Genomic DNA, 115343 nt, shown 5'->3' on the forward strand with positions numbered 1-115343 from the left:
AACGCTTGCTTTGCCACTTTTAATACCAATTACTTGAAAAATCTTGCGTTTTGCGTATGGACCTTCAGTAACAATAAATTCAGCGTTTAAATAGATGCTGCCGGTAGCATAGCTTTTAGTGAACCAATTTTCATAACCTCCAGGCTTTATTGCCATTTTTACCTTGACTATTGTACCTTTTGGTATTAAATTACCTTGTAATTTTGCAGTATTAAAATCAGTTAAAAAATCTGATAACATATTGTCCTCCTATAAATTAAGTGAAAAAAAGAATCAACTCCATTGGTCTACAAGTTTCCAACGACCATTTATCTTATCGACAAGCTTGCTTGCCACACGTTCACCATTTCGCAGCTCAAACACTATTTGACGGGTAGTGCTTTCTTCATCATGAGCAAACATCACCATGCCAGTGCTATAAAATCCACGTAAAGATCCAGCACCGCTTAGGCCTTGAAATGGATCTTCTTCCAGCATCTTTTTGGACAGTTTTTTTGTGTGGTGAGTGAGTATTATGCCCGAATCTGGATTGATAACATTTCTCAGTCTTTCAAGCGTTTTTTGCAAAAAGAATAGCATAGCGCTGTTGTCATTTTCATTACCATATTCACTTGAGTTGAAGATGTTGCGAAGAGGATCGACGGCGATAATATCAGGTTTGAAACGCTCTTTGACAACATTTTTAATTTCATCTATTTCTTCACTGGTAAAAGATAATTGCACTCTTGGCGTGATAATTAAGTTATTGGCAGCTATATTCAGAAGTTCCTCATCAAGCTGAAGTTGTTGCAACCGTTCTTTCATGTAGTCATATTCGATTTCAGTTTGCAGATAGAAAATTTTCATAGGTTTGCTTGGAGTCATACCCAAAAATGAAACTCCAGCAGCCACGTGGACAAGCCATGAAATTAGAAAATCACTCTTGCCAATCTTAGGTGGGCCACCCAGTACCAATAGACCTCTTTTAGTTAGAATCCTTGGTGCGATTATATCTTCTGGTATTGGCGATTGATCATCCAAGTATTCTTTTACACTGAAAAAGGGAATTTTTTGACCGATATTGAAAAAGCTTTGTTCCATAATAATTTCTCCAATTTTTAATTAAACAGCAAAGTTTTGGCTTTAATTTTCGCAAGTAATTTACCTAAATGCGGTTCTTCAACCATATCAAGGCAGCCACTTCGATCTTTAGCAGGGTATCCCCAAGTATTAATAGTCTGACAGACAAATGAACGTTTCTCTGTTCCATCATCTTTCTTGATTCCAACCATGCTGATTACCTCATCAACTATCCCTGGAATCTCACTAGCAGTTTTAGCTCCTTCACATTGAGGTAGCCAAGTTGGACGATTGCAGTCATCGAGATATTGACCTAATGTGCCAACTATTATGATGTCTTTATCTCTGATATGTTGAAACTGATTGAGCCAAGCCATCATCTCTTGAGCAAGCAACCCATAAGCAGCTCTTTTATCTTCTCTTCCTGATCTATCTGAAAAAGCTTCAGGTTGCATCCTCGCCCATAATAGACATAAACGTGAAGCAACGGTTATACTATCCACAAAGATGCATCGGTATTTAGAAAACTCAGAGAAAAAATCTTTGTACTTACCAGATACATGTTCATAGTGCTTTTGACTATATGCTTGATCAGATTTTAGTGCAGGGTTTGGCCCACCAATAAGACAAGCAATATCTCTGGCCTCATTCCAAGTGCGAATACTGATTGAATCTCCTTGCCAATCTTGAACAGCAAGAAGTCCTGCTTCAAAATCAAGACAAAGTGTTGGTTCATTTATGGTCTTTAAGAGACTAGTTTTACCTATACCATAAGGACCAAAGATTACTATCTTTACACCTGTGACCATTTTTGTCCTTTCTTTGCTGTTTATTATTTTCATATTTTCCCCCTATAGTTAGAAATCTCGTTTTAGGTATGTTTTTAGGTGGGAAAACTCTTTGCGTAATTTGTTAATTGTGTCGTAGAGAGTTGATTTTGGTATACCAGTCCTTCTGGAAATTTCACAAATGCTGTGATCTTCTGCCAATAGTTTACATATTTTTCTTAACTCTCGAGGTAACTTTGCAATTGCCTCATTTACATCAATCCGTACCGCGGAGCTATATTCAAGACTTTCATCACTCTCTTCGTGTAAAGTTTCATCAACAAAATTAATGGTACGTTTTTTACATAGTTCTTTTTCTTTTAAATTAAGAGCACGGCATTTAACGTACTGTTTTATAAAATGCCCTTCAAGTTCATTAAGGCCAGGTAAACAGTCAAGTAAAAGATCTTGCTCAACATCTTCAATGTCTTTACAAGCAAAAGCTTTTCCTCTCTTCAGAAGTTTAGCATAGTGTCGTATGTGTTTAACAACTTTTGGGTTAATGCCAACATAGGAATTTTTAGAATGCATATTTTGTCCCTCTAGTTAAGAAATGATTGAAATATTAATGATTTAATTGTGATAAACCCAAGTATTTGGATTTTCTACAGGAATTACGCTGCCATAGTGTGGTGACTTGTAGTGTGTGGGTAGCAATCTGTGATAGACTGTAACCTTTTTGTTCTTCTCTGGATCAAATATTTTTTGCCCAAATTCCATACCTTCAACGCAAAGTACTCCGTATTTGTTTCTTGCAGCGTTTTTGCCTTCCTTGTTGAATTTAACGTAGCCTTTGGTAGCAAGGACATCGAGACGATCACGTATAGAATGTGTACTGCCAAGACCTTCTTTATTTTCAAATGCCTGACAAAACTGATTAATTGTATAAGCATGACCCTTACGTCCTTCTGCACATATTAAGTCCAAGATGATGTCATATCTACGAGAACGTTCGGCATCTAGTTTTTCACCATAATCTTTATTCACTAGCCTATGTGACTCTGGATCAATCTCATACCAATGGTCATTAACTTTATCAACGCATTTTGGTGAAATGGAATGACCGTTACGTAACTCAAATATCAATTGACGATTGCTGTTTTTCTCATCCGGCCTAAACATGACCATCCCAGTAGTATAAAATCCCCTCAGACTACTTGCGCCACTAAAGCTTTGAAATGGATCTTCTTCCAATAACTTCTTTGGCATTTTTTTTGTATGATGCACTAAAATTACTCCAGCATCTGGATTGATTAGAGAACGCAGTTTTTCAACTCTCTCCTGGAGAAAGAAAATCATGGCATTATTATCATTTTCACTACCATGTTCATCAGCATCAAAAATGTTACGTAATGGATCAATGGCAATGACGTCAACTGTACTTGGATCAAAGATCTTTTCTGCTTCAGTGACAATGTCTTTAATGCCGTCTTCATTTAAAAGCAGCCTTGTTTGTGGTGTAATAGCTAAATTACAGGAAACTAATTTACGAACCTCTGGATCAAGTTTAAGTTGTTTCATGCGCTCACACATGTAGAAATAACCAACCTCTGTTTGAAGATAAAGAATTCGTAAAGGTTTAGTAGGTGACATGCTAAGAAATGATTTTCCTGCAGCCATATATGTAAGCCATGAGATGAGAAAATCGCTTTTACCAACCTTCGGAGCTCCACCAAATACTAAAAGACCACCTGGAGTTAAAACTCTTGGCTCAATAATATCACCTGGTCCAGAAGATTTCTCGTTTAAGTATTGATCTGCAAGAAAGAAGGTAACGTTTTTTCTACATGGTATGCGAACAGTTGTAGCTAAAAACTTTTCAACATCTATCCCTTCTTGAATACAATCAGCAGCATCCCAAGTTTTTGGTTTATCTTGAGGAATCTTAAGCGTGACAAGTGATGCAACACCAAGTTCTAAAAGTTTCTTTTCAGCGTTTTTGGCATATTTATTGCCTGCTTCATCATTGTCTGGCCAAATGATAATATGTTTACCTTTTAGTAAAGTCCAATCTGTTTTCTCAATAGGTGCATTTGCCCCAAACATCGTTGTTGTTGCCGTTATGCCTTTATTTATTAAACTTTCAGCACATTTTTCACCTTCAACGAAAACAATTTTGTCAGATTTAATTATACCTGGAATATTATATAAAGGTCTTGGGTTTGGTGCAGTACTACTTGAGTTTTTTACATCAAAACAGCTATATCGTTTTCTTCCTGCAGCATCATAATAACGATAAATTTTAGCTATTACTTGGTTGTTTTCATCGTGGTAATCCCAATGTATTTCTGATTGATTTAAGTATTCCAACTGATTTGGTTGAAATGTTGAACGGCCAAGCCATTTTTCTATATCTTCTATGGTATCAAGAAACTTCGTCTTGCCAGTAACATCCCGCCAGAGATCAAAGATGTCACCACCATCACTCGTAGCAAAATCAACCCATAATCCGGCTCTTTCTCCTCTTGTTTCTACTACTAAACTTTTCCCTTTATCTCCCCTAATATTACCAACATAGAACTTACCTCCGTGGAAAGTACCATTTGGTAATAAGTAGGATAAAGATGATTCTATTCTTGAGAGTAGTTCTGCTTTTACTTCTGCTGCTCTTTCAAATAAAGCTTGCTTGTCATGCATATTGTTTTCTCCTGTTAAAATAAGCTATGTTTGTTGACAAAATGTCTTTTTTTCTGTTACATAGCTCATGATGATGTTCTTAAAGGTTTGGTAATTTAAAATACAGTCATAAGTGGGTAGAGAGATGTCTCTGTACCTTTTACTATAGTAATACCGGATTTCTCACATGTTTTTCCGGAAGAGAGGAGAAATTTTTTTTCAAGCGTAAGTTGACACTGTCCATATTTACCCCAAATATTTACAATTCAGAAGACCAGGCTGCTAGGTCTTACTATAGTAAGTTCAACAAAATTACAAAAACTGGTCACTTTTTAGAAAATTTTGCACAACTCCGTTCTCTTATCTTTCATATGCCCCTGTAGTATATATATACGTTCAATTTCAAATTCGTCCGAAAAACTACAAAAATATATAGGCAACACTAAAAAAGTTCTCTTCTGTAGAGGTAAATGGTGATATTGAAAATTTAACTCTGCTCTCAACTTACACTCCTCAAAAAAATTACAAAATTTAATTTCATTTTAACTTTAAACAAAAAAGCCGCCTATAAGTTGCATCTGCATTATGTTGCAAAATATACTACACTTTGCTTATGAGAATAACCAAATAAGCCATCCTTTTTTCTCCTCCATAACAGATATATACTAGAAATGGTGCGACCTGAAAGTCTTCGGTCATATTGTTTAAAAGGAGAGGAATTCATTCAGAAAGAAACTGAAAGGATTCTAAAACTTATTAAACCAGATGTTTTGCCGTCTGAGTCTACGCATCAGTGCGAATCGGGCAACCGGTTGGTGCCAAGCGATGCGGACAATGAACCTCCTCTTGAAAAAGAAGATGCTCAATCGTGAGAGGGGCATAAACTGCAAGCATCATGTGGTTGGAGGGCTAGGCTAGTGGTATGGTGAACGTAAGTGAAGCTTTATAAGTACCGATACGATGAAAGAGCTAAAGATGCTGATAAGCTCTGACCAAAAGGTAATGTGGATAAGTTACATTTTTTCATTTCTAGATGTACGCAAATAATAACTCCACCGGTATAGAGAAGCCACCTAACCCACTATTGTATGACTGGAGAAACAGGGTAAGCCTGTATTTTCGCCTACATGGCAAGCAAACCGCAAGGAATGCTGATGGAAGTGCAGGTAAAGGAGAATGGAGAAAGCGAATGCCATTTTGTAACGAAATGGATAGAATTTGTAACATTAATTCGCGTGAAAACGAGCAGACTTCCGTTTGGTCCCTCGTGACAAGAAACTTTGTTAACCACTTAAGGTAGGAAAGCAGATGATTACAAGTAAACCTGTAAGTGCATCTACCAAAAGCTTTGAAGCATGGAAGCAGTTGCCATGGAAGAAATGCCAGAAAGTTATTGTGAGGCTACAAAGACGTATTGTTAAGGCTGTCCAAGAAGGAAGATGGGGTAAGGTAAAAACTTTACAACATCTTCTCACACGCTCTTTTAGCGGAAAAGCTTTGGCTGTTAAGAGAGTAACTGAAAACCAAGGAAAAAACACAGCGGGTGTAGATCGTCAACTATGGTCAACTTGCAATGCTAAATTTCAAGGAATAAAGCAGTTAAAGCAAAGAGGATATAAACCTTCTCCGCTAAAACGGATTTATATCAGTAAATCTAATGGCAAAAGAAGACCTCTTGGAATACCCACGATAAAAGATAGAGCCATGCAAGCATTATATCTGTTTGCTCTGGAACCGATAGCTGAAACGATCAGTGATCGTCACTCCTATGGCTTTAGACCTAAAAGATCCTGTGCAGATGCTACAGTAGCTTGTCATTTGTTACTGGCAAGTCGTAATCAACTACAATGGATACTTGAAGGTGATATCAAAGGATGCTTTGACAACATTAATCATGAATGGCTTATGAAGCATATTCCTATGGAGAAAAAAATTCTGCATAGTTGGTTAAAAGCTGGCTTCCTAGAATCAAAAACTCTGTATCCCACAACTGCAGGTACCCCGCAAGGTGGTATAATTTCTCCAATACTAGCCAATTTAGCCTTAAACGGACTTGAAAAGTTATTGGAAAGTCGATTTGGTAAACTCGGCAGTAGAAAAAGAAACAAAATCAGAAGTGGAGTGAATGTAATCAGATACGCAGACGACTTTATTATTTCAGGTTTCACACATGAAGTACTGGAAAAGGAAGTTAAGCCTTTAGTATCATCTTTTCTTCATGAGCGAGGTTTAATTCTGTCAGAAGAGAAGACAAAGATTACATCTATCACAACAGGGTTTGACTTTCTTGGTTGTAATGTACGTAGATATAATAAGAAGTTAATTATTAAACCTTCGAAAGAAAGTATTAAAAGACTTCTTAATAAAGCACGTACATTGATAAAAGCAAATATAGCGAACACTCAGGCTATAGTAATTAAGTCACTCAACTCTCTACTGAGAGGATGGGGAAATTACTATCACCATGTGTGTGCTAAAAAAGCGTTTAGAAAGATCGACAATGAAATTTGGCATAGTTTATGGAAATGGGCAAAGAAAAGACATCCTCGTAAAGGATTACGTTGGATAAAGAATCGTTACTTCAAAGTAATGGGTCAACGCCAATGGGTTTTTGCTGCACCCCTATGCAAGAACAAACCAAAAGAGATACGGTATTTAAGACTGCTTAAGCTGATTGATATACCTATCAGACGACATGTTAAAATCAGAGCGGATGCAAATCCCCTTGACTTAAAATGGAAAAAGTATTTTGATGAGAGAGTGAAACGAACAAGAATGTTAGCAAGCTCTTTCTCAAGAGAAGGTTCTCTACTGTTGGTGTCACCATTAAGAATGATGTTTCCTGAGGAATCATGAAGGACAAGCCGGTTCTAGAAAAGAAGAACTTAGATAAGGGGCTCAAGCGTAGTGTTGGGAAACCTGCATGCTGCGTTTCTAAGGGAGGGGGTAGTAGTAATACTGCTTCCTTACCTGACCAGTCCGAAATATGATTTGCTCTAAAATTTTTTTCATTACGATTTTTCTATTAAACTTTAATAGAGCTTAACGTGTTTACAATATACCCAGGTGAGAGATTTTCCATCTATAAGAAGTAGCCACAAAATGCTGCATTAGTAAAACTATTAATAATAATTGTTTGTGAATTAAGTGCTTTAGATTCGGGATTACATAGATTTTTGGCAGTTTAAGCCATTTTAGATTGGAAAATGAAATCTCATTAAGCTGAGAAGTGGGCTACTGTAGAGGAGTTTAACATAATTTAAGGTTACAAGTCAAGCAAACTACTATAATATCATAAAAGGCTGCTCCTTGGCTGATTTTGAGTGTTTCTTAGTTTAGAGGAAAAACCTATTATTATAAATAATAAAAATAAGGTATATAATAATACCCTATTTATATTTTTCATTCTTATTTATTCTTTAACCCTTGTAGATAGCTCTCTAAAAAAAGATCTGAGACAGGAAACGTTAAATTCTTTTTAAAAAATTTTCTTTACAAGGCATGAAAATCGTGTTAAACTTACATGTAAGTTTCTTTCGTGATAGTAAGACTACTGAAAATACCTTTTAGTTGAGTTTAGAGTTGTTTTATAAGCGATCTTTAATCAGGTGGCTACTGCTTTACTTAAAAATTGTAGCTAGCTTTAAAACGTAGGTTTTCTCCTTATAGTTATTAAATTTCTGTTTTGCTTATAATATAAATGTCCTAACAATTAAATTACAATATGTATTCCGTTCAAGATTTCAGCCAATTTGGGAGTATTCCAGAAAAAGAGGATATGATTTGTTTGATAGGGGTTCTTTGGATATAGGTGAAAGAATGTACCTAAAATTACAGAAATGGATCATTTTTTTCTATTGAGCTTTTTCTGCATCTAAAACCTATGTACCGCTTAATAGTTCAGAATGGAGACAAAGATCTAAATTTATTTATTTACGTCTCCAATTTTATCTAGTATAACGGAGACAAAGATTTATATTTTGTGTTTTATGTCTCCATTATTTATTGGTAGAAAAACTGAGTTAAAACAACTACTGGAGCTTACAGAAAAAAATACTGCATCTTTTGTAGTAGTCAAAGGAAGGCGTCGTATAGGAAAAAGTCGTTTAATTCAAGAGTTTGGTAAGTATTTTGAACAATATTACTCCTTTATAGGTTTGCCACCAGAAAAGCATACTACAATGTCCTACCAACTTAATGAATTTTCTAGACAAGTTGCTAGACAATTTAATACATCTTTTGCTAGGTATGATGACTGGAGCGATTTACTATGGGCAGTTGGTGAACGTCTACTATCAGGAAAAACATTATTGCTGTTTGATGAAATTTCTTGGATGGGCTCAAAAGATCCAACCTTTTTAGGCAAAATAAAAAATTTTTGGGATACGCAGCTAAAAAATAATAACAAGCTAATTTTCGTTGTTTGTGGATCAGCTTCATCATGGATCGAGAAAAATATACTTAGTAGTACTGGTTTCGTAGGGAGAATATCGTTAACTTTAACACTCGGAGAATTATCACTTTCTGATTGCAATGAATTTTGGCCAAAAAATATTTCAGCATATGAAAAGTTCAAGGTGCTTGCAGTAACTGGCGGAATTCCAAAGTATTTAGAAGAGGTAAATTTTAAGCATAGCGCTGAAGAAAATATTAAAAGGCTTTGTTTTAGAAAAGGTGGGTTTTTAGTTGAAGAATTTAATCAAATATTCTCAGATTTATTCATGCGAAAAACGGCTTTTTATAAGCAAATAGTCAGAGCTCTTTCTACTGGAGCTAAAGAACAAGAAGAAATTTGTGCTACTTTAAATATCGTAAGACATGGACGCATTTCTGAGTATCTACATGAGCTTGAGCTTGCTGGTTTTATTGCAAAAGATCATACTTGGAGTATAAAAACTGGTACTGATTCACGACTCAGGAGATACAGACTTCAAGATAATTATTTAAGGTTTTATCTAAAATATATCGAAAAAGATCTAGGGAAAATTAGTCGTGACACCTATTCTATAGGGTTCTTACCAGAGTGGTATACAATTATTGGGCTTCAATTTGAAAATTTGGTGCTGAACAATAGAAAGAGCATACATAATATCTTAGGGATTGATGGAATAATAAGCGAGAATCCATTTTTTCAGAAAAGAACACGTAATAGTGCAGGTTGTCAAATTGATTATATGATTCAAACGAAGTTTAACACTCTCTACATTTGCGAAATCAAATTTTCAAAAGATAAAATTGGTCATTCAATAATACAAGAGGTACAAAAGAAAATAGATGCACTAAATCGTCCAAAAGGCTTTTCATGTCGTCCAGTCCTTATCCACGTTAATGATGTAAGTGATGATGTTATAGATAGTGATTACTTTTCACACATAATTGATTTTGGAAAATTATTAAATTGTAAGTAATGGTTTTTCTGACTTAAAAATAGTGTCTTTTTAGTTTTTATGTTTATTCTTAACTTATAGAGGTTGCTTATGACTGATACTTTAACTTTAAAAGAGGGAGATATTGAAACTACTGCTTTTGATAATAGCAATTTTACTAGAGTATTACACGATGGAGAATGGTGGTACGTAATAACAGAAGTAATAGCTTTTCTGACAGGTAGTAAGAACCCATCTGACTATCTAAAAAAGATAAAAAGCAGAGATATAGGGCTCTCTGAAGGATGGGGACAATTTGTCACCCCCCTTGAAATTAAAACAAAAGGTGGTAAACAGAATGTTAATTGTACAAATGTTGAGGGGTTATTTCGTATTTTGCAGTCTATTCCTTCCAAAAGAGTTGAACAATTTAAACGCTGGCTTGCAAAAGTTGGATATGAAAGGCTATAAGAATATGAAAACCCTGAACTTGCACTCAAACGAATCTATGCCGATTATGCTGCAAAAGGGTACCCTCAGGAATGGATACAAAAGAGAATAGAGTCGATAGCTGTCAGAAATCAACTAACAAAAGAATGGGGTAACAGAAATATATCTGACCACAATAATAAGCATATTGAAGGTAGAGAATACGCAATATTGACAGACGTAATTTCTGAGGGAACGTTTGGAGTAAAAACAAAGCACCATAAGGAAATAAAAGGCTTGAGGAAACAACCACTAAGAGACCATATGACACCAATTGAATTAATTTTTAACATGCTAGGAGAACAGGCTACCATTGATGAAATAAAAGATAAAGATGCACAGGGCTATAATAAAAATTTAGAGGCGGCAAAGGAAGGAGGTAAGAACGCAGGCACAGCAAGAGAGGCATTCGAAAAAGCTAGAGGTGTGAAAGTCGTTTCTTCAGATAACTTTTTAAAGAGGATTAAAGATTAAAGTTCTCATACCAAAATCCATTACTGACCGAACAAATAAGAAACATTACAAACTCGTTTAATAGTAGTACTGGAAATATTGACAATAAAATTACACAAAACATCTTCAAGTAAACCTATGGTATCGTAGATACTATTGCGTAAAGTATTGTATTTGATATATTGCCACAACCTTTCAACAGGATTCAGTTCCGGTGAATAAGGAGGCAAGTATATGATGGTAATGTTTTCCTGAATTTTCAAACTTTTTGATCTATGCCAACTTGCACAATCCATTACAAGAAAGGCTTCTTTCGTGCCTAAATCTTTCGACATCTGCTCCAGAAATATATTCATACAATCAGTGTTTACATATGGAGCAAGTAGGCTAATTTTCTTACCACTTCTTGGATTTACCGCACTGTAGATATAGAAATTTTGTCTACCAATTTTCATTTTAACCTGTGTTCTGACCCCTTTTTTAAACCATCCGTGTCCGATTTTTGAATGAGTTCCAAATCGTGATTCATCAAAAAAATACCTCCTTTTCAGGGTGGGAATTGACTATTTTATTGAAGTATTTTTTAAACTCTTCTTGCTTGTTTTTATCTTGTTTATGGTGAATTGGCCTCGGTGTTATGTAAGAAAACTTCATCCTTTGTATCTCACGGTGCACTGTTGATTTGCTAATGTTTAGGCCAAATTCCTCTGAGATTTTTATTTGCACTTCCTTAATAGTAATATTTGGATTTCTTTCTACCCATATTTCAATTTGCTCACGTTGATTTTTGTTTAATTTGCTTTTTCTTCGCCGCTGAGACGGGGAAAATAATCTTTCTACTCTACCAAATTTTAGATGCTTTATCCATTCAGTCAAAGCAGTCCTTGAAATTTTACATATTCTTGCCACAGCGCTTATACTACTTTCTTTTCCTGCTATCACCGCTTGTAACTTTTTTGAAACATATGCGTTATTTCTGACCTTTTTTAACATTTCTTTCGCCAAATTTACAACTTTTTCGTCTAATAGTTTTGACCTTAATGCCATTTATACCTCTCTATTTTATCTACTTTAGTATCACTTCTTTCCCATTATTGTCTATCTGTTCTTTATATAGTGGGAATTGGTATCACCACAAGTTGTTCAATCTTTTTTGAAAAATTTTCTTTGCAACCAACAAAAAAACATGATAGACTAGCTTTAGGGTTTTTTGTAATAAATAAAAATTTGAGATAAAAAATAATTTAGAAATGCCTCATAATCGATTTTTAAGCTACCTTACATGAGCAACTTAGGTCTTGGTGGTATAATTGTACCCTGAAGTCGTAGAATCGTTTTAAAACCGCATTAGCAGACCAACGTTTATTTGAGTTTTATCAGCATAAAAAAAAGATGAGAGTAAGAGCCTTTTAAAAACGCACTAATTGTATTTTTCATTAAATGTAAATATCTTAATAATATTTTGTGGCAGCCTTTCTGGACTTCTTTCTTTTTGCTGTTTAAGTTATTGTACTTTATTTGTATTTTACTATTATTTTATATTATCTATTATTATTTATTACTATTATATATATATAATATATAAGGGTTTTAGGAACGCAGAATCCGCTATACTGGCTGACTTCAGACACATAATAACTAGGAACACTTTTAGGAATAGAGGGCAAAAGGTTAGGATTCAAGCGATCTTTAGCTTCCTAGTTTCTCATTACTTATTTAGTAACCAAGGAATCAGGAATATAATTCAACCATTTGATGTCTTATCCCTTTTTAATTGAAATCATAACTTATAATAGGGTTGTGGCTCCGAAGTTAGATTGAGTAGATGGTAGATTGAATAGAGAAAATAGGGCAACTCTAAAATATTTAAAGAGCCACCCATAAAGAAAGACTTATCCTAACATTAAATTTTGCCTATAGCTAAAATCTTCAGCTCCAAGAGTGAACTTTCCTATACCACAAGCAAATGGTCCAGTTGGAATGTCAAGCCACTTATCCTCTTTTGCACCTGTAGACATTCCTTTAACTAACTGCTTTGCTTGTAAAAGTTCCTGAACTATACGCTCTAGTCGATCTCTTCCCATACTGTGGAAAATCTCAGGTAGCCTATGCCGTTGTTTATATACTCCTGTGCTTCCTGTGTGAGTAAATGGGTGTCCTGCAACAGCAGATCGTGTAATTGCATCAGTAAGACATATTTTAAGGTCTTTTTCACTAGCATTTTTAACTGTTAGTTGTATTGTTATATCTTCTAGTAGCCCTGTTTCCTGATTTCTTAGGTAAGTTCTTACAGTGCGATCAGCTAAACCATTGGCCTTCACAACTGCCCCATGAAACAAAGCATTCTGTCTTGGTGTTTCTCCTACTGCCTTAAAGATTTCTAGCCTAGCTGTATTTTCTATTGGCCAAAAAGCGTATGAGCATCTAACACCATTAACAAGAGCAGAGGTACCTCTAATTGCATCGCGTGCTTGTTCAGCAGTTAATATTGGTTTTTCTCCTTTTGGCTTTCTCATGTGATGAGCAGTAATTATCGAAGCTCCAGTACTACATGCTAAATCAGATAATAAGCACATTAGATAATCCCCTACAGCAGGATCAGCATTTATATCTGCATGGATAAATGAAGCAAGTGGATCAAATACTATCAATTTCAGATCTTTAATTTCCTCGAGCTGTTTCATTACGGATTCGAATTCAGGAGAAACTTCGACGATTTTACCACGAACATTTCTGAGTATTGTAAGTGATCCTCTGACGTTTGGCAGTGGTACAATAAATAATTTATCTTTATGTTTCAACCTTTCACACTTAGGGTCGAGTCGTTCTAAGCGGCGGTGTATCTCACTTGCATCATCTTCTGCTGAAAAAATCACTACTGATCCATGTTCAGTAACAAGTGAACCAAAGCCACACATCTGATCCTTATCACTTGCAACCTTAAGCGCTAGGTCAAGAAGAAGCATACCTTTGCCTGTATCTCCCATTGCTGCTATTATTGAAGTAACACCTAAAGGAAATAGACCTTCAACAAGAAACTTTTGCTCTGGTACCGGACCTACAAAGCGCTCTGCACTCCAATCTAAAATGTTAAGTGGCTGTTTTGTGGATCTTTCTAAACTTTTCATATTTGAAGTATCAGTAGCTGGAGTATCAATAGTAAGCAACGGAGTTGAAGCTAAAAACTCTTTGACATCTATACCTTCCTCTACACAATCAGCAGCATCCCATTTCTCAGGCTTACCTCGAGGAATTTCAAGCACAGCAAGTGATGCAACTCCGATCTCTAAAAGCTTTTTTTCAGCATTTTTTGCGTATTTATTACCTGCTTCATCATTATCTGGCCAAATGATAATATGCTTACCTTTAAGTGGTGACCAGTCTGTTTTATCAATTGGTGCGTTTGCTCCAGACATTGCTGTTGTTGCTGTGATACCTTGTTCTATCAGCGCTTCTGCACATTTTTCCCCTTCAACCAGAACAACTTTATCAGACTTTAAAATACTTGGTATGTTATAGAGAGGTCTTACTTTTGGCGCACCATACCGAGATTGTTTAACATCAAAAGGCTTATATTGCTTTTTTCCTTTAGGAGGATCAGAACGATAAATTTTTACAATGACCTGACCATTTTCATCATAATAATTCCAACTGTGGGTAATAAATTTCTCGAAGTCTTCGTCAGCCTTTGCGCATTTCTTGTTATATCCAAGACATTCACTTATAGAGGCCATCACTTCACAAAAGTCTCTCTTTGTATCTTTTCCCTGTGCACCTGCCCAAATATCAAGAACATCACCTTTCTGCCCAGTTGCAAAATCCTGCCAGAGTCCGGCTTTTCCACCAGTTAATGCTACTCTGAGGCTTTGTCCTTTGTTACCATGCACATCACCTATTCGGAATTCATCTCCATGAAAAGTTCCCCTTGGGAATAAATAAGAAAGGCATGATCTTATGTTTAATAATAGTTGTCTTTTTATTTCTTCTACATCAAATTGCTCTAATGGTTCTACAGTATTATTAAAATCATAATATTCATCATTTAAAGTATTTTTTTGTTTGACATCAGTTAAAAAATCTTGTACCATAAGTTGAAACTCCTTTTAAGATTAAGCGTTTGAAAGGTTTTTGAGTAAGGCTGTTTTGATTGGGGTCTTACTCTTTCATTATGTAAGTAAAAACTACGGTGGGGGTTCTCTTGGCAAAGCTTGAAAAATATATTAACAAGTAAAGGAAGTCAGTTCAGGTGAAAAGTGAGGTTTTAGTATCTTCTTTCTTTTAAGGAAAAATACTCCATTATAATTCTACTACATTTTACCCACCATGTCAACCACTTAGTTTTTATTCTGTTGATATATTTAAAATAAATTAAAAAAACTAATGTTTTCTTTCTGCTATATAATTCATAATGGTGTCTTTGATAGAAAACCCTCTACTATATATATACCGGGTTTCTTATGACTTTTTCTGAAAAAATTAAAAACTTTTTTCTTTGGAGGAGTTTGGCCTACCTATTAATGATAATCTTTTCAAGCCATCTGTAAAAATGAAAAGTTTCTGAAAACGGCAATTACTTTTTGGTTCATGAATAGAATTATTAAAGATGCTTTTTATTCAAATTTTAAAGGGCATTACAGGTGCTAAAGGGTACAGTTTAAAGTGGAATCACTTTAAAACGTAATTACAGGCTTTTTGCCTACCAATGAGACATAAAGTACGAAATATAAATCTTTGTCTCTATTTTGAACTATTAGCGGTAGTTAGCTGGTTCTTTACATTAAATAACTCAGCTATATTATAGTGCATTTTTTATATTAACTAAATCTCTTAATTGATCGTTGTTAAATTCTGTAATCCAACTCTCGCCACTACTTATAGTTAGGTTTGCTAATTCCTTCTTGCTTTGAATCATCTCATCAATACGCTCTTCAAATGTACCTGTTGAAAGTAGCCTGTACACCATGACATTACGTTCTTGCCCGATACGATAGGCCCGATCTGTTGCTTGTGCTTCCACTGCTGGATTCCACCATAAATCGTAATGTATTACATGGTTTGCCGCTGTTAAATTAAGCCCTGTTCCACCAGCTTTTAAAGACACTATAAGAATGTTGGACTGGAATAAGTTTTGAAAGTCATTAATCATTGTATCACGTGCTTTTCTAGAAAGTCCTCCATGTAAAAATGGCACTTCTGATTCAAACCTTTCTTCAAGTAGCCTAGCTATAATCTCACCCATTTCAGTGTATTGAGTAAATATCAATGATTTTTCTGCAACTTCACCAATACTAATCAATATTTCCTCAAGCATCTGCATTTTACCGGATTGTTCAATACTCGCACGCTTTTTCTTGCCAAACTGTGATGGATGGTTACAAATTTGCTTTAAAGCATTGATAAGTTTAAAGATTAGTCCCTTACGTTCAATCCCTTCACTTTTTTCTATCTTCTCCATAGTTGTATCAACAACCTTTTGATAAAGCGCTGTTTGCTCTGAAGTGAGGGAACAATAACGATTGTTCTCAATTTTATCTGGTAAATCCTGAATAATGCTTTTATCACTCTTAAGCCTACGTAACATAAAAGGGCTAGTGATTTTCATAAACCTTTCTAGACAAGTTTTATCTCTTGCTTTTTCAATCGGTGTTGCAAAGCTGCTTTTAAACTGCTTAGGAGTACCAAGATAAGATTTGTTGATAAAGTCAAAAATGCTCCAATACTCAAGCAACCTATTCTCAACAGGCGTACCACTCATAGCTATCTTATGTTTTGCTGCAATAGTTTTAATTGCCTTGGTTTGTTCGGTATTAGGATTTTTTATATTTTGTGCTTCATCAATCACGAGCAAAAACCAGCGAATTTTATTAAGTTCTTTTTTATCACGACGTGCAAGACCATAGGATGTTAGAGCTACATCATAATCACTTGCCAATTCTCGATTTTGTCCGTGATAGACGAAAAGCTTTAATTCTGGTGCAAAACGTTCCATCTCTCGTTGCCAATTACTTAATATGCTTGTGGGAGCTACTACCAAGACTCTGTCCCGATCCAAAAACCCTGTATTTTTGCAACACAGAATAGCTGCTATAACCTGTAATGTTTTACCAAGACCCATATCATCAGCAATTATGCTACCAAACCCGTTTTCTATGTTCTGTACAAGCCAACTAAATCCACGTTCTTGATATGGGCGTAGTTGTGCTATTAGATTATTTGGTGTAGTAACAGGTGTGTAAGTATTAAGTTTATTAAATAAGCTTGTAAGCTGCTGGTCAAATGCTACTTTAGTTTCATTTACTTCTCCTGTTAGAGCAGCTTGCATAAGCTCTGCTTGACTTAAATAATCAGGCAATTTATCAATTTTTTTTAATAAAGCTTCTACCTCTTTGTCATCCAAAAGGACGTACTGATCGACTATTCGCACAAGCCCTCGGGAATCTTTTAGCAATTTTTTAAATTCTGTAACGCTTAGTTTTTTATCTCCTATTGCTACTTTCCAATCAAATTTCAATAAATTTTCCAGCGTTAAAAAGCTTTCGCGATCTTCTTTTATTTTATCTTTAGTAGACAAATTAAGACTTAATTGTGGTTTTAAGATTTTTTGTAAAGATTTCGGCAAAATAACTTTGATGCCTATTGCTCTTAGTACAGGCAAGATATGCGAAAATAATGGTGCAAAATTATCTAAATTAAATGATAATGTGCTATTATCGTCAATCGACTTTTCTAGTTCAGGTATATATTCAGACAAAAGTGCAAGATCAGATAAAATACTAAGCTTTACGTTTTGATTAGAGAGTGCTTTTTCCAGCTTGATGAATGACTTCTCATCATCCAGTGATAACTGTACCTCAAGTTCAAATTTTTCATGGTGATCTTTTATCATTAAATAGAGTTTGTAAGGTTTATCTGCTAAATAAAGACGTGAAAGCCAGAGATTAATTGCTTGCGGTATTTCCTTGTTGCTAAACTCAGTAAACTTGTATGATCTTCCAGTAAAGAATAATTCAAAGATGGATTTATCTCTATGCTTATCCAGTGATGCAGGAAAGTTATCTTCTATATACCCTAAAAGGATGAGAGAGATAGCAACATTTACTTGTTCCTCTGGTTCCATAACGATTTCTTGATATTTAATCAATAGAGGCGGACAAATAGATGATATCTTGCTATGAATTTCCTTAACTGACTCATTAAACAACGCCGGAATCCACCTAATTATTACTTCTCCTCTTTTGTTTTGTAATACTTGTGGTATTAGCGCTGACTTTTCCATTAGCATATGTGCAAACTGTGAAATCATATGCATGAAGCGAAGTTCAGGGTTAAGTTTGTGGAGTAACGAACTAGGAATATCATTTAAAAATCGTGCTACATCCCTCAATACATTTCCACTGAGCCTAAATAAATTAGTTGTACCATTGCTCACTTGAGTAAGGTAATGCTGATCATCAATGAATAGTTGAAATGTTTGCCAATTCTCAATATTTCCCCATCTTTTAATAAATAGCTCCTCTTCTGATAGTTCCTTCTTAGAAGCTGGATAGTACACTAATCTTCCTGCAGGATACTTTTGCCAATGCTTATAAGCTATCTGTAAGATATTATGAAAGTTTTTTTCAAAAAAAAGTGGATTATCTGTTAAAATACTACTGATACAATCAAAAAGGTTAGGAATAGTTGATAAATCAATATCATTTAAAATTGCTTGGTTATGTATTCTAATTTTAGAACATGCCTTAAATATATCATCTATCTTTAAAATGTTTTGAGCATTTTCTAATTTTCCATTCCCAAAATCATCGATAAGTGCTGACAAATTACAATTATGAATATTAAAAATCATGAAGGGGTTTTTATCAATTTCTGCAGCAATAAGATAAATTACAGCAGCAATGTGTTTACAAGGCATAGCCCAATCAGGACAACTACAACTTGCATTCATCTCCTGCCAATTTGAAGGAAATAATTTAATCCCAAGATCATTAAGCTTATCAAACAAGCTGGCTGATAATTGTCTATTTATCAATTTAGCTAATATAGCTGGTGAAGTTTCAATAATTTGACGAATGGTCTGTTGTTCTGATGAGCTTAATTCATTGAGTATAATTTTGACTTTATATGGTTGAGGTTTTGAACCACGATATGGGTAAGATCCTGAGCTATGAACTTTAGCTGTAACTATGTGACCATTAATTTTAATACCAAAAGCTCGACCAGTATTAGCACAAGTTCTGCCACGTGGAAGACGGTTATCATAATCTATTCCGTCAAAAGACTGGAGCCACTTCTTACCCCACCATGTTCTTCCATAAATAGTCATCTTGTAAAACTATATATTTTAACCTAGATAAGCTAGATGCTGATTCTATGGACGATTTTCTCTGAATATGCAAAACTCATCTTGAACTACTACAAAATGTTAATTATAACAACAGAGAGGGCAAAAGCAATAAACACTTATATCAAAGGAAAAATTGATTAAGGGAAAAGTGAAACTTTTTAAAGGTTGTTTAATACCTTTACACCTGTGATTGTAGCACTAATGTTGTGCGATAAATGTACAGTGAAAATGTCATCAGAAGTTACCCAATTATTGAGTAGTTTTTTTTACGGCGTCAAGACTCTTGCCAGCATAGAAAATATCAGTTCCTATATAAATATCCTTATGGGCTAAAAGAAACTTCTATTGGTTGATAGAAAACAGAAAAAAACTATTTAAAAAGTATACTCAACAATATAACAAGGAAGCATAAGTTAGGAAAAGTAGTAGGCCGTTGATAAGGATTTGCCTATTTTCTCGATCAACTAGCTTTTGTATAAGTACTGATGGGTCAATATAAATGAGTAGTTCTGGGAAGCTTACTTTATCGGCTAATCTATATTAGCGTCATAGAGGATTTATATATTTCAAGCATGTTAATTATTTTTTCTGGATCATTTAGGAAACTATAGTAGACTTTACAACTCATTAATTATCACTTAACTTACCTCCTAGTAAGTTCTTGAGTTATGTATGGATAACACGTTGATAATATTAGCAGCAGGAAAAAGCAGTAGAATGAATTCACAGTACTCAAAAACACTACACCTAGTAGGAAATTTTACTCTTTTAGAGCATATAATTCACAATGCAAAACCGCTGAGTTTAAAAAGTCTATCAATTGTCATTAACAAGCCTTTTCTAAAGGAGTTAGAAAGATTTAGTACCTTAAAAGATATAATTGATAAATATAATATAAAATTGATAATTCAAGAAAATATTACAGGTACTGGCACTGCAGTTAAAATTGCCCTAGAAAGCCTGGAGCGGTTATCTGACCAAGACATAGTTTTAATACAGTACGGAGACACCCCGTTTATATCTAGTGATACAGTTATGAGAATGACTGATTGTTTAAAGTGTAATAATAAAAATTTAGTTCTTCTTGGATTTAATAGTCAAGATAAGCAATATGGAAGATTAGTAATTGATGATAATGACAATGTTCAAAAAGTCTTGAAAAGTGAAGATGAAATTCTTCTTGCAAACTCTGGAATAATGGTTTCATACGCTAAAGATCTTTATACCCTAATAAAAGAAGTAAAATTTAATGATTCGACCAACGAATGTTGTCTTAATGATATAATACCCATTGCAGCAAGCAATAACTTACGTGCAGGTTATGTAGTCGCTGACGAAAAGGAAGCAATGGGGGTAAATAACAAAGAGGATTTGGTCAAAGCAGAACGTTATTTTCAGGCAAATAGAAGAAGACAACCAACCCTTCTTTCATAACTATATTTTTTTATTCATTGATCCTTAATTTAAGTTGACATTTGTTTTATACTAGTTTTATAATGCTTTTTAAGTCTTACTTGTAAGATGATAGGTGTGAAAGATTTTCCTGGTTGTAGTGAGAGGGACACATGGGAATATTAATAACAGGTGCTGCAGGTTTGATAGGATCGGCTTTAGTAGAAAAGTTAGAAAAGCAGGGTTATGAAGTAATAAGCTGCGATATTAGGTTTCGCGACAACCCACTCAGTTTTTTTTCAGAAGATATAATGCCGCTACTCGCTAAGTGTACGGGGGTTATTCATCTGGCTGCAATTTCTAGAGTTATACATGGTGAGCTTTATCCTGAATTGTGCCAAAAAGTTAATGTCGATGGTACAATCCAATTCTTAGAATTCTGCAAGTCGCTTCCGAATAAACCATGGTTTATATATGCAAGCAGTAGAGAAGTATATGGAGAACAAAAGGAACTACCAGTTGCAGAGTCTGCTAGTATCAACCCAATAAATAATTACGCCAAAGGTAAAGCATTTATTGAAGAACAAGTAATAAATTTAAAAGGTTCTAACTTTAATGTAGCAATATTACGCTTCTCAAATGTATATGGTGGTTTACTAGATCATAGTAGTAGAGTAATTCCTGCACTCTGTATCAATGCATTGAAAGGCGATCCAATTAGGATAGAAGGTAAAGAATGTGTTTTTGATTTTACCTATTTGGATGATGTTATAGAGGGTATATACTTAACTGTTAAATATTTACAAAACGAGAAATCTTCTCTTCCTGCTATTCATCTTACTACTAATAGCCCATGTACTTTAGAAAACTTAGCAAAAACAATATTAAAAGTCACGGAAAGTGATTCTAGAATTGATTTTTATCCTCCAAGAAATTTTGACGTAACTAAGTTCCATGGTGATTTTACTAGAGCTAAAGAGCTACTTGGTTGGTCTCCAAAGCATTCATTAAAAGTAGGATTAGGTAAATTTATAAAAAGTCTACAAAACAATACACAAGAATATCCTAACAATATAGATATGGTAATATATGAAAATATTAAAAGTTATTCATGGTTACCCTCCTTATTATAGCGCTGGTTCGGAGGTTTACAGCCAAACTCTTGCCCATGAACTAGCCAATAATAATGAGGTACAAATATTTACTAGGCATGAAAACAGCTTCTTACCTGATTTCCATTATACTATAGCTCTGGACTGTAGTGATTCCCGGATCTTACTGAATTTAATTAATATACCTACAACTAAATATCGTTACAAATTTATCAATGAAGAAGTAAATATAAAATTTAAAAGAATAATAGATAACTTTCAACCAGATCTTATACATTTTGGTCATCTTAATCATCTATCAATTACTTTACCAGAAGTTGCTTTTAAAGAAAATATACCTACAATTTTTACGCTACATGATTTTTGGTTAATGTGTCCAAGAGGAAGATTTATTCAACGTAATTCTGAAGATTTGTTACGGCTTTGTGATGGACAGAAGGATCAAAAATGTGCAACCCAATGTTACAAGGGGCATTTTACAGGAGATGAAGAATTCTTGAATTCAGACTTAAATTATTGGGAACAATGGGTTGCAACTAGAATGAAGCAAACAAAGAAAGTAGTGGACTATATAGATTACTTCATTGCTCCGTCAAAATTCTTAATGGATAAATTTACTCAAGACTTTAATGTTCCGATAAACAAAATTTCTTATCTTGATTATGGTTTTGATCTAAATCGTCTTAAGAATAGAAATAGGGTGCAAGAAAAAGGGTTTATTTTCGGTTATATAGGTACTCATACTCCCGAGAAAGGTGTTGACCTATTATTGAAGGCTTTTTCTCGCTTATCATCTAAAGCAAAACTTAGAATTTGGGGAGCGGCAAGGGAAGAAACTAAAACTTTAAAAGCGATTGCCGATCAGTTTCCACATGCTGTTAAAGAAAGGATAGAATGGATGGGAAGTTATAACAATAAAAATATAGTTACTGATGTATTTAATAAAGTTGATGCGATAGTTGTTCCTTCAATTTGGGGTGAAAATTCACCATTAGTAATACATGAAGCACAGCAACTGAGTGTACCAGTAATAACGGCTGATTATGGTGGCATGGCAGAATATGTAAGAGATGGAATAAACGGACTATTATTTAAGCATAGAGATACAAATAGTTTGTCAGAAAAAATGCAAGTCCTATCTACAGACCAGGAATTATACAGTGAACTGACCCAAAGAGGCTATCTTTATACTAAAAATGGTAATGTACCTTCTATAAGTGAGCATACTGAGAAACTTAACAAAATTTACCGTAATGTTATTGAAAATAAAGGCAAATCAGTGGCTACAAAACCTGGTCCTTGGAGAATTACTTTTGATACTAATCCAGATTACTGCAACTTTGCTTGTGTAATGTGTGAATGCTTTTCACCATATAGTAAAGTTAAAGAGGAGAAGAAAGCTAAAGGGATAAAACCCAAGATAATGTCAATAGAAACTATCAGGAAGGTAATTAAGGAAGCAGATGGAACACCTTTAAGGGAAATCATTCCTTCTACTATGGGTGAGCCTTTAATGTATAAAAGCTTTGATGAAATAATCAATTTGTGCCATGAGTTCGGCCTGAAGCTTAACCTCACGACCAATGGTTCTTTTCCTATTAAAGGAGCTAGAAAATGGGCTGAACTATTGGTACCAATTTTATCTGATGTTAAGATTTCCTGGAATGGGGCAACTAAAGAAACTCATGAAAGAATCATGAAAGGTTCAAAATGGGAAGTAGTGACAGAAAATTTAAAAACTTTCCTTGAAGTTAGAGATAAATACTTTAGCGATACAGGTGAAAGGTGTACCGTTACTTTACAATTAACATTTTTAGAAAGTAATTTACATGAACTTTACGACATAGTTGAGATGGCTATAAAAAATGGCATAGATAGAGTTAAAGGACATCATCTTTGGGCACATTTTAAGGAAATTAAGGATCTATCTATGAGGAGAGATGAATTAGCAATTAGTAGATGGAATACGGAGGTGGGAAGGTTATATGAACTTAGGGATAATATGCTATTGCCAAATGGTAAAAAGATAAAATTAGAAAATTTTACGATCCTTTCTCAAGAGGGTATCAAGGATTTGGCTCCAGGTGGTCAGTGCCCATTTTTAGGTAAAGAAGCATGGATAAACAATGAAGGCAAGTTTAGTCCCTGCTGTGCTCCAGATGAACTACGCAAAACATTAGGAGATTTTGGCAATGTTAATGAAGTTAAACTGGAGGAAATATGGCAAAGTAGCGAGTACCTAAACTTACAAAAGAATTATTTAAACTATGAATTATGCAAAACATGCAACATGAGAAAACCATTAGTCAATTAATGAAAGATAGTAAGTACCTTAAATCTATTAGGGTTTCCCCCTGTGAAAGGTTTCACCAATTGTCAGAAAATCCTTTGTACAAAAATAGATTTATTAGAGTTGATAAATTTCACGAGCCTGGCCTTGCACCAGTTTATGATGAGACAGGCGCTTATCACATCGATGCAATGGGAGAAGCAATTTATCGCGACAGATTTTTAAAAACTTTTGGATTTTACTGCAATAGAGCAGCCGTAGAAGATGACACAGGGTATTACCATATTGATCCATCTGGATGTAGAGTATACAAACATTCGTATCAATGGATTGGAAATTACCAAGAAGATATTTGTGTGATTAGAAAGCATGATAAGTTTTTTCATATTGATTTGAACGGCAATAGAGTTTATGAGCAAGAATACAATTATGTTGGGGATTTTAAGGATGGTATCGCTGTAGTCCATAAAGATGGTAAAGCTACACATATTAATAATCATGGAAAGTTAGTACATAATAAATGGTATAAAAAGCTTAATGTTTTTCATAAAGGATTTGCTATTGCAGAAGATAAGCATGGCTGGTTTCATATAGATATTAATGGCAATCCTGTTTACCGGCAAAGATTTAAAATGGTAGAAGCATTCTATAATGGCATGGCAAAAGTTGAAACTTTTGAAGGTGTATTAGGACAGATCGATATTACCGGAAACGTAAAGTTTAGTATTTTTGATTTAGATAAAGAATCTCAAGTGCATAAGATTTCTGCAGAACTTTCAGCCTTTTGGAAAACTTACCTCGCAAATGTTGCTATTGAACTTGATTTGTTAAATATCTTACCTGCAACTATGCCAGTTTTATCTCAAAAGTTAAATATTATCGTTCCAAATCTAGAAAGGCTGTTAAGGGCGTTGTGGGAAATAGGGTTTATTGATTACGATAAGAACAAGGACTTATGGCAACTATCATCAAAAGGTAAGTGTTTTAAGGAAATACCATTTTTGCCTAAAGCAGCAGCAATGTGGGCAAGGGTTGCCGCTGAAAAGAATTGGTTAAAAATTGCCGATATATTAAGGCAGGAGTCAATATCTTCATTTGAATCTTTTAAGGAGAAAGAAACATCAGAAGACAGGAAAATAGCGTTTTACCAAGCATTGCTAGGATATTCCAGGTTTGACACTAAAGAGTTTAATTCTAGGGTTAATATAGATGGTGCTAAAAATATATTGCTATTTGGCGTACACTCTTTATTTCTTGCTTATTCTGATATACACAATAAAGGTTCTATAGGCTTATATTATTACAACGAACATAAAGTGCCTAGGCAGGCAGTAGAAGATTTAAAAATTAAACTCATAACTCAAGAAGAATTATCAGCTACAAATTATGAATTAGGTGTCTTTTGCCGCTTTCTGCAGCATTATGATGATAATAAGGTATTGTCTTATTTAAAATTGGTAAAAAATAAAGGAATACCACGCGTTTTAGTGATAGAAACTATCCTAGATTACTACTCCCCAGTGGGAGGTTCTGTAGATATTAATGTAATGGTTGAAACAGGGGGTAAACTAAGGACATTGAGCGATTGGAAAAGAATACTAAAACAAGTAAAAGGGCTTAAAATTTTTAGTATTGTACCTTTAACAGATTATTTATCAGTTATTGACATTAGGTGTTAATATATGAAAGCATTGCAAAAAAATGGTTTTTTTATTATCAAAAATCTAGTTCCTTTAGAGTTAATAACTCAGTCTTTAAATGATATAATAAGCAAGATATCAAAGTTATCTCAAGAATTAGGTGTTTCAACTTCTGACTATTTAAACTGCACTGGAAGATGGGGTACATCATCTCAGGTAACTAGAATTGTATCTCAAGTATTAGATAAAATTATTAAAAATTATCTTGAAAAGTCACTTCAATGCCAGATACTGCAGAAAAAATCAAATGTTATATGTAAAACTGCTGATTTAATAGATGCAGTTCCCTTCCATCAGGACATCTCTTATAGCTTTAATGACCCTTATCATTTTTCTGTTTGGCTAGCTTTGAATAATGTCAATAAAACTTCAGGTGCACTACAAGTTATAGAAGATAGTCACAACTGGAAAATACAGCCTCTAGTTGATTTTTGGCATCCATACTTTTTGGATCAATACTCGGATAACCGGGAAAATTATAAAATTAAGTCACTACCTATTTCAGCAGGAGATGCGATAGTTTTTGATTCACGGTTATGGCATGGTAGTGATAAGAATATAGATGCTAAAGATAGGTTTGCTTATGTTACGAGATGGGTTGTAAAAGATAAAAGTCTTCCTTGTGTGCCAAAACCTCAGCCTTCAGTTTTTGGTATATTAAACTGTGGTGCATTAACAGAATTTATACTGAGAGAATACTTATCATTATTTCGTCGCCAGGAAAGTATAAAAACAAAAAATATGGAAGAACTTATTAAGAGCTGGTTAGCCTTTATTACAGACACAACTACAAATATTTCTGAGGTCAACACTGCTGAAGCTAAGCGAGATTTATATAAGCTACTTATTCTGAATCAAGCGCCAGCACTACATGATGCTGGAGACATTTCAGGAAAAATATACAAAAATTTATGGTTTTCACTGCTTGTATTTCTCAATAAAAAAGTCAATGTGGTGGAGCTAGCATTATAAATGAACAAAAGTAGAGTTGGTAGTTTCAAGTATATATTGGTGTTCATTTTGAATATCTTATCCAAGTTTAAGCTTAATGTGCTTGTAATGTTCCTGGTTGCCCTAGTAGTGGCTGTTGATTTATCTTTTAGAAAGTATTTAGTAAAAAATATCTTAGATACAGCTGTAAAATATCAAGAAGGTAATGTAATTGAAAATCTTTTATTACCTGTAAGCGCTTATGTTTGTATGGCATTACTTATTACTACTGCTTTTAGATTCTATGGCTATTTTGTTGACATTCGAATGTTTACCTCAATGCGTCAAAAAATAGCTGATATGTCTTTTTACAGGCTGCTTCAGCAAGACCATTCCTATTATCAAAACAACCTATCCGGAAGTTTAGTATATAAGGTCAGTAACTTAATGGATAGTGTGATAGAGCTAATAAGACTGCTTATAGACTGTTTCTTTAGTTATAGTATAGCATTAATCTTGGCTATTTATACTTTATCACTAGTAAATATAAAGTTTGCAATAGCTACATTCATTTGGGTGAACATTTTTATTTTGATTTCGGTTTTCAGTTTTCGGGTGCTTACCGGATTAGCCGATGATCATTCTAAACAAAGTTCACAAGTAATAGCGGGTATAGCCGACAGTATTTTAAATGTTATATCAGTAAGGTTATTTTCTCGGCAAGCGCATGAGAGGCATAAATTTTTTCAAGTATGCAAGAAAAAAACTATTGCAGAAAGAAAATTACAATGGGCATACTTTTGGCTTTGGTTTATATATGGCTATTCATTTGATATACTCCAAGCAGTAAACTTGTATTTTTTAATTCATGATTATCAATTGAACAAGATTGCAATAGGAGATATTGCTCTTGTACTTGGAATTAATATATCGATTATAGAGTTTCTTAACCATCTAACTAGGAATCTTACCCAATTTTCTACTCATTTCGGCAAAGTTTCAGATGCATTGCCAATCTTGACTACCGTACCAGAAATTCAAGATAAGGAAAATGCTAAAAAATTAAATTTATTAAGTGGAAGAATAACGTTTAATAATGTTTCTTTTTCTTATGAGGGTCAGAAGTCATTATTTCAAGATTTTTCAGTTACCATTAATCCTTGCGAAAAGGTAGGTCTAGTTGGTTATTCTGGAGGTGGTAAATCTACTTTTATAAACTTAATCATAAGGCTATTTGATGTTAAAAAAGGTAATATACAGATTGATAATCAAGTAGTATCGGAAGTTACACAGAGTTCTTTGAGGCAACAAATATCTGTAATACCTCAAGAACCATTGTTGTTTCATGATACTATTTTAGCAAATATTATATATGGTAAACTTCAATCTACTATCGAAGAAATAATAAGAGCTGCAAAGCTGGCTGGTATTCACGATTTCATTATGACTCTACCCGATCAATATGAAACTGTAGTCGGAGAAAAAGGCATAAAGCTATCTGGAGGGGAAAGACAAAGAATAATCATAGCGAGAGCATTTCTAAAAAACGCTCCGATATTATTTTTCGATGAGCCAACTAGTCAGTTAGATTCTATAACAGAGAAAACAATTCAAATGAGTTTATTTAAGTTGATGGAAAATAAAACCACCATTACTATAGCACACCGTATTTCTACACTTTTACATATGGACCGAATTCTAGTATTTAACAAAGGAAAAATTGTCCAAGATGGTAAACACGCTGAATTAGTTTCTAAGCAAGGTCTTTACAAGGAACTTTGGAATGCTCAAATTGGTTGTTTGAATGGCAAAAAATAAGATGGAAAAAATTATTGATCTGAGAAGTGACACTACAACTCTGCAGAGCTCCAACGTTATACATGCAATAAGTAATGCAACTGTTGGAGATTTTGCTTATGGTGAAGACAAAAGCTGTAATGACTTATCAGAATATTGCAAACAATTATTCAAAGTAGAAGAAGCATTATTTGCAACCAGCGGTATGCTTGCAAATAGATTAGCCATTGCCAGTCAAACAAGTCCTGGTGATGAACTAATAACTCATTATAATTATCACGTTAATTTTTTCGATAGCGCAGGCAATGCAAAAGTAAATAATATCGTATTTAATTGTATTAGAAATAATAGCGGAATCTTAGATGTTGCTGAAGTAGAATATGCTATTAATTCTAAGCCAAGGTACAAAATTTTTGCTCAGGTGAGTCTTGTTTCTATAGAAAATAGTATAAACGGGTTTAATGGTAAAATTTATCCTTTTGAAAAACAAGTCGAGTTATATCACTTTTTAAAAGCTCACAATGTAAATCTTCATTTAGACGGTGCAAGAATATTTAATGCTCATGTCGAAACAAATATTGCTTTAGCAGATTATGCTAAATATGTGGATACAATGAGCTTTTCTTTTACCAAAGGACTTGGAGCTCCTTTTGGTTCAATGCTTATGGGTAAAAGAGAGATAATTGAAAGGGCTAAAAAGCTACAGGTTTGGCTAGGTAGTGGTTATCATCAGATAGGGTATTGTGCTAATGCAGCAAAGTATGTACTACAGAACAATATTTCTAGGCTTAAAGAAGACAATAAACTCGCCAAACTGTTTGCAGACAAGATTAAGGAAATTCCACACATAAAACTGGTACTACCTTATCCAGAAACTAATATAGTAAGCTTTAGTATAAAAGCACTAAATGTAACTAATGAGGTTTTCTTGAGTAAGTGCCAAGCTTATGGTTTATTGCTTTTTCCTTGGCTCGAGTCTCATATAAGAGCAGTTACCCATCTTGGCACAAAGGAAACAGACATCATGAAAGCTGCTGAAATTATAAAGGAGGTTGTGTTAAATTTAATATGAGAGTAAAAATAGATTTCTTTAGCGATTCAAACACTGACCCTTCAGCTAAAATGAGGGAAGCGATGGCTAAAGCAAAAGTTGGAAACGAAGCTGCATGTGAAGATCCAACTGTGAACGAATTAGTGGCAACCGCATGTAAAATATTAGGTAAACCTGCAGGAATCTTTTTGATTTCAGGAACGATGTCCAATGTAATTGCTTATAAAGTACACATTCAAAGACCTGGTGATTACTTGCTGCTTGATGAAACTTCACATCCACTCATAGTACAATCTGGCTTGATCGCAGCCCAGGTACATGCTACTCCTTTGCCCATCAAAGGTACAAGAGGAATATTTACTGGAGAACAAATTGTTGAGTTTATTACTCGTCCTAGTTTAAGAAATATTCCGAGAGTTGGGCTTGTTTCTATCGAACAAACGACAAATTTTGGTGGTGGAGCTGTGTGGCCTTTAGAATATATTCAAGAGATCTCAAGTCTCTGCAAAGAGAATGACGTATTCACTCATTTAGATGGAGCAAGACTGTTCAACGCTTGTGCTCATACTAAAATATCTCCAAAGGAGTATGCAAGTTATTTTGATTCGGTATTCATTGATTTTAGTAAAGGATTAGGTGCTCCAATGGGTGCAATATTGCTTGGAAGTGAAGATTTTATTGAAAAAGCTTGGTACTATAAGTTTCAAATTGGCGGAGGTATGCACCAAGCTGGCATTATTTCAGCTGCATGTTTATATGCTCTACGTAATAATGTAAATTCTTTAGAAGAAGATCATAAAAAAATGCAGCACCTTATAGAAGGCCTAGACTCCATAGATCAAGTTATAATTGATATCGACCTGTATAAAACTAATATAGCGTATTTTTCATTACGTACTAATTGTATATCTACTCAAGAATTAATAAACGTACTAATGACAAATTATGGAATTAGAATGGCTAACATCAAAGGTAAAATCAGAGCTATAACACATAGAGATATAAGCTATGAAGATATTAATACTACTGTATCTGCTATAAGAAAGATACTAAGTAATTTTCTGCACTAATTGTTTGCAAACTTCTTGTCAAACAATATTATACCAATATAGTATTATGCTAGCATCTGCATAGAGCTATTTGGGAATAGGTGTGAACTTTGTCTTCTTTCAATATTTACTATTCTTCTGTGGATATATGCTGCTTTATTTATCAAGACAAAGTATACCAATTGCTCTACCACTGTTAATAGATACTGACCATGTAAAATTAAGCTATTTTTTTGCCTGCTTTTCTTTTTTTTATGGAGTATCAAAATTTGTTAATGGAATAATCATGGACTCCAAAAATAATCCATTATTTATGTTTGGGCTATGCAATATTGCAACTGGATTATTAACCATTGGTATAACTTTATCATATAATAATCTAACTTTATTACTGTTAACATTAATATTATTAGCTTGGACACAAGGGTTAGGTTGGCCAGCTATTACCAAGTTTATGGTTACAAACTCTAGCATCTTTTCAATTGCATCATCATGGGGAGTTATGAGCGCATCTCAGCAACTTGGTTCTTGTATTACTTTAATTGTATTACCAAGTATAATTAAAATATATAATGCAAAAAGTGCATTTTTGTACTCTGGTTTCTTATGCTTACTTTTTGGAATTTATATAATATTAAAGGCATATTACAAAGAAAGTGCCAACTTTACTACCTATTATAAGGTGCAGAAATCTCAAATAGGTATCAAGGTAACAAGTTCCATATGGTTTCTATGTTGTGCTACTTTTTGTGCTTATATTATAAAAATGGGAATCTTCTTTTGGTTTCCTATAATTTTAAAGAATAAATTACAAATTTCTCTTGTACAATCCTCACTAATAACAGGCGTATATGATTTAGGTGGAATCCTTGGAACTTTAATAACAGGAAGAATTAGTGATATGTACTTCTTTCAAAATAGAAGCTTGCTGGCATCACTTTATATGTTGGGTATAGCACTCACTTTTATTGCAATGAACTTTGGTCAAAACATAATTCTTATGAACCTTGGTGCAATCTTATCAGGATTCTTTATATTTGGAGTGCAAGTACTGACAGGTGTTATAGCTGTAGAAATTGCTCCACAAAATAATGTATGTGCAATTGTAAGCTTAACAGGATTATTTGGGTATATTGCAAGTTCAATATTTTCATGCGTGCTCTTAGGAGTACTTGTTAAGCACTGTGGTAACAGTATTATGTTTTCATTTTTTTCCATTTGCTCTGTTGTTGCACTCGTTTGCTTTTCCATACTATCAAGCAAAGATCTAAAAAAACTAAGTAAAGCGGTGTAAAAAAAATTTCTCAACAGTTAAACTTTGTAGATAGATTTTTTACCCAAGGAATAAACATGGTAACCATATCTTAGTAATAGCTCGCTATCTAATAAATTACGGAAATCAAAAACATTAGGTGCAGCCATAATACTCTTTAAACTTGCAAAATCTTGATTTTTAAATTCTTTCCACTCCGTTAACAATAACAAGGCTTCCGCGTCCCTTGCAGCCCCTATAGCATTGTCCGCGTATTCTATATCCTTTAGAACTTGCCTAGCATTATCCATCCCCATTGGGTCATATGCAGTAATTTTAGCCTTGTTATTCACTAACAATTGTGCAATATCTATAGCTGGGCTATTTCTTACATCATCAGTACCAGACTTAAAAGTTAGCCCCCATATTGCTATTTTTTTATTTTGGACTCCATTTAATACATATTCTACCTTTTTAGCAATGTTTGTTATATGATTATAGTTAGATTCCTTAACTGAATTTAAAATTTGTAGCTTGACATTGTGATCTTCAGCAAGCCTTATTAAAGCTGACAAATCTTTAGGAAAACATGATCCTCCAAATCCTGGACCAGCTTTGAGAAATTCCTTACCTATTCTATGGTCCATTCCCATACTGTTAGCTAAAAGGTCAATGTCTGCTCCTAATAGCTCACATAAACCTGCCATCTCATTGATAAAAGCAACCTTTGTTGCTAGAAAAGCATTAGAAGCATATTTAATCATTTCAGCAGTAACTGTATCAGTGACTATTAACGGAATATTCTTATCTATAAATGATCTATATATAACTTCTAGTTTTGCTCTAGCTAGCTTAGTTTTTACTCCTATTATTATCCTATCTGGGTATAAAAAATCTGATACTGCAGAGCCTTGCTTGAGAAACTCTGGATTAACCCCCAAATCAAAGTTATAGCCCTTATTAGATAAATAATTATATATATTTTCTGCAGTACCAGGAGGAACAGTTGACTTTATCACTATTAAGCAATCTTGATTAACTCTCTCAGAAACTTCACTTACTGCATTATATACATTCTGTAAATTTGCATTTCCTAGGGAGTCTGATGGAGTATCTACAGTTACAAACACTACTTCTGTGTTGGGATTTATTTGAGAATACGAATCGAAGAATCTTATCCTTTGTAACTTTATATTATTCTCTAAATAGTCTGCTAATCCAGGCTCATATATAGGAATTTTTCCTAATTTCAATAACTCAATCTTCTTAGTATTTATGTCAATGCAATCAACGTTATGACCCTGCTCTGATAACATTGCACAAGATACTAAACCTACATACCCTATTCCTATAATGGTTATATACATCTTGTCATCACCTTAAAAATATCCTAATGTAGCTCAACTGCTTAAACATTTAAAAAGAACATCATTAACAATTAGAGTCATAAATTTTTACTCTAGCGTTGCATACATTATTTTTCTTAATTACTTTACTTTCTGAATAAACTATAAACAAAGTCGATGGTATTAATATTAAAATACCATACAAAGCACTTTTATCAGGCAACTCATTAAACATAACATATGTTACTATTGCAGAAATTATTAGCTCTATGTATCTATATGGTGCAAGTGCAGTAGCATCTGCAAGAGTAAAAGCTTTTAATGTGAAGAACAGAATTAGATTTGAATTAATTCCCAAAATCAGTAGTAATACTAATTCTAACAAGGAAGGCAAATGCCAATAAAACAGCAAAGGCACAGTGGAAAAAATAGTTGTTGTTAGAGCTGAATAAAATAACATACTTATTACGGACTCTTTTATTGCGAGTTTCTTATTAAGTATGTCTAATATAGCAAAGATTAATGTAGATACAATAAAAATAAGAATTTTAGGATTAAAGTCTTCACTATAAGCTTTGGTAGTAATAGCAATACCAACAAAGCCAATAACAGTTACTGACCATCTTTGCCAAATTATATTTTCATTTAGTAAAGGGATTGCAAGAAGTATAACAAATAATGGTATAGAAAAACTTATAATTGTTGCAGTTACTATGGGAAAAATAGCTAACCCATAGGTCCACAAGGTTATTCCAACAAATAACAATACTCCTCTAGTTATCTGAATAGATATTTGACTTGTTTTAAAAGCTTCTCTTCCATAGTAAAGCATAAAAGGTACAAGGGTAATAGTGCTAAATAAAAAGCGGAAAAAGATTACTTCAAAACTTTGGAGATGTAAACTTAGATATTTTGATATAGTATCATTAGCTACACTACTAAGTAAACTGAGTATAAACCAGGTAACTCCAAGCAAATAAGCTCTTAATCTGTGATCCATAAAACTCCCAATTTAATATTTTATGAGATAACTTTACTATAAAAAAGATCAATACTAGACAAGTTTTCCTCTATCTACTGTTTAACCATATTCATAAATATTTAGTAGAAATGATTTGAGAAGTATTATATAAAGTGCAGCTTTATTGTATAATTTTAATAAACAGAAATGCTAACTGATTTTTTTGTAATATATGATAATACTTGCGAATACTATCACATTATCAGGAAAAGTAATCGGGAGTACTGACGGCTGTGGCAATTTTACCAACTAGCTTCTCTGCTAGCATTAGCAATATGTGTTTTCAGTGTTAGCTGTGAAGACGTTAAAGAAAGTTATCAAACAAGCAAATTAGCAGCAAAACTTTACGAAAATGCTTCAGTTGAGTCAGCTAAACAAATTTTCAGAATAGATGTATTAAATACGTAACCATCTTTACTTATATCTTAATATAATGTTTCTCAGTACCGTCTTTAACACAATTCAATTTTCACACTCATCAGCAGTTAGGCCACTTGCTCGCACAATAATATCAATTGCAACACCTGCCTTTGCTAGATTTTTCGCAACCCTGATTTTCTCTGCTTTTTTAACTTTTTCCTTGCCGCTTTTCATATCTTCAGATAGAGATTTGACTAACGCATCTAATGATTCCGGTTCTCTGTACTCGTTTATTAAACTCAATAGCTTTTTACTTTCTCTCGTTTCAGGTAGCAAGACTTTAATATTTACTGATAATGCTCCTGCTATTTCATATAATTTATCAAATAGTATGGTAGTATAACCTCTTTCATATTCATGTATTTCCTTGAGTGTTACGCCAACTTTATCCGCTAAATCTTTTTGAGTATACCTTCTTATTAACCTCCATTCTCTTATTCTTTGCCCTATTCTGTAATATATAGAATCAGTGCAGATTTCTCTCTCTGTATTATCATACTCGTAAATAGATAAGCCGGTTGCCTGGGAAATTATGTCAACTGAAACTCCTTCTTTCACTAGATTTTTTGCTATTTCCAACCTTGCCTCTTCTTGATTAATTTTTTCGCTAATATGAACAAACCTGACTAATGAAGGTACTATTTTGCCTAACTTTTGATTCTCATATATTTTCGTTAGATAGAGTATTTCCTCGTCTTCATAGCTGTCTTCCCTTACTATTACTGGTTCGGGTAATAAATCTATAGCATTAACTGACAATACTCTTGCTATTACATATAGTACTTCAATTGGAATAGGAATATACCCATTTTCATAGCTGTTTACTTCTTGGTATGTTAAACCTATTTCACTTGCCAATTCTACTTGAGTATGCCCTCGCATTAACCTGCTATCTTCTATTTTTTGTCCTATTTTGTAGCTTATAGAACTAATATCGCTTACAGAAACAAACATATATACCTTACTTAGAAATAAATTTTCATGCAATTTGATCAACGGATAAACCGATTATTTGCAAAATAATATCAATAGAAATTCCCCCTTTTACTAAATCCTTTGCAACTTTAATCCTTTCTATCTCTCTCACTTTCTCCTCACAAATCCGTATCCCTTCAAACAAAGACTTTATTAGTGCATGCCGTAGTTCTTGGCTCTCAATTTCTTTGTATTCTTTAATCAAATCAGGTAGCTCATTTTTCACTTTACTCCCTTCCTCTATTAGTAGATCCGTAATATTAATCGATAATGCTTCTGCCATTTCATATAATTTATCAAGTGGAACAGCAGTCCTTCCTTGCTCATAGTTGCTTATTTCGTCACGTGTTGTACTCATTTTTTCTACTAAATCTTTTTGAGTATACTCTCTCACTAGCCTCCATTCTTTTATCTTCTTTCCTATTTGGCAGTAAATAGAACCTCCTTTTTCTTCAACGCATTCATCAGCAGAGAGGCCAATTGTTTTTGCAACAATATCAACAGAAACTCCTGCTTTAACCAAACCTTTTGCAATCTTTATTTTCTCTGCTTTTTTACTACTTTTTTCACTAACTTGGACAAAATTGGTTAGTAAACAAAACATCTTACGTAACTCCTGGTCATTAATCTTTTTATATTCTCTTACTAGATTTAAGATTTCTTCTCCCTCATCTTCAAGACAGCTTTTTGATATAGGAATTAGATCCGTAATACTGATTGATAGTGCCTCAGTTATAGCATATAACCTTTCAATTGAAATTCTACGATTCCCTTTTTCATATTGAAGTATTACCCAGTACTTTACACCAAGTTTCTCTGCTAAATCTTTCTGAGTATACCCTCTCTCTAACCTCCAACTTTTTAATTTTTCTCCCACTTTATAATCTAGACTTTTTTCCACAAAAAGAACCATACATATAATATTTTATACTATAGCTCAAAGGCTCCAGATATAATAGCCAGACTCTGGAACCTTTAAATTGATGAATTAAAGTGCCCTACAAGTTTCTTTACTATTTTCACGTACTTTGTCTGCCCATGAAAACAATTTTTCACTTACTTCCTTCTGCTTTTCACTCCATATGCCGCACCTAGTGAAATTACCTCTTTCTACCACTTTCTTAAGTTTCACTCCCCCAAAAAGGCAATTTTTTCCAATTTCTTCTCCTCTTTTTTGTAATTCAGCCCACATTTCCTTATCCGCTACTTTTACTTGTACCTGACTGCAGTTTTTTACGTCCTGGTACAATACAATATTTAGCTTACCAAGGCTTGTAGGCAATTCTAACACAACGGAGCTACCATCTGATACATCAACGTAATTTCTTGCACCTCCTTCCTCCCTTCTGATCTCAACTGCATTATTACCCATTTTTAAAATGTTACTCCCTAACTCTCTCAGTATTTTGGCTACCTCTACCTTGCTATTCCCAGAAAACTCTATGTACGATGTTGTATTATCTATCTCAACATCTATTAATTCTCCTTCTTGCACAGCACTTTCGCCAGCTTTCTCTAGTTCTTCTAGTCTCTCATCTATCTGTGGCTGAACTTCTGGTTGTAGCTCATTATAGATTTCACCTATCAGTTTATTCTGTAGTAGAGTATCATGAAACTCTGCACCACTTAGCATTAGCTTACGCATTATCTTTTTTCGATCACTTTTTTCTAATCTGTGAAAGTGTGTGCCCAATATCATGTATTCTGCGAAGCTCCACTCCCCATCATTACATGCATTTACTCTTGCTCCAGAGGCTAATACTTGCTCTATAACTTTATGCAATGCATTTACGTTTTTTGTCTCTACTACAGCACTCTTAAACCAGCTCAACTTTTCACTTTCGCTTGCACTTGGTTTTATTTTTTGCAAATTTGAAGCAAATGGATTTAAATCTTCTGCTTGATCATTTAAAGGTTTTGTGCCATAAACATAGTCAAGGCTTTTCCCGTAGTTGATTTTGTTTTCGCGAATGTTTCTGCTAGGGGAGGCCTCCCGGTTTATCTCCTTCTGGTTATTAATTTTACTCACAAATTTAGACTGCTTTATATCAACGCCTTCAAGAGCACCAAATATTTTCTTGTGATTAACATTAGTCTTTTTATTCCGATCTTTACTAGTCATATAAACCTCATATTAAAAATACTTTTTAAGCGTACAATAAACTTTATACATCTTACTACTCATTATAAATTATAATGAGTAGATTTGCAAATACTTTCTACTATAACAATCCATTTTCTCGAAAGCTGAAATAGCCTCCACTTGTGATGATAATATGGTCAAACAATTTTACGCTTACAGTACTACATGCTGCTGCTAAGCTCTTCGTTACTGCTTGATCTTCTTCTGATGGCTCTAAGCTCCCTCCAGGATGGTTATGTGACATTATTATTGATGTTGCATTTTTCATTAATGCCTTTCTTGTAATTTCCTTTATGTATACTGGTGCTTTTTCCATTTCACCAATATAGGATTCTTCTCCGATTAATTGGCGCCTTTTATTCAAGTACAGTATTTTTACACATTCCCTTTCTGAGTGTCCTATACTTACGTTTAAGTACTCTACTAGCCCTTGTAAGTCCATTATTGGCTCACTCTTGAGCTTTTCTCTCAGTACCCTTTCTAGTGTTTCCTTAACACACATAATCATTGCTACTGCAGAATCAGTTACTCCTTCTATAACTTTCAGGTCATCCATTTCTCTACCTAAAATCCTTCCTACTCCCGTATAAGTGTTCACCAGATTTTTAGCAATTTCTTGAGCTTGCGGCCTTTCATGTACTGCACTTAGAAACGTTTCCATTATTTCACGATCAAGTAGTGCTTTGCCTTTGCTTTCTAATATTCTGAATTCGATTTCTTCTTTACTTTTATTCATATAATTTACCCTTCACTAACAACAAACTTTTTTTAAATATTTACTGCTTTATCAGCATTGGCATGAGGCCATAGCTTTCGAGTGAAGTCAAATCAATTTCTCAATCTTTTTTACTTATTTTTTCATTAAGAAGTGAAGATATTAATATATGATGATTTTTTTATTTTAAACTTGTTGAATTTCGTCTAAAGAGATGCCTACCGCTTGCAAAATAATATCAATAGAAATTCCTCCTTTTACTAAGTCTTTTGCAATTTTGATTCTTTCTACTTCTCTAATTTTCTCTTCACAAATTTGTATGCTTTCAAACATAGATTTTATTAGTTCATTACGTAGTTCTTGATTTTCAATCTTTTTGTATTCTTCAATTAAATTCGGTAATTCATTTCCTACTCTTTCATCTGCATCTTCTGCTGGTTCAAGTAGATCCACGATATTAATCGATAACGCCTTTGCTATCTCATATAATCTTCCCAGTGGAACAGCAATCCTTCCTTGTTCATAGTTATAGCTCTTCTCATAATAGTCAGAATAAAAAAGCAGAATCAACAGCATGACGGAAAGACTTAAAAATAGGGATATTTTTTCTAGCTCTGTTCTTTATAGCAAACCACTGATGCTCAATTTTGTTAAAGTCTGGAGAATATGGAGGAAGATAAAGAATTTCAGCACCAACTCCTTTAGCAAGATTATCTATTTTTTTAGATTTATGAAAAGTAGCGTTATCAAGAATTACAGTTTGGCCAGACCTTAAAATTGGAGTTAAAAACTGCTCAACCAAGCCTCGAAAACATCCTCATTGCAATATCCTTCAAAGGTCAATGGAGCAATGATTCTCTCTTTATTTAGAGCTGCAATCATACTGACCCGCTGAGCTTTTTTACCTGATTTTAGTGAATGAAACCTCTCTCCTTTTCTGCAGTATCCGTATGGGTAGTCTTCTGTATTATCTATTCCAGATTCGTCAATATATACAAGATTTTCATGACGTTTTGTTGCTATAACCTTTGAAAAGTGAGCTCGCTTCTCTTCATTTCTTTCTTTATATCCGTAGGTCTTTTTTTCTTGTAAATCCAATATTTTTAAGTGCACGGTGAATCGTTTGTCTACTGATATTGCCCCAGCATCTCTGACTGAGTTTTGCCACCATGGTTTTTTGCAAATTTGGTAAAAACATTCCAGTCAGTAATTTTATGGTTATATCCTACGCTTCCAGGCTTTTTTGAATGAAAATCTCCCGTTTCCTTACGTCTTTTCTGCCACTCATATAGAGTCGTTTTTCCAATTTTAAATCTCTCGGCAACATTTGCTCTACTTTCTCCTTCATCCAATGCTTCCATTGCTTTTTTCCTTAAGTCGTAACTATACGCTGCTGGCATACAAACCCCACTACCATAAATCCATATCTTAACTTGTTTGGATTATTATGAGAAGAGCTATACTTATTTCGTCACGTGTTGTATCCATTTTCTCAGCCAAATCCTTTTGAGTATACTCTCTTCCATTCTTTTATCTTCTTTCCTATTTGGCAGTAAATAGAACCTCCTTTTTCTTCAACACATTCATCAGCAGAGAGACCAATTGTTTTTGCAACAATATCAACAGAAACTCCTCCTTTAACCAGACCTTTTGCAATTTTTATTCTCTCCGTTTTTTTACTATTTTTCTCACTAACTTGAACAAATTTGGTTAGTAAACAAAACATTCTATGTAATTCCTGATCATTAATCGTTTTATATTTTCTTACTAGATTTAATATTTTCTCTCCCTCATCTTCAAAACAGATTTTCTCATTTGATACAGGAATAAGATCCGTAATATTAATTGATAACACCTTTGCTATAGCGCACAACTTTTCAATCGAAATTTTACGTGTTCCTTTTTCATATTGTAGTACTATTTGATATGTTACACCGATTTTCTCTGCTAAATCCTTTTGAGTATATCCCTTTGCTAACCTACAACTTCTTAATTTTTCTGCTATCTGATACCTTATTGAGATGTTTGCCATAAATATTATACAGGTTAATACTACCAAATAAAGATATACAAAATGTTTGCATTTTAGTTGAATATTTCTTCACAATTATGTATAATTATTAATGCTTTTTATCTTACTTTCTCATGGCTCTTTCGAAGTTTCTCGATCCAAAGAATGATATATCGTTCAAGCGCATCTTTGGCACTGAAAAAAATAAGGACATTCTTATTCACTTCCTTAATGATATCCTTGGCTTCACTGGCAAAAGTACAATACAGGATCCTGATATTGCTTCTAAAAAACAAAGCATTGTTGATGTTCTTTGTAGGGATGAAAATGGGCTACAAGTCATAGTCGAAATGCAGGTCGCTAAAACTAAGGGCTTTGAAAAACGTGCTCAATACTATGCTGCTAAAGCCTATTCAAGACAAGCCGATAAAGGTGATCAATACCATGACCTTAAAGAAATTATCTTTATTGCTATAGCAGATTGTATTTTATTTCCTGATAAGTCTGAGTATAAATCAAAGCATACTATTCGCGATGAAGATACTAATGAACATGATCTAAAAGATTTTTACTTTATATTTATTGAGTTGCCTAAATTTCCAAAAACCAAAGAAGATCAGCTTTCAAGTATAGTTGAAAAATGGGTATACTTTTTCAGATATGCAGACGAAACTAGTGAAGAAGAGCTAGAGAGAATAATAGGAAGTGATCTAATAATTAAAAGAGCATATGAAGAACTAAATAGATTCAACTGGTCAGAAAAAGAATTTATCGCCTATGAACAGGAGATCAAGCGTATTCGTGATGAACAGGCTGTCCTCGCTCAAAAACTCGATGATGCTAAACAAGAAGGTAGACAAGAAGAAAAAATCGAAGTTGCAAAAAACTCACTCAAGGCCGGTGTCTCTATTGATGTTATAGCTCAAATTACCGGTCTCTCTCATTCTGAAATTTCACAACTCAAAGAAAAAACATAATATTCCTACTTATTCACTTTAACACTTATAAAAACCTTTTCTAAGTTAGACATGTCCCCTAATTAAGAATCTAGTGAACTGTCTAAAATGGCTATAAAGATTGCACATAGAATTATATAAATTACTATCATAACGTTACCCTCTTATTCAGCCTTACATATTAAAGATATATACCGTAAGTTTAATATTGATAGTACATTAACCATTTATTTCCCAATTCTAGTCTTGTACTTCTCATTCCTACTTCATCCATGTTAGTATTAGAACCATCAAACTTGCTAAGGGGATCTACCACCTCCACTTTAAATTCTATTATAAGCTTTTCACTATTTGGCATATTATACCTTCCATATTCTCATCTACTTACTCAAAGTATTTCCAAGCTTGGTTACTCCTACATCAGAAAGACAAGTTGATACTTTGTCCTTTGAATGGCTGTGAACTGAAGCATTACTTAAATAACTTTGAGGCTCTAAACTTATCTGCTGTTTTTTTGTACCATCAACTTCTAATCTACCATCTCTGTTGTGTAATATCTGCTCTATTGATTGATTTAGCAGACCCTTATTAAATTGAGCTATAAACTTTTCAAATTTCTTCGGACTTAATTTACCAGCTTCTTTACCAGAACATGCTTTCTCTACATATGAGTTGAAAATCCCCGAAATCTCATCAAATTTACCACTCATGATTTTTCCTGTAACTTCTTTCTGTATTTCAACAAAATCAATATTTAACCGATGCATTGATATGCCACTTTTTAATGCAGCTTGTTCTACTACTTTCTCAAATTCCTCTGTAATATTTAATGCATAGCCCTGCGCTTCCAGTAATGATACGTGCTGATCTGCTGTAGAAATGTATTTTTGACCTGTAACTTTTCTAATAAGCACATCAAGTAACATGATTGTGCCGTTTATATCTACTGGTGAATCAACTTGTGAGATTGGACTTGTAGTACTTGATACTCCGTCAGACAATGTAGGTTTAGAATCTAATAACCGACCTATTGAGGTTTTTACTGAACCGAACAAACTGTTTATCCATGAAGATAGTGCACTTGCTCTGCTTGTAGCTTTCTTATAGCGCACCTCTTCTGCCTTATTCACTTTGATTTTTTTTCTATTTATTGCAGCAATCTCTATGCCACCTACTACCATAACCTCTACATCATCATATCCTACTGTAGGACTTTTTTCATCTATCATAGACTCAATTTTACCTACTATAGCTTTTCCTTCTATTCTAGCTTTTGTTGTCTTTTCAATAGGTGAATAACGATGACGGTTCCCTCTATGATAAGCATGTCTTTTATGATGACGTATATGCTTTGGTGCAACGTATTCATTTCTTCTTTCTGCCTTCTCTAAAAAGGAAATTATGTTTGTGAAACCTTTATCTCTTGCAATATCTAAAGGCTTCTTACTATTATTGTCACGAATATTAACATCAGCATTTTTAAAAATCAGAAGTTGTAACAAACTAAAATCATGATTATTTTGAACTAAATAACCCATTAGAAGGACAACGCGGTGCAAAGACGTCTTGCCCTGGGTATCCTGAGCATTAACATCAATACCACTGTTAAGCAGCAGCTCTACAATCTTTAACTTAGTATCTTTTAGGTTATTAACGCCGTTATCAACAAAACACTGAGAGATAGCAAGGTGCAGAAATGTCTCGCCGAAATCGTTTTTAGCATTGATAAGAGTATATCTATCATCCCTGTTTCTCATACCATCAAGAAGAGCTTCAAGCAAGTTCGACTTATTCTCCTGGATAGCTTTTCTTATAAGTGACTTTGCTTCTTCAGGCCCTGAGGTTTTTATTAGCTGAGAATACTGTTTCTGTTTTTCTTTATTAAAGTCCATTATAACATCTTGTGGATTGCAAGTAGAAGCTATACATTTTGAGTTAGAAACTATTGTATCATTAAAAGCAAACATCATTTCTCTTGCTGGTTGATAAGTATTCCAGTTCTCTACTTTTACAAGAGTGTTATTTTTATGTGATAGCAATAAGGTATCATTCATAACTTTCATATCGAAATCTAATATAGACTTACCTTTCAAATCAACTAAACCAATATCATTCTTATTAATAGGCTGATTATGATAAATCTGTAACCCTTGTTCATCTGGTTTATAATACCTGAAAGAACTAAAATCATCAGCTCTTTCTCCAAATTCTTCTGGTTCTATAATTCTATTGTTTAGTTCTATAGATAAATCCCAGTTTCTATGAACAAAAGAATAGTAATCTGATATTGATAATGCTCCTTTATCTGATAACAATAGCAAATCATTATTGAGTTTTAAAAAAAGCACCTTATCTGAATCAAATGTGAAACAATTATAATGATTTAACAGATCAGTACCATTAACGCTAAATCTTCCATCTATTTTTAAGCTATGAGAACAATAATCACGCTCTAGTTCACCATTCTGAAGTTTATAATATTTTTCCCTATCAAATGTTACCGTAACATCTTTATAATCTGGTAGCAGGGTTACATTTAGTCTACTTTTGTTAATCTTTATTTCTCCTTCATTATTCTCTGCAAATTGTATATCATTTAATGTGCTATTTAATTGACTAAAGTCTAATATACCATTTGCTTGAGCAATCGTAATATTAGCACTTTTTTCATCGAAAAGATAAAGATGGTTTATATTACTTGGAGCTTCCCAGTAAAAATTATGGTGCTCTTTATCAGGATAAAAAATATGATTACTAAAACTACCTATAGTACTACGATAATTAGTACTTGATAATTGCTTTGTAATATTAAAGTTCCGATTATCTATTGTTTGCAACTTATCTAACTCATCATCTAATATAACATCACTACCAACGCTTTTTGTTATTTGTAGACTTGCTACTGTTCCAGTATTACTCTCTACTTTCGTTGGAGTTACAAACAAACCATCTGCTGTTTTTATTAATGTCTGTTTATCTACACTTATAGAATCTCCACTTTTATTATAAATATTTGTTCTGTCGTTAACATGAGTTATTTTATCTATATCACTAAAATTTATCGGCAATAATACTAAGCCACTTCCGTGAATAGAATCACCAAAATAACCTTTTATTGTAGCAAAGTTTTTTGCTGTTATTATATCATTTCCACCCTTACCATCTACATAATCTGCATTAGAGAACTTTATATAATTAGTTCTATTACTGCCGATAATAGAATGTATGTTTATTGAATCTGTAGTAAGATTACCTTGTGTTATAACTATATTCTTTTGTCTATCTGCTCCTAAATCACAAGAGAACTTCCCTGCTATGTAAAAGAAATTTCTACCTGAGTTATACACCTTGCAACTATCTAATGACTTTTCAAAATAGTACCTATTTTCTACCTTACCTCTTCTACCTCGATCACCATTTAAAATATCCTTTTCTTGAAAAACAACATTAATATTAGCATTTTGAGCTGTTATATAGTATACGCTTCCATACCCACGGAAATTCTTATTTCTGTATATAACCGCATTATAACAGTCGCTAGGGTATTCTTGTAAAAACCACTTTTCAAATGTTCTATTTAGTAATACATTACTATGATCATATAAGTTATCACATCCTGAGCCAATTCCATTTACAACACAGTCAGTACAGGGAGGATTATCAATTTGTACTTTAATATCGCTATCGTGTGGTCCGCAAACGACACTATAACTTTCAATGTTCGTAGGAATCACTCTAGAATTAATATCACTGATATGAAATGGATATGTAACATTCGTATTGAATCCAAAATCAAACTTAGTATCAACTATTTTTGTGTTAGTACGACAATAAACTCTGAGGAGTTGTATTTCCCCATAAACACGCTTTTCCTTTGTAACCAATATATAAGGCAGCGACATAACTATTTTATCATAATTACCTTTATATTGGCTTATAAGCTTTAATACATATTGTTTATATATACTTTCTGCCTCTATATCATTTTCTATATAATCTGGTACTTTTTTACCAAGAAAGAAATCCCAATACAAATCATGCTTCTCCTGATCTGTAAGATTTATGTGCTCTTCCAATTTCTCTACCTCAAGCTCTGCTTCTACAAATTGCGATATAATAATAACAGCAACTGAAATAGCAGTACCAACTGGACCAGCAAATTCTCCCATTACTCCAGCTTCTATTCCTACGGCTGACATTGTCTCAGTAACAATCGCAGGTACATCTGCAGCTATAAAAATGGAGTTAGTTGCGATGTTTAGGTCAGCAATCTTTATATCTACAGGATTCGTTGCACTTTCCCGAGCTTTTATCGACTCTGCTAACCCTAAAAATGCTGCAAAGTTACCTATAGCAGGTCCCATAACTGGGGCAAACCCCTTTAGCATTTGAGAATCAAGTTTTTCTCCTAATCCTAATATTTTTCCAGAGATTTTCTCACCAATCTTTGGCATTACCCAGAGATTTAATGCATCATAACCTAGGCCTTCTACATCTCCATTTGCTATATGTTTACCAACTAAAAATACTGTAAAGGCAAAACCTGCACTTTCTGCTACTTTCCCTATTTTTTCTGCTACCCCATATCCTCTGAGAATATTTTTGATTTCTTCTTTATTTTCTTTCATCTCCTTTACAATATCCTTGATCTCTGGGTCTATTGAATTTAGATCTACATTTTTAACCTTTGCAATAAATGCTTCTTCAACATTTTGGTCTGTAGCTTCACCTCTAGAGATTCGTTCAGAAACTTTGAAAAGCTGATCATAAAACTCAATATTCTTTACTCTTTCCGCTACCTTGTTAGCATTAAACAACTCTTTAATACGTTGCTCTTTTTCTTCCTCTGTAATATTTTCTTCATCACGTGAGTCTATGCAGTACATGCCTATATTTCTTATTTTTCTTCTTTTAGCTTCTAAACATTCCATTTGAGGCCCAGTTTCAAGCCTTAGCCTTTTTCTTGCACCACCTCTTTCGGGAGAGCTAATCTCACCTTGAGATGTGGTATGATAGACTTCAATACTTTTTATGCTTGCTGTAATTAAATCTTTATCGGACCTACTAGATTGATTAAAAACCATGGCTAAAAACTTGGCTGTTCTCTTATCAGTAAAAGATCTAAGAATTTTATATTTGTCACTCATCTGTTTTTCTGCATGTCCTAATTTTTTCTTTACACTACTATTAGCACATTTTAATTCTATGATAATTGGTTCATCTTCCTCAATAGTAGATTCATCTCCTTGCAAATATGTAAAAGATAGCGCCAGGTCCATTTTCCCTAATGAAGATATATTAGATTCCACATACACTTTAATCTCTTTACCATCTTGCGTTTTTCCATTTATCAATAACCCTTGCATTATTGCTTGAAAGTCCACTTCTCTTTTTATTAATTCCTTAAAAGGCAATAAAGCTTCTACTAAAGGAGATAGTGGCTCTTTTAACTTATTTCCCATCATCTCTTCATCTTTACTTTCCTTAAGCAAGTCTACAACATCAATTCCACGTAATTGTTCAATTAAGCTATTTACGTCAACATTCCCTATTCTTTCAAATTTACCCTTGTATCTATTTTTAGAGTTATGAGAGACTTCTTTTATATTTATATCCTGAAAATAAGACTTATCTTTTCTTTCTCCTACTTCAAACCCACCTAGGTTATTCTTTACTCCTGTGTTTATTATCAGGTCGATTTTAACTGCAGAATCAATATCCAGTTCATCAATTGGAGGAATTTTATTACTGTCAAATCTCTTTTGCCTTCTAAGTTCTCTTAATTCACCACTACGTTCTATAATATTTAATATTACTGCTCTATCTTCCCCTTGATTGAATAGTAGAAATGTAGTAGCCTCTCTTCCTATACTTCTATCTTCATTCTGATAAGTGAAAATATTTTTATCTATACTATCCATAGCTAAAATCTGTCCGAACACTAGTTTGCTTAAATAGTTTTTATCCTTACTTGGTATCAAGTGATATAAGTTCTTTAGTTCTGCCTTTAAATTTTCCTTTGCTTCATTGCCATCAAAATCTTTAGCACCTTCTAATAATTGATGCACAAAACCTTGGGATTGAAAAATCTTAGCTTGTTCTGTCTTTACTTCAGCATAACTAATTCCCACTATAACCGCCTCTTCTGCTTTAGTTCTAATGCTGAGGTTATACAAATAACCTTTGTTCTTGATCTGTGTTATAGCTTCATCAGCAGTATGACCTTCTCCTTTAAACTCAACAACTACTGGAACAGGTTTAGGATTTATCCTACCATTTGCATCTTTTGTACGTGACATAAGTATTAAATCTGCACGTCCGTTACCTGCAGCACGTTCAACATAACAATTAAGACCATAACGATATTTAAAATTTAATGCTAAAGCTCCATAAACAAACCCATGATATGCTGCTTCTGAGTTGCCCAGTGAAAACTTTCCCTGATTACTTTTGTATATTTCGGCCAGTTCAAGAAAAATTTCTCTAATACCAACTATTACTTGATCTATACTCTTATCAGAAAGCTGTTTAAATGCACCTTCAAGACTTGTAGACCGACCTATATTGATCTCCTCAAATTCACTAGTTTGAGATGGAGAAGACACCAAATCCTTAAATTTTTCTTTTACTCTATCTCTTTGTTCTCTATATAGTTCGAATGACAGGTTGCCTAAATCTTCTTCAGTACGCATATGAAACGAATACTCATTTATATCTGTGTTATCTATGTCAGAGATCTCTAGTGTTTTTGCTATCTCTTTAAGTTCATCATCATTATAACAATATTTCCGTTTTAAATCCCCATAACCTGTAATTTGATCATTTGTAAAAGCTCTAAGAACCACTTGTTTTCTTCCACTTTTTTCAAGAAAAAAGCATAGTTTTACAATGCTAATCTCATTTTTCAATCCCTCTACTTTCAAATTAGTACGCTTAATATACACCTTATTGATGCCAAGCTTTTCTACTAGACCACTATTAGGAAGGGTTAAAATCGATCCTAATATGCTATGAATAAAAAACTCAGGACTAGATGTTGAACCAATATTTGGAGTTTCACGAAGAAATAAACTAAACTTTTCAGCAAATCCCTTAGGTGCATCGAAATTTACTGAGAGAACAGGGTTACCCTTACCGTTACCTGGATTAATTGGTTCAGTGAGTAATAATTCTATTAACTCAAGCTTGTGTTCAATATGTTTCGCTTCAGCTGTTGCTCTTGGCATTTTCTTATCTATTTCTTCATACTGTGTGTCACTTCCTCAAGTTCTATACTACGAAGTTTCTTTGCTGGACTACTTTCTTCTCCTTCTATTCCTCTCTTTTTATCATTTTCTTGAATAAGATTATCCAGTAATTGAAAAAACTTATCCCATTTATCTTTCCTCTTTGTAAATTCCTCTCTTGAACAACACCATGTTATACGTTCTTTAAATTCCTCCCTAAATTTTACCATTTCATTTTTTGATGATATACATTCTCGAATGAAGAACTCAATAAATCCCCCCCTATCACCATAAATCAAATCTTGGCAAATATCTTGCCCCCTACTACAAAAAATAAGCCTTTCTTTCTCTTTGGGAGTTGCATCTTGAAAGATCAGTTTGATATTTTCCACATCTTCAACCTTAAATAAGTCTAGTAATAATAACCCACCTGATCCGCATTTATCTATTACATGTTTTGTGTGAGTACTAGGACCTTGCTGCCAAAATATTCCAAAGAGCTTTTGATAATTGTAATCTTTATTACCATCTATCATCTTATTAACGATTACTCTCAATAAACAATCATAACCTTCTTCAGAAAGGAAAGCCCACATATGCTGCGCTGTTTCCATAAAAAAACTCTGCCATGGCCAATCCAAAAAGCACTTTAGCACTTCATAAGAGCAGCTCTTGAACACTTCCATTTGTTGTTCTCTATCCATTTCTGAAAGTAAAAAGCACAAAACATCAATATAATTCTCCCTGGAAAAATCTGTAAACTCACTAACACAGTCACAACGTCTTTTTGCCACATATTCTGCAGTTCTTACTAAGACCTTATCTTTTTCTTCAGGAGTTAACTTTTGTAGGAAATATCTGGTTGCTGCTTCATTGCCACTAACTGCTGAACGTCGAAATGCATACTCATAATGAGTAACACTATCATCTTGACAATATCTTCTTATTATATCGCCTAACTGAGCTGTTTCTTCTTCTATATGATGGGACCAGAACGATACTAGAGGTGATTCATTTATTCTTATTTTCCTAAGATCTTTTCCATAGAGTTTCCTACCACTGATTTGTTTCCATAGGGTGAGAATGTTATCTTCTAAACAATAAGTGCATGCTAATCTATAGCGCTTAGCAATATCTAAATTTTCATCTTGCACTAATATCTTTGCTGTTTTCTCTTTATCAATAGTGCCTTGTGGTGTCCAACAAAGCTTGCTTAAGCTTGCTCTAGCATCTTTGCCACCTAAAAGATTTTTATGATATTGTTTCCATATGAGTATCTGCCAACCTATTGCTTCAACAAAACTTGATAGTTCCTTTTTTAACAATTCTGGCAGCGGAAGTTTTAGTACCTTTTTTATCACTTCATCCTCTACCTTTTGCCATTCTCTTTTTCTTTCACTGACATTTAGGATTGGTGATGAGAAGTAAAACTTTGACGCTAAATCCCAGGCATCATCTTGATTCCATAACGTAATAGCTATTTCCACAAGAGCTTTATGCTTAAGTGATGGCATTAGAGTGTAATTCATTACCTAACCCGATTAAAATACTCAATATACTATGATTTTCTATCGGTTCAAGATAAAACACAGCTAAAAAATTGTGTAAAGTTTAACGGCACAAAAAAAATTCTATTAACCCCAACTATGGGTTAGAAAGAAGTGAAAAAAGGCTGGAAAGTGGGTAAACTCCAAGTAATTCTTTCAATTTAGGAGATTACCTATGAAGAAAGATATTACAGAGCCCAACTTTCGAATGTGTGCCAAACCTTGATTCATCAAAGAAAAATAGCTCTTTTTCTGGATACTTGCCAATAACTTCATTGAGATTTTTTTTTGAATTCCTCTTGTTTACTTTTATCTTGTACGTTGTGTACTGGTCTTGGTGTAATATATGAAAATTTCATCTTTTGTATATGGCGGTGTACTGTAGATTTGCTGATATTTAATCCGAACTTTTCCTGGATTCTTATTCTCATTTCTTTAATGGTAATATTAGGATTTTCTTCTATCCATGCTTCAACTTGCTGTAGTTGAGCCTGATTTAATTTAGTTTTTTTACGGCGTTGTGGAGGAGCAAACAGTTTTTCTTCTCTGCCAAATTTTAAGAATTTTATCCACGAAGTTAGTGCGCTTCTTGAAATGCAATATATTTTTGCTACAGCCGTTATACTATGCTTTTTTGCCGCAATTACAGCATTTAGTTTTTTTGAAACATATGCATTGTTCCTTACTTTCTTCAGCATTTCTTTTGCTCACTTTTTCATCCAATAATTTTGATCTTAATGCCATTTAAACCTCGCTACTTCACTTACTTTAGTATGGCTTTTTTTCCATTATTGTCTATCCGTTCTTTGTATAGTGGGAATGGGAATTGGTATTACTTAATAAATTTACTGATATCGGTATGCCTCTTTTCGAATTTGCCTTGTAAATTCCTTCCATCTCTACATCTTATTGACAGCTATGCAACAAAGCCATTCAGGATCTGCATTATTGTTTAACAGAATTTCGACAATTTCTCTGTAACCTTTTTGAGCTGCAAGGTGTAATGGTACACAATCCTGATTTTCAAGTTAGCATTTTCTCCATTATCTAGCAGCATTTTAGCTATCTGATTCACAATACAAGAGTTCTATTTAGAGCTATTTTCAAAAATCTTTGTGCTTTGTATATGTAGCTTATATTTGTTTGGAATGCTTGACTCCTGATTTATAAAATGCTATCATTAATGATACTACAATGTGTAAAGTGAGGAGGTTATGAATCTTAGACTAATTCAGGAAGAAACAAAAGAAATTCCATTTTGCACAACTCCTTATTCATTGCATTATGAAATTCGAAGGCCACTAATGGAAATGTTTGGGCTAGGGTCTAAAAAAGGCTGTTGTTCTAATCCGTACACTGGGAAGTGCATGATAACTGATAATAAATTAGCCCCTATTGTGCAGCTTACACAAGGAGTGGATGCGGATATAGTAATAGATAACACAACTAAAACAGTATATGCAAAAGAGATTAAAAATAAACAACAAAAAATAGATTTAATATATGATAAGGATCGTATTGGCGCAAAAGAAGTGCATGATATTCAGCTTCTTAAGGCTGGTAAAAGAGTAACAATACCATCTAAATATAAAAGTTTTGAAGATTATAGGAGAGAGCTACAGAAAAAATCTTCTTATATAGTTATAAGGGCTGAAGTAACACAACATTTAGATCATTCAGGAAAGCTGCTGAATGATCCTATAGAAAGCGTTGTTCATTATACTACTTTTCCTAAGTTAAAAGGAAATACCTTAGACTACAAGTATTTTGCTAGAAGTCGAGAGTTAATAGGTAGCAGAAAATCTGAGCTACAAGATAAGTTTAAAAACGTAGTAAAACTGAATGCCTTAATGGCTGCCAAACATAAAGAAGGATTAAGCATTGTGGTACCTAATGCTTTTTTGAGTGGTTTGAGTAATGATGAGCAAAAAGAAGCAAAAATAGCTTTTGTCAATGCAGCAATAGAAGCTGCTAAGGAAATAGAGCAAGATAGTGGAAAATACTCAGGATTTTGTGGGATATTTGTCAATACTGGAAATACTCAAGATTTAAATAAGCTGATAAGCGACAGTGGCATCAAAAGCATTGCTATTAATTATGGTGATCTTAGCGCGCCAAGTAGGGTATCAAAAGAAGGAAAGTTTGCAGAATCTATAATGGGTGAGGGAGTTGGATACGTTGGTAATGGTGCATTATCCGCACGAGGTAATATTGCAGTGGAGGAAAATCTTACTAGAAGAACGTTAGGAGAAACTGTGTTAATGTTTAGTGGAGCATTTAATGAAAAGGTGCTAGATAAAAATTGTTACAGGGGAGAAAATGTGAAATCTGACAGAGTACAAAATAAGACACAAAACATTCAACGTCACAGGTCAACTGTGTATTTCACTTTATCAGCATCTCTTTCAGCTTTGATTATAGCATTAGCATTTGTGACACAAACATATATATTTTTAGCAGCACTTATTGTACCTGCAGTAATTGGACTATGTGGGTGGTCATTATATGAGAAAGAAAAAGGAGATAAACCTAGCTCTAATATTCAAAATAATGTAAAAGCAGAGAGAGCCCTTGATAGTTATAGGGATACACAAACGAACTAGAGCACTTTGCTTATGTACTTATTTAATTTCAGTGTTTGCTATTTGTTTTTTATCCCATTGCTAATACCAATACTCATTGTTGGTAGGTCAAATAGGAGAGATTGCAGATGTAATAGTTTAAACTTAATCTGACAGGGTAATAAAGTAAGATAAAAATATAAACAAATTTTAAAGGAGTGTCAGATATGAGTACAACACAAGAAAAAATACTAAAATCAAAGTTGGGGTTGTTAGAGCCCGTCTTGAAACTGAGTAGAAAGAAGTTAAGAAGTATGGTATAAGATATATTTTAAGATGTACCAAGCGACATAAGTGACAAAGAATGGAAGATAATAGAGCCATATTTTGAACCTTAAAAGACCGGCAGAGCAAGAAAACATAGTATTAGAACAATTGTTAACGCAATCCGCTATATGATGAGAACAGGATGTCAATGAAGACAACTGCCTAAAGATTTTCCACCATGGAAAACCGTGTATAGTTGTGATTCGCGCTTAAAAAAAAGTGGAATATGGCAAGAAATTCATGATTTTCTAGTTAAAAAAGTAAGAGAGATAATCGGTAAGAATGAAACTCCATCAGTGGGAATAATAGACAGCCAGTCAGTAAAAACGACTCAAAAAGGGGATCGAGAGGGATACGATGCTGGAAAGAAAATAAAGGGCAGAAAACGCCATATCATTGTAGATACTGTGGGTCTTGTAATTGCTGCTGAAGTACACAGTGCAAGTATTCAAGATCGCGATAGTGCTCTAGATCTTTTTGCTCAGGCTAAATGCAAAGCCCCAACCTTACGAAAGTTTTTTGCCGATCAAGGGTACACAGGTAAATTACAAAATCGATGTTTATTGGAAACTGGATGTTTGCTAACAATTGCCAAGAAATTGGTTGATACAGGATTTCAGATTATTCCTAAACGTTGGATCGTAGAACGGACATTTGCCTGGCTTTCCAATTTTAGACGTATGAACAAGGATTATGAGCATTCTCCCCTCACTTCAAAAACTAATATCTTCTTTAATATGATCACTATTATACTTCACAAATTAGCTCATTTTTTGGTTTGAAGACATGCTCTAAGTGATTATTTTTAGCAGCAAGAGATATAGGTGTTTGTCCGTATTGATTTTTTGCATAAATATCAGCTCTTTCTTCACCCACAAGATAGGTTACTATACTCAAATTACCAACTTTAGCAGCTAAGTGTAAAGGAGTATTGCCATCACTACCTTTAGTGTTAATGCTGGCTCCTCTTTCTATAAGCTCCTTAACTCTATCAAGGTTAACTTTTTTACAGCATCAAATAATTCGCTGTTTGGGTTCTCAATAGAAACCTCTGTTATAGTTGTTGAAGTTTCTGTAGTAAGCTCAGATATTTGCATAAACCCCCCAATGATATTAACCTTTCTTTACACTATAAAGCTGTTACTAAATTATATAAATTTGAGTATCTATAGCATAAGACCTGCTGCGAATCAAGCGATAAAAAAAGGGAAGGAGGGTGACTAAAATCAAGGTTAACTAAAAGGAGTGCTTAAGATTCACAATACCAGCAATAATATTGAACCTCAGGTTATATTTTTTCTGAAAATTGCGGTAAACATGGGACATAATCTTAAATATCTTTACCTCACGGATCTTATTTTCTACTCTCATTCTAAATGATGCTAATCGTCTATTATGCTCTTTCTGCTCTGAAGTTAATGGCTTTTTACGGTACTTTTTATATGACATTACTTTGCAATTTTTGCCAACCTTGATATCCAGAATCGGCATATTTTATGCTATCGAGTGGTAGATATTTTCCTTGTTTCCTTATGCGAAAATCACTAATTCTACCACGATATGACTTTGACACTGATAAAATTCTTCCATCTTCTTCGATAACAATCTCAGTTTTCATAGTGTTGGTTCTTTTTTTTCCTGAATATGACTTCTTCCGTTTTTTACTATCTTCTGGCCTCTGTATTTGCTGTTCTGTAACATCAGCCAGAATCTTTAGTATTTTTTCTGATGTCATACTTCTATCTTTTGTTATAGTAACTTTCTTGGCAAGTAATGGCTCTATTTTCTTCAGTAACCTACATACATTTGCGTTGTGCATATTGAACAGGCACCCTAAAAATCTATGTGTTATGTAAGTGCGATAGTACAAAATTACGCAAAATAACTTATCTTCCAGAGTTGGTAGTTGTGATCTTCTACCATGGCACTTTTTCTGTTTTTCAAGTTTTTTCCACTCAGACCTCACTTTTTCCACCACCTTTTCAAACTCCTCTATAGTTAAACCTGTTATATTACGAAAGTTTCTTGGGTGCTTCTTCATTTTATAGTAACTAAAGCTCATTTTTTACCTTACTCGATCTGCTTATTCTTCTTCTACCTCTCTCGCATCACTTTTTCAATTACCTTTTGCAGCAGGTCTTTTGCTATTCTCAAATGGATTACTGTTAATTTAATATTAAGTATTATTAAGAACCTAAACAATATGACCATTTCCAGTGTTCAAAACTAATGGTGGTGAGAAGTGTTTTTCTTGGAATCAATTGGTCTACCAAACGATACATACGAACTTTTTTATATTCTGACTTTGCTATACGCTAAAACTAGCCATATTAGCACATTTCATCAATATCTACATACGAACTGTTTTGCCTAAGCTTATTGAAATAATTTAAATCTTCTATTTTTATAACCTTATTTTTATGCAACGTGTTCTCACAAAGGTAGGCAGTTTTTTTGCGATTTCCGAAGGAGTAAATAAACAAATTCATTATAGCGCTACAGAGTCTAGTATTTTCTATAAATTTTTATTTAATCTACTAATAAATTGACAAATATTACAATATTTGCTAAAATGTTCATATAATAGTACCTTGCTTTCATAAAGATGTAGTATTGGTAATGTCATGAAAAATGTATCAAAGTAGTGGAGAAATAGATGCCTGATTATTATGAAGTACTAGGAATAGATGAAGAAGCTTCTGAATATGAAATAACCCAAGCATATCGTAATTTAGCAAAGCAGTATCATCCAGATAAATTTCCTGAAAAAAAAGATCTCAATATGTTAAAAGTAAAGACGAACCTTTCACAAGCAGAAGAAAATCGACTAATTCAACTTGAAAAAAAAGTTCAAGAGAATGAGGAAAAGTTCAAAAAAATACAAGAGGCACATACAGTATTATCGGATATAGAAAAAAGGGAAAAGTATGATGAAGAAAAGAATGGTAATCAATGTTCAGGAACATCTAAATCTTCAAGTTTCCAAGAGAAGCTTGATGAGATGGTTGGAAAAATGGATGAGATTAGTAGTGCACAATACAAACGTACTATGAGAAATCTCAGAGGATTGACTTCTATTACGAAGGAGTTGAATCTGCAAGAAAAATCAAGACGTACACTGAAACAAGAATCATTAAAACGTGTACTTGATGAATTAGAAGATGCGCAGAAAAAAACTTTTTTCAGTTTAAGTGTTAGTCTGATTTTAGATAGACTTAAGGATTTTGCCGTTCAGATAGAAGATATAAATTTTTCTAATTACTCGAAATATCGAGAAGAGCTTATTATTCTGTATGATAAAAAGGAATTCTTAAATCTTTTAATGGAAAAAGGAGTAAAGTTATCAAATACTGTTTTGCATGCAGCTATTGAATATAATTCTATAAACGTTGCTTATTACCTTGTAAATGAACACATAGATAAGATAGATATCAATCATCAAGATGAAAATGGAAATACAGTTTTACATCTCGCTTTAGAACTTTTGTGTTTGGATAAACCAGAAGTCAAAGGTATTATTAAATTACTTCTAAGCAAAGGTATAAAATTTGATATTCAAAATAAAAAAAGTGAAACCCCATTTGATCTCTTAGTTAAATATGTTAGCTATCCAATTAATCAACAAAAGAAATTAAATAATATTCAGGAGCTTCTTAGCAATTGTACAGTTAAAGACATATTGAAAGGTCTAAATGGTACTTCTTCATTAAATACACTAGCAGAACTTGCTGTTTATCATTGTAGTGAAGAAGTTTTAAAAACTTTAATTGAAGGTGGTATGAATGTCAATTGTCAAGACGAAAATGGAGATACAGTTTTACATCACGCTTTTAAATGTTTTGGCTCAGAAGATGATGAATGGAAGGAGCAAAATATTACAAAATTACTTCTAAATGAAGGTGCGAAACTTGATATTCAAAATAAAGAAAGTAAAACTCCATTTGATCTCTTGGTTGGATATGTTACAAAGGCGCATTATACTAAAAAGGAAAGATTACATCATGTTTCAAGGATCCTTAGCAATTGTACAATTAAAGGTACACTAAAAAGTCTAAATGGTACTTCTTCATTAAATGAGCTAGCAAGACTTGCTGTTAAACTTAATAATAAAAAAATCTTAAATTTCTTGATTAAAAACGACATAAAGATTCTAAGTACTATTTTAGAAGATATTGTTAAATATGATTTCAATAAAAAGATTTTTAGTTACTTTTTGCATAAAAATAGGATTGATTACCAAGATGAAGGTGAAAATACAATTTTGCATCATACCTTAAAATTGTTGATTAGTAATAAATCAAACTATCAAGGTTATGTTGAATTACTAATGAGTGAAGGCGCAAAGCTTAACGTTAAAAATGACAAAGGTGAAACTCCTTTTGATCTCCTGATTGAATATGTTGAGAAGGGGTTTTATGGTCAAGCACGAAGATTAAGTTATGTTTGGAATTTGCTTAACAAATGTGAAAATAAAGATATACTAAGAGAGCTAAAATACAAGGATGGTGCTTCTGCATTAGATAAACTAAATGAGCTTCATGCTAAGTGTCGTAATACTTCTATCATAGTTGCTTCTACACTAGCAGTGGCTGGAGTTGCTTTAGGTGTGGCTATTGCAGCTTACTCAGGAATGTTAGCGGTAGGAATAGCAGTTGGAGCCTGTTGCTTAGTTGTTGCTGCAATCATATACTATTGTAATAAGCCTTCAAAGTCACTTGAGAATAGCAATGCTGAAGCTGTAGTGAATCAAATAACAGTGGCAGATATCTCTTAAGGTAAGTAGAAATAGCAGGAGGGTTGGTTTTATTACATAGCTAACTAAAAGGCCAACTCTACAAGCAATTTATTAAAAACCTTATTTTTGCAATCAATTTATCCAATTTAGTGGGAGTGTTAAATTTACTAATCTTTCCGTAAGTGAGATTAAAGAATTGCAAAAGATTTAATAATTTATAGATTCTTCTAAAGAAATTATCTTATTTTTTATTGGCAGACAGCTTGCTTAAACCTGTAAAACTTCTCCATCTGGTCACTCCATAGCATCGGTATTTCTTTCAAATCAACCAATTTCAAATCTCTTGGCTGTCTTCCACTTATACCAAAATCCATTACTGACCGAACAAATAAGAAACATTACAAACTCGTTTAATAGTAGTACTGGAAATATTGACAATAAAATTACACAAAACATCTTCAAGTAAACCTATGGTATCGTAGATACTATTGCGTAAAGTATTGTATTTGATATATTGCCACAACCTTTCAACAGGATTCAGTTCCGGTGAATAAGGAGGCAAGTATATGATGGTAATGTTTTCCTGAATTTTCAAACTTTTTGATCTATGCCAACTTGCACAATCCATTACAAGAAAGGCTTCTTTCGTGCCTAAATCTTTCGACATCTGCTCCAGAAATATATTCATACAATCAGTGTTTACATATGGAGCAAGTAGGCTAATTTTCTTACCACTTCTTGGATTTACCGCACTGTAGATATAGAAATTTTGTCTACCAATTTTCATTTTAACCTGTGTTCTGACCCCTTTTTTAAACCATCCGTGTCCGATTTTTGAATGAGTTCCAAATCGTGATTCATCAAAAAAATACCTCCTTTTCAGGGTGGGAATTGACTATTTTATTGAAGTATTTTTTAAACTCTTCTTGCTTGTTTTTATCTTGTTTATGGTGAATTGGCCTCGGTGTTATGTAAGAAAACTTCATCCTTTGTATCTCACGGTGCACTGTTGATTTGCTAATGTTTAGGCCAAATTCCTCTGAGATTTTTATTTGCACTTCCTTAATAGTAATATTTGGATTTCTTTCTACCCATATTTCAATTTGCTCACGTTGATTTTTGTTTAATTTGCTTTTTCTTCGCCGCTGAGACGGGGAAAATAATCTTTCTACTCTACCAAATTTTAGATGCTTTATCCATTCAGTCAAAGCAGTCCTTGAAATTTTACATATTCTTGCCACAGCGCTTATACTACTTTCTTTTCCTGCTATCACCGCTTGTAACTTTTTTGAAACATATGCGTTATTTCTGACCTTTTTTAACATTTCTTTCGCCAAATTTACAACTTTTTCGTCTAATAGTTTTGACCTTAATGCCATTTATACCTCTCTATTTTATCTACTTTAGTATCACTTCTTTCCCATTATTGTCTATCTGTTCTTTATATAGTGGGAATTGGTATTACTATATCTTCTTTAATTTTTGGTGCTAAATAATTTAACCTTAAAATTTGTTGTATACGTCTTGTACCTATATTAATTTTGGCACTCAGCTCTTTCACACTTTCGTATTTTCCTTCCTCTAGCTGCCGTTTCCAGGAATGGGCTCTTACCACTGCTTTCAGTAGCGAATTATTTGTTTTACCTTCCGGTTCTACTACTGTGCATTTATTTCCCTTCTTCTTTGTTGGTATAAATTTTTCCTCTGATTCAGAATGCACCTCTATTCCATCCTCTCTCACCATTACTCCCTTTATTAACTTTTTCACCACTTCTTTCTGTTCTCTGAAACTTAAATTTTTCCACTCTTCTCCCCATTTTTCATATATCTGTTCAGCTTTCTTCATCACTTCTTTTTCCACTTCTCCAGCAACTATTGTTCGATTTACTGATTCACAATTCTTTCCCCTTAAATGATTGTTGCACACATAATATCGATACCTTTTATTCTCTTTTTTTGAGTACGTTAGCGTCATGTTTACATCACAGCTTTTGCACTTAATTATTCCCCTAAGTAGCGCTTCCTCATATTTTGCTTTTCTATATGGCTGATTCTTTATCAATTCTTGTGCTTTCTGCCATTTTTCCTCTTTTATTATTGCTTCATGCTTTCCCTCATACTCTTTCTCATAATGCCGTATTTTTCCCATATATATTGGATTTGTTATTATTCTTCTCACCGTCGCCTTTTTAAAGATATCTGATTTTGTTCTGTAACCTTCTCTATTTAACTCCCTTGCCAGTTCTGCAATTGACTTCAGCTCCAAATATCTTTCAAATATGTGCCCTACTATTTTCGCTTCTTTCTCATTTATTATTAATTCCTTATCTTTCACATCATACCCAAGCGGCAAAGTTCCTCCCATCCACAATCCCTGCTCCTTTGATGTTGCTATTTTATTTTTTACTCTCTCTACAATCATTTCTCTTTCTAGCTGTGCTGCTCCTGATAACACTGTTTGTACGAACTTTCCCATTGGCGTATTATTGTCAAATATCTGTGTTACTGCTACAAAATTTACTCGGTGCCTTCTAAAAAATGATGTTACCTCTATGCTGTCTTTTGTTTCTCTCGAGAGCCTATCTAGCGTATATACTACCACACAATCTACTTCTCCTCCTTTCACGTCTTCAAATAACTCCTTTATCGCTGGTCTTTCTAAATTTTTTCCTGAGAAACCTCCATCATCGTACCTTTTTGCCAATGCTACCCATCCTTCTCGGCTTTTTATATATTTTTCACATGCTACTCGTTGCGCATCAAGACTGTTAAACTTTTGTTCTAGTCCATCCTCATTTGATTTTCTTGTATATATCGCACACCTTACTTCTTTTAGCATTTTCTCCTCTTCAGCTCCCATTTTTATCACGCATTCCAAATAATAAAGGTCCGTTGTAGCTCATTCCCATTATTTTCCCCGCCACTGCTGATAATGACGTATAAAATCCTTCTCTGTAGATTAAACCCTTGTCTGTTACCATTACCGCATGCGTCTCTTCTCCTCTCTCTAGTATTAATTCTGTTCCTTCTACTGGCAGTTTATCACTACTTATTCTTTTTCCCTTCTCTAGCCGATCTGCCAGATACTCTAGTCTTTTTGTCCCCTTTCTTGACATTTCTCCATATGCTTTTTCCTGGATTCTATAAGCTAATCTCGGTATCAGATATTTCTTTGAATGTTTAGGTGCCTCTTCCCCAAATAACTTCTTCCATATTTTTCTCAGCTCATCCAAAGATTTTCTCTCTAAATTCATTACTTTCTTTTCTGTTTCTTCCTCCATATTTTTAGCCTTTCATAAATAGCTTTTCAATTCTGTCCGTTTCTTTCTTTAATATCTCGGCTATTTCTTTACTGTTTTTTGCATAATCCATCGCTGTCATTCCCAATTTATCCGCTTGCTCTATTTCTCCTCCTGCTTCCACTAACTCTTTTACTATCTCCACTTTCCCCATCATACATGCAAGGTGCAGCGGCGTGCATTTACTGCCATACTCTTCAGCATTTACATTTCCTCCTGACTTTATCAGTTCTCTCACGGTTTCTAGGCGTTTCTCCGTTACCGCTAGGTGCAGCGCTGTATATCCTCCTATATCTGCTGCATTCACATTCACTCCTTTTTCAACTAATAACCTCACTGTTTTTGCGTCTACTGCATAATGTAGAGCTGTTCTTCCATTCTTGTCTCTTGCATAAATATTTTTATATGAGTTCTCTAATAGTGACTCCTCTTTTTTACCGAGCTTTACCATAATTTACCCCCACCTTTCTTTAAAATTAAGTCCCTTTTTTAAGCCTTCTTTCCTACTACATTTTCTGCCTCATCTATCATTTCATTTACTTGGCTCATTATTTTGCTTGCTAAATTTTTACATTCTTCCTTTATCAGTGATTTGTCTCTCTTCCTTATTTCTTCTATCTCTATTATTTTTAGCTCCGGCATGTAGCTTCCATTCAACATGTCTGCTATTTCTCCCACTAGCCCCTCTATTCCATAGCACGTCAGTTCTCTACTTTTTGTTATTCCACCTTTTTCTCTCAAAAATTTACTTGCCTTTTCACTCTCTTTGCTATCACATAGACTATACTTTTCACTTTCCCATATGTAATACATTGGTGTTGCACCGTACTTATTTAGTTGATTAACTTCAGCTCCAGCCTTTACCAGCTCTTTTATTATTTCAACTCCTGCTCCTCCTATTTTGCACGCAGAGTGGAGTGGCGTACATCCAGTAATATATTGAGTAGCATTTACCTCCGCTCCTTCCCTTAGCAGTACTTTTACATTTTCTAAACTTTTCGCAAATACTGCACAGTGTAGTGGTGTATAACCATTTTTATCTCTTGCATTGATCTCCGCTCCTTTTTTTATTAATAATCTCACTGTTTTGTAATCAGAGATTTCCACTGCTTGGTGCAATATCGTCTCTCCTTCTTCATTTCTTTTATTAATATCGTTACTTGATACTTCTTTAAAAAACTTACTAAAAGATTCTTTGCTAAACTTCATACTTACCTCACAAAACTAGCTTTTCTAGCGCCAGACAAATTTCTTATATTTACCTGCTGCTATTCAAGTCATGTCCTTTTTAGCATGAGAAAGCAAGTCCTTTTCTTTTTATTTCATACACTTTTACCTATTATTAATATAGTATATGAGGATCTAAATATAAGTACTTAACTTATTATAGATATTGCTTGACTATTTTTCCAACTTCTGTGCAAATGTCTATGTTCGTGCCACTTCAGTACTCCTGGGTAAAATACCAAAATATGCTTTTCTAATTCGTGTATTGAGTCTTTTTGCTCTGAATCTGAGTCATTTTTATAGTAAACGTTGTGTTCTGCTAAAACATATTTTCTGACCTTCTGATCTGTATAATTTTCTACTTTATAGTTGTGAGTAACGCTAAATCTTTCTAAAATTGGCTTGTGTTTTAAACTCCAATGCTGCCCTGAAAGTTTATCGCTTCCCAATACAAATTTATTTCCTCTTTCTTCTACGCTACTAACTGGAAAGCACGTATTTATGTCTCCTAAATCCCAACTGTCCGATAATACTATCTGCGCTTTAGCAAATTTAATCGATGGTAATAAGCTTTGAGTTAGAGGATACAGGGCTTTTAAGTTATACCACTGATGACTTCTTTCATAAATGCCTTTGTAATCTCTTGTGTGAGGCTCTGTTTCTCCAAGTACTGCTACATCTAATCGATATATGTCATTACTAAATGTTTGTTCATAATGCTCTCTTAAATAGTTGTCTACAATCTCTACTAACGGACCTCTAGAACTGAAAAAATTTATTCTTCCAAACGATAACACTGGTCCATCTTTTTCAACTTTTCTACCTGAATAGTCTGATAATAAGCTGCCGAATATACTTTCATCTAATATAAACCTATCAACGTTATAGTAGTCATTAAAAATCCTCATTAGCCTTGATCTTGCTGGTAATGATAGTTTTGCAAGTTCTACTACTGCATCTACAAAAAAGTCATTTGGAACATCTTTTATTCCTATTTGTAATTCAAAGAAGTGTTTACCAGGTGGTTCTTCGATAATTGTAATATCTTCTATATTTGCCCACTTTAGTGCTATTTTAAGTGATGCAGGTGTTCCTCTCAGTCTTTGAAATTTTACTCCTTCTACTATCGCCCTTCTTTTATCTTTTACCCAGCGCAATATCTCTTCTAAACCATATTCTTCTATTATCCACGGCAATGTTTCTTCTTTAAGACTAAACTTAAATCCTCTGATACAGCTCAGATCAACCTTATAATCTGTTGCATCTACTAGCGCTTTTTCCTGTTTTGTTGCATTTGGTGGCAATAACATTAATTCAACTCAATCTCTAAGTTTCTTAAAGCAGCACACTCATTACCTAGCACCACAACATCCTCTTTTGGCTCTATTAATTCCACATTTTTTACACCATCTACAAATAGATTCGCTATTATCCAAGATCTTGTTACACTCCACCCTAATCTTTTTGCTAATTCAAATTTCTCAATAAACTGCTTCTTGATTTCTTCCTCTGATATTATATAATTCGTGCTGATTCTGCTGTGGATATCTATTTCCATAATATTGCAGCCAATTACTGTTACTGTATCGGTTAAAACCCTTATATCATCTCTAGTAACTTGCTTTCTTACAATTTCAAGTAGCTCTTCTAATGCTATGCCAGTTTGTGTTGATAAAATCGAGATCTGTACTTTCCCTGGTATAGGTGATTCTACTAATGCATCTTTTACTCTACTATCTGCTGACAGTGCATAATACCTATAATACTCCTTGCTCCCACATGTGCTCCAGCCTTTTATTTTTGCTTTTACCCTCTTTCTAAATCGTTCGTCATCTTCTTCTTTCTGCCTCTCCACTCCGTAAAACTCAGCTAAATTATCAAGATCTTCTCCTGTCGCAAATTTAAGTAAATTGCTCTTTACTGCTTCATTTATTCTTTGTCTTAGTAACAATTCCCTCCATGCTGCTACTTCTAATACCTTCATCGCTGGGTCACTTTCTACTAATGCTGTAAAACTTTCATCACACTTCACTAACTCTTCCTTCACCCGAGCAAAAATCTCTTCAAAGTTCAGTGGTTCGATAATATTTGGCTGCTGCATTTTTAAACAACTACTCCATTAATATTTATGAACTTACCTTCTGAAAGATAGACACCTTCTAAATTCAATGTTACTCTCCCTTCTTTTACTTCTGTTATCTTCACTTTCTCTAATTTAAACCTTCTCTCCCATTTTTCCAAAGCTTCTGCAGTTGCTGCATATATCTCAAGTGTTAAATCTCTATTTATTGGCTTATCCACCAATTCAAATAATCTTGAGCCATAATCTTTCCTCATTATTCTACTGTTTACTGGAGTGGTCAGTATATCAATTATCGATTGCTTTAAGTGCTCTATTCCTTCTAACGCTTTTCCTGTTTTAGCATCCATACCCTTCATTTCTATTTTGCAAAAACGCTTTCACTGCCTTTTATTACTTTAAAACCACATGAAACTATATCTCCTACTCTTCCTATACCAAGACCATTTGCAAACACTGTTTTTGATCCTTCAGTTAATGCTCTTCCTTCACTAAAACTGTCTCCTTGTCTACATATTGATTTACCGTTTACAAAAACATTATTACTTCCGCTAATGCAGAAATGTGGTATAGCTTCTCCACAGTAGTCTCCTAACCTCACTATTCCTTTGTTCAATTTAAGTCGATCCTTTCTGCTTTCAGCTTTATTCCACTTTTTGTCATTTCTATACTTGATCCCCCAACTTTCAGTGTTATTTTGTCTACTACTTCAATCTCTAAATGATGTTTATCTTTATCGTATGACAACTTTGTTCCATCTTGAAATGTTAAGCTACTCACCTCTTTTTTATTTTCTGGTGCAGAGTACTTTTGTTGATATATTCCAGGAAGTACTACTCCTAATGATAACTCTCCCAATGGTGACAATATTACTACCTGTTCATTTATGCTTGGTGGTAGCCAGCTTCTTTCCTCTCCTGCTCTAGAAGTTATCCATGGAAGAAAATCTGTTAAAAGTTCTCCTATCTTCACTCTTACTTTTGCTTTCTCATAATCTACTTCTTTTACAACTCCTATTCGTACAATGTTTGCTAACTTTCTTTGCAGCTCTGAAATAGCAAAATTACTCTCTAACATTTTCTTCTATTATAATCGTATGTGGCTTAATCTTATTTTCTGTCCATATAGATTTACCTAAATGAAGCTGATGACTCCAATCAACCATCCACACCAAATATGCATCTAATTCGGGTCTAAATCCGTCAATTTCTGCAGAGATAAATTCTCCTGGTGAAACATTTTTTATATTCCATGTATTTTTGTTTACAACTTTTGCCACCTCAGCAGCTAATGTTCTGACAATAGTAGCTGCATTTTCTATTGTGCTATCAATCACAATTCGTGCTTCAAATCTTGCTTTCAGTGCTAATTCTTCTGTTCCTGGATCTTTTCCCGATTCTAAACTCACAAGCTCTACAAATAACGCTGGCGCTAATAATTCTTTTCTTATCGATGGATAAATTTCACATGTCTGTATAGACGGTATTTCTTCCTTCAGTGTGCTGCAAATTGCTTGATGTAAATCTTTCCAGAACTTTGTCATACCTTTAAAATATAGTTTAGCTCATGCTTAAAGTATTTCTCAAACTCTCTCTCACTCTCATAATTAACAAAATTCCCTATTATCCTTGAAGCCTCTGGTTCTAGTGGCAACTTAATTTCCTTTATTGGCAATGCTGCTCTTCCTTCACGTTTAAACATACCGCTATTTCCTTTTGGCATAACTGCTGCAAATCCTCCTATAAACTCATGCTTTCCTACTTTCGATCCTCTTCTTGTTTTTTGTATTTTACCAATTGTCGATGCTCTAATGTCATAGAGATTTGCTCTAATTAACACTTCTAATCTGCTAGTTTTCGCCTTAAAAATTCTTAATCTCTTTCTTATCAAACTTTTCTTTTCCTCACTAATTTCTTTTGCTGTCTTCAATTTTAGCCATAGTGCTGTTCTGTTTAACGCTCTTACTATTGCTAATTCTATTTTTTTTCTTTTAGCATTTACACTTTCTATTACCTCAACTTCTATATGCACAGACATTTTACACCCCATACGCTTCGATTCGCCAGACCATTCCAGATTTATCTCTAAGTGGTGGTGTGTGTATTTTGTATTTGCAATCACCTATAACAAAAATATCTCCTACAATTGGCCTCAGTATATCAAAAATGCTTACCTCAAGAAAAAGCATCTCTCCCACAAATTGTCCTTCACCAATCTCGTATAATTTATCTGGCTGTTGCTTTAGTACTTGTACCATGTACGCCTTATTTTTCGACTTATACAAAGCTACTTCTCCTAAATGGGCAAAACAATCTTTTAGTAATCTCTTAATATTCTCTTGCATTCTTTCATAAGTATGCTAATAAGTTATATACTAGTAGAGTCCTCTTGTACCTCACCAACTTGTAGTTACTCTACCAGTATTGTTATGCTGCAACGACTTTTACTAATGTTCCTGGTCTGTGGCACATTGGCAATGGATTCGACTGCGTATGTAAATCAGTTCCTCTATCAAATCTCCTTGGCTCTTGTTTTGCATATAGTGGCTGTCCTAGTGTATTTACTGTTTCATTAAAATCTGCTGGTGCAAAATATGTTGTAAATGTGCTCGCTGTTCCTACTGGAAAACAGTGCCCTGTATCTTTCTCAATAAATCTTCTTACTGTTCCTTCAGGGTCAGTTGCTTGCCCTCTATATTCCTCAAATGTTATGCCACAGAACGTAAATCCTGACCTCATATCATTTCGAAGTGCTGCTCCTTCTTGCCATCTTTCATATGCTTCTTTTACTTTAGCATGAGAAGTTAATGCATCAAAAAACTCAGGGCTTACCAAGGCATGAATTCCAGTCATATATTCACCACTTAGATTATCTTCTATGTGCCGGAGTACTTCCAGACACTTACGTTTTACGTCAGTTGTTGCTGTTCCAAGGGCAAAATTTACTACTTTCGGTGTGATTTCAAATTCGTTGTACAGATTTAATAATTCTGACCCATCAGCATCTAAAATTATTCCTTTGAGCGCTCCCATTCGCAAATGCTCTAATGTTATTGCATGTTTGTTCCTCATCAATTGCAAATGATCGGTTATTACATCTGCCAGCGCTTTAAGTTCACTCTCTGATCCAAATGCCCTTATTCCTTGTACTTCTTCTGGCAGCACTACATCATCATGCGGAATGTGCGGAATCGTAAATGTTCTTACCTTTCTTTTTCCTCTTTTTCCTACTGTTGCTGGTGCTCCGGGTACTTGCGTTGGTAGTAAACTTAACACTCCGTTGTGTTCTTCTATCGTAATATGTCTAAATCTTACTGACCTACTTGGAAACAAATTTAAATTTTCAACACGTCCATAATTTATCGGCAATATATTCATCGCATTTGTTAGTGCCGTCATGCTAAATGCTGTATTTGTAAATGGATTTTGCATTTTTTCTTTTCCCCCTTTTGTATTTTTAATAGTTTTTTTAAGCTCCCTTGCGGATAATGATCCCTCGTGCTTCAAGTTGCTTTATTGCTGCATTTTTCTGCTCTTCAGTGATATTTGCTGGCCACACAATTGCATGATCTGCTAGCATTGCTATACGTGTAATGATTACTGCTTTGGCATTTTCTGTCGCATTTACATCACTTACTATCGCACCTATTGCTGTTTGTGTACCATCTGTTGCAGTTGGATTTATTATCTTAATCATGTTATCCTTATCACTACCAACAACTGTACCAAGTTTAAGATTTTGTCCCTTGGCTACCGTTATTTGGTCTCTTGAATATAGACTTGATGCCTCATACTTTAATAAGTCACCTAGATTATTTTGTTCGATTATACAACTCATAAAATTTCCTCATTTATTTTCCCCTTTAGTTTTACCGCCATGTTTGTAATTGTTGTACGCGGCGGTTATAAAAAAACTTAAATACTTGATTGCGCTCTAGTCCTTGCTACCTCCGTCATCAACTCTTCTCCTGAATTCTGCGGTATTGCACTCAGTATCTCTGTCTTTTTCGTTCTCTCTGCAAGTAATTCCATTAAAACCTCCCTGGCTTGCTCAATACTTACGCCTTGCTCTATAAATTCTCCTATCTTTTCTGGCATCTTTGATACATTACATAATCTTATTATCTCTAAAATTTCTCTACGACAGTTCTCGTAGCCTTCCTCAGTTAACTCATTAGTTGTCATACTAACACTCCTATGATTATTGATAAATTCAAAAAATGTTGTAACTCCATCTGCAAGATCTATTTCTACTGCTTTCTCCCCAAAATATAGCCCTGCTTCCGTTGATTTGATTGCTTCTATAGAAAGGTTTCGATTACGTGCTATTAGCTGCACAAACATTTCATATAGTCGGTCTACTTCTTTTTGTAAGCTTTCCAGACTTTCAGACGTCATTGGCTCATGTGGGTTTAAATCATTCTTTCGACTACCAGCAAAGATTGTGGTGTACTTAATACCTTGCTTTTCATCAAATCTACTTTGATCTATATGACTTGCTATTACTCCTATACTCCCAACCCCTGAAGTGCGGGTGAGAAAAATCTTTTCAGCGCTTGAAGCTATAGCATATGCAGCAGAGTATGCATCATCATTTGCTATCGCTATTATCCTCTTTTTTGCTCTTGATTCATAAATAAAATCAGCTAGGTCAAAGACACCGTTTACTTCCCCTCCTGGACTGTCTATGTCAAGTAGAATCGTCTCTATGCTTTTATCTTCTAAAGCGCTCTCTATCTCTTCATGAATATTTTCATATGAAGTCATGTCTAAAATATGATCAAAAGCTTCTGTTTTTTTTGTCAAAACTCCATAAATACGTATTATTGCTATTCCTTTTGGGTTTATATGAAAATGCTTTAAGTTCTTAAAGATAGGTTGTTTGCTGTTATATAATGATAGTAGTTCAAAGCTTCTTCTCTCTACCATTATTGGTTTATTTATCCACATCACCTTCTTCCCCTTATTGTATTTTATGGCACATTAACGTCACAATCGAAACAAAGTCCAAAAGAATTAGCACGCTTTTGATCTTCTGCTATTTCTTGGTCAATTTCTTCTACATCATAACCCATTTCTGATACTACTTCCGATCGACTCTTAAATCCATTCCTTACTGCCATTTGCTGTGCTTGCTGGTCTTTCAGTGGATCTACCCAATCAAATCCCTGTGGTATCCATTTTACTTCTTCTTTCGCTGCTTTTACTACTTTTTCATCTATACTCAGTTCTCCACAAAGCACTGCTAATTCTAGCCATCTACTCCATACTGGTCTGCAAAATTGGAATACTATAATGTTATGTTGCAGCATAGCGCATCGACGACGAAACTCTATCAGCCCTGCTCGAATGGATGAATAATTAACACCGGTTAAATCTCCTGTTAGCTGTTCATATGTTATCCCTGTACCTATTGCTATTGCCCTTAGCTGCTGTCTCATAAACGCTTCATAACTTCCTCCAACATCTGACGGCTCTGAAAATTTTATATCTTCTCCTGGGTCTAAAAGCTGCATTGTTCCAGGTTCCAGGCCAGATAGTGCTACTCCTTGCTCACTTGCTTCACCTTCTCCCATGATATTTGCTTCTGGATCGAGTCTCGTAATAAATCCAGCAAACATTGCTGCAGTTTTCTTTCTCACCAGCTCTGCATCATCATATTGATCAAGCTCATAAAGCTTCAGCAGTATATTAGAAAGCCAAGGCTCCCCTCTGATTTGCCCAGGTCTTAATGGTCTATAAATATGTAAAACATCATTTGCTGGCACTCTCACTGATTCACCAAACGAACCTTCACCAGGGTGTTCTTTAAATAGGTAATATGCTTCTCTTTGCCCAAGCTTGTTAAACTCAATCCCGTTTCTTATTACATTACCATTTCCTAAAGTTTGATTTGTTTTATTATCTAAATGTTCAGACTCAAGTACTTGCAGTTGTAATGGTACAGAAAATCTATCTTCCAGCTTTCTCGTTCTTAAACGTACAAAACATTCTCCTCCCTCTATCATACTTCTGCATACTAGAGCCTGCAGACCATAAAAATCACTTACTCCGTTACTATCTGCTTCATCTGTCCATTTTAGCCATAATTCTTGCACTTTCTTTCTAAATTCTGCATTCTTTGCTTTTGATTGCGGCTTTATTCCTGTTCCAATAGAGTTACTTACTATTGTATCAATAATATTTGCTGCATATGGATTTTTTCTCACCATATCACGTGATCTACTACGTAAAGTTTCAAGGCTTTGAGACAGCAAATTGTTTATACTTCCTAACTCTGGTTGAAAGTGAAAAAATCTTCTTCCTGACCCTGCTGCATCCCATGCTGAACTTTTGATTTTTGGCTTGCTAAATAGTTGTTTGAAATTTTTCAGCATCATACTAACCAAAATTCTCTTAATTCTTTTAATGTGCCGTTAAATTTATTTCTGTCACATTTTCCGATTCCACTTACTTCATGTGGCTCTGGACCATTTTTACCGTCGGTGTATTGCCATAAAATCCACTTATTCCAGCCTTGCGGTAAAACAGGTTGATCTCCATATCTTGCTATCCATAATGGACATTTAGTCAAAATTGGTGTGGCAAAATCTTTCAAAAATTTAGCACCTCCATACACTAAAGGTGAACGCCCTGTTTCTTCTTGAACTTTTTTAATAAAATCTTCTGCTTGTCTTGGTTCTATATTTTTTCCACTTTCGTTCTCTTCAATATCAAGAGCAACAATTGTATTTTTAGCTTTACCCACTGTATTCAAAAAGTGATTTGCCTGATCCTTTCCATCTTCCCCTACACCGAAATGATATGAACCCCATAATAGACCCAAGTCTTCAGCTTCTTTTCTTCTTTCTTTGTATTTTGAATCTATGTACTCTGTTCCTTGCGTTGCCTTATGAATTACTCCAACTATACCACTCTCTTTAGCTAACTCAAAATCCACATTTTCTTGCCAATGTGACAAATCTATTATTCCATTTACTGAACTCTCTCTATTGTCCCATAGTTTTATGAAAGTTTTTAATTGCTCTAAAAATTCAGAATATTCCTCTTTTACAACTTTTCTCAGAAAATTTTCCCTCATATAACTCCTTTATTTGTTGCAAAAATAATCTTTCGTTTAGGCTTCATACCTGCAACTTTCAGTTCAGCCTTAATACGTTGCCGTAAATTCAGCAAGTCATTTGTCTGAACTTCAGCATATCTCACCACATGGTCACCATATGCAATTGATACTACTCGCTCTCCGTTTTGTAGTTTCTTTATCGCTTCTTCGACTTGAATTAAATACTCTTCGCTGTACATCTTACTTCTCATTCAACCATTTGCTTTGTCTCACTTTTTTAGGTTTTTTGCTTTCTGGCTTTTCACTTAAACTATTCCATTTACTCTCTGGCCAACGATCGATTCCAAGCGCAATAGATGCTGCTCTTGCGTAAATTCGGCAGTCTAGCACTTCATTTCTTTCTCTTACCTTTTGCCACTCCTGTTTGGTGTATCCTTTTACTACCTTACTGACTAATTGCTCTGCCGTTAACTGCTTAAAATATTCGGGTGCATACTCAGGAAAATGACAATATCCTGCTGGCACTTTCTCTTCTTCTTTTAAAATATTAAGTAGCTGAAAAAGCTCTGACTTTAATATCGATACTCCTACTGGCCAGAGCTTTATTCCTCTTTTTAGCTTTTGACCACCAACTGTTATATCAACTCTACTTGGGCTGCTAAGTGGCACTAGGGCTTTATTTACACCTTTAACTGCCATTACTCTTCCAGATCCTTGATGACCTCTTACCCAGTTGTATACTTCTTGCGTTGCATATCCAGCATCTACTGCCATCATGCTTATCATATATTCAAGCCCATTTTCACCGATAAAATGATGACTCAGAAGCTCCGAAAGTTTTCCCCATACTTCTCCACCTCCTGTATCTCCTTCAAATACTCGGTAGTCTATTGACCAACTTTCACGGCTTTTTCCCCATGCTACAACTTCCACCTCTAGACGATCTTTTTGGACATCTACTCCTGCAGTAAGTACCACTTCTCTCCTTGGTACTGTGCCAATCTGAAAAAATTCTCTCCTGTTAAATAATTGCTTCCAATCAGGTACTTCTCCTTTATCTACCCAAGTTTCTCCAAGCGTAGTATTTATCCATACTTTTAGTAATTGTTCACTTTCTTTTGCATGAAGAAAATCTTCTACTGCTTGTTGCCAACTATACCAACCAACTGGGCTATAAAGACTTGAAAGATGAAATCCTTTTTTCTCCCCTTCTTTTGCCTCTGTAGCTCTCCATTCTCCACGCTCAAGCATCTCTGTCTTTTGATGATTTTCTATTTTGCCGCTACATTCAGTGCAGACATAATGTGCTGTTCTTGAGTCGTTGTTTTCCCATTTTATTTGTGACCATTTTAGAACTTGATAGTAATTACAATGCGGACATGGTACAAAAAAATATCTCTTATCTGTTGCTTCAAATTCCTTCTCAATTCTGCTTATTCCATGAATCGTTGGTGTTGATACTAAAAAAATCTTTCGCCGTGCAAATGTATTGGTACGAGCTATGCTGAGTAAAACTGGATCTCCTTCTCCTCCTGAATCTCCTGGATATGCATCTATCTCATCAAGAAAGAGATATTTTACTGGCATAGAACGAAGTCCTACACTGCTATTTGCTCCGGTTATTACTACTATTCCACCTGGAAATTCCTTACTTTGTACAGTATTGCCTGAGTCTCTTGACCTTGGGTCTTTTACTTTACTCTTTAAACATGGCATACTCTCTATTAACGGCGCAAATCTTCCTTTTGACCAACGCTTTCCCATTTCAACTGTTGGCTGCACAACTAACATTGGACCAGGAGTCTGATCTATAATATAGCCTATCCAATTGTTACCAGCTTCTGTTCCTCCAATCTGCGCTCCTTTCATGAATACTACTTTTTCTGCTGGTGAGGACGGAGAAAGTGAATCCATGATTTCTTTTAAATAAGGAGTTCTTTCTGTTCTCCATTTACCTGGCTCTGATGCTGCAGTTGGCGCTAAAACTCGATACTCATTCGCCCACTCTGACACTTTAAGTAGTGGATCTGGCTTTAAACCTTCAGAAAAAGATGTAGCATATATCATATCGCTAGCTCTTCACCATCATTAGATGATACCTCAACATCACTTAAAATAGAACTGCACTCACTTGTTTTCTCACTTTCGAGTTCAATAAACATTTTCTTTTCAAGTGCTTCTTCTATGTACTTCTGAGTTAAATTACTCATTGCTATTGCAGCTATGAGCGCAACTATTCCCACCATTACCGCAGCTATAATGTTAGGGTAAATTCCCACTATCACTATTGCACATACTGTTATAGAAACACAGACGATATTGATATATTTCTTTATTTTTTTGTCTGCTATTTTCCTTTCTTCAAAATATTTATTGCTCAATAAATGAAATGTTGGAAAGTTCTTCTGTCTTCCAAATAACACTATTTCCTTCTCTTTGCTCAGTAATTTTATTAATTTTGCGTTGTTCGTTATTATTGCATACTGAAAAACATCCGTGGCATCTGCTCCTCTCTTTAGCAACAACTTTACTACGTTAAAGTGACCATGCTTTACAGCAACATAAATTCCCGTTTTTCCACTCTCATCTACAGCATCTATTTCAACTCCTTCACCAAGAATACCGTCTATTAGGTCTTCATATCCTTTTCTGGCAGCTAAATGAAGCAAACTGTTTTTATCAGCTCCGTATCTATTACTTGCTAAAATCTTTACTATATCTAATCTATTTGCTTCTTTTGCATAACAAAATGGTGTCTTGCCATTATCATCCTTAATTAAAGGATCTATATCTTCTCGCGTTAGTAAAACTTCTATTGTTTTCAGCCTTTCAGCATAATGTAGTGGCGTTTTATTTTCATAATCTTGTAAGTTAACCCCAGCATTAGGAACATTTATTAAGCATCTTACAATATCTAAACATAAGTCCCTTTCGTCGTAATTACTACTACTTATAGCTACGTGCAAAGAAGATAATTTCATTGCATTTCTGCCGCTGCCAACTACATTAACATTCGCACCAAGATTTGAAAGTAATTTTACTACTCCTAGCTTCTTGTTGTTTACTGCATAATGAATTGCTGCATGATTTCTCGCATCAAGAACATCTTTGTCCGCATTTCCTTCTCTAATTAAAATTTCTACTATTTGTTCATGCCCAGCTCCTGCCGCTAAGTGTAACGGTGTATGTAGTAAAGCATTCTGCTCATTAACATTAACCCCTTTGTTGAGTAAAAACCTTACAGCATTTGCTTCATTCAACATCGCAGCTAAGTAAAGCAAACTATCTTCCTCTGATCCGTATTTATTATTAATTAGCGCTTGTAATATTTCTTCTCTTGCACAAGAGAGCGCACTTTTACCATCATCATCAGTGATTAGTGGATTAATATTTTTTCTGTTCAGTAAGAGTGCAACCATACTAAGCTCGTTAATTTCTACTGCATAATGTAGCGGTGTCTTTCCATTTAATCCTCTAACATTTACATCCACTCCTTGCTGATTAATGAGACACTTTATTAATTCTAAACTTAAGTTAGCAGACATTATTTAAAACTTAATATTAGATAATTCTTGTAATGAGTTTGTAATCTCTTCAGTTAGCGCCATATGAATCTTTTCAGTGTCACTCAGTGATGCAAGTAGTGCTGAAACTCTATTTGGAATATTAAGCAAATTATTACGGACAACTCTTGCTACGTTAAATGCATCGCGCTTTACTTCCTCTACTGCTACAAGTTCTCCTATCTCAGCCTTAGCTTTCGCCTCAAGTAGTTTACCTCGTTCCATTTCATTTTTTATTCGAGTTTTAAGCAACATTGTGGAAAGGTTACTTGTATTTTCGTTTTCTGGATTTTTCCTCCTCAGTGGCTGACTTGGATCTCTTATTGCTGCTACCGCTTCATTTGCTTGCTCTCTATTGATCAAACCATCCTCCAACTCAACTATTCCTTTTTTTACTAAATAACAGACATATTGCTTTGAAACTCCTAGTTCTTTTGCCCATTCCGTTTGTGTGATCTTTTCCACTTTTTTTGCCCCTTTATTGCTGTTTTTCTTCTTGAATTTGTGCAAAAGTTTTGTCAGTACCAGAAAGAATTGCCTTCCTACCTGTGTATATTTGCCAACGTTTTATGGTTATACCAATTCCCACTATATAAAGAACAGATAGACAATAATGGGAAAGAAGTGATACTAAAGTAGATAAAATAGAGAGGTATAAATGGCATTAAGGTCAAAACTATTAGACGAAAAAGTTGTAAATTTGGCGAAAGAAATGTTAAAAAAGGTCAGAAATAACGCATATGTTTCAAAAAAGTTACAAGCGGTGATAGCAGGAAAAGAAAGTAGTATAAGCGCTGTGGCAAGAATATGTAAAATTTCAAGGACTGCTTTGACTGAATGGATAAAGCATCTAAAATTTGGTAGAGTAGAAAGATTATTTTCCCCGTCTCAGCGGCGAAGAAAAAGCAAATTAAACAAAAATCAACGTGAGCAAATTGAAATATGGGTAGAAAGAAATCCAAATATTACTATTAAGGAAGTGCAAATAAAAATCTCAGAGGAATTTGGCCTAAACATTAGCAAATCAACAGTGCACCGTGAGATACAAAGGATGAAGTTTTCTTACATAACACCGAGGCCAATTCACCATAAACAAGATAAAAACAAGCAAGAAGAGTTTAAAAAATACTTCAATAAAATAGTCAATTCCCACCCTGAAAAGGAGGTATTTTTTTGATGAATCACGATTTGGAACTCATTCAAAAATCGGACACGGATGGTTTAAAAAAGGGGTCAGAACACAGGTTAAAATGAAAATTGGTAGACAAAATTTCTATATCTACAGTGCGGTAAATCCAAGAAGTGGTAAGAAAATTAGCCTACTTGCTCCATATGTAAACACTGATTGTATGAATATATTTCTGGAGCAGATGTCGAAAGATTTAGGCACGAAAGAAGCCTTTCTTGTAATGGATTGTGCAAGTTGGCATAGATCAAAAAGTTTGAAAATTCAGGAAAACATTACCATCATATACTTGCCTCCTTATTCACCGGAACTGAATCCTGTTGAAAGGTTGTGGCAATATATCAAATACAATACTTTACGCAATAGTATCTACGATACCATAGGTTTACTTGAAGATGTTTTGTGTAATTTTATTGTCAATATTTCCAGTACTACTATTAAACGAGTTTGTAATGTTTCTTATTTGTTCGGTCAGTAATGGATTTTGGTATGAGAACTTTAATCTTTAATCCTCTTTAAAAAGTTATCTGAAGAAACGACTTTCACACCTCTAGCTTTTTCGAATGCCTCTCTTGCTGTGCCTGCGTTCTTACCTCCTTCCTTTGCCGCCTCTAAATTTTTATTATAGCCCTGTGCATCTTTATCTTTTATTTCATCAATGGTAGCCTGTTCTCCTAGCATGTTAAAAATTAATTCAATTGGTGTCATATGGTCTCTTAGTGGTTGTTTCCTCAAGCCTTTTATTTCCTTATGGTGCTTTGTTTTTACTCCAAACGTTCCCTCAGAAATTACGTCTGTCAATATTGCGTATTCTCTACCTTCAATATGCTTATTATTGTGGTCAGATATATTTCTGTTACCCCATTCTTTTGTTAGTTGATTTCTGACAGCTATCGACTCTATTCTCTTTTGTATCCATTCCTGAGGGTACCCTTTTGCAGCATAATCGGCATAGATTCGTTTGAGTGCAAGTTCAGGGTTTTCATATTCTTATAGCCTTTCATATCCAACTTTTGCAAGCCAGCGTTTAAATTGTTCAACTCTTTTGGAAGGAATAGACTGCAAAATACGAAATAACCCCTCAACATTTGTACAATTAACATTCTGTTTACCACCTTTTGTTTTAATTTCAAGGGGGGTGACAAATTGTCCCCATCCTTCAGAGAGCCCTATATCTCTGCTTTTTATCTTTTTTAGATAGTCAGATGGGTTCTTACTACCTGTCAGAAAAGCTATTACTTCTGTTATTACGTACCACCATTCTCCATCGTGTAATACTCTAGTAAAATTGCTATTATCAAAAGCAGTAGTTTCAATATCTCCCTCTTTTAAAGTTAAAGTATCAGTCATAAGCAACCTCTATAAGTTAAGAATAAACATAAAAACTAAAAAGACACTATTTTTAAGTCAGAAAAACCATTACTTACAATTTAATAATTTTCCAAAATCAATTATGTGTGAAAAGTAATCACTATCTATAACATCATCACTTACATCATTAACGTGGATAAGGACTGGACGACATGAAAAGCCTTTTGGACGATTTAGTGCATCTATTTTCTTTTGTACCTCTTGTATTATTGAATGACCAATTTTATCTTTTGAAAATTTGATTTCGCAAATGTAGAGAGTGTTAAACTTCGTTTGAATCATATAATCAATTTGACAACCTGCACTATTACGTGTTCTTTTCTGAAAAAATGGATTCTCGCTTATTATTCCATCAATCCCTAAGATATTATGTATGCTCTTTCTATTGTTCAGCACCAAATTTTCAAATTGAAGCCCAATAATTGTATACCACTCTGGTAAGAACCCTATAGAATAGGTGTCACGACTAATTTTCCCTAGATCTTTTTCGATATATTTTAGATAAAACCTTAAATAATTATCTTGAAGTCTGTATCTCCTGAGTCGTGAATCAGTACCAGTTTTTATACTCCAAGTATGATCTTTTGCAATAAAACCAGCAAGCTCAAGCTCATGTAGATACTCAGAAATGCGTCCATGTCTTACGATATTTAAAGTAGCACAAATTTCTTCTTGTTCTTTAGCTCCAGTAGAAAGAGCTCTGACTATTTGCTTATAAAAAGCCGTTTTTCGCATGAATAAATCTGAGAATATTTGATTAAATTCTTCAACTAAAAACCCACCTTTTCTAAAACAAAGCCTTTTAATATTTTCTTCAGCGCTATGCTTAAAATTTACCTCTTCTAAATACTTTGGAATTCCGCCAGTTACTGCAAGCACCTTGAACTTTTCATATGCTGAAATATTTTTTGGCCAAAATTCATTGCAATCAGAAAGTGATAATTCTCCGAGTGTTAAAGTTAACGATATTCTCCCTACGAAACCAGTACTACTAAGTATATTTTTCTCGATCCATGATGAAGCTGATCCACAAACAACGAAAATTAGCTTGTTATTATTTTTTAGCTGCGTATCCCAAAAATTTTTTATTTTGCCTAAAAAGGTTGGATCTTTTGAGCCCATCCAAGAAATTTCATCAAACAGCAATAATGTTTTTCCTGATAGTAGACGTTCACCAACTGCCCATAGTAAATCGCTCCAGTCATCATACCTAGCAAAAGATGTATTAAATTGTCTAGCAACTTGTCTAGAAAATTCATTAAGTTGGTAGGACATTGTAGTATGCTTTTCTGGTGGCAAACCTATAAAGGAGTAATATTGTTCAAAATACTTACCAAACTCTTGAATTAAACGACTTTTTCCTATACGACGCCTTCCTTTGACTACTACAAAAGATGCAGTATTTTTTTCTGTAAGCTCCAGTAGTTGTTTTAACTCAGTTTTTCTACCAATAAATAATGGAGACATAAAACACAAAATATAAATCTTTGTCTCCGTTATACTAGATAAAATTGGAGACGTAAATAAATAAATTTAGATCTTTGTCTCCATTCTGAACTATTAAGCGGTACATAGGTTTTAGATGCAGAAAAAGCTCAATAGAAAAAAATGATCCATTTCTGTAATTTTAGGTACATTCTTTCACCTATATCCAAAGAACCCCTATCAAACAAATCATATCCTCTTTTTCTGGAATACTCCCAAATTGGCTGAAATCTTGAACGGAATACATATTGTAATTTAATTGTTAGGACATTTATATTATAAGCAAAACAGAAATTTAATAACTATAAGGAGAAAACCTACGTTTTAAAGCTAGCTACAATTTTTAAGTAAAGCAGTAGCCACCTGATTAAAGATCGCTTATAAAACAACTCTAAACTCAACTAAAAGGTATTTTCAGTAGTCTTACTATCACGAAAGAAACTTACATGTAAGTTTAACACGATTTTCATGCCTTGTAAAGAAAATTTTTTAAAAAGAATTTAACGTTTCCTGTCTCAGATCTTTTTTTAGAGAGCTATCTACAAGGGTTAAAGAATAAATAAGAATGAAAAATATAAATAGGGTATTATTATATACCTTATTTTTATTATTTATAATAATAGGTTTTTCCTCTAAACTAAGAAACACTCAAAATCAGCCAAGGAGCAGCCTTTTATGATATTATAGTAGTTTGCTTGACTTGTAACCTTAAATTATGTTAAACTCCTCTACAGTAGCCCACTTCTCAGCTTAATGAGATTTCATTTTCCAATCTAAAATGGCTTAAACTGCCAAAAATCTATGTAATCCCGAATCTAAAGCACTTAATTCACAAACAATTATTATTAATAGTTTTACTAATGCAGCATTTTGTGGCTACTTCTTATAGATGGAAAATCTCTCACCTGGGTATATTGTAAACACGTTAAGCTCTATTAAAGTTTAATAGAAAAATCGTAATGAAAAAAATTTTAGAGCAAATCATATTTCGGACTGGTCAGGTAAGGAAGCAGTATTACTACTACCCCCTCCCTTAGAAACGCAGCATGCAGGTTTCCCAACACTACGCTTGAGCCCCTTATCTAAGTTCTTCTTTTCTAGAACCGGCTTGTCCTTCATGATTCCTCAGGAAACATCATTCTTAATGGTGACACCAACAGTAGAGAACCTTCTCTTGAGAAAGAGCTTGCTAACATTCTTGTTCGTTTCACTCTCTCATCAAAATACTTTTTCCATTTTAAGTCAAGGGGATTTGCATCCGCTCTGATTTTAACATGTCGTCTGATAGGTATATCAATCAGCTTAAGCAGTCTTAAATACCGTATCTCTTTTGGTTTGTTCTTGCATAGGGGTGCAGCAAAAACCCATTGGCGTTGACCCATTACTTTGAAGTAACGATTCTTTATCCAACGTAATCCTTTACGAGGATGTCTTTTCTTTGCCCATTTCCATAAACTATGCCAAATTTCATTGTCGATCTTTCTAAACGCTTTTTTAGCACACACATGGTGATAGTAATTTCCCCATCCTCTCAGTAGAGAGTTGAGTGACTTAATTACTATAGCCTGAGTGTTCGCTATATTTGCTTTTATCAATGTACGTGCTTTATTAAGAAGTCTTTTAATACTTTCTTTCGAAGGTTTAATAATTAACTTCTTATTATATCTACGTACATTACAACCAAGAAAGTCAAACCCTGTTGTGATAGATGTAATCTTTGTCTTCTCTTCTGACAGAATTAAACCTCGCTCATGAAGAAAAGATGATACTAAAGGCTTAACTTCCTTTTCCAGTACTTCATGTGTGAAACCTGAAATAATAAAGTCGTCTGCGTATCTGATTACATTCACTCCACTTCTGATTTTGTTTCTTTTTCTACTGCCGAGTTTACCAAATCGACTTTCCAATAACTTTTCAAGTCCGTTTAAGGCTAAATTGGCTAGTATTGGAGAAATTATACCACCTTGCGGGGTACCTGCAGTTGTGGGATACAGAGTTTTTGATTCTAGGAAGCCAGCTTTTAACCAACTATGCAGAATTTTTTTCTCCATAGGAATATGCTTCATAAGCCATTCATGATTAATGTTGTCAAAGCATCCTTTGATATCACCTTCAAGTATCCATTGTAGTTGATTACGACTTGCCAGTAACAAATGACAAGCTACTGTAGCATCTGCACAGGATCTTTTAGGTCTAAAGCCATAGGAGTGACGATCACTGATCGTTTCAGCTATCGGTTCCAGAGCAAACAGATATAATGCTTGCATGGCTCTATCTTTTATCGTGGGTATTCCAAGAGGTCTTCTTTTGCCATTAGATTTACTGATATAAATCCGTTTTAGCGGAGAAGGTTTATATCCTCTTTGCTTTAACTGCTTTATTCCTTGAAATTTAGCATTGCAAGTTGACCATAGTTGACGATCTACACCCGCTGTGTTTTTTCCTTGGTTTTCAGTTACTCTCTTAACAGCCAAAGCTTTTCCGCTAAAAGAGCGTGTGAGAAGATGTTGTAAAGTTTTTACCTTACCCCATCTTCCTTCTTGGACAGCCTTAACAATACGTCTTTGTAGCCTCACAATAACTTTCTGGCATTTCTTCCATGGCAACTGCTTCCATGCTTCAAAGCTTTTGGTAGATGCACTTACAGGTTTACTTGTAATCATCTGCTTTCCTACCTTAAGTGGTTAACAAAGTTTCTTGTCACGAGGGACCAAACGGAAGTCTGCTCGTTTTCACGCGAATTAATGTTACAAATTCTATCCATTTCGTTACAAAATGGCATTCGCTTTCTCCATTCTCCTTTACCTGCACTTCCATCAGCATTCCTTGCGGTTTGCTTGCCATGTAGGCGAAAATACAGGCTTACCCTGTTTCTCCAGTCATACAATAGTGGGTTAGGTGGCTTCTCTATACCGGTGGAGTTATTATTTGCGTACATCTAGAAATGAAAAAATGTAACTTATCCACATTACCTTTTGGTCAGAGCTTATCAGCATCTTTAGCTCTTTCATCGTATCGGTACTTATAAAGCTTCACTTACGTTCACCATACCACTAGCCTAGCCCTCCAACCACATGATGCTTGCAGTTTATGCCCCTCTCACGATTGAGCATCTTCTTTTTCAAGAGGAGGTTCATTGTCCGCATCGCTTGGCACCAACCGGTTGCCCGATTCGCACTGATGCGTAGACTCAGACGGCAAAACATCTGGTTTAATAAGTTTTAGAATCCTTTCAGTTTCTTTCTGAATGAATTCCTCTCCTTTTAAACAATATGACCGAAGACTTTCAGGTCGCACCATTTCTAGTATATATCTGTTATGGAGGAGAAAAAAGGATGGCTTATTTGGTTATTCTCATAAGCAAAGTGTAGTATATTTTGCAACATAATGCAGATGCAACTTATAGGCGGCTTTTTTGTTTAAAGTTAAAATGAAATTAAATTTTGTAATTTTTTTGAGGAGTGTAAGTTGAGAGCAGAGTTAAATTTTCAATATCACCATTTACCTCTACAGAAGAGAACTTTTTTAGTGTTGCCTATATATTTTTGTAGTTTTTCGGACGAATTTGAAATTGAACGTATATATATACTACAGGGGCATATGAAAGATAAGAGAACGGAGTTGTGCAAAATTTTCTAAAAAGTGACCAGTTTTTGTAATTTTGTTGAACTTACTATAGTAAGACCTAGCAGCCTGGTCTTCTGAATTGTAAATATTTGGGGTAAATATGGACAGTGTCAACTTACGCTTGAAAAAAAATTTCTCCTCTCTTCCGGAAAAACATGTGAGAAATCCGGTATTACTATAGTAAAAGGTACAGAGACATCTCTCTACCCACTTATGACTGTATTTTAAATTACCAAACCTTTAAGAACATCATCATGAGCTATGTAACAGAAAAAAAGACATTTTGTCAACAAACATAGCTTATTTTAACAGGAGAAAACAATATGCATGACAAGCAAGCTTTATTTGAAAGAGCAGCAGAAGTAAAAGCAGAACTACTCTCAAGAATAGAATCATCTTTATCCTACTTATTACCAAATGGTACTTTCCACGGAGGTAAGTTCTATGTTGGTAATATTAGGGGAGATAAAGGGAAAAGTTTAGTAGTAGAAACAAGAGGAGAAAGAGCCGGATTATGGGTTGATTTTGCTACGAGTGATGGTGGTGACATCTTTGATCTCTGGCGGGATGTTACTGGCAAGACGAAGTTTCTTGATACCATAGAAGATATAGAAAAATGGCTTGGCCGTTCAACATTTCAACCAAATCAGTTGGAATACTTAAATCAATCAGAAATACATTGGGATTACCACGATGAAAACAACCAAGTAATAGCTAAAATTTATCGTTATTATGATGCTGCAGGAAGAAAACGATATAGCTGTTTTGATGTAAAAAACTCAAGTAGTACTGCACCAAACCCAAGACCTTTATATAATATTCCAGGTATAATTAAATCTGACAAAATTGTTTTCGTTGAAGGTGAAAAATGTGCTGAAAGTTTAATAAATAAAGGCATAACGGCAACAACAACGATGTTTGGGGCAAATGCACCTATTGAGAAAACAGATTGGACTTTACTAAAAGGTAAACATATTATCATTTGGCCAGACAATGATGAAGCAGGCAATAAATATGCCAAAAACGCTGAAAAGAAACTTTTAGAACTTGGTGTTGCATCACTTGTCACGCTTAAGATTCCTCAAGATAAACCAAAAACTTGGGATGCTGCTGATTGTATTCAAGAAGGGATAGATGTTGAAAAGTTTTTAGCTACAACTGTTCGCATACCATGTAGAAAAAACGTTACCTTCTTTCTTGCAGATCAATACTTAAACGAGAAATCTTCTGGACCAGGTGATATTATTGAGCCAAGAGTTTTAACTCCAGGTGGTCTTTTAGTATTTGGTGGAGCTCCGAAGGTTGGTAAAAGCGATTTTCTCATCTCATGGCTTACATATATGGCTGCAGGAAAATCATTTCTTAGCATGTCACCTACTAAACCTTTACGAATTCTTTATCTTCAAACAGAGGTTGGTTATTTCTACATGTGTGAGCGCATGAAACAACTTAAACTTGATCCAGAGGTTCGTAAATTAGTTTCCTGTAATTTAGCTATTACACCACAAACAAGGCTGCTTTTAAATGAAGACGGCATTAAAGACATTGTCACTGAAGCAGAAAAGATCTTTGATCCAAGTACAGTTGACGTCATTGCCATTGATCCATTACGTAACATTTTTGATGCTGATGAACATGGTAGTGAAAATGATAATAATGCCATGATTTTCTTTCTCCAGGAGAGAGTTGAAAAACTGCGTTCTCTAATCAATCCAGATGCTGGAGTAATTTTAGTGCATCATACAAAAAAAATGCCAAAGAAGTTATTGGAAGAAGATCCATTTCAAAGCTTTAGTGGCGCAAGTAGTCTGAGGGGATTTTATACTACTGGGATGGTCATGTTTAGGCCGGATGAGAAAAACAGCAATCGTCAATTGATATTTGAGTTACGTAACGGTCATTCCATTTCACCAAAATGCGTTGATAAAGTTAATGACCATTGGTATGAGATTGATCCAGAGTCACATAGGCTAGTGAATAAAGATTATGGTGAAAAACTAGATGCCGAACGTTCTCGTAGATATGACATCATCTTGGACTTAATATGTGCAGAAGGACGTAAGGGTCATGCTTATACAATTAATCAGTTTTGTCAGGCATTTGAAAATAAAGAAGGTCTTGGCAGTACACATTCTATACGTGATCGTCTCGATGTCCTTGCTACCAAAGGCTACGTTAAATTCAACAAGGAAGGCAAAAACGCTGCAAGAAACAAATACGGAGTACTTTGCGTTGAAGGTATGGAATTTGGGCAAAAAATATTTGATCCAGAGAAGAACAAAAAGGTTACAGTCTATCACAGATTGCTACCCACACACTACAAGTCACCACACTATGGCAGCGTAATTCCTGTAGAAAATCCAAATACTTGGGTTTATCACAATTAAATCATTAATATTTCAATCATTTCTTAACTAGAGGGACAAAATATGCATTCTAAAAATTCCTATGTTGGCATTAACCCAAAAGTTGTTAAACACATACGACACTATGCTAAACTTCTGAAGAGAGGAAAAGCTTTTGCTTGTAAAGACATTGAAGATGTTGAGCAAGATCTTTTACTTGACTGTTTACCTGGCCTTAATGAACTTGAAGGGCATTTTATAAAACAGTACGTTAAATGCCGTGCTCTTAATTTAAAAGAAAAAGAACTATGTAAAAAACGTACCATTAATTTTGTTGATGAAACTTTACACGAAGAGAGTGATGAAAGTCTTGAATATAGCTCCGCGGTACGGATTGATGTAAATGAGGCAATTGCAAAGTTACCTCGAGAGTTAAGAAAAATATGTAAACTATTGGCAGAAGATCACAGCATTTGTGAAATTTCCAGAAGGACTGGTATACCAAAATCAACTCTCTACGACACAATTAACAAATTACGCAAAGAGTTTTCCCACCTAAAAACATACCTAAAACGAGATTTCTAACTATAGGGGGAAAATATGAAAATAATAAACAGCAAAGAAAGGACAAAAATGGTCACAGGTGTAAAGATAGTAATCTTTGGTCCTTATGGTATAGGTAAAACTAGTCTCTTAAAGACCATAAATGAACCAACACTTTGTCTTGATTTTGAAGCAGGACTTCTTGCTGTTCAAGATTGGCAAGGAGATTCAATCAGTATTCGCACTTGGAATGAGGCCAGAGATATTGCTTGTCTTATTGGTGGGCCAAACCCTGCACTAAAATCTGATCAAGCATATAGTCAAAAGCACTATGAACATGTATCTGGTAAGTACAAAGATTTTTTCTCTGAGTTTTCTAAATACCGATGCATCTTTGTGGATAGTATAACCGTTGCTTCACGTTTATGTCTATTATGGGCGAGGATGCAACCTGAAGCTTTTTCAGATAGATCAGGAAGAGAAGATAAAAGAGCTGCTTATGGGTTGCTTGCTCAAGAGATGATGGCTTGGCTCAATCAGTTTCAACATATCAGAGATAAAGACATCATAATAGTTGGCACATTAGGTCAATATCTCGATGACTGCAATCGTCCAACTTGGCTACCTCAATGTGAAGGAGCTAAAACTGCTAGTGAGATTCCAGGGATAGTTGATGAGGTAATCAGCATGGTTGGAATCAAGAAAGATGATGGAACAGAGAAACGTTCATTTGTCTGTCAGACTATTAATACTTGGGGATACCCTGCTAAAGATCGAAGTGGCTGCCTTGATATGGTTGAAGAACCGCATTTAGGTAAATTACTTGCGAAAATTAAAGCCAAAACTTTGCTGTTTAATTAAAAATTGGAGAAATTATTATGGAACAAAGCTTTTTCAATATCGGTCAAAAAATTCCCTTTTTCAGTGTAAAAGAATACTTGGATGATCAATCGCCAATACCAGAAGATATAATCGCACCAAGGATTCTAACTAAAAGAGGTCTATTGGTACTGGGTGGCCCACCTAAGATTGGCAAGAGTGATTTTCTAATTTCATGGCTTGTCCACGTGGCTGCTGGAGTTTCATTTTTGGGTATGACTCCAAGCAAACCTATGAAAATTTTCTATCTGCAAACTGAAATCGAATATGACTACATGAAAGAACGGTTGCAACAACTTCAGCTTGATGAGGAACTTCTGAATATAGCTGCCAATAACTTAATTATCACGCCAAGAGTGCAATTATCTTTTACCAGTGAAGAAATAGATGAAATTAAAAATGTTGTCAAAGAGCGTTTCAAACCTGATATTATCGCCGTCGATCCTCTTCGCAACATCTTCAACTCAAGTGAATATGGTAATGAAAATGACAACAGCGCTATGCTATTCTTTTTGCAAAAAACGCTTGAAAGACTGAGAAATGTTATCAATCCAGATTCGGGCATAATACTCACTCACCACACAAAAAAACTGTCCAAAAAGATGCTGGAAGAAGATCCATTTCAAGGCCTAAGCGGTGCTGGATCTTTACGTGGATTTTATAGCACTGGCATGGTGATGTTTGCTCATGATGAAGAAAGCACTACCCGTCAAATAGTGTTTGAGCTGCGAAATGGTGAACGTGTGGCAAGCAAGCTTGTCGATAAGATAAATGGTCGTTGGAAACTTGTAGACCAATGGAGTTGATTCTTTTTTTCACTTAATTTATAGGAGGACAATATGTTATCAGATTTTTTAACTGATTTTAATACTGCAAAATTACAAGGTAATTTAATACCAAAAGGTACAATAGTCAAGGTAAAAATGGCAATAAAGCCTGGAGGTTATGAAAATTGGTTCACTAAAAGCTATGCTACCGGCAGCATCTATTTAAACGCTGAATTTATTGTTACTGAAGGTCCATACGCAAAACGCAAGATTTTTCAAGTAATTGGTATTAAAAGTGGCAAAGCAAGCGTTGAAGGAGAAGATACTTGGGGAGAATCTGGACGTTCTATGCTTAGAAGTATTTTAGAGTCAGCACGGAACATTCATTCAAATGACACTTCAGAAAAAGCAGTTATTGCTAGAAAAATCAACTCTATAGCTGATTTTAACGGATTAGAGTTTACTGCAAAAGTCGGTGTTGAAGCTGATCGATATGGAGAAAAAAACAAGATTGCTACGGTTATTACCCCGGAGAATGCTGAGATTGACTGGATCCCATTTTGAGGTACGACGAAGAAAAGCTATGGACTGCTGTCATTGAGAGGGCTATGAAAGATGCAGTAGGAAAAAACGTAAAGCTGAAAGAAGAAGCGATAAAATGGTTAAATTCTGAATCTTTTGAAACTGTTTGTGAGCTTTGATTTTCAATATGTCAAAAAGCATTGTCTCGGTATTCTCGAAAGAAAAAAGTAGTTCTAGTTTTTTAAGATAAAAGAATGTTTAAGCATAAAAATGTACTTCAAAAAAAATTTTCATTTTTCCCGGAAAAATCTGTGAGAAATCCGGTATATATATAATAAGGGAGGCAAACATGTCAATACTCACACAGTCAGGAAGAGCAGCAAGTATAAAAGAGCAGTCTCTACATCTTGCCTGGGGAAGTGGTGATGCAAATTGGGAAAGTAGCCATCAGATCGAAAAAGTTTTTGTTGAGGGTGAAATAGCTCTAGATCACCACACTATTAAAGATGTAAGAGTTTTTACAGGGCAAACAGTGTATCAGTCAAGTGTTGACTATACAGTTGATAGCAGTGCTGGTGTTATTCAGCGCACAGAAAATAGCTCTATTCCAGTAAGTGATAAAGTTACTGTGCAGTATACTGAAAGCACACCACCTGAACCTATAAATTCTATAAAGCTCTTGAATGAACTTGGCAGACGTACTGCGGATGAAGTGCTATTCTGCACAGGTGATGAAAATGGCGAACTTATAACTCCTTCTGGAAGGTTTAGGCCCTTAAATGTACCAACTAATAACTTGTACCTTAAATTTACTTTCGATTTCACGGACGCAGCAAATCAAGTAATAAGGGAATTAGGGGTTATGGTTGGTACTAAAATAAAAGAAGAATTACCTGAAGGACAGAGATATTTTGAACCAAAAGACGTGGAAAATCCTGGAATTTTATTAGTTTTAGAACACACCGTACCACTTATCAGAACTGCAGCAACTCGGGAAACTTTTTCGTTTGTAGTGACATTTTAGAAAAAGAGAAAAAAGATGACCTTAAATAGCTATTATAATCGCTTTAATCCTGACAAAGAATACGAAAAAAGCTTGTTTCTTGCTGGAAGAGGTTTGCAATCTGCAGAATTAAACGAGACTCAGGAGTATGCTCTCTCTAAGCTTAAAGGCATAGGCGATGCAATATTTCGTGATGGTGATGTTATAACAGGAAGCAATTGCATCATAGATGGGGAAAAAGTTACACTTGAAGGAGGAAAAATCTATCTGCGCGGTGCAGTTAGAAAAGTTGAAAAAGAAGAGTTTGTTATTCCACTGAGTACCACAGTTCGCATAGGTGTTTATTATGTAGAATCTACGATTACAGAACTTGAGGATGAAAATCTTCGTGATCCTGCTGTTGGTACACGTAATTATCAAGAAGTAGGGGCAGCAAGGCTTAAAGTTTCCACCATTTGGGGTTATCAAGCAGAAGGTCTTTCTCCACGTTTTTCTGAAGGGGAGTTTTATCCAATCTATAACATTGAAAATGGAGTATTGATAGAACATTCACCACCTCCACAAGCAAATATAGTAACTACAGCTCTTGCTCGTTATGACAAAGAAGCAAATGGTTCCTACGTAGTAAATGGCCTTGAAGTAATGTTTTTGCAAAGGGACGAAAAAGGTGGAGAAATATTCGTGATTAATGAGGGAAAAGCTCATGTTGATGGTTATGAAATTGAGTTACCTCATAGTATTCGTGTTTCCTTTGATGAAGATCCTGATATAAAATTAGTTGAATCAGAACCACATACTTTTCAGCCAAATAGCCAAAGAGTAATGGAACTTAAAGTTAATGATTTTCCAATAAGTGAAATTAAAAAAGTAGATATAACTGTTCAGAAAACCATTACCGTTACTCATGGTTCATACTCAGGAGCTGTTGATCCAATACCTGACTCTGCGGTACTTGAAATTATTCAAATTAAACAAGGTAATGTTATTTATGAAAATAGTGTAGATTATAAACTAACCGCAGGAAACGTTGATTGGTCATTACCAGGTAAAGAACCAGCTCCTGGAAGCAGTTATCAAATAACTTACCGCTGTCGTACTCATGTAAGCCCTGAAGATATAAGTGAACAGGGATGCAAAGTAAAAGGCGCAGTTGATAACAGCTTGGTTCTGATTGATTACACCTGGAAAATGCCACGCTTTGATTTAATTACTATAGATGCAAAAGGCGCAATAAGAAGGATAAAAGGCATAGCTCACCCTTGGCGACCATCGATGCCTAAAGCTCCCTCTGGACAACTTTTGCTCTGCTATATTCATCAGACATGGAAAGAAGGCGAAAAAGTGAAAGTGGTTAATAATGCTATTCATGCTGTACCGATGAATGAGCTTGAAGCAATGAAAAAAGGAATAAATGATCTTTATGCTCTTGTTGCACAGGAACGTCTACGCAGTGATGCAAATTCAAGAGAACCTACCACCAAAAAAGGAGTATTTGTTGATTCGTTTTTTGATGATGATATGCGTGATCAAGGAATTTTGCAATCTGCAGCAATAGTAAATAAGGAACTAATTTTACCAATAGACGTAGAAATTATTGATGTTGAAAAGAGCACAAAACCTTATCTTTTACCGTATGAACTTGAGCCAGTATTGGAACAGCTTTTACAGACTAAAAGTGAAAAAATTAATCCATATCAAGCTTTTGATAAAGTAACCGCAAAAGTTACTCTAAATAAAAACATTGATCACTGGACCGAGGCTACCACAAATTGGAAAAGTCCAGTAACAAGAGTTTTTAATATTACGGAAACCACAGAGCTATTGTCAAGCAGAACATACGAAACTGAATTTATGAGAGAAGCAGTACAGAATTTTGAAATTGAAGGTTTTGAGTCAGGTGAAAAGCTTAAGGAATTAAAGTTTGATGGAATTTTTATTCAACCTCAAGCATAGAAAATATTTGAAAGAAAAACATGATCGCAACATTTATTGCTGATAACAGAGGAAAAATAAAAGGAAGATTTACTGTACCAAGAAACATTCCTTCTGGGACTAAGTTAGTGCAGTTCTTCGGTGATAAAGGCAGTTATGGAGAAGCAACTTATACTGGTAAAAAAACAATTACCATAGAAGAAAGAAGAAGAGTTATTGCAGCAAGAAGAATTGATCCTTTAGCCCAGACATTTACACTAAATGAAAGCAGACACATAGGAGGCCTAAACTTATGGTTCACAAATAGCGGCAAAAAACGTGTTGTTGTGCAGATTAGAGAAACAGCAGTGGGAATGCCCTCGCAGACTGTCATTGCTGAAAGTTATATTGAGCCGAAAGATATAAAAGTAGATGGCACAGCAACACGTATAGAGTGGTCGCCAGTGTTTTGCCATGCAGGAGAGGAGTATGCAATAGTACTGCTTACTGATGATTCGGGTACTGCAGTCAAAATAGCAGAACTTGGCAAATATGATGCAGTAAATAGCAGGTGGGTAACAAGTCAGCCTTATCAAGTAGGAGTATTACTTTCATCAAGCAATGCAAGTACCTGGACTCCACATCAAAACTTTGACCTTACGTTTCGATTACTAGCTGCAAAGTTCACTGAAAATTCTCACATTATTGATCTGGGCAAAGTTACTGCAAATAACGTATCAGATTTAATTGTTTTGACGAACGTCGAAAAAGTAGCATTTGATACCAATGTAGAATTTATCTTAACAGATGAAGAGGGAAAAGAGAACTTTTTGTCTGATAATTTGCCACTTGCACTGCGTGAAAGATTATCTGGAGAGCTAACAGTAAAGGCAAGCCTAAAAGGAGGGCGAGAGAAAAGTCCAGTGCTATATCCTGGGTTACAGCTAGTTATGGGTAATATAGGGGAAAAAGGAGATTATGTAACTAGGAGCATTACAGCAGGAGCTAACACTAAGATAACAATTACCTATGATGCACTAATACCTGGCACTGCAGATGTTAAAGCATATGTGCAAAAAAGCAACAATGATTGGCAATTAGTAAATTTAACATCAGGAAAACCAATTGGAGAAAATTGGGTGGAGAGAACTCATGTGCTATCAAATTTTAATGCTAGTGAGACTAGAGTAAAATTAGTTTTGAGTGGTACGGTTATCTATCGGCCAAAGGTAAAAAACTTGCGGATTATTATAACATAAAAAAAATGCCAAATGATAAAACAAGCAGAGAGTATCCATTACCTCATCCAGAAAATATTGCAGTTCAAGATGTTGTTCGTATCCGTACTACAATTAAGAAAATAGATGAAGATATCGCTAAAAGAGAGAATGAGCACAATAAGCTTAAAAAAGCATTTGAACGACTGAATTTTGAGACTTTTTTGAATTTTTGGAATGACCATTGCTAACGAAGCCATAGATGCATTGCATCAAAGAATTAAAGATTTAGCAGCAAATAGCACACCTGATCAATTAGCGTACCTTGCTAAATCATTAGAATCGATGATAGGTAAAAAAGCTATTTCTGATATTGCGCAAATGACTAAAGTAAAAGAAATAATTGATACACTACAAAAGAGACTTAAGGATTTAGCAGCAAATAGTACGCCAGATCAGCTGGCATATCTTGCTAAAGCATTGGAATCAATAGTCGACAAAAGTGCAGTTTCTGAAATTGTACAGATGACTGATGGTAAGTTAAAAGAACTCTTGAGCGCTGCAAGGACGCACTTAAGTGACATAAATAGCAATAAGGAAAATTCAATATCTGCAATAACTGAAGCGAAAACAGATTCTGTCAATGAAATTAACAAGCTTAGGGATAATTCCTTAAACACTTTAAAAGCATCATCAGATTCACATATATCGCTACTTGATACGAGAAAGAATGCCAATATTGCAGCAATAAACAGTGTTGGCAATGATCATAAAGATGGTCTTAAAGGTTTAGTAGAAGATTTTCGTGCTGTTAATAATGTACCATCTGGCTCATCAATTATAGGAGAAATAGAAATTCGAATTGAAAACATCTCTAATGAGGTAAAAACTCGGGATGAACAGTTAAAAGTGTCTCTTATAAATGAAATAAGAAATCGCAACATGGTTGAACCAGGGTCATTACCTTTCTTATTTGGTGTACTTGGCAGAAAAAATAATTATTTTGGCCACGGAACTTTTACGACAGAGCTTGGAAAGTGGAGTAGTGATATAACAAAAACTGACTATATGTTACAACTACTAGCAGGTAGCCATACGTACAATACAGATTACGTTAGTTTTTATCGGCCAAGACAACTAAGTTTTATAGAGGGAAGCAAGGGAACATTTATTTACGGAGAGTTATACACAAACAGTTTTTCTGGTAGTTATGATCAAATATACTATTACCCGTATGCTGCACTTGGAGTAGTATTTGTAAAAAATACAACCAATGTGAACATAAATAAGACAATGGAATTTGTTGGATCATCGTATTCGAGTACGGAGTATGGGGGAGCAGGATTATTTGTGGGAACTCCTGATAACACTAATTCTAATAAATCAAGTATTTCAAAAATAGTATGGAAAAATGTTTACCAATACACGAGTTCTGATAGCAAGTTAGCCGGATCTGGTAATGTGGAGATTCCAGCAGGAAAAACAGTTGCAACATTACTTTATACATCATCTTATCTATATTCCAGAACAAAAGTTAGTGAAGGTGCGTTTTCAGGTGATGTGTACACCTATGGTCAATTTATTCAGTGGGGAATTTATAACATACGTAGCAATTTTCTCACCACAGGACTTGAGGTGGACGTAGAGAGAACGCTAAGAGCTTGGCAATGCCCAGGATTAGATGCCACTCATAAAATTTGGAATTAAAAACGGAGAAAACCAATGCCAATTTATATTAGATTTGAACATAACAAACAAGTAGAAACAACAACGCTTGAAAGTAAGCCAACTGGAAATGATTGGTATGAAGCGCCAGAAGATTTTGATTGGCAAAAAAGCTATTGTTTAACAGAAGGAGGCAAAATTGCTCAGCGGAATCAAGAAGATATTGAATTGGAGTTACTACAAAATGCGAAGTTTTCTGCACTTTCTAATCTTCATGCTTATTATGATAACTATACTCACCAATACGCAGGATATTCTCATCAGAAGTCTAAGTCGTACGAAATACAAGCAAAAGCCGCAGAGAACATTTTAGCAGCACCAGAATCTCTAGACAAAAAAGATGCAGAAATTATAGAGCCATTAGCAAAAGTCCGAGGAATTTCAGTAGTAGAAATGGCAAGAATAATTCAGGAAAAAGCAAAAAGAGCGAAAAAAGCAATAATCAAGTGCGAAGAATTGGTGGATATAGCTGAAAGGGAAATCGGTGAAGCTAAAAGTAAGGAAGAGCTGCAAACTTTGCTAGATGATTGTAAACAAAAAATGCAAGAAAGTTGAAAAGGGGAAAAAGAAATGGCCGAAGAATTTTTACATGGCGTAAATGTTATTGAGGTAACCTCAGGAGCAAAGACAGTACGTACAGCTAAATCATCAGTGATAGGTGTAATTGGTACTGCACCTGAAGCTGATGAGCAAAAGTTTCCGCTAAATAAACCAGTGTTAATTGCAGGAAGCTTAAAAGAAGCAGCAAGACTTGGAAAGAGTGGCAGTTTACCTTCTGCAACAAACGGAATATTTTCCCAGATTGGTGCAACAGTAGTAGTTATTCGAGTTAAAGAAAGTGAAAACAGCGATTCAAAGCTCAAAGAAAGTGAAACTATCCAAAATATAATTGGCGGTGTTGATAAAGAGACTGGAGAGTATCAAGGGATAGAGGCATTCCTCAGTAGTGAAAGCATAGTTCATATTGCTCCAAGAATATTAATTGCACCTCAGTTTACTCATCAGTTACCTGAAATAGATGGAGTAAATCCAGTAGTGAGTGCTTTAATTTCCATAGCAGAAAAATTAAGAGCAATTATTGTTGCAGATGGACCAAATACTAATGATGAAGAAGCAATAAAATGGAGAAAAAGTGTAGGCAGCTCAAGAGTTTACGTAGTTGACCCTTGGGTTAAGGTATTTATTGAAGGAAAAGAAAAAATCTTGCCATCGAGTCCATTTGTAGCTGGTTTAATAGCTAAAATAGACAGCGAACAAGGCTTCTGGCATTCACCTTCAAATAAAGAGATAAATGGTATTGTTGGCACAAGCAGGCCTATTGATTTTAGCTTAGGTTATGCAAATTGCAGAGCAAACCACTTAAATGAAAATGAAGTAACAACGATAATTCATCAAAATGGCTATAGGCTTTGGGGCAATAGAACATGTTCAAATGACTCAAAATGGGCTTTTTTATCAGTGAGAAGAACTGCAGATTTAATTAACGATAGTTTACTTAGGGCTCATTTATGGGCAGTTGATCGCAATATCACTAAAACTTATATAGATGATGTGATTGAGGGGGTGAATTCTTACCTTGCAAGTTTAAAAGCGCAAGGAGCAATTATCAGTGGAAAATGTTATGCAACTCCCGAACTCAATACACCGGCAAATATTGCAAGCGGAAAAGTGTCTTTTGATTTTGAGTTTACACCGCCATATCCAGCTGAGCAAATAATATTCAGATCCCATCTTGTAAATAATAGTGTAATAAGTTAGGAGAAAGCGAAGTGTTACCCAAAATACTGAGAAATTTTAACGTATTTGTAGATGGTCGTGGTTATGCAGGAAAAATAGATGAAATAACCTTGCCGAAGCTTACCATAAAAACCGAAGAGTACAGAGCTGGTGGTATGGATATTCCAATAAATATTGATATGGGCATGGAAAAGCTTGAAGCAGATTTCACTTTTTCTGAATATGATACAGAGCTCTTTCGGCTATTTGGGTTGATAAATGGAAATTCAGTAGCTTTGACGCTCCGTGGTGGAATGCAAGGGAGTGGTAGTAACGATATTGAAGCTGTAGTAATCAATCTCAGGGGAATATTCAAAGAATTTGACTTTGGTAGCTGGAAACCTGCTGAAAAAGCAACGCTGAAATGTACTGTAGCTGCCCATTACTATAAACTTACTATAGGCGGTAATGAGCTGATAGAAATCGATGCTGAAAATATGATTAGAAAGATAAATGGTGTTGATCAGATGGCCTTGTTACAAACGATTCTAGGGATTTAATGGAATAGACAGATGCCTTTTCACTTCTTTATTGAAAAATTACTGATAATACTGTATAATTGTTAATGTTTTTTAGACATTTTTGCTATGGCTTTATCTAAATTTCTTGACCCTAAAAATGATATAGCATTTCGCCGTATCTTTGGTACTGAAAAGAATAAAGACATTCTCATTCACTTCCTCAATGATATCTTGAGCTTTACTGGCAAAAATGCAATACAGGATATAGAGTTTTTAAGTACTATTCAAGACCCTGATATCGCATCTAAAAAGCAAAGTATTGTTGATGTGCTATGTAGAGATTCTACAGGAGTACAATGGATAATTGAGATGCAGGTTGCTAAAACCAAAGGCTTTGAAAAACGTGCCCAATATTACGCTGCTAAAGCCTATTCAAGACAAGCAGATAAAGGTGATCAATACCATAACCTTAAGGAAATTATCTTTATTGCTATAGCAGATTGTATTTTATTTCCTGATAAGTCCGAGTATAAATCAAAGCACACTATTCGCGATGAAGATACTAATGAACATGATCTAAAAGATTTTTATTTTGTATTTATTGAATTGCCTAAATTTCCCAAAACCAAAGAAGATCAACTTTCAAATATAGTTGAGAAGTGGGTGTATTTTTTTAAGTACGCTGATGAAACAAGTGAAGAAGAATTGGAAAGGATAACAGGAAGTGACGTAATAATCAAAAAAGCGTATGAAGAGCTAAATAGGTTTAACTGGTCAGAAAAGGAGTTTTTAGCATATGAAGGAGAGATAAAGCGTATTCTTGATGAAAAGGCTGTCCTTGCTCAAAAACTTGATGATGCTAAAGAGGAAGGAATCAAAATTGGTGAAGAGAAAGGAAAGATTGAAGGAAAGATTGAAGTTGCAAAAGCGATGCTGACTAATAATGTTGATGTTAACACTATTGTCAAATGTACAGGTCTTTCTGTCGATGAAGTTCAAGAATTAATCCAAGTGGAAAGGAAATAACCCCTACTACAACTTTTATATTAGGTTGCCTCTTCAATCAAACACAAAAACTGTAATAAAAAAAATTAGTTATGTAAAAGCCGATATGGACTTTTATTTAATTAACTTTTTCAGGAGAAGTATGCAAGCTATAACACTTAATAACCCAATAACAGTTGATGGAATTTCTGTCTCAGAACTTACCGTTAGACGTCCAAAAGTTAGAGATTATCTTGTATCTTGAAAAAAGCATCTGGTGTTTTAAGCTTAAGCATTAGGTGGAGAAGGGAATAACTTTGAAGATTATCTTAGATATAAAATCTGTTAGCAAGACAAGAGTTCCCTGCTTATATCTTTATTTGTTACTACCCAAAAGTATTACACTATTTTTCTTAATTGCCTTACCTTCCGAATAAGCTATAAATAAGGTTGATGGTATTAATATCAAAGTACCATATAAAGCACTTTTATCAGGTAATTCATTAAATATAACGTATGTTACTATTGCAGAAATTATTAGCTCTATGTATCTATACGGTGCAAGTGCAGTAGCATCAGTAAGAGCAAAAGCTTTTAACATGAAGAACAGAATTAGGTTTGAACTTATTCCCAAAATCAGCAGTAATATTAATTCTGACAAGGAAGGCATATGCCAATAAAATAACAAAGATGGAGTGGAAAAAATTGTTGTTGTTAGAGCTGAGTAAAATAATATACTTACTATTGTCTCCTTCATTACAAGCTTCTTATTAAGTACATCTAGTGTAGCGAAGATTAATGCGGATACAATAAAAATAAGAATTTTAGGATTAAAGTTCTCGCTATAAGCTTTAGTAGTAATAGCAATACCAATAAAACCAATGACAGCTACTACCCATCTTTGCCAAATTATATTTTCTTCCAGAAAAGGAATTGCAAGAAGCATAACAAATAATGGTATTGAGAAACCTATAATTGTTGCAGTTACTATTGGGCAAATAGTCAACCCATAGGTCCATAAGGTCATTCCACAAAACAACAATGCACCTCTAGTTATTTGAATAGATATTCGACTTGTTTTACAAACTCCTATTCCATAGTAAAATATAAAAGGTATAAGAGTAATAGTGCTAAATAAAAAACGGAAAAAGATTATCTCAAAACTTTGAAGGTGTAAACCGAGACACTTTGATATAGTATCATTAACTACACTACTAAGTAAACTGAGTATAAACCAGGTAACTCCAAGCAAATAAGCTCTTAGTCTGTGATCCATAAAACTCCAAATTTAATATTTTATGAGATAACTTTACTGTACAAAAGATCAATAATAGAAAAGGTTTCTTCTATCTACTGTTTAACCATATTCATAAATATTTAGTAGAAATAATTTGAGAAGTGTTATATAAAATGCAGCTTTATTGCATAATTTTAATAAACAGAAATGCTAACTGATTTTTTTGTAATATATGATAATACTTGCGAATACTATCATATTATCAGGAAAAGTAATCGGGAGTACTGACGGCTGTGCCAACTAGCTCCTCTGCTAGCATTAGCAATATGTGTTTTCAGCATCAATTTTAAAAGCATTAAATTTGAAGTTTATCAAACAACACGAATTAGCAGCAAAACTTTATGAAAATGCTTCAGTTGAGTCAGCTAAACAAGGATTTAGAATGGTTAATATATTGACTACTTTTACTTATATCTTAAACACAATTCAATTTTCACACTCACCTAACTCATCAACAGTTAGGCCACTTGCTCGCAAAATAACATCAGTAGAAACACCCGCCTTCACTAGATTTTTTGCAACCTTGATCCTTTCTGTTTTTTTAACTTTTTCCTTGCCACTTTTCATATTTTCAGATAGAGATTTGACTAATGATTCTTGTTCTCCGTACTCATCCATTAAACTCAATAGCTTTTTGCTTTCTCTTGTTTTAGGTAGCAGAACTTTAATATTCACTGATAATGCATCTGATATTTCATATAATTTATCAAATGTTATAGCAGTATACCCTCTTTCATAGTCGTGTATTTCCTTGAGTGTTAAACCAACTTTGTTTGCTAAATCTTTCTGAGTATACCTTTTTATCAATCTCCATTCTCTTATTCTTTGCCCTACTCTGTAGTATATAGAATCAGTGCAGACTTCTTTCTCTGTATTATCATACTCGTAAATAGATAAGCCGGTTGCTTGGGAAATTATGTCAACTGAAACTCCTTCTTTAACTAGATTTTTTGCTACTTCTAATCTTGCCTCCTCTTGATTGATTTTCTCGCTAATATGAACAAACCTGACTAATGAAGGTACTATTTTGCCTAACTTTTGATTCTCGTATATTTTCGTTAGATAGAGTATTTCTTCGTCTTCATCTTCATACTCTCTTACTACTACTAGTTCAGGTAGCAGATCTATAGCACTAACCGATAGTTCTTTTGCTATCGTATATAATACTTCAATTGGAATAGCGCTATAGCCACTCTCATAGCTGTCCACCTCTTGATATGTTAAACCTATTTTACTTGCTAATTCTATTTGAGTATGCCCTCGCATTAACCTGCTATTTTCTATTTTTTGTCCTATTTCATAGCTTATAGAACTAATATCTCTTAGAGCCTGTACGTGATCTCAAAAAAGGGATAGAATGAGAGGATAAAGTATATAAAGTAGGATATGCGAAGTTTATATCCAAGTGATATAAGTCGAGAAAAGTTTGAGATTATTGTAGCAGATCTGGAGTCTTGCAGGAAGAGGACAAAGCCAAGAACACTTGATTTATATCATGTATTTTGTGGAGTGTTATACGTCTTAAAAAGTGGCTGCCAGTGGAGAATGTTACCAAAAGAGTTTCCAAAATGGCGGAATTGTTACGACTATTTTAAGAAGTGGAGTGAAAAAGCAGATGCAAATAAAGAAAGTGTTCTGGAGCTGGTATTAAAAAAAAATAGTTGGCGTGGTCCGACAAAACAATGGTCGGAAAGAAAAAACCAGCTTCTGCATAATTGATGCACAAAGCGTAAAAAATGCAGATACTGCTGAAGAAAAAGGCTATGATGCAGGCAAAAAGGTTTCAGGAATAAAACGCCATATTGCGGTAGATACACAAGGTTTACCCCACGCAATTTATATAACAACGGCAGAAATAACTGATCGTAGTAGCGCTGTGAGAATGGTTAAAAATGCTAAAGAAAACCTATCTGAAGTTAAAAATATACTAGTTGATGCTGGCTACACAGGAGAAAATTTTGCAACACAAATAAAAGCAACTATTGGCGCTACCGTTGAAGTAATAAAGCGAAACGAATTACACACCTTTGTCGTATTGCCGAAAAGATGGGTTGTTGAGAGATCTTTTGCTTGGTTGCAAAAATGTAGGCGATTGTGGAAAAATTGCGAGCGGAAACTCAACACTAGCCTGCAAATGGTCGTTCTTGCTTTCGCTGCTTTGCTTCTGAAAAGATTATGAACAGGCTCTAAGAGACGACCTTCATTGCCTTCACTAGTCAAGGCTTTCGCAAATTTAACTCTTTCCTGTAAATTGACACTTTCCATAGCTCTTACATAATACCGTTCTACTATTTTTGATACAACAAAATCACTATATAAACCCTTGATACACTCATTATTAACTAAACACTTATAGTCACAGCTAAATGAAAGAGGTATTAGAGAAATTTTCTTCTAATCTAAATTTAACCCCTCTCACGTAATACAAAGTAATAACTCTAGAAGATTATATCACTTTTAAAACTTTTCAATCACTATTTTAGGAAATTTTTTAGCTTGGAGTAGTTTTGGGAAAAAGGCTCTTAATAGGCTTAATATACAGTCTTTTGTTCACTTTTAAATTCTGTTTTTTATAAGTTTATCTTAATCCTTAATTGTTAAACGAATTACTATTAATTTAATATTATACATCGCTAATGAATTAAATAATATAACCATCTCCATCACTAAAAACCAGCTAGTGAGAGAAGAGTTTGTTTTGGGATGGCATGGTCTACCACTCAATACATACGAACTTTTTAATATAGTGATTTCATTATACGCTAAAACTAGCCATATTAGCCCATTTGATCCATATCTACATACGAACTGTTTTACCTAAGCTTATTAAAATAATTTAAATCTTCTATTTTTATAACCTTATTTTTACGCGGCTTGTTCTCACAAATATACGACCCTTTTTGCAATCTTAGGAAGAGTCAATAATTCAAATTTTTGTGGCACTAAAATAGGAATTTCTTTAGTTACAGCAAGGTCTATTTTTCCGTAAGTAAAAGTGTTTTACAATTAATTATTAGAATGAAAATATCATACTTGGCTCTCAAGAAATTTCCTCTTGTGCAGTGGTAAGGTTTGGAGAAAAAGATTGGCTTGGCAACGATAATTTACTAGACTAAAGTTTATATTAAAATACAAAATGGAGTTGCGGGTATGGAATCTGGTTTGGATCACAATTACAATAAAATACTTGATATATTAAAAGGTGCTATTAAAGGCGACGATAATCAAGTTAAAGCGAGAAAACACCTTAGAGTAGAAAGATGGCTAAGGGTTTATATTCAATTAATTGAAGATTTTGATGAGGGAAAATTAAAATTTTTCTCTGATATATTCTCTGATAATTCTTGTTGGGATGGAATAAAATTAAAAAATAAAGCTGTTGGTGAAAGGCTAACTGAAGAAAAAAATAAAAATGGAAAAGAAAATCCGCTTGATCTTGCAGATAGATATTACTTGGCATGTAAATATTGTCTAGAAGATAAGATTCCTGGATTGTTTGAACAAGTATTTATGAGATTTAAGAGAAGTGCCTTTGAAGAGGATGGATCTGATGATGATCTGAGAAGAGAATTATTGGAAAATATCGAAGAAACTAGCCCTATAGAAGCTTTCTGGTCTTTTCTTATTGATAAGCAGATTGGAAAACTAAACGAATATAAATCAGTTGAAGGTTTGCAAAAATCCATACAGATAAATTCTAATAAAAACTGGGAAGAAGGTATAGAGTTCTTCTATAATAAATTGCACAATGATTCCAGTATTTCTAGTCAAGATAAAAATAATTTGTTAATTGAAGCAGCTTTATCTGCAGTAAAGGGTTACAAAGAAGTAGAAACCATAGAGTTTTGCCTGTCTAAAATGGATGATGAACAAAAGAAAAAATTACTAAATAGAGATTATAAGGAAAATACTTATTGTGCAGTATTAAGTGAACTGATCGATGAATACTGCTTTGACTCTTTTAAGAATTTATTTAACTTACTTGAATCTAATGGTCTTTCGTTCGAGCAGTATGGGGTTATCCTATCATCATTATCAAAAAAGATGCTTCTAAATTCAGATTTAGCTGAGCAAACTAGAGAAACTATTATGTATGCTTGGAAACATAAAAATTTTGAAGAGTGTAGAAAGTCTGTATTTAAGGACTACTCTTTTATTGTAATGGTAACGAATTTAATAGCAGAATTAAGAAAGGAAAGTCCAAGTAATGAAAATAGAAAGAAGGAAATATCAGGAATATTGGAGTGTGTTGAACATACACAAGTTAAAGAAATGCAGGATTCTTTAATAAATAGAATGAGTGCAGTGCATGGAATTGGTGAAGAGCAATTTACTCAAGATCAACAGCTGATAGAACAGCTCTTTTCTGAACTAGATAAGTCCTTTAAGCACAAAAAAGAGGATCCAGTTGTTCAAGGTAATGATGGGGCTGGTGAACCATCTGGTTTACCACAATCAAGTTTTAGCCTGACTGATACCCCGTATAACGTAAAATCTTCAAGCCATAGCAAATAGGAGATTATATGCCAAATATTACAAAGCCACTTGAATTGGTGCAGCTTCTATTGATAGAAAATACATCAAGGGAAGAGTTTTTAGATTTTCAAAAAAGGTTTCAGTCATTTATTGATCAGTCTCCTTCTTTCTTACACTCAGTTGGAAAGGAAGGCTTTTTCCCTAGTTTCTTCTTTGGCGCTTTTGCCACTTTGTTGGATTCAGATCTTGCTGACTTTGAAGATGTTAAGGTTAAGGAAATTCACTTTCGTTTTGATGATCATGGTACTTTAAAGCTAGCTGTATTAACTGAAGATTCTAAGGCAATAAGTGAAAAATTAATCTATATTGCAGTATCCGATAAAAAGAATCATAAACCAAAATTTGATCCAGAAGAATTGGCAAATATACATTCAAGATATGAAAATCTCAGAGAAACTATATATAGTATAACAATTGAAAAGGAAAGAAAGGTTGCTTGTGACGTGACGGAAAATCCTAAAGTAGGTCCTTATGATTCAGAACAGGCAAAAAAATTTACTTTAATAAAAAGCAAAAAAGAAAACTTAAAAGATTTAATTGGAGGGTTAGCAAATAAAAGCCATGAGCAGGTAATGAATACAACTGAAAAAGTGCTGAAATATATTACTGATGTCTACAATGAATATAAAGGTGATAAAGGAGTTAAAAAACAATTTGAAGGTAAAGAATCAAGTTACCATGGCTTTTTAGCGGGATTCTTAATGAATTTTAAATATCGTTTTCACCTAAAACTTTATCTCGAATTATTTGCTGGAAAAGGTTATGCAGACATTATTTTACTTGTACGTGGTTCTGATAAGTCGCTAAGCTCTATTCCCATGATTATTGAGCTTAAAGCAAAAACAGATGAAAAGAGTACAGCACAAAAAGCAATAGAGCAAGCGCAAGATTATGTTAAAGGCTACTTTTTCAACTCCATTAGAATGGTTACTACAGCTAATAAAGCAGTTTGTGTAGGGTTAAATTTTGAAATGAACCACCATCCTAAATATTTACTTTTTGCACAGCAATTCTTGAACAGAAAAGGTAATTCTGTAATAGAAAAGTTACTTGGCACTGAAGCAGCGAATGCTGAGGTGATAAGAACACAGCTAGAGTATCTTTACTATGGAATTGTTTGGAGCAATGGTGGAAGTGATAATATTAATTATGTCAGCAGAATGATCTTAGGTCAGCTAGTACTTATTTCTAATATTATTAAGCGTGAAAAGTTAGGTAAACATATTTTTATTTATGATCAAAATGATAAAATGGTTACTGGATCACAGAAACGCCCAGAAGCAGCAAAAGAAAGTATTGAGGATTGTGTTACAACTATAGTGCTAACTTTAGGTAAGAAGGTGCTTATACTCAACATAAATGAAAAAAATGAATTTGCATTGAGAGTGCCAGATAATAAAGGAATTCCTATTGAAAATATTAGGGGAATTCAAAACGTCAATGACATAAAGATACAAGAAATAACCTGTAACTTATACAGTACACCTAGTAATAAGAATCCATTTGATCAGTACTGTAATAAGAATAAGGGAATTACAGTAAATACGTATGACTCATTGGACAAATACAAAAGAGGTAAAGAAATTTTACAAGGTAATTTTACTCGAATTGTGGAAAATAAAAAATTTAAAGCAGCTTTGAGCAAAGCTATAGAATCTGGTAAATATGATGATTACAAAAAACTATTTGAAGAAATTTCTCATATACTACATCCTTTCAAATCATTAATAAGCAATGAGGCTACATTTCAAGCTGTATTGCATGGTTTATTTAGTAGCTACGGAGAAGATAATATAAAAGTTATTACTGAATTTCAAATAGGTGGTGGAGAGAAGTTGGATGTTATGTTGGTTATAAATGCTACTGATCAAAAAAAAGAATACCCCCCAGTTGGAATAGAGCTAAAATTTGCTAAGAAAGGAGAATTGGATAAAAAAGAAAAAGATGCTAAGGACCAGTTGAAAAGATATAAAGAAGGTGAAGCGTATAAGGTAATTACTGATGCTGGCAAAGTGAAACTGATATATGCTGTTTTTAATAAAGGTGCAACAGATGAAGGTTCCCTTATAAAAATTGGTAATGAGTTTGTAGAGGTAGATGTAAGACATAGCTCTGTGGTTGCTTTTGGTCAACAGCCAGGTAGTCTCCAACAACCTTATGTTCAACAAGCAGGTCTATCTCGAGCAGTTAATCAGTGATCTAGTCTTAAGAAATAGTCATCTTAAGTAGGTTATGCTGTCGAGAAGTTTTGTGACAAAGTTATAGAAGGAAAACAAAATGATCCTGATACGAGTACATGGAGTGCTGTTAAAAGTTCGTTTTCCGATACATTTATTACTAAGCATAATATGAATTACATTTATAGTAATCAATCTCCAGTGAATTCCTTAGATAGCTAAGAGCTAAAAGTATGTATTGTGTAAATAGTTACCAAGGCTGGAAGGTTTTGAACTTTTTTTCACAACACTGATGTTCTTGCTAAAATATTTTTGAAAAAGTTAGTTGACTTATAAATAATTCTCTACTAATACTGGCATGTGTTTGTTTATTCTGCTGAAGTGGCTCCGCAGGTTACTGTATAAGCTTCAGCAGTTTTTGCACTCCTTTAAAGCATAATCCATCATGCTCTTATAGTAGTGATATCAAATATAGGTCTTAACCATGTTAATTTATAGTAAAATTAGCTCAAATTTGGAGTCATAAGCAACTTTTAACCTATCTACATACTCCATTGTTACTCACCATAAAAACTTAACAAAAGCTTAACAACATAAGTAGTAAAAAGATTATGGTTGTTGATTTAATGTTACATATTGCATACAATATATTATGTATCTTAGCTTAAGGGGTAAGTATGGGTGAATCTAACGGAATAGTAAAATCTATCATCAATCTACTAAAACCAAAATCCAAACCAGAACCATCTGATTTTGAATATGAATCCATTATAGAACATTTATCATCTAAAGAGCATTTATTAAATGAACTGATGAATGATATGTGGTACTCAGGAGATTTACCATCAGTTAGAAACTATAATGAACCATCATCTTTAATAGATAGCAAACTTGCACTAAGAGAACAGGTTTGTATTTGGTCTGCTCTTGAGTATGATCTCACTCCAAATCAAAAGAAATTAAATGAAGAGTTATTCAAAACCCTAGAATGTTTAACTTCTTACTATAGCTCATTTGATAATACTGAATCTCTTAAGAAGTTTTTACATGATAATAAAAATAATAAAGATTTAAAAGTAATTCTTAATCTCAAAAGAGGAACATCTGAGTCAACAGTACTACATGCGATTGCAGGAGCAAAGATTGATGAGGTCTGTCCCCTAGGAAATCGTGCTATAGATCTACTTTTAGATGCAGGTTCAGATCCTAATATAAAGAATAATGCAGGAAAGACACCATTACACCTTGCTGTTGCTATAGGGTATGGATATAGCATAGACTCTCTTCTCTCTAAAGGTGCTAACCCTAGTATAGTAGATAGAAAAGGAAGAACTCCGCAACAAATAGCAGTTAATAATCATCGCTACGACATTGAAGTGTTCTTTTTAACTGATAAACAGAAAGAGTTGATGAGAGAATTGTATAACTTAGATAGATTTGATTTAGACTACACTAAAAATTTAAAGAAGTTTTTAAGTAAGCATGAAGGAGACTTAGATTTAAAAGTGGTACTGAACATTCGTAACGCAAGAGGTGAATCAGAATTGTTTTCACATCTTGATGGTTGTTGGGACAATGAAGATGGTATGAAAGAAGCAAAAAAGATCTTGCTAAAGATGGGAGCATTAGATTATCGTGTAAATATTGATTATCCTAGCAAAAAGAAAGAACAGATCAGCACTCTACTTGTTAAATTAACTTTACAGCAGAAGGAAGAGCTGCATAAGTCTTTTTTTGATAAGGTATTTTATGCTCAAAACATGGTTGAACTTGAAAAGATTGTAAACGATGCTATAAAGTCTGGTGTACGATTAAACTATTCTCTTTCACAAGATTTCTTTTCAGGTAATGAGTACACTTTTACCGATTATGTGATGAAAAAAATCAGTGAGTTGGAAAAAAATCCTAAAGTTGCTAGTAGTATAATATGTCAATTAGTATCAAAAGGGGCAGTGTTTGGTAATACAGTTGATGCTAACACACTGACATCAGAATTTAAAGAGCATAAAACTAACCTAAAAAAAGCTTATAGAGATTATATTAGCAATTCTCATAAATTTATTGAAATCGCAAAAAGTGCAACCAATAGCGAGCTAAAAGATGCAAGAGTAGACAACTCCGTTTTTTACTTAGAATATTCTAAAGATAGTAAAATAGACATTATAAAGATAACAGATGGGGTAAGGGATTTAGGTCTAACCGATGGAGATGTAAAGTGTGGAAGAAATATAGTAAAAATCGGTAAAAGTGAAGTAGAAATTAAAATTGAAGATGGCATAAGGAATTACACAGATCTTACAGAAGGTAGCAGTATAGTATTAACTTTCTATACTAGTTTAGGAGAATTAGAAGTTAGGTTATATCCTGATGAGAAAAATGAAAATTGGATAAAAGTAGAGGTGAGTGAAGAAGGCCTACTTCTACTCGATGAAATAGAAGATTGCAATGAAGGAATAGAAAATTATGAAAAAATAGGGCAAAATTGCTTATTGGGAGGTTTATCAGTTATTGAAGCCATAGACCGAGGTGTTTTTGCTAGATCTGGTGGATTAATTCGTCCTGAAGTAATAAGCGAGTCTAACAACAAATGGACAGAACGTGAAGAGTTAAGAAGGACTTCTGATCCTAGGAGAGAAGTTTCTAGGTAGATTAATTTGCCAAAAAAGTTAAAGATTATTATTTAAATATAAACTTCTATAATTTATAGATTTTGGATCATTTTCTACCACTGTTGCATCCAGTATGCTAGAATCTTCATTGTTTATATTGATATTTTCATATAATTGATTCTGTAACATTGATTTACTTTTCTATATCAATCTCAACATCTTTTGGCATGGCCCTTTTCTGTTGCTTTTATAAATCAAGACCGTAGAATTTCTCCAATTGCTCACTCCACAGCATCGGTATTTCCCTCAAGTTAGCTAACTTCAAACTCCTTGGCTGCCTCCCATTTACTATGTCTTCTTTAATCTTTGGTGCTAAATAGTTCAATCTCAAAATTTGCTGTATACGTCTTGTACCTATATTAATTTTGGCACTCAGCTCTTTCACACTTTCGTATTTTCTCTCTTCTAGTTGCCGTTTCCACAGATGGGCTCTTACCACTGCTTTCAGTAATGCATTGTTTGTTTTCCCCTCTGGCTCTACTACTGTGCATTTATTTCCTTTCTTCTTTATTGATATAAATTTTTCCTCCGATTCAGAATACACCTCTATTCCATCCTCTCTCACCAATACTGCTTTTATTAACTTTTTCACTGCTTCTTTCTGTTTTCCAAAGCTTAAATTTTTCCACTCTTCCACTTTTTCTTCCCAATTTTCATACAGGCGCTCAGCTCTCTTCATTACTTCTTTTTCTACTTCTCCTGCTATTACATTTCGGTTTTCTGATTCACAACTTTTTCCCCTTAAATGATTATTGCATACGTAATATCTATACCTTTTATTCTCTTTTTTTGCGTACGTCAGCGTCATATTTGCATTACAGCTCTTGCACCTTAATTATTCCCTTTAGCAATGCTTCCTCGTATTTCGCCTTTCTATATGGTTGATTCTTTATCAATTCCTGCGCTTTTTGCCATTTTTCCTCTTTTATTATTGCTTCATGCTTTCCCTCATACTCTTTCTCATAATGTCTTATCTTTCCCATATATATCGGATTTGTTATTATTCTTCTCACCGTTGCTTTTTTAAAGATATCTGATTTTGTTCTATAACCTTCTCTATTTAACTCCCTTGCCAATTCTGCCATTGATTTTAGCTCCAAATATCTTTCAAATATATGCTTCACTGTCCTTGCTTCTTTTTCATTTATTATTAATTCTTTATCTTTTACATCATATCCAAGCGGCAAAGTTCCCCCCATCCACAATCCCTGCTCCTTTGATGTTGCTATTTTATTTTTTACCCTTTCTACGATCATTTCTCTTTCTAGCTGTGCTGCTCCTGACAATACCGTTTGTACAAACTTTCCCATTGGCGTATTATTATCAAATATCTGCGTTACTGCTATAAAATTTACTCTATGCCTTCTAAAAAATGATGTCACTTCTATACTATCTTTTGTTTCCCTTGATAACCTGTCTAGCGTATATACTACTACACAATCTACTTCTCCTTTTTTTACATCTTCAAACAACTCCTTTATCGCTGGTCTTTCTAAATTCTTTCCTGAGAAACCTCCATCATCGTACCTTTTTGCCAATGCTACCCAACTCTCTCTGCTCTTTATGTATTTTTCACATGCTACACGTTGCGCATCAAGACTATTAAATTTTTGTTCTAGACCATCTTCATTTGACTTCCTAGTATATATCGCACATCTTACCTCTTTCAGCATTCTTTCTCCTTATCTCTCATTCCAAATAGAAGCGGCCCATTGTAACTCATTCCCATTATTTTTCCGGCTACTGCTGACAATGACGTAAAAAATTCTTCTCTGTAGATTAAACCCTTATCTGTTACCATTACCGCATGCATCTCTTCTCCTCTCTCTAATATTAGCTCTGTTCCTGCTACTGGAAGTTTGTCACTACTTATTCTTTTTCCCTTCTCTAGTCGATCTGCTAGATACTCTAGTCTTTTTGCTCCTTTTCTTGACATTTTTCCATACGCTTCCTCCTGCATTCTATAAGCTAATCTCGGTATCAGATATTTCTTTGAGTATCTAGGCGCCTCTTCCCCATATACCTTCTTCCATATTTTTCTCAGTTCACCCAAAGGTTTTTTCTCTAAATTCATTACTTTCTTTTCTATTTCTTCCTCCATATTTTTAGCCTTTCATAAATAACTTTTCAATTCTGTCTGTTTCTTTCTTTAATACCTCGGTTATCTTTTTGCTATTTTTCGCATAATCCATCGCTGTCATTCCAAATTTATCCGCTTGCTCTATTTCTCCTCCAGCTTTCACTAGCTCCTCCACTATTTCTTTTTCACCTACCATGCACGCAAGGTGTAGAGGTATGCATTTATTTCCATATTCCTCAGCATTTACATCTGCTCCTGATTTTATCAATTCCCTCACGATTTCTAGACGTTTCTCCGTTACCGCTAGGTGCAGTGCTGTATATCCTCTTGCATCTGCTGCATTCACATTCGCTCCTTTTTCGACTAATAACTTCACTGTTTTTGCTTCTACTGCATAATGCAGAGCTGTTCTTTCCTTTTCGTCTCTTGCATAAATACTTTTAAATGAGTTCTCTAATAATTCTTTTGCTGACTTATTAAATTTGCCAAGCTTTAACATAATCCACCTCACCTTTTCTTTAAATTTAAATCCCTCTTTTAAGCATTCCTTTTCGCTACCTCATCTATCATTTCGTTCACTTGGTTCATTATTTTGCTTGCTAAATTTTGACATTCTTTCTTTATTAGCGATTTGTCTCTCTTCCTTATTTCTTCTATCTCTATTATTTTTAACTCTGGTAAATAACTCCCATTCAACATGTCTGCTATTTCTCCCACTAGCCTCTCTATTCCATAGCAGGTCAGTTCTCTACTTTTTGTTACTCCACCTTTTTCTCTTAAAAATTTACTTGCCTTTTCACTCTCTTTGCTATCACATAGACGATACTTTTCACTTTCCCAGATGTAATACATTGGCGTTGCACCATATTTATTCAGTTGATTAACCTCAGCTCCTGCTTTTACTAGCTCTTTTATTATTTCAACTCCTCCTATTTTGCATGCAGAGTGGAGTGGCGTACATCCAGTGACATATTGAGTGGCATTTACTTCTGCTCCCGACCTTAGCAGCACTTTTACATTTTCTAAGCTTTTCGCAAATACTGCACAGTGTAGTGGCGTATAACCATTTTTATCTCTTGCATTAACCTCTGCCCCTTTTTTTATTAATAATCTCACTGTTTTGTAATCAGAGATTTCTACTGCTTGATGCAAGATCGTCTCTCCTTCTTCATTTCTTTTATTAATGTTTTTAAACCCGTTACTTGATACTTCTTTAAAAAACTTACTCTTGCTAAAACTCATTTCATACCTCACAAAATTAGCTTTTCTAGCGTCAGATAAATTTCTTATATTTATACCAATTCCCACTATATAAAGAACAGATAGACAATAATGGGAAAGAAGTGATACTAAAGTAGATAAAATAGAGAGGTATAAATGGCATTAAGGTCAAAACTATTAGACGAAAAAGTTGTAAATTTGGCGAAAGAAATGTTAAAAAAGGTCAGAAATAACGCATATGTTTCAAAAAAGTTACAAGCGGTGATAGCAGGAAAAGAAAGTAGTATAAGCGCTGTGGCAAGAATATGTAAAATTTCAAGGACTGCTTTGACTGAATGGATAAAGCATCTAAAATTTGGTAGAGTAGAAAGATTATTTTCCCCGTCTCAGCGGCGAAGAAAAAGCAAATTAAACAAAAATCAACGTGAGCAAATTGAAATATGGGTAGAAAGAAATCCAAATATTACTATTAAGGAAGTGCAAATAAAAATCTCAGAGGAATTTGGCCTAAACATTAGCAAATCAACAGTGCACCGTGAGATACAAAGGATGAAGTTTTCTTACATAACACCGAGGCCAATTCACCATAAACAAGATAAAAACAAGCAAGAAGAGTTTAAAAAATACTTCAATAAAATAGTCAATTCCCACCCTGAAAAGGAGGTATTTTTTTGATGAATCACGATTTGGAACTCATTCAAAAATCGGACACGGATGGTTTAAAAAAGGGGTCAGAACACAGGTTAAAATGAAAATTGGTAGACAAAATTTCTATATCTACAGTGCGGTAAATCCAAGAAGTGGTAAGAAAATTAGCCTACTTGCTCCATATGTAAACACTGATTGTATGAATATATTTCTGGAGCAGATGTCGAAAGATTTAGGCACGAAAGAAGCCTTTCTTGTAATGGATTGTGCAAGTTGGCATAGATCAAAAAGTTTGAAAATTCAGGAAAACATTACCATCATATACTTGCCTCCTTATTCACCGGAACTGAATCCTGTTGAAAGGTTGTGGCAATATATCAAATACAATACTTTACGCAATAGTATCTACGATACCATAGGTTTACTTGAAGATGTTTTGTGTAATTTTATTGTCAATATTTCCAGTACTACTATTAAACGAGTTTGTAATGTTTCTTATTTGTTCGGTCAGTAATGGATTTTGGTATTACAACTTCAAGTAGCTCTTCTGGCAGTGTGGATAATTGTGTTGATAAAATCGAGATCTGTACTTTCCCTGGTATAGGTGATTCTACTAGTGCATCTTTTACTCTACTATCTGCTGACAGTGCATGATATTTATAATATTCCTTACTTCCTCCTGTTGACCAACCTGCTATTTTTGCTTTTACCCTCTTTCTAAATCTTTCATCCTCTTCTTCTTTTTCTCTCTCTACTCCATAAAATTCAGCCAAATTATCAAGATCTTCTCCCCTTGCAAATTTCAGTAAATTACTCTTTACTGCTTCGTTCATCCTTTGTCTGAGCAAAAGTTCTCGCCAGGCTGCTACCTCCAGAATCTTTATCGCTGGATCGGATTCTACTAACGCTGAAAAGGTTTCATCTCTACACACTAACTCCTCCTTCATTCTGGAAAAGATTTCCTCATAGCTTAGTTTTTCAATAATATTAGATGTCTGCATTTCTAAACAACTATTCCACTAATACCTATGAATTTGCCTTCTGAAAGATACATACCTTCAAGCACAAGAGTCATTTTTCCTTCTTTAGCTTCAGCAATCTTTACTTTTTCTAACTTAAATCTCTTTTCCCATTTTTCCAGTGCTTCTGCTGTTGCTGCATAGATTTCCAAAGTTAAATCTCTATTTATTGGCTTATCCACTAACTCAAATAATCTCGACCCATAATCCCTTCTCATGATCCTACTGTTAACAGGAGTGGTCAGTATATCAATTATTGATTGCTTTAAGTGTTCTAAACCCTCTAGTTCTTTACCTGTTTCTTTGCTCATTCCCTTCATACTGGCTCTGTAAAAACATCAGAACTCCCTCTAATTACTTTAAACCCACATGAAACTATATCTTCTACTCTTCCTATACCAAGACCATTTGCAAACACTGTTTTTGATCCTTGAATCATTACTTTTCCTTCACTAAAACTGTCTCCTTGTCTACATATTGACTTACCGTTTACAAAAACATTATTACTTCCGCTAATGCAGAAATGTGGTATAGCTTCTCCACAGTAGTCTCCTAACCTCACTATTCCTTTGTTCAATTTAAGTCGATCCTTTCTGCTTTCAGTTTTATTCCACTTTTTGTCATTTCTATACTTGATCCCCCAGCCTTCAGTGTTATTTTGTCCACTACTTCAATCTCTAAATGATGTTTTTCCTTATCATATGTAAACTTCGTCCCATCTTGAAATTTTACACTATTTATTTCTTTTTTATTCTCTGGTGCATGGTATTTTTCCTGATATATTCCTGCTAACACCACCCCTAATGATAGTTCACCAAGAGGAGAAAATACCACAACTTGTTCATCGATATCTGGCGGAGACCAATCTCTATCTTCTCCTGCTTTGCTTGTTATCCATGGCAACCAATCTGTTAAAAATTCTCCTATTTTCACTCTTACTTTTGCTTTTTCATAATCTATTTCTTTTACAACTCCTATACGAATCATATTCGCTACTTTTCTCTGTAACTCTGCAATGGCAAAATTATTTTCCAACATGCATTTCTCCCACTTCTATTTTATGTGGCTTAATTTTCCCCTCTTCCCATACTGATTTACCTAAATGAAGCTGATGACTCCAATCAACCATCCACACTAAATATGCATCTAATTCTGGTCTAAATCCGTCAATTTCCGCAGATATAAATTCTCCTGGTGAAACATTTTTCACATTCCAAGTATTTTTATTTACTACTTTCGCAACTTCGCTAGCTAATGATCTAACAATAATAGCTGCATTTTCTATTGTGCTATCAATCACAATTCGTGCTTCAAATCTTGCTTTCATGGCTAATTCCTCAGTACCTGCATCTTTACCTGGTTCTAAACTTGCTAATTCTACAAACACCGCTGGCGCTAATAATTCTTTTCTTATCGATGGATAAATTTCACATGTCTGTATAGACGGTATTTCTTCCTTCAGTGTGCTGCAAATTGCTTGATGTAAATCTTTCCAGAACTTTGTCATACCTTTAAAATATAGTTTAGCTCATGCTTAAAGTATTTCTCAAACTCTCTCTCACTCTCATAATTAACAAAATTCCCTATTATCCTTGAAGCCTCTGGTTCTAGTGGCAACTTAATTTCCTTTATTGGCAATGCTGCTCTTCCTTCACGTTTAAACATACCGCTATTTCCTTTTGGCATAACTGCTGCAAATCCTCCTATAAACTCATGCTTTCCTACTTTCGATCCTCTTCTTGTTTTTTGTATTTTACCAATTGTCGATGCTCTAATGTCATAGAGATTTGCTCTAATTAACACTTCTAATCTGCTAGTTTTCGCCTTAAAAATTCTTAATCTCTTTCTTATCAAACTTTTCTTTTCCTCACTAATTTCTTTTGCTGTCTTCAATTTTAGCCATAGTGCTGTTCTGTTTAACGCTCTTACTATTGCTAATTCTATTTTTTTTCTTTTAGCATTTACACTTTCTATTACCTCAACTTCTATATGCACAGACATTTTACACCCCATACGCTTCGATTCGCCAGACCATTCCAGATTTATCTCTAAGTGGTGGTGTGTGTATTTTGTATTTGCAATCACCTATAACAAAAATATCTCCTACAATTGGCCTCAGTATATCAAAAATGCTTACCTCAAGAAAAAGCATCTCTCCCACAAATTGTCCTTCACCAATCTCGTATAATTTATCTGGCTGTTGCTTTAGTACTTGTACCATGTACGCCTTATTTTTCGACTTATACAAAGCTACTTCTCCTAAATGGGCAAAACAATCTTTTAGTAATCTCTTAATATTCTCTTGCATTCTTTCATAAGTATGCTAATAAGTTATATACTAGTAGAGTCCTCTTGTACCTCACCAACTTGTAGTTACTCTACCAGTATTGTTATGCTGCAACGACTTTTACTAATGTTCCTGGTCTGTGGCACATTGGCAATGGATTCGACTGCGTATGTAAATCAGTTCCTCTATCAAATCTCCTTGGCTCTTGTTTTGCATATAGTGGCTGTCCGAGAGTATTCACTGTCTCATTAAAGTCTGCTGGTGCAAAATATGTTGTAAATGTGCTCGCTGTTCCTACTGGAAAACAGTTTCCACTTTCCCTTTCTATAAACCTTCTCACATTTCCCTCAGGATCAGTTGCCTGCCCTCTATATTCCTCAAATGTTATTCCACAGAACGTAAATCCTGACCTCATATCATTTCGAAGTGCTGCTCCTTCTTGCCATCTTTCATATGCCTCTTTCACTTTACTATGCGAAGTTAGTGCATCAAAAAACTCAGGGCTTACCAGTGCATGAATTCCCGTCATATATTCACCACTTAAGTTATCCTCAATATGTCGCAATACCTCCAAGCACTTACGCTTTACATCAGTTGTTGCTGTTCCAAGGGCAAAATTTACTACTTTTGGTGTTATTTCAAATTCGTTGTACAGATTTAATAATT

General features: G+C 34.3%; 99 protein-coding genes and 12 pseudogenes (1 of these 111 running past the window's edge). 41 read left to right on the top strand and 70 right to left on the bottom strand.

What is annotated here, in order from left to right; translation table 11 throughout:
* The 5 genes and pseudogenes from ABWU24_RS00005 to ABWU24_RS00025 all read right to left on the bottom strand — a co-directional run.
* A pseudogene (locus ABWU24_RS00005) lies at positions 1-240 on the bottom strand (hypothetical protein); the annotation flags it as partial.
* A gap of 33 nt (positions 241-273) precedes the next feature.
* Positions 274-1080: an AAA family ATPase gene (locus ABWU24_RS00010; RefSeq protein ID WP_341816041.1), complete on the bottom strand. Its 807-nt coding sequence runs from the start codon at positions 1078-1080 to the stop codon at positions 274-276.
* 17 nt (positions 1081-1097) lie between these two features.
* Entirely contained in the window at positions 1098-1901 is an 804-nt protein-coding gene (locus ABWU24_RS00015; protein ID WP_341816040.1) for an ATP-binding protein, read from the bottom strand.
* A 15-nt stretch (positions 1902-1916) separates the two neighbouring features.
* Positions 1917-2417 carry a sigma-70 family RNA polymerase sigma factor gene (locus ABWU24_RS00020; RefSeq protein ID WP_265014527.1) on the bottom strand — a complete coding sequence of 167 codons (501 nt, stop codon included), beginning with the start codon at positions 2415-2417 and terminating at the stop codon, positions 1917-1919.
* 42 nt (positions 2418-2459) lie between these two features.
* Positions 2460-4523 carry an AAA family ATPase gene (locus tag ABWU24_RS00025; RefSeq protein WP_341816039.1) on the bottom strand — a complete coding sequence of 688 codons (2064 nt, stop codon included), beginning with the start codon at positions 4521-4523 and terminating at the stop codon, positions 2460-2462.
* 650 nt (positions 4524-5173) lie between these two features.
* Between ABWU24_RS00025 and ABWU24_RS00030 the strand changes: the two genes are divergently transcribed.
* From ABWU24_RS00030 to ABWU24_RS00055, 6 genes are all read left to right on the top strand, one after another.
* Positions 5174-5374 carry a hypothetical protein gene (locus ABWU24_RS00030; protein ID WP_012481961.1) on the top strand — a complete coding sequence of 67 codons (201 nt, stop codon included), beginning with the start codon at positions 5174-5176 and terminating at the stop codon, positions 5372-5374.
* A gap of 436 nt (positions 5375-5810) precedes the next feature.
* Positions 5811-7358, top strand: a complete 1548-nt coding sequence (gene ltrA / locus ABWU24_RS00035; RefSeq protein ID WP_264330863.1) for a group II intron reverse transcriptase/maturase — start codon at positions 5811-5813, stop codon at positions 7356-7358.
* Positions 7355-7492, top strand: a complete 138-nt coding sequence (locus tag ABWU24_RS00040; protein WP_341816093.1) for a hypothetical protein — start codon at positions 7355-7357, stop codon at positions 7490-7492. Before ltrA (ABWU24_RS00035) ends, ABWU24_RS00040 begins: the two co-directional genes overlap by 4 nt.
* Before the next feature lie 999 nt (positions 7493-8491).
* The gene (locus tag ABWU24_RS00045; protein WP_341816037.1) at positions 8492-9910 is read left to right on the top strand and encodes an AAA family ATPase; all 1419 of its coding nucleotides are present in this window, start codon (positions 8492-8494) and stop codon (positions 9908-9910) included.
* Between the two features lie 69 nt (positions 9911-9979).
* A complete protein-coding gene (locus tag ABWU24_RS00050; protein ID WP_353274211.1) occupies positions 9980-10339 on the top strand; it encodes a Bro-N domain-containing protein in 360 nt (119 codons plus the stop codon).
* 189 nt (positions 10340-10528) lie between these two features.
* Positions 10529-10831, top strand: a complete 303-nt coding sequence (locus tag ABWU24_RS00055; RefSeq protein ID WP_353274213.1) for a hypothetical protein — start codon at positions 10529-10531, stop codon at positions 10829-10831.
* 20 nt (positions 10832-10851) lie between these two features.
* On the opposite strand, the gene ABWU24_RS00060 is transcribed toward ABWU24_RS00055, so the two are convergent.
* The 3 genes from ABWU24_RS00060 to ABWU24_RS00070 all read right to left on the bottom strand — a co-directional run bounded on the left by ABWU24_RS00060 (position 10852) and on the right by ABWU24_RS00070 (position 19133).
* Positions 10852-11857, bottom strand: a protein-coding gene (locus ABWU24_RS00060) for an IS630 family transposase (RefSeq protein WP_353274215.1) whose coding sequence is annotated in 2 segments (ribosomal slippage) — positions 10852-11346 and positions 11348-11857 — 1005 coding nt in all. Because the reading frame shifts where the segments join, the coding sequence is not laid out codon by codon here.
* An 845-nt stretch (positions 11858-12702) separates the two neighbouring features.
* On the bottom strand, positions 12703-14898 hold the full coding sequence (locus tag ABWU24_RS00065; protein WP_006280189.1) for an AAA family ATPase: 2196 nt from the start codon (positions 14896-14898) through the stop codon (positions 12703-12705).
* Positions 14899-15605: 707 nt separating this feature from the next.
* Positions 15606-19133, bottom strand: coding sequence for a DEAD/DEAH box helicase (locus ABWU24_RS00070; protein ID WP_353274217.1), 3528 nt, complete (start codon positions 19131-19133; stop codon positions 15606-15608).
* Positions 19134-19826: 693 nt separating this feature from the next.
* Here ABWU24_RS00070 and ABWU24_RS00075 point away from each other — a divergent pair.
* From ABWU24_RS00075 to ABWU24_RS00115, 9 genes are all read left to right on the top strand, one after another.
* A complete protein-coding gene (locus ABWU24_RS00075; protein WP_010082157.1) occupies positions 19827-20588 on the top strand; it encodes a sugar phosphate nucleotidyltransferase in 762 nt (253 codons plus the stop codon).
* Between the two features lie 131 nt (positions 20589-20719).
* Complete coding sequence (locus ABWU24_RS00080) at positions 20720-21679, top strand: NAD-dependent epimerase/dehydratase family protein (RefSeq protein WP_006280064.1); 960 nt, start codon at positions 20720-20722, stop codon at positions 21677-21679.
* Positions 21636-23972, top strand: coding sequence for a glycosyltransferase (locus ABWU24_RS00085; RefSeq protein WP_006280065.1), 2337 nt, complete (start codon positions 21636-21638; stop codon positions 23970-23972). The genes ABWU24_RS00080 and ABWU24_RS00085 overlap by 44 nt, the downstream gene beginning before the upstream one ends.
* Positions 23933-25627, top strand: coding sequence for a WG repeat-containing protein (locus ABWU24_RS00090; protein WP_341815986.1), 1695 nt, complete (start codon positions 23933-23935; stop codon positions 25625-25627). Before ABWU24_RS00085 ends, ABWU24_RS00090 begins: the two co-directional genes overlap by 40 nt.
* Positions 25628-25630: 3 nt before the next feature.
* Entirely contained in the window at positions 25631-26620 is a 990-nt protein-coding gene (locus ABWU24_RS00095) for a phytanoyl-CoA dioxygenase family protein (protein WP_341815985.1), read from the top strand.
* Complete coding sequence (locus tag ABWU24_RS00100) at positions 26621-28396, top strand: ABC transporter ATP-binding protein (protein ID WP_006280068.1); 1776 nt, start codon at positions 26621-26623, stop codon at positions 28394-28396. It abuts the gene before it with no gap.
* A gap of 1 nt (position 28397) precedes the next feature.
* Positions 28398-29447, top strand: a complete 1050-nt coding sequence (locus ABWU24_RS00105; protein ID WP_006280069.1) for a threonine aldolase family protein — start codon at positions 28398-28400, stop codon at positions 29445-29447.
* Positions 29444-30496 (top strand): threonine aldolase family protein, encoded by a 1053-nt coding sequence (locus tag ABWU24_RS00110; RefSeq protein WP_341815984.1) that lies wholly within the window; start codon positions 29444-29446, stop codon positions 30494-30496. Before ABWU24_RS00105 ends, ABWU24_RS00110 begins: the two co-directional genes overlap by 4 nt.
* Before the next feature lie 127 nt (positions 30497-30623).
* The gene (locus ABWU24_RS00115; protein WP_341815983.1) at positions 30624-31769 is read left to right on the top strand and encodes an MFS transporter; all 1146 of its coding nucleotides are present in this window, start codon (positions 30624-30626) and stop codon (positions 31767-31769) included.
* 17 nt (positions 31770-31786) lie between these two features.
* Here the strand turns inward: ABWU24_RS00115 and ABWU24_RS00120 are convergent, their stop codons facing one another.
* The 9 genes and pseudogenes from ABWU24_RS00120 to ABWU24_RS00160 form a co-directional block, all read right to left on the bottom strand.
* Positions 31787-33094, bottom strand: coding sequence for a UDP-glucose dehydrogenase family protein (locus tag ABWU24_RS00120; protein WP_006280072.1), 1308 nt, complete (start codon positions 33092-33094; stop codon positions 31787-31789).
* Positions 33095-33158: 64 nt separating this feature from the next.
* A complete protein-coding gene (locus ABWU24_RS00125) occupies positions 33159-34073 on the bottom strand; it encodes a DMT family transporter (protein ID WP_006280073.1) in 915 nt (304 codons plus the stop codon).
* A 483-nt stretch (positions 34074-34556) separates the two neighbouring features.
* Positions 34557-35468 (bottom strand): helix-turn-helix domain-containing protein, encoded by a 912-nt coding sequence (locus ABWU24_RS00130; protein WP_010962716.1) that lies wholly within the window; start codon positions 35466-35468, stop codon positions 34557-34559.
* Between the two features lie 25 nt (positions 35469-35493).
* Positions 35494-36402, bottom strand: a complete 909-nt coding sequence (locus tag ABWU24_RS00135; protein ID WP_006280075.1) for a helix-turn-helix domain-containing protein — start codon at positions 36400-36402, stop codon at positions 35494-35496.
* A gap of 75 nt (positions 36403-36477) precedes the next feature.
* A complete protein-coding gene (locus ABWU24_RS00140; RefSeq protein WP_341815917.1) occupies positions 36478-37611 on the bottom strand; it encodes a hypothetical protein in 1134 nt (377 codons plus the stop codon).
* Positions 37612-37711: 100 nt separating this feature from the next.
* Positions 37712-38368 (bottom strand): RadC family protein, encoded by a 657-nt coding sequence (locus tag ABWU24_RS00145; protein ID WP_353274219.1) that lies wholly within the window; start codon positions 38366-38368, stop codon positions 37712-37714.
* Positions 38369-38533: 165 nt separating this feature from the next.
* Positions 38534-38875 (bottom strand): annotated as a pseudogene (locus ABWU24_RS00150) (transcriptional regulator); the annotation flags it as partial.
* Positions 38876-38894: 19 nt separating this feature from the next.
* A pseudogene (locus ABWU24_RS00155) lies at positions 38895-39747 on the bottom strand (IS630 family transposase).
* A gap of 61 nt (positions 39748-39808) precedes the next feature.
* Positions 39809-40379: pseudogene (locus ABWU24_RS00160) on the bottom strand (helix-turn-helix domain-containing protein); the annotation flags it as partial.
* 113 nt (positions 40380-40492) lie between these two features.
* Here ABWU24_RS00160 and ABWU24_RS00165 point away from each other — a divergent pair.
* Positions 40493-41335 carry an Rpn family recombination-promoting nuclease/putative transposase gene (locus ABWU24_RS00165; RefSeq protein ID WP_353274221.1) on the top strand — a complete coding sequence of 281 codons (843 nt, stop codon included), beginning with the start codon at positions 40493-40495 and terminating at the stop codon, positions 41333-41335.
* A gap of 181 nt (positions 41336-41516) precedes the next feature.
* Here ABWU24_RS00165 and ABWU24_RS00170 read toward each other — a convergent pair whose 3' ends face one another.
* The 5 genes and pseudogenes from ABWU24_RS00170 to ABWU24_RS00190 all read right to left on the bottom strand — a co-directional run.
* Positions 41517-41672, bottom strand: a complete 156-nt coding sequence (locus ABWU24_RS00170; protein WP_167495309.1) for a hypothetical protein — start codon at positions 41670-41672, stop codon at positions 41517-41519.
* Positions 41673-41694: 22 nt separating this feature from the next.
* A complete protein-coding gene (locus ABWU24_RS00175; protein WP_353274223.1) occupies positions 41695-48540 on the bottom strand; it encodes a latrotoxin-related protein in 6846 nt (2281 codons plus the stop codon).
* Between the two features lie 8 nt (positions 48541-48548).
* Positions 48549-50069: a hypothetical protein gene (locus ABWU24_RS00180; protein ID WP_149168922.1), complete on the bottom strand. Its 1521-nt coding sequence runs from the start codon at positions 50067-50069 to the stop codon at positions 48549-48551.
* Between the two features lie 214 nt (positions 50070-50283).
* Positions 50284-50831 (bottom strand): annotated as a pseudogene (locus ABWU24_RS00185) (IS630 family transposase); the annotation flags it as partial.
* 155 nt (positions 50832-50986) lie between these two features.
* Positions 50987-51088, bottom strand: a pseudogene (locus ABWU24_RS00190) (hypothetical protein); the annotation flags it as partial.
* Between the two features lie 213 nt (positions 51089-51301).
* On the opposite strand from ABWU24_RS00190, the gene ABWU24_RS00195 reads away from it, so the two are divergent.
* Together ABWU24_RS00195 and ABWU24_RS00200 are read left to right on the top strand one after the other, a co-directional pair.
* Positions 51302-52690, top strand: a complete 1389-nt coding sequence (locus ABWU24_RS00195) for a hypothetical protein (protein WP_341810987.1) — start codon at positions 51302-51304, stop codon at positions 52688-52690.
* A 443-nt stretch (positions 52691-53133) separates the two neighbouring features.
* Positions 53134-53757, top strand: a complete 624-nt coding sequence (locus tag ABWU24_RS00200) for an IS5 family transposase (RefSeq protein ID WP_264330994.1) — start codon at positions 53134-53136, stop codon at positions 53755-53757.
* Here the strand turns inward: ABWU24_RS00200 and ABWU24_RS00205 are convergent.
* From ABWU24_RS00205 to ABWU24_RS00215, 3 genes and pseudogenes are all read right to left on the bottom strand, one after another.
* The gene (locus tag ABWU24_RS00205) at positions 53723-53950 is read right to left on the bottom strand and encodes an ankyrin repeat domain-containing protein (RefSeq protein WP_353274768.1); all 228 of its coding nucleotides are present in this window, start codon (positions 53948-53950) and stop codon (positions 53723-53725) included. The genes ABWU24_RS00200 and ABWU24_RS00205 overlap by 35 nt on opposite strands.
* On the bottom strand, positions 53947-54072 hold the full coding sequence (locus tag ABWU24_RS00210) for a hypothetical protein (protein ID WP_353274225.1): 126 nt from the start codon (positions 54070-54072) through the stop codon (positions 53947-53949). The genes ABWU24_RS00205 and ABWU24_RS00210 overlap by 4 nt, the downstream gene beginning before the upstream one ends.
* 139 nt (positions 54073-54211) lie before the next feature.
* Positions 54212-55037: pseudogene (locus ABWU24_RS00215) on the bottom strand (transposase family protein).
* 594 nt (positions 55038-55631) lie between these two features.
* Between ABWU24_RS00215 and ABWU24_RS00220 the strand changes: the two are divergent.
* Positions 55632-55910: pseudogene (locus ABWU24_RS00220) on the top strand (DnaJ domain-containing protein); the annotation flags it as partial.
* A 114-nt stretch (positions 55911-56024) separates the two neighbouring features.
* On the top strand, positions 56025-57749 hold the full coding sequence (locus tag ABWU24_RS00225) for an ankyrin repeat domain-containing protein (protein WP_353274770.1): 1725 nt from the start codon (positions 56025-56027) through the stop codon (positions 57747-57749).
* A gap of 209 nt (positions 57750-57958) precedes the next feature.
* Here the strand turns inward: ABWU24_RS00225 and ABWU24_RS00230 are convergent.
* The 24 genes and pseudogenes from ABWU24_RS00230 to ABWU24_RS00345 form a co-directional block, all read right to left on the bottom strand.
* Positions 57959-58069: pseudogene (locus ABWU24_RS00230) on the bottom strand (recombinase); the annotation flags it as partial.
* Between the two features lie 14 nt (positions 58070-58083).
* A protein-coding gene (locus ABWU24_RS00235; protein WP_353274215.1) for an IS630 family transposase occupies positions 58084-59089 on the bottom strand; the annotation gives its coding sequence in 2 pieces (ribosomal slippage) (positions 58084-58578 and positions 58580-59089; 1005 coding nt in all).
* A 62-nt stretch (positions 59090-59151) separates the two neighbouring features.
* Positions 59152-60549, bottom strand: coding sequence for a recombinase family protein (locus ABWU24_RS00240; protein ID WP_353274229.1), 1398 nt, complete (start codon positions 60547-60549; stop codon positions 59152-59154).
* Between the two features lie 10 nt (positions 60550-60559).
* The gene (locus tag ABWU24_RS00245) at positions 60560-60991 is read right to left on the bottom strand and encodes a DUF2924 domain-containing protein (RefSeq protein WP_353274231.1); all 432 of its coding nucleotides are present in this window, start codon (positions 60989-60991) and stop codon (positions 60560-60562) included.
* 4 nt (positions 60992-60995) lie between these two features.
* Positions 60996-61460, bottom strand: a complete 465-nt coding sequence (locus tag ABWU24_RS00250; protein ID WP_353274233.1) for an ankyrin repeat domain-containing protein — start codon at positions 61458-61460, stop codon at positions 60996-60998.
* 38 nt (positions 61461-61498) lie between these two features.
* Positions 61499-62218: an ankyrin repeat domain-containing protein gene (locus tag ABWU24_RS00255; RefSeq protein ID WP_353274235.1), complete on the bottom strand. Its 720-nt coding sequence runs from the start codon at positions 62216-62218 to the stop codon at positions 61499-61501.
* Between the two features lie 167 nt (positions 62219-62385).
* Positions 62386-63546, bottom strand: a complete 1161-nt coding sequence (locus ABWU24_RS00260; RefSeq protein ID WP_353274237.1) for a phage tail protein — start codon at positions 63544-63546, stop codon at positions 62386-62388.
* The gene (locus tag ABWU24_RS00265; protein WP_353274239.1) at positions 63546-64337 is read right to left on the bottom strand and encodes a baseplate J/gp47 family protein; all 792 of its coding nucleotides are present in this window, start codon (positions 64335-64337) and stop codon (positions 63546-63548) included. The genes ABWU24_RS00260 and ABWU24_RS00265 overlap by 1 nt, the downstream gene beginning before the upstream one ends.
* 2 nt (positions 64338-64339) lie before the next feature.
* The gene (locus tag ABWU24_RS00270) at positions 64340-64675 is read right to left on the bottom strand and encodes a GPW/gp25 family protein (protein ID WP_353274241.1); all 336 of its coding nucleotides are present in this window, start codon (positions 64673-64675) and stop codon (positions 64340-64342) included.
* A gap of 2 nt (positions 64676-64677) precedes the next feature.
* Entirely contained in the window at positions 64678-64932 is a 255-nt protein-coding gene (locus tag ABWU24_RS00275) for a PAAR domain-containing protein (RefSeq protein WP_353274243.1), read from the bottom strand.
* Complete coding sequence (locus ABWU24_RS00280) at positions 64929-65393, bottom strand: phage baseplate assembly protein V (protein ID WP_038251007.1); 465 nt, start codon at positions 65391-65393, stop codon at positions 64929-64931. Before ABWU24_RS00280 ends, ABWU24_RS00275 begins: the two co-directional genes overlap by 4 nt.
* Complete coding sequence (locus ABWU24_RS00285) at positions 65380-65859, bottom strand: hypothetical protein (RefSeq protein WP_341815392.1); 480 nt, start codon at positions 65857-65859, stop codon at positions 65380-65382. Before ABWU24_RS00285 ends, ABWU24_RS00280 begins: the two co-directional genes overlap by 14 nt.
* Positions 65856-66353, bottom strand: a complete 498-nt coding sequence (locus ABWU24_RS00290) for a phage tail protein (protein ID WP_353274244.1) — start codon at positions 66351-66353, stop codon at positions 65856-65858. Before ABWU24_RS00290 ends, ABWU24_RS00285 begins: the two co-directional genes overlap by 4 nt.
* A gap of 1 nt (position 66354) precedes the next feature.
* Positions 66355-66660, bottom strand: coding sequence for a hypothetical protein (locus tag ABWU24_RS00295; protein ID WP_341810090.1), 306 nt, complete (start codon positions 66658-66660; stop codon positions 66355-66357).
* A gap of 82 nt (positions 66661-66742) precedes the next feature.
* Positions 66743-67747 (bottom strand): major capsid protein, encoded by a 1005-nt coding sequence (locus ABWU24_RS00300; RefSeq protein ID WP_353274246.1) that lies wholly within the window; start codon positions 67745-67747, stop codon positions 66743-66745.
* 37 nt (positions 67748-67784) lie between these two features.
* Complete coding sequence (locus tag ABWU24_RS00305; RefSeq protein WP_353274248.1) at positions 67785-68153, bottom strand: head decoration protein; 369 nt, start codon at positions 68151-68153, stop codon at positions 67785-67787.
* Between the two features lie 77 nt (positions 68154-68230).
* The gene (locus ABWU24_RS00310) at positions 68231-69265 is read right to left on the bottom strand and encodes a S49 family peptidase (protein ID WP_353274772.1); all 1035 of its coding nucleotides are present in this window, start codon (positions 69263-69265) and stop codon (positions 68231-68233) included.
* Positions 69266-69288: 23 nt separating this feature from the next.
* Positions 69289-70695, bottom strand: a complete 1407-nt coding sequence (locus tag ABWU24_RS00315; RefSeq protein ID WP_353274250.1) for a phage portal protein — start codon at positions 70693-70695, stop codon at positions 69289-69291.
* Positions 70692-71396 carry a glycoside hydrolase family 25 protein gene (locus ABWU24_RS00320; RefSeq protein WP_236514948.1) on the bottom strand — a complete coding sequence of 235 codons (705 nt, stop codon included), beginning with the start codon at positions 71394-71396 and terminating at the stop codon, positions 70692-70694. The genes ABWU24_RS00315 and ABWU24_RS00320 overlap by 4 nt, the downstream gene beginning before the upstream one ends.
* Positions 71393-71617, bottom strand: a complete 225-nt coding sequence (locus ABWU24_RS00325; protein WP_353274252.1) for a gpW family head-tail joining protein — start codon at positions 71615-71617, stop codon at positions 71393-71395. Before ABWU24_RS00325 ends, ABWU24_RS00320 begins: the two co-directional genes overlap by 4 nt.
* Position 71618: 1 nt before the next feature.
* Entirely contained in the window at positions 71619-73445 is a 1827-nt protein-coding gene (locus ABWU24_RS00330) for a phage terminase large subunit family protein (RefSeq protein ID WP_353274254.1), read from the bottom strand.
* Positions 73442-74923 carry an ankyrin repeat domain-containing protein gene (locus tag ABWU24_RS00335; protein ID WP_353274256.1) on the bottom strand — a complete coding sequence of 494 codons (1482 nt, stop codon included), beginning with the start codon at positions 74921-74923 and terminating at the stop codon, positions 73442-73444. The genes ABWU24_RS00330 and ABWU24_RS00335 overlap by 4 nt, the downstream gene beginning before the upstream one ends.
* Positions 74924-74926: 3 nt before the next feature.
* On the bottom strand, positions 74927-75406 hold the full coding sequence (locus ABWU24_RS00340; RefSeq protein WP_114517343.1) for a hypothetical protein: 480 nt from the start codon (positions 75404-75406) through the stop codon (positions 74927-74929).
* 77 nt (positions 75407-75483) lie between these two features.
* Positions 75484-75606, bottom strand: a complete 123-nt coding sequence (locus ABWU24_RS00345) for a hypothetical protein (RefSeq protein ID WP_353274258.1) — start codon at positions 75604-75606, stop codon at positions 75484-75486.
* On the opposite strand from ABWU24_RS00345, the gene ABWU24_RS00350 reads away from it, so the two are divergent.
* Positions 75600-76605, top strand: a protein-coding gene (locus tag ABWU24_RS00350) for an IS630 family transposase (RefSeq protein WP_353274215.1) whose coding sequence is annotated in 2 segments (ribosomal slippage) — positions 75600-76109 and positions 76111-76605 — 1005 coding nt in all. Because the reading frame shifts where the segments join, the coding sequence is not laid out codon by codon here. The two genes, ABWU24_RS00345 and ABWU24_RS00350, sit on opposite strands and share 7 nt — an antisense overlap.
* Before the next feature lie 20 nt (positions 76606-76625).
* Here ABWU24_RS00350 and ABWU24_RS00355 read toward each other — a convergent pair.
* From ABWU24_RS00355 to ABWU24_RS00380, 6 genes are all read right to left on the bottom strand, one after another.
* Positions 76626-76928: a hypothetical protein gene (locus ABWU24_RS00355; RefSeq protein WP_353274213.1), complete on the bottom strand. Its 303-nt coding sequence runs from the start codon at positions 76926-76928 to the stop codon at positions 76626-76628.
* Between the two features lie 189 nt (positions 76929-77117).
* Positions 77118-77477 (bottom strand): Bro-N domain-containing protein, encoded by a 360-nt coding sequence (locus tag ABWU24_RS00360; RefSeq protein ID WP_353274211.1) that lies wholly within the window; start codon positions 77475-77477, stop codon positions 77118-77120.
* 69 nt (positions 77478-77546) lie between these two features.
* Positions 77547-78965, bottom strand: a complete 1419-nt coding sequence (locus tag ABWU24_RS00365) for an AAA family ATPase (protein ID WP_341816037.1) — start codon at positions 78963-78965, stop codon at positions 77547-77549.
* 999 nt (positions 78966-79964) lie between these two features.
* Entirely contained in the window at positions 79965-80102 is a 138-nt protein-coding gene (locus ABWU24_RS00370; RefSeq protein ID WP_341816093.1) for a hypothetical protein, read from the bottom strand.
* Positions 80099-81646 (bottom strand): group II intron reverse transcriptase/maturase, encoded by a 1548-nt coding sequence (gene ltrA / locus ABWU24_RS00375; RefSeq protein ID WP_264330863.1) that lies wholly within the window; start codon positions 81644-81646, stop codon positions 80099-80101. The genes ABWU24_RS00370 and ltrA (ABWU24_RS00375) overlap by 4 nt, the downstream gene beginning before the upstream one ends.
* Positions 81647-82082: 436 nt before the next feature.
* A complete protein-coding gene (locus ABWU24_RS00380) occupies positions 82083-82283 on the bottom strand; it encodes a hypothetical protein (protein ID WP_012481961.1) in 201 nt (66 codons plus the stop codon).
* 650 nt (positions 82284-82933) lie between these two features.
* Here ABWU24_RS00380 and ABWU24_RS00385 point away from each other — a divergent pair.
* The 15 genes and pseudogenes from ABWU24_RS00385 to ABWU24_RS00455 all read left to right on the top strand — a co-directional run.
* Positions 82934-84997, top strand: a complete 2064-nt coding sequence (locus tag ABWU24_RS00385; RefSeq protein WP_341816039.1) for an AAA family ATPase — start codon at positions 82934-82936, stop codon at positions 84995-84997.
* A gap of 42 nt (positions 84998-85039) precedes the next feature.
* Positions 85040-85540 (top strand): sigma-70 family RNA polymerase sigma factor, encoded by a 501-nt coding sequence (locus tag ABWU24_RS00390; RefSeq protein WP_265014527.1) that lies wholly within the window; start codon positions 85040-85042, stop codon positions 85538-85540.
* A 15-nt stretch (positions 85541-85555) separates the two neighbouring features.
* Positions 85556-86359, top strand: a complete 804-nt coding sequence (locus ABWU24_RS00395; protein ID WP_341816040.1) for an ATP-binding protein — start codon at positions 85556-85558, stop codon at positions 86357-86359.
* 17 nt (positions 86360-86376) lie between these two features.
* Positions 86377-87183, top strand: coding sequence for an AAA family ATPase (locus ABWU24_RS00400; RefSeq protein WP_341816041.1), 807 nt, complete (start codon positions 86377-86379; stop codon positions 87181-87183).
* 33 nt (positions 87184-87216) lie between these two features.
* Positions 87217-87708, top strand: coding sequence for a hypothetical protein (locus ABWU24_RS00405; protein WP_341816042.1), 492 nt, complete (start codon positions 87217-87219; stop codon positions 87706-87708).
* Between the two features lie 307 nt (positions 87709-88015).
* Positions 88016-88690 (top strand): hypothetical protein, encoded by a 675-nt coding sequence (locus tag ABWU24_RS00410; protein WP_353274260.1) that lies wholly within the window; start codon positions 88016-88018, stop codon positions 88688-88690.
* Positions 88691-88705: 15 nt separating this feature from the next.
* Positions 88706-90622 carry a DUF4815 domain-containing protein gene (locus ABWU24_RS00415; RefSeq protein ID WP_341816044.1) on the top strand — a complete coding sequence of 639 codons (1917 nt, stop codon included), beginning with the start codon at positions 88706-88708 and terminating at the stop codon, positions 90620-90622.
* A 20-nt stretch (positions 90623-90642) separates the two neighbouring features.
* The gene (locus ABWU24_RS00420; protein WP_341816045.1) at positions 90643-91839 is read left to right on the top strand and encodes a hypothetical protein; all 1197 of its coding nucleotides are present in this window, start codon (positions 90643-90645) and stop codon (positions 91837-91839) included.
* A 5-nt stretch (positions 91840-91844) separates the two neighbouring features.
* Positions 91845-92048 (top strand): hypothetical protein, encoded by a 204-nt coding sequence (locus ABWU24_RS00425; RefSeq protein WP_265014534.1) that lies wholly within the window; start codon positions 91845-91847, stop codon positions 92046-92048.
* On the top strand, positions 92035-93504 hold the full coding sequence (locus ABWU24_RS00430; RefSeq protein ID WP_353274261.1) for a hypothetical protein: 1470 nt from the start codon (positions 92035-92037) through the stop codon (positions 93502-93504). Before ABWU24_RS00425 ends, ABWU24_RS00430 begins: the two co-directional genes overlap by 14 nt.
* A gap of 15 nt (positions 93505-93519) precedes the next feature.
* Positions 93520-94077, top strand: a complete 558-nt coding sequence (locus ABWU24_RS00435; protein ID WP_341816047.1) for a hypothetical protein — start codon at positions 93520-93522, stop codon at positions 94075-94077.
* Between the two features lie 15 nt (positions 94078-94092).
* On the top strand, positions 94093-95280 hold the full coding sequence (locus ABWU24_RS00440; RefSeq protein WP_341816048.1) for a phage tail sheath subtilisin-like domain-containing protein: 1188 nt from the start codon (positions 94093-94095) through the stop codon (positions 95278-95280).
* Positions 95281-95291: 11 nt separating this feature from the next.
* Positions 95292-95798 (top strand): phage major tail tube protein, encoded by a 507-nt coding sequence (locus ABWU24_RS00445; RefSeq protein ID WP_353274263.1) that lies wholly within the window; start codon positions 95292-95294, stop codon positions 95796-95798.
* A gap of 87 nt (positions 95799-95885) precedes the next feature.
* Complete coding sequence (locus tag ABWU24_RS00450) at positions 95886-96785, top strand: Rpn family recombination-promoting nuclease/putative transposase (RefSeq protein ID WP_341816049.1); 900 nt, start codon at positions 95886-95888, stop codon at positions 96783-96785.
* 121 nt (positions 96786-96906) lie between these two features.
* Positions 96907-96999 (top strand): annotated as a pseudogene (locus tag ABWU24_RS00455) (phage tail assembly protein); the annotation flags it as partial.
* A 120-nt stretch (positions 97000-97119) separates the two neighbouring features.
* On the opposite strand, the gene ABWU24_RS00460 reads toward ABWU24_RS00455, so the two are convergent.
* Both ABWU24_RS00460 and ABWU24_RS00465 read right to left on the bottom strand, forming a co-directional pair.
* Positions 97120-98019: a DMT family transporter gene (locus ABWU24_RS00460; protein ID WP_341816051.1), complete on the bottom strand. Its 900-nt coding sequence runs from the start codon at positions 98017-98019 to the stop codon at positions 97120-97122.
* Positions 98020-98466: 447 nt separating this feature from the next.
* A complete protein-coding gene (locus tag ABWU24_RS00465; protein ID WP_341816052.1) occupies positions 98467-99306 on the bottom strand; it encodes a helix-turn-helix domain-containing protein in 840 nt (279 codons plus the stop codon).
* 120 nt (positions 99307-99426) lie between these two features.
* On the opposite strand from ABWU24_RS00465, the gene ABWU24_RS00470 reads away from it, so the two are divergent.
* The 4 genes from ABWU24_RS00470 (at position 99427) to ABWU24_RS00485 (ending at position 107401) form a co-directional block, all read left to right on the top strand.
* A protein-coding gene (locus ABWU24_RS00470) for an IS5 family transposase (protein WP_341815401.1) occupies positions 99427-100219 on the top strand; the annotation gives its coding sequence in 2 pieces (ribosomal slippage) (positions 99427-99690 and positions 99692-100219; 792 coding nt in all).
* Positions 100220-101190: 971 nt separating this feature from the next.
* Entirely contained in the window at positions 101191-102555 is a 1365-nt protein-coding gene (locus ABWU24_RS00475; RefSeq protein ID WP_341810134.1) for a hypothetical protein, read from the top strand.
* 8 nt (positions 102556-102563) lie between these two features.
* The gene (locus tag ABWU24_RS00480) at positions 102564-104774 is read left to right on the top strand and encodes a hypothetical protein (RefSeq protein ID WP_353274265.1); all 2211 of its coding nucleotides are present in this window, start codon (positions 102564-102566) and stop codon (positions 104772-104774) included.
* Between the two features lie 656 nt (positions 104775-105430).
* Positions 105431-107401, top strand: a complete 1971-nt coding sequence (locus ABWU24_RS00485) for an ankyrin repeat domain-containing protein (RefSeq protein WP_264686476.1) — start codon at positions 105431-105433, stop codon at positions 107399-107401.
* A gap of 18 nt (positions 107402-107419) precedes the next feature.
* Here the strand turns inward: ABWU24_RS00485 and ABWU24_RS00490 are convergent, their stop codons facing one another.
* From ABWU24_RS00490 to ABWU24_RS00510, 5 genes and pseudogenes are all read right to left on the bottom strand, one after another.
* Positions 107420-107551, bottom strand: a complete 132-nt coding sequence (locus ABWU24_RS00490; RefSeq protein WP_264686477.1) for a hypothetical protein — start codon at positions 107549-107551, stop codon at positions 107420-107422.
* Between the two features lie 58 nt (positions 107552-107609).
* A pseudogene (locus ABWU24_RS00495) lies at positions 107610-109095 on the bottom strand (recombinase family protein).
* On the bottom strand, positions 109089-109523 hold the full coding sequence (locus ABWU24_RS00500; RefSeq protein WP_138265077.1) for a DUF2924 domain-containing protein: 435 nt from the start codon (positions 109521-109523) through the stop codon (positions 109089-109091). The pseudogene ABWU24_RS00495 and the gene ABWU24_RS00500 overlap by 7 nt, the downstream one beginning before the upstream one ends.
* A 4-nt stretch (positions 109524-109527) precedes the next feature.
* Positions 109528-110001 carry an ankyrin repeat domain-containing protein gene (locus tag ABWU24_RS00505; RefSeq protein ID WP_138265078.1) on the bottom strand — a complete coding sequence of 158 codons (474 nt, stop codon included), beginning with the start codon at positions 109999-110001 and terminating at the stop codon, positions 109528-109530.
* 38 nt (positions 110002-110039) lie between these two features.
* Complete coding sequence (locus ABWU24_RS00510) at positions 110040-110744, bottom strand: ankyrin repeat domain-containing protein (protein ID WP_341810128.1); 705 nt, start codon at positions 110742-110744, stop codon at positions 110040-110042.
* 135 nt (positions 110745-110879) lie between these two features.
* On the opposite strand from ABWU24_RS00510, the gene ABWU24_RS00515 reads away from it, so the two are divergent.
* A protein-coding gene (locus tag ABWU24_RS00515) for an IS630 family transposase (protein ID WP_353274215.1) occupies positions 110880-111885 on the top strand; the annotation gives its coding sequence in 2 pieces (ribosomal slippage) (positions 110880-111389 and positions 111391-111885; 1005 coding nt in all).
* Positions 111886-111897: 12 nt separating this feature from the next.
* On the opposite strand, the pseudogene ABWU24_RS00520 reads toward ABWU24_RS00515, so the two are convergent.
* The 8 genes and pseudogenes from ABWU24_RS00520 to ABWU24_RS00555 form a co-directional block, all read right to left on the bottom strand.
* A pseudogene (locus ABWU24_RS00520) lies at positions 111898-112372 on the bottom strand (baseplate J/gp47 family protein); the annotation flags it as partial.
* Positions 112373-112374: 2 nt separating this feature from the next.
* On the bottom strand, positions 112375-112710 hold the full coding sequence (locus tag ABWU24_RS00525; RefSeq protein WP_265014514.1) for a GPW/gp25 family protein: 336 nt from the start codon (positions 112708-112710) through the stop codon (positions 112375-112377).
* On the bottom strand, positions 112707-112967 hold the full coding sequence (locus ABWU24_RS00530; protein WP_265014515.1) for a PAAR domain-containing protein: 261 nt from the start codon (positions 112965-112967) through the stop codon (positions 112707-112709). Before ABWU24_RS00530 ends, ABWU24_RS00525 begins: the two co-directional genes overlap by 4 nt.
* Positions 112964-113428, bottom strand: a complete 465-nt coding sequence (locus ABWU24_RS00535; protein ID WP_353274267.1) for a phage baseplate assembly protein V — start codon at positions 113426-113428, stop codon at positions 112964-112966. Before ABWU24_RS00535 ends, ABWU24_RS00530 begins: the two co-directional genes overlap by 4 nt.
* Positions 113415-113897: a hypothetical protein gene (locus tag ABWU24_RS00540; protein WP_353274269.1), complete on the bottom strand. Its 483-nt coding sequence runs from the start codon at positions 113895-113897 to the stop codon at positions 113415-113417. Before ABWU24_RS00540 ends, ABWU24_RS00535 begins: the two co-directional genes overlap by 14 nt.
* The gene (locus ABWU24_RS00545) at positions 113894-114391 is read right to left on the bottom strand and encodes a phage tail protein (RefSeq protein WP_353274244.1); all 498 of its coding nucleotides are present in this window, start codon (positions 114389-114391) and stop codon (positions 113894-113896) included. The genes ABWU24_RS00540 and ABWU24_RS00545 overlap by 4 nt, the downstream gene beginning before the upstream one ends.
* A 1-nt stretch (position 114392) precedes the next feature.
* Positions 114393-114698: a hypothetical protein gene (locus tag ABWU24_RS00550; protein ID WP_341810090.1), complete on the bottom strand. Its 306-nt coding sequence runs from the start codon at positions 114696-114698 to the stop codon at positions 114393-114395.
* 82 nt (positions 114699-114780) lie between these two features.
* A protein-coding gene (locus ABWU24_RS00555) for a major capsid protein (protein WP_264685631.1) crosses the window boundary here: on the bottom strand, positions 114781-115343 show its 3' portion. The gene runs 442 nt beyond the window's last position; the window shows 563 of its 1005 coding nt (coding positions 443-1005); its start codon lies off the right edge, out of view; the stop codon is at positions 114781-114783.

It is taken from the genome of Wolbachia endosymbiont (group B) of Hofmannophila pseudospretella (genome assembly GCF_964028515.1).
Classification (GTDB): domain Bacteria; phylum Pseudomonadota; class Alphaproteobacteria; order Rickettsiales; family Anaplasmataceae; genus Wolbachia.

Coding starts and splice junctions, on each gene's coding strand:
- ABWU24_RS00025 (WP_341816039.1), bottom strand. CDS start 4,523: ATGCATGACAAGCAAGCTTTATTTGAAAGAGCAGCAGAAGTAAAAGCA.
- ABWU24_RS00525 (WP_265014514.1), bottom strand. CDS start 112,710: ATGAAGGGAATGAGCAAAGAAACAGGTAAAGAACTAGAGGGTTTAGAA.
- ABWU24_RS00325 (WP_353274252.1), bottom strand. CDS start 71,617: ATGTACAGCGAAGAGTATTTAATTCAAGTCGAAGAAGCGATAAAGAAA.
- ABWU24_RS00395 (WP_341816040.1), top strand. CDS start 85,556: ATGAAAATAATAAACAGCAAAGAAAGGACAAAAATGGTCACAGGTGTA.
- ABWU24_RS00400 (WP_341816041.1), top strand. CDS start 86,377: ATGGAACAAAGCTTTTTCAATATCGGTCAAAAAATTCCCTTTTTCAGT.
- ABWU24_RS00380 (WP_012481961.1), bottom strand. CDS start 82,283: ATGGTGCGACCTGAAAGTCTTCGGTCATATTGTTTAAAAGGAGAGGAA.
- ABWU24_RS00315 (WP_353274250.1), bottom strand. CDS start 70,695: ATGATGCTGAAAAATTTCAAACAACTATTTAGCAAGCCAAAAATCAAA.
- ABWU24_RS00300 (WP_353274246.1), bottom strand. CDS start 67,747: ATGCAAAATCCATTTACAAATACAGCATTTAGCATGACGGCACTAACA.
- ABWU24_RS00010 (WP_341816041.1), bottom strand. CDS start 1,080: ATGGAACAAAGCTTTTTCAATATCGGTCAAAAAATTCCCTTTTTCAGT.
- ABWU24_RS00030 (WP_012481961.1), top strand. CDS start 5,174: ATGGTGCGACCTGAAAGTCTTCGGTCATATTGTTTAAAAGGAGAGGAA.
- ABWU24_RS00370 (WP_341816093.1), bottom strand. CDS start 80,102: ATGAAGGACAAGCCGGTTCTAGAAAAGAAGAACTTAGATAAGGGGCTC.
- ABWU24_RS00550 (WP_341810090.1), bottom strand. CDS start 114,698: ATGCAAGAGAATATTAAGAGATTACTAAAAGATTGTTTTGCCCATTTA.
- ABWU24_RS00110 (WP_341815984.1), top strand. CDS start 29,444: ATGAGAGTAAAAATAGATTTCTTTAGCGATTCAAACACTGACCCTTCA.
- ABWU24_RS00210 (WP_353274225.1), bottom strand. CDS start 54,072: ATGCAAATATCTGAGCTTACTACAGAAACTTCAACAACTATAACAGAG.
- ABWU24_RS00440 (WP_341816048.1), top strand. CDS start 94,093: ATGGCCGAAGAATTTTTACATGGCGTAAATGTTATTGAGGTAACCTCA.
- ABWU24_RS00080 (WP_006280064.1), top strand. CDS start 20,720: ATGGGAATATTAATAACAGGTGCTGCAGGTTTGATAGGATCGGCTTTA.
- ABWU24_RS00310 (WP_353274772.1), bottom strand. CDS start 69,265: ATGTGGATAAATAAACCAATAATGGTAGAGAGAAGAAGCTTTGAACTA.
- ABWU24_RS00485 (WP_264686476.1), top strand. CDS start 105,431: ATGGGTGAATCTAACGGAATAGTAAAATCTATCATCAATCTACTAAAA.
- ABWU24_RS00545 (WP_353274244.1), bottom strand. CDS start 114,391: ATGTCTGTGCATATAGAAGTTGAGGTAATAGAAAGTGTAAATGCTAAA.
- ABWU24_RS00075 (WP_010082157.1), top strand. CDS start 19,827: ATGGATAACACGTTGATAATATTAGCAGCAGGAAAAAGCAGTAGAATG.
- ABWU24_RS00255 (WP_353274235.1), bottom strand. CDS start 62,218: ATGAAGTTTAGCAAAGAATCTTTTAGTAAGTTTTTTAAAGAAGTATCA.
- ABWU24_RS00140 (WP_341815917.1), bottom strand. CDS start 37,611: ATGACTAGTAAAGATCGGAATAAAAAGACTAATGTTAATCACAAGAAA.
- ABWU24_RS00295 (WP_341810090.1), bottom strand. CDS start 66,660: ATGCAAGAGAATATTAAGAGATTACTAAAAGATTGTTTTGCCCATTTA.
- ABWU24_RS00070 (WP_353274217.1), bottom strand. CDS start 19,133: ATGACTATTTATGGAAGAACATGGTGGGGTAAGAAGTGGCTCCAGTCT.
- ABWU24_RS00145 (WP_353274219.1), bottom strand. CDS start 38,368: ATGAATAAAAGTAAAGAAGAAATCGAATTCAGAATATTAGAAAGCAAA.
- ABWU24_RS00180 (WP_149168922.1), bottom strand. CDS start 50,069: ATGAATTACACTCTAATGCCATCACTTAAGCATAAAGCTCTTGTGGAA.
- ABWU24_RS00490 (WP_264686477.1), bottom strand. CDS start 107,551: ATGTTACAGAATCAATTATATGAAAATATCAATATAAACAATGAAGAT.
- ABWU24_RS00250 (WP_353274233.1), bottom strand. CDS start 61,460: ATGGTAAAGCTCGGTAAAAAAGAGGAGTCACTATTAGAGAACTCATAT.
- ABWU24_RS00450 (WP_341816049.1), top strand. CDS start 95,886: ATGGCTTTATCTAAATTTCTTGACCCTAAAAATGATATAGCATTTCGC.
- ABWU24_RS00435 (WP_341816047.1), top strand. CDS start 93,520: ATGCCAATTTATATTAGATTTGAACATAACAAACAAGTAGAAACAACA.
- ABWU24_RS00040 (WP_341816093.1), top strand. CDS start 7,355: ATGAAGGACAAGCCGGTTCTAGAAAAGAAGAACTTAGATAAGGGGCTC.
- ABWU24_RS00475 (WP_341810134.1), top strand. CDS start 101,191: ATGGAATCTGGTTTGGATCACAATTACAATAAAATACTTGATATATTA.
- ABWU24_RS00505 (WP_138265078.1), bottom strand. CDS start 110,001: ATGTTAAAGCTTGGCAAATTTAATAAGTCAGCAAAAGAATTATTAGAG.
- ABWU24_RS00500 (WP_138265077.1), bottom strand. CDS start 109,523: ATGGAGGAAGAAATAGAAAAGAAAGTAATGAATTTAGAGAAAAAACCT.
- ABWU24_RS00540 (WP_353274269.1), bottom strand. CDS start 113,897: ATGACAAAGTTCTGGAAAGATTTACATCAAGCAATTTGCAGCACACTG.
- ABWU24_RS00115 (WP_341815983.1), top strand. CDS start 30,624: ATGCTGCTTTATTTATCAAGACAAAGTATACCAATTGCTCTACCACTG.
- ABWU24_RS00320 (WP_236514948.1), bottom strand. CDS start 71,396: ATGAGGGAAAATTTTCTGAGAAAAGTTGTAAAAGAGGAATATTCTGAA.
- ABWU24_RS00265 (WP_353274239.1), bottom strand. CDS start 64,337: ATGCAGCAGCCAAATATTATCGAACCACTGAACTTTGAAGAGATTTTT.
- ABWU24_RS00510 (WP_341810128.1), bottom strand. CDS start 110,744: ATGAGTTTTAGCAAGAGTAAGTTTTTTAAAGAAGTATCAAGTAACGGG.
- ABWU24_RS00535 (WP_353274267.1), bottom strand. CDS start 113,428: ATGTTGGAAAATAATTTTGCCATTGCAGAGTTACAGAGAAAAGTAGCG.
- ABWU24_RS00095 (WP_341815985.1), top strand. CDS start 25,631: ATGAAAGCATTGCAAAAAAATGGTTTTTTTATTATCAAAAATCTAGTT.
- ABWU24_RS00225 (WP_353274770.1), top strand. CDS start 56,025: ATGAGAAATCTCAGAGGATTGACTTCTATTACGAAGGAGTTGAATCTG.
- ABWU24_RS00125 (WP_006280073.1), bottom strand. CDS start 34,073: ATGGATCACAGATTAAGAGCTTATTTGCTTGGAGTTACCTGGTTTATA.
- ABWU24_RS00365 (WP_341816037.1), bottom strand. CDS start 78,965: ATGTCTCCATTATTTATTGGTAGAAAAACTGAGTTAAAACAACTACTG.
- ABWU24_RS00105 (WP_006280069.1), top strand. CDS start 28,398: ATGGAAAAAATTATTGATCTGAGAAGTGACACTACAACTCTGCAGAGC.
- ABWU24_RS00335 (WP_353274256.1), bottom strand. CDS start 74,923: ATGTCTGCTAACTTAAGTTTAGAATTAATAAAGTGTCTCATTAATCAG.
- ABWU24_RS00050 (WP_353274211.1), top strand. CDS start 9,980: ATGACTGATACTTTAACTTTAAAAGAGGGAGATATTGAAACTACTGCT.
- ABWU24_RS00285 (WP_341815392.1), bottom strand. CDS start 65,859: ATGACAAAGTTCTGGAAAGATTTACATCAAGCAATTTGCAGCACACTG.
- ABWU24_RS00175 (WP_353274223.1), bottom strand. CDS start 48,540: ATGCCAAGAGCAACAGCTGAAGCGAAACATATTGAACACAAGCTTGAG.
- ABWU24_RS00065 (WP_006280189.1), bottom strand. CDS start 14,898: ATGGTACAAGATTTTTTAACTGATGTCAAACAAAAAAATACTTTAAAT.
- ABWU24_RS00100 (WP_006280068.1), top strand. CDS start 26,621: ATGAACAAAAGTAGAGTTGGTAGTTTCAAGTATATATTGGTGTTCATT.
- ABWU24_RS00170 (WP_167495309.1), bottom strand. CDS start 41,672: ATGCCAAATAGTGAAAAGCTTATAATAGAATTTAAAGTGGAGGTGGTA.
- ABWU24_RS00460 (WP_341816051.1), bottom strand. CDS start 98,019: ATGGATCACAGACTAAGAGCTTATTTGCTTGGAGTTACCTGGTTTATA.
- ABWU24_RS00410 (WP_353274260.1), top strand. CDS start 88,016: ATGTCAATACTCACACAGTCAGGAAGAGCAGCAAGTATAAAAGAGCAG.
- ABWU24_RS00135 (WP_006280075.1), bottom strand. CDS start 36,402: ATGGTTCTTTTTGTGGAAAAAAGTCTAGATTATAAAGTGGGAGAAAAA.
- ABWU24_RS00120 (WP_006280072.1), bottom strand. CDS start 33,094: ATGTATATAACCATTATAGGAATAGGGTATGTAGGTTTAGTATCTTGT.
- ABWU24_RS00465 (WP_341816052.1), bottom strand. CDS start 99,306: ATGCGAGGGCATACTCAAATAGAATTAGCAAGTAAAATAGGTTTAACA.
- ABWU24_RS00390 (WP_265014527.1), top strand. CDS start 85,040: ATGCATTCTAAAAATTCCTATGTTGGCATTAACCCAAAAGTTGTTAAA.
- ABWU24_RS00305 (WP_353274248.1), bottom strand. CDS start 68,153: ATGAGTTGTATAATCGAACAAAATAATCTAGGTGACTTATTAAAGTAT.
- ABWU24_RS00020 (WP_265014527.1), bottom strand. CDS start 2,417: ATGCATTCTAAAAATTCCTATGTTGGCATTAACCCAAAAGTTGTTAAA.
- ABWU24_RS00270 (WP_353274241.1), bottom strand. CDS start 64,675: ATGAAGGGTATGGATGCTAAAACAGGAAAAGCGTTAGAAGGAATAGAG.
- ABWU24_RS00425 (WP_265014534.1), top strand. CDS start 91,845: ATGCCAAATGATAAAACAAGCAGAGAGTATCCATTACCTCATCCAGAA.
- ABWU24_RS00405 (WP_341816042.1), top strand. CDS start 87,217: ATGTTATCAGATTTTTTAACTGATTTTAATACTGCAAAATTACAAGGT.
- ABWU24_RS00430 (WP_353274261.1), top strand. CDS start 92,035: ATGACCATTGCTAACGAAGCCATAGATGCATTGCATCAAAGAATTAAA.
- ABWU24_RS00245 (WP_353274231.1), bottom strand. CDS start 60,991: ATGGAGGAAGAAACAGAAAAGAAAGTAATGAATTTAGAGAGAAAATCT.
- ABWU24_RS00130 (WP_010962716.1), bottom strand. CDS start 35,468: ATGTTTGTTTCTGTAAGCGATATTAGTTCTATAAGCTACAAAATAGGA.
- ltrA (WP_264330863.1), bottom strand. CDS start 81,646: ATGATTACAAGTAAACCTGTAAGTGCATCTACCAAAAGCTTTGAAGCA.
- ABWU24_RS00165 (WP_353274221.1), top strand. CDS start 40,493: ATGGCTCTTTCGAAGTTTCTCGATCCAAAGAATGATATATCGTTCAAG.
- ABWU24_RS00480 (WP_353274265.1), top strand. CDS start 102,564: ATGCCAAATATTACAAAGCCACTTGAATTGGTGCAGCTTCTATTGATA.
- ABWU24_RS00385 (WP_341816039.1), top strand. CDS start 82,934: ATGCATGACAAGCAAGCTTTATTTGAAAGAGCAGCAGAAGTAAAAGCA.
- ABWU24_RS00360 (WP_353274211.1), bottom strand. CDS start 77,477: ATGACTGATACTTTAACTTTAAAAGAGGGAGATATTGAAACTACTGCT.
- ABWU24_RS00330 (WP_353274254.1), bottom strand. CDS start 73,445: ATGATATATGCTACATCTTTTTCTGAAGGTTTAAAGCCAGATCCACTA.
- ABWU24_RS00290 (WP_353274244.1), bottom strand. CDS start 66,353: ATGTCTGTGCATATAGAAGTTGAGGTAATAGAAAGTGTAAATGCTAAA.
- ABWU24_RS00015 (WP_341816040.1), bottom strand. CDS start 1,901: ATGAAAATAATAAACAGCAAAGAAAGGACAAAAATGGTCACAGGTGTA.
- ABWU24_RS00195 (WP_341810987.1), top strand. CDS start 51,302: ATGAATCTTAGACTAATTCAGGAAGAAACAAAAGAAATTCCATTTTGC.
- ltrA (WP_264330863.1), top strand. CDS start 5,811: ATGATTACAAGTAAACCTGTAAGTGCATCTACCAAAAGCTTTGAAGCA.
- ABWU24_RS00090 (WP_341815986.1), top strand. CDS start 23,933: ATGCAAAACATGCAACATGAGAAAACCATTAGTCAATTAATGAAAGAT.
- ABWU24_RS00045 (WP_341816037.1), top strand. CDS start 8,492: ATGTCTCCATTATTTATTGGTAGAAAAACTGAGTTAAAACAACTACTG.
- ABWU24_RS00260 (WP_353274237.1), bottom strand. CDS start 63,546: ATGTTATTGCCACCAAATGCAACAAAACAGGAAAAAGCGCTAGTAGAT.
- ABWU24_RS00085 (WP_006280065.1), top strand. CDS start 21,636: ATGAAAATATTAAAAGTTATTCATGGTTACCCTCCTTATTATAGCGCT.
- ABWU24_RS00415 (WP_341816044.1), top strand. CDS start 88,706: ATGACCTTAAATAGCTATTATAATCGCTTTAATCCTGACAAAGAATAC.
- ABWU24_RS00420 (WP_341816045.1), top strand. CDS start 90,643: ATGATCGCAACATTTATTGCTGATAACAGAGGAAAAATAAAAGGAAGA.
- ABWU24_RS00280 (WP_038251007.1), bottom strand. CDS start 65,393: ATGTTAGAGAGTAATTTTGCTATTTCAGAGCTGCAAAGAAAGTTAGCA.
- ABWU24_RS00240 (WP_353274229.1), bottom strand. CDS start 60,549: ATGCTAAAAGAAGTAAGGTGTGCGATATATACAAGAAAATCAAATGAG.
- ABWU24_RS00345 (WP_353274258.1), bottom strand. CDS start 75,606: ATGCCATTTATACCTCTCTATTTTATCTACTTTAGTATCACTTCTTTC.